General features: G+C 69.3%; 91 protein-coding genes, 1 tRNA gene and 1 pseudogene (1 of these 93 cut by a window edge). 60 read left to right on the top strand and 33 right to left on the bottom strand.

What is annotated here, in order from left to right; all coding sequences use genetic code 11:
- The first annotated feature begins 179 nt into the window (after nt 1–179).
- From rplU to cgtA, 3 genes are all read left to right on the top strand, one after another.
- Nucleotides 180–500: a 50S ribosomal protein L21 gene (gene rplU / locus NUG21_RS14915; RefSeq protein ID WP_263393096.1), complete on the top strand. Its 321-nt coding sequence runs from the start codon at nt 180–182 to the stop codon at nt 498–500.
- 12 nt (nt 501–512) lie between these two features.
- Nucleotides 513–773: a 50S ribosomal protein L27 gene (rpmA, locus tag NUG21_RS14910; RefSeq protein WP_010341169.1), complete on the top strand. Its 261-nt coding sequence runs from the start codon at nt 513–515 to the stop codon at nt 771–773.
- Between the two features lie 224 nt (nt 774–997).
- Nucleotides 998–2,053 carry an Obg family GTPase CgtA gene (gene cgtA, locus NUG21_RS14905; protein WP_263391282.1) on the top strand — a complete coding sequence of 352 codons (1,056 nt, stop codon included), beginning with the start codon at nt 998–1,000 and terminating at the stop codon, nt 2,051–2,053.
- Between the two features lie 121 nt (nt 2,054–2,174).
- On the opposite strand, the gene rpsT is transcribed toward cgtA, so the two are convergent.
- A complete protein-coding gene (gene rpsT, locus NUG21_RS14900; protein ID WP_010341167.1) occupies nt 2,175–2,447 on the bottom strand; it encodes a 30S ribosomal protein S20 in 273 nt (90 codons plus the stop codon).
- Between the two features lie 116 nt (nt 2,448–2,563).
- Here rpsT and murJ point away from each other — a divergent pair, with 116 nt between their 5' ends.
- The 5 genes from murJ to ispH all read left to right on the top strand — a co-directional run bounded on the left by murJ (nt 2,564) and on the right by ispH (nt 9,810).
- Complete coding sequence (gene murJ, locus NUG21_RS14895) at nt 2,564–4,156, top strand: murein biosynthesis integral membrane protein MurJ (RefSeq protein ID WP_263393095.1); 1,593 nt, start codon at nt 2,564–2,566, stop codon at nt 4,154–4,156.
- 196 nt (nt 4,157–4,352) lie between these two features.
- A complete protein-coding gene (locus NUG21_RS14890; RefSeq protein WP_263391281.1) occupies nt 4,353–5,351 on the top strand; it encodes a bifunctional riboflavin kinase/FAD synthetase in 999 nt (332 codons plus the stop codon).
- A 6-nt stretch (nt 5,352–5,357) separates the two neighbouring features.
- Entirely contained in the window at nt 5,358–8,189 is a 2,832-nt protein-coding gene (ileS, locus tag NUG21_RS14885; RefSeq protein ID WP_263391280.1) for an isoleucine--tRNA ligase, read from the top strand.
- A gap of 109 nt (nt 8,190–8,298) precedes the next feature.
- Nucleotides 8,299–8,802 carry a signal peptidase II gene (lspA, locus tag NUG21_RS14880; RefSeq protein ID WP_019797822.1) on the top strand — a complete coding sequence of 168 codons (504 nt, stop codon included), beginning with the start codon at nt 8,299–8,301 and terminating at the stop codon, nt 8,800–8,802.
- 57 nt (nt 8,803–8,859) lie between these two features.
- Nucleotides 8,860–9,810, top strand: coding sequence for a 4-hydroxy-3-methylbut-2-enyl diphosphate reductase (gene ispH / locus NUG21_RS14875; protein ID WP_160947646.1), 951 nt, complete (start codon nt 8,860–8,862; stop codon nt 9,808–9,810).
- A gap of 393 nt (nt 9,811–10,203) precedes the next feature.
- On the opposite strand, the gene NUG21_RS14870 is transcribed toward ispH, so the two are convergent.
- Together NUG21_RS14870 and NUG21_RS14865 are read right to left on the bottom strand one after the other, a co-directional pair.
- A complete protein-coding gene (locus NUG21_RS14870) occupies nt 10,204–10,914 on the bottom strand; it encodes a hypothetical protein (RefSeq protein ID WP_263391279.1) in 711 nt (236 codons plus the stop codon).
- Nucleotides 10,911–11,867 (bottom strand): hypothetical protein, encoded by a 957-nt coding sequence (locus NUG21_RS14865; protein WP_263391278.1) that lies wholly within the window; start codon nt 11,865–11,867, stop codon nt 10,911–10,913. Before NUG21_RS14865 ends, NUG21_RS14870 begins: the two co-directional genes overlap by 4 nt.
- A 119-nt stretch (nt 11,868–11,986) precedes the next feature.
- On the opposite strand from NUG21_RS14865, the gene NUG21_RS14860 reads away from it, so the two are divergent.
- From NUG21_RS14860 to cyoD, 5 genes are all read left to right on the top strand, one after another.
- Nucleotides 11,987–12,062, top strand: a tRNA-Thr gene (locus NUG21_RS14860).
- Between the two features lie 315 nt (nt 12,063–12,377).
- Nucleotides 12,378–13,319: a ubiquinol oxidase subunit II gene (cyoA, locus tag NUG21_RS14855; RefSeq protein ID WP_242082211.1), complete on the top strand. Its 942-nt coding sequence runs from the start codon at nt 12,378–12,380 to the stop codon at nt 13,317–13,319.
- Nucleotides 13,319–15,319: a cytochrome o ubiquinol oxidase subunit I gene (gene cyoB / locus NUG21_RS14850; protein ID WP_160947650.1), complete on the top strand. Its 2,001-nt coding sequence runs from the start codon at nt 13,319–13,321 to the stop codon at nt 15,317–15,319. Before cyoA ends, cyoB begins: the two co-directional genes overlap by 1 nt.
- Nucleotides 15,320–15,322: 3 nt before the next feature.
- Entirely contained in the window at nt 15,323–15,949 is a 627-nt protein-coding gene (gene cyoC / locus NUG21_RS14845; RefSeq protein ID WP_019796086.1) for a cytochrome o ubiquinol oxidase subunit III, read from the top strand.
- A complete protein-coding gene (gene cyoD, locus NUG21_RS14840) occupies nt 15,949–16,290 on the top strand; it encodes a cytochrome o ubiquinol oxidase subunit IV (protein WP_019796085.1) in 342 nt (113 codons plus the stop codon). The genes cyoC and cyoD overlap by 1 nt, the downstream gene beginning before the upstream one ends.
- A gap of 228 nt (nt 16,291–16,518) precedes the next feature.
- Here cyoD and NUG21_RS14835 read toward each other — a convergent pair whose 3' ends face one another.
- Complete coding sequence (locus tag NUG21_RS14835) at nt 16,519–17,157, bottom strand: MarR family winged helix-turn-helix transcriptional regulator (RefSeq protein ID WP_237473315.1); 639 nt, start codon at nt 17,155–17,157, stop codon at nt 16,519–16,521.
- Between NUG21_RS14835 and NUG21_RS14830 the strand changes: the two genes are divergently transcribed.
- From NUG21_RS14830 to radA, 3 genes are all read left to right on the top strand, one after another.
- Entirely contained in the window at nt 17,129–17,869 is a 741-nt protein-coding gene (locus NUG21_RS14830) for an SDR family oxidoreductase (RefSeq protein ID WP_263391277.1), read from the top strand. The genes NUG21_RS14835 and NUG21_RS14830 overlap by 29 nt on opposite strands.
- A 157-nt stretch (nt 17,870–18,026) precedes the next feature.
- Entirely contained in the window at nt 18,027–19,916 is a 1,890-nt protein-coding gene (locus NUG21_RS14825; RefSeq protein ID WP_160947652.1) for a M61 family metallopeptidase, read from the top strand.
- A gap of 308 nt (nt 19,917–20,224) precedes the next feature.
- Nucleotides 20,225–21,610, top strand: coding sequence for a DNA repair protein RadA (radA, locus tag NUG21_RS14820; protein WP_242082206.1), 1,386 nt, complete (start codon nt 20,225–20,227; stop codon nt 21,608–21,610).
- 294 nt (nt 21,611–21,904) lie between these two features.
- Here radA and NUG21_RS14815 read toward each other — a convergent pair whose 3' ends face one another.
- The 6 genes from NUG21_RS14815 to NUG21_RS14790 all read right to left on the bottom strand — a co-directional run bounded on the left by NUG21_RS14815 (nt 21,905) and on the right by NUG21_RS14790 (nt 31,544).
- Entirely contained in the window at nt 21,905–23,209 is a 1,305-nt protein-coding gene (locus NUG21_RS14815) for a jacalin-like lectin (RefSeq protein ID WP_263391276.1), read from the bottom strand.
- A 109-nt stretch (nt 23,210–23,318) separates the two neighbouring features.
- Complete coding sequence (locus tag NUG21_RS14810; RefSeq protein WP_263391275.1) at nt 23,319–24,626, bottom strand: histidine-type phosphatase; 1,308 nt, start codon at nt 24,624–24,626, stop codon at nt 23,319–23,321.
- A 115-nt stretch (nt 24,627–24,741) separates the two neighbouring features.
- Complete coding sequence (locus tag NUG21_RS14805; RefSeq protein WP_263391274.1) at nt 24,742–27,639, bottom strand: TonB-dependent receptor; 2,898 nt, start codon at nt 27,637–27,639, stop codon at nt 24,742–24,744.
- 269 nt (nt 27,640–27,908) lie between these two features.
- The gene (locus NUG21_RS14800; protein WP_263393094.1) at nt 27,909–28,907 is read right to left on the bottom strand and encodes a FecR family protein; all 999 of its coding nucleotides are present in this window, start codon (nt 28,905–28,907) and stop codon (nt 27,909–27,911) included.
- Nucleotides 28,908–28,972: 65 nt separating this feature from the next.
- Entirely contained in the window at nt 28,973–29,497 is a 525-nt protein-coding gene (locus tag NUG21_RS14795; RefSeq protein WP_242156498.1) for an RNA polymerase sigma factor, read from the bottom strand.
- Nucleotides 29,498–29,819: 322 nt separating this feature from the next.
- A complete protein-coding gene (locus NUG21_RS14790) occupies nt 29,820–31,544 on the bottom strand; it encodes an IlvD/Edd family dehydratase (RefSeq protein WP_263391273.1) in 1,725 nt (574 codons plus the stop codon).
- A 174-nt stretch (nt 31,545–31,718) separates the two neighbouring features.
- Here NUG21_RS14790 and NUG21_RS14785 point away from each other — a divergent pair, with 174 nt between their 5' ends.
- The gene (locus NUG21_RS14785; protein WP_242156500.1) at nt 31,719–32,516 is read left to right on the top strand and encodes an SDR family NAD(P)-dependent oxidoreductase; all 798 of its coding nucleotides are present in this window, start codon (nt 31,719–31,721) and stop codon (nt 32,514–32,516) included.
- 216 nt (nt 32,517–32,732) lie between these two features.
- Here NUG21_RS14785 and NUG21_RS14780 read toward each other — a convergent pair whose 3' ends face one another.
- On the bottom strand, nt 32,733–33,731 hold the full coding sequence (locus NUG21_RS14780; RefSeq protein ID WP_263391272.1) for a LysR substrate-binding domain-containing protein: 999 nt from the start codon (nt 33,729–33,731) through the stop codon (nt 32,733–32,735).
- A gap of 152 nt (nt 33,732–33,883) precedes the next feature.
- Between NUG21_RS14780 and araD1 the strand changes: the two genes are divergently transcribed.
- The 8 genes from araD1 (at nt 33,884) to NUG21_RS14740 (ending at nt 42,515) form a co-directional block, all read left to right on the top strand.
- Nucleotides 33,884–34,891, top strand: coding sequence for an AraD1 family protein (araD1, locus tag NUG21_RS14775; protein ID WP_263391271.1), 1,008 nt, complete (start codon nt 33,884–33,886; stop codon nt 34,889–34,891).
- Between the two features lie 18 nt (nt 34,892–34,909).
- On the top strand, nt 34,910–36,349 hold the full coding sequence (locus tag NUG21_RS14770; RefSeq protein WP_263391270.1) for an aldehyde dehydrogenase family protein: 1,440 nt from the start codon (nt 34,910–34,912) through the stop codon (nt 36,347–36,349).
- A gap of 97 nt (nt 36,350–36,446) precedes the next feature.
- Nucleotides 36,447–37,436 carry an ABC transporter substrate-binding protein gene (locus NUG21_RS14765; protein ID WP_263391269.1) on the top strand — a complete coding sequence of 330 codons (990 nt, stop codon included), beginning with the start codon at nt 36,447–36,449 and terminating at the stop codon, nt 37,434–37,436.
- A 10-nt stretch (nt 37,437–37,446) separates the two neighbouring features.
- Nucleotides 37,447–38,958 carry a sugar ABC transporter ATP-binding protein gene (locus tag NUG21_RS14760; RefSeq protein ID WP_263391268.1) on the top strand — a complete coding sequence of 504 codons (1,512 nt, stop codon included), beginning with the start codon at nt 37,447–37,449 and terminating at the stop codon, nt 38,956–38,958.
- Nucleotides 38,955–40,010, top strand: coding sequence for an ABC transporter permease (locus NUG21_RS14755; RefSeq protein ID WP_263391267.1), 1,056 nt, complete (start codon nt 38,955–38,957; stop codon nt 40,008–40,010). Before NUG21_RS14760 ends, NUG21_RS14755 begins: the two co-directional genes overlap by 4 nt.
- Nucleotides 40,007–41,032, top strand: coding sequence for a galactofuranose ABC transporter, permease protein YjfF (gene yjfF / locus NUG21_RS14750; protein WP_263391266.1), 1,026 nt, complete (start codon nt 40,007–40,009; stop codon nt 41,030–41,032). The genes NUG21_RS14755 and yjfF overlap by 4 nt, the downstream gene beginning before the upstream one ends.
- Nucleotides 41,033–41,077: 45 nt before the next feature.
- On the top strand, nt 41,078–41,698 hold the full coding sequence (locus tag NUG21_RS14745; protein ID WP_019797721.1) for a glutathione S-transferase family protein: 621 nt from the start codon (nt 41,078–41,080) through the stop codon (nt 41,696–41,698).
- Nucleotides 41,699–41,795: 97 nt separating this feature from the next.
- On the top strand, nt 41,796–42,515 hold the full coding sequence (locus tag NUG21_RS14740) for a DUF4261 domain-containing protein (RefSeq protein ID WP_263391265.1): 720 nt from the start codon (nt 41,796–41,798) through the stop codon (nt 42,513–42,515).
- Nucleotides 42,516–42,736: 221 nt separating this feature from the next.
- Here the strand turns inward: NUG21_RS14740 and NUG21_RS14735 are convergent, their stop codons facing one another.
- Nucleotides 42,737–43,003: a DUF2798 domain-containing protein gene (locus tag NUG21_RS14735; RefSeq protein WP_019797218.1), complete on the bottom strand. Its 267-nt coding sequence runs from the start codon at nt 43,001–43,003 to the stop codon at nt 42,737–42,739.
- Nucleotides 43,004–43,145: 142 nt separating this feature from the next.
- Here NUG21_RS14735 and NUG21_RS14730 point away from each other — a divergent pair.
- Nucleotides 43,146–44,079 (top strand): annotated as a pseudogene (locus tag NUG21_RS14730) (LysR substrate-binding domain-containing protein).
- Nucleotides 44,080–44,100: 21 nt separating this feature from the next.
- Here NUG21_RS14730 and NUG21_RS14725 read toward each other — a convergent pair.
- On the bottom strand, nt 44,101–45,369 hold the full coding sequence (locus NUG21_RS14725; protein ID WP_263391264.1) for a cation:proton antiporter: 1,269 nt from the start codon (nt 45,367–45,369) through the stop codon (nt 44,101–44,103).
- A gap of 175 nt (nt 45,370–45,544) precedes the next feature.
- Between NUG21_RS14725 and NUG21_RS14720 the strand changes: the two genes are divergently transcribed.
- The 4 genes from NUG21_RS14720 (at nt 45,545) to NUG21_RS14705 (ending at nt 51,492) form a co-directional block, all read left to right on the top strand.
- The gene (locus tag NUG21_RS14720; protein WP_263391263.1) at nt 45,545–46,675 is read left to right on the top strand and encodes a dipeptidase; all 1,131 of its coding nucleotides are present in this window, start codon (nt 45,545–45,547) and stop codon (nt 46,673–46,675) included.
- 186 nt (nt 46,676–46,861) lie between these two features.
- Nucleotides 46,862–48,115, top strand: a complete 1,254-nt coding sequence (locus NUG21_RS14715) for a right-handed parallel beta-helix repeat-containing protein (RefSeq protein ID WP_263391262.1) — start codon at nt 46,862–46,864, stop codon at nt 48,113–48,115.
- 555 nt (nt 48,116–48,670) lie between these two features.
- On the top strand, nt 48,671–50,734 hold the full coding sequence (gene fusA / locus NUG21_RS14710) for an elongation factor G (protein WP_263391261.1): 2,064 nt from the start codon (nt 48,671–48,673) through the stop codon (nt 50,732–50,734).
- Between the two features lie 275 nt (nt 50,735–51,009).
- Nucleotides 51,010–51,492 carry a hypothetical protein gene (locus NUG21_RS14705; RefSeq protein ID WP_019797604.1) on the top strand — a complete coding sequence of 161 codons (483 nt, stop codon included), beginning with the start codon at nt 51,010–51,012 and terminating at the stop codon, nt 51,490–51,492.
- A 307-nt stretch (nt 51,493–51,799) separates the two neighbouring features.
- Here the strand turns inward: NUG21_RS14705 and NUG21_RS14700 are convergent, their stop codons facing one another.
- Complete coding sequence (locus NUG21_RS14700; protein WP_263391260.1) at nt 51,800–53,389, bottom strand: alpha-N-arabinofuranosidase; 1,590 nt, start codon at nt 53,387–53,389, stop codon at nt 51,800–51,802.
- 390 nt (nt 53,390–53,779) lie between these two features.
- Between NUG21_RS14700 and NUG21_RS14695 the strand changes: the two genes are divergently transcribed.
- Nucleotides 53,780–54,862 (top strand): aldose epimerase family protein, encoded by a 1,083-nt coding sequence (locus NUG21_RS14695; RefSeq protein ID WP_263391259.1) that lies wholly within the window; start codon nt 53,780–53,782, stop codon nt 54,860–54,862.
- 94 nt (nt 54,863–54,956) lie between these two features.
- Here NUG21_RS14695 and ccsA read toward each other — a convergent pair whose 3' ends face one another.
- Nucleotides 54,957–55,751, bottom strand: a complete 795-nt coding sequence (ccsA, locus tag NUG21_RS14690; protein ID WP_160947674.1) for a cytochrome C assembly family protein — start codon at nt 55,749–55,751, stop codon at nt 54,957–54,959.
- A 105-nt stretch (nt 55,752–55,856) separates the two neighbouring features.
- Between ccsA and ffh the strand changes: the two genes are divergently transcribed.
- From ffh to rplS, 8 genes are all read left to right on the top strand, one after another.
- Nucleotides 55,857–57,236 carry a signal recognition particle protein gene (gene ffh / locus NUG21_RS14685; protein ID WP_160947675.1) on the top strand — a complete coding sequence of 460 codons (1,380 nt, stop codon included), beginning with the start codon at nt 55,857–55,859 and terminating at the stop codon, nt 57,234–57,236.
- A 91-nt stretch (nt 57,237–57,327) separates the two neighbouring features.
- On the top strand, nt 57,328–58,125 hold the full coding sequence (locus tag NUG21_RS14680) for a DUF2314 domain-containing protein (protein WP_242082184.1): 798 nt from the start codon (nt 57,328–57,330) through the stop codon (nt 58,123–58,125).
- A 1-nt stretch (nt 58,126) separates the two neighbouring features.
- Nucleotides 58,127–59,215, top strand: coding sequence for an NAD(P)H-dependent flavin oxidoreductase (locus NUG21_RS14675; protein ID WP_263391258.1), 1,089 nt, complete (start codon nt 58,127–58,129; stop codon nt 59,213–59,215).
- Nucleotides 59,212–60,012, top strand: coding sequence for an aminotransferase class IV (locus NUG21_RS14670; RefSeq protein WP_263391257.1), 801 nt, complete (start codon nt 59,212–59,214; stop codon nt 60,010–60,012). Before NUG21_RS14675 ends, NUG21_RS14670 begins: the two co-directional genes overlap by 4 nt.
- Before the next feature lie 172 nt (nt 60,013–60,184).
- Nucleotides 60,185–60,445, top strand: coding sequence for a 30S ribosomal protein S16 (gene rpsP, locus NUG21_RS14665; RefSeq protein WP_010342240.1), 261 nt, complete (start codon nt 60,185–60,187; stop codon nt 60,443–60,445).
- Nucleotides 60,446–60,488: 43 nt separating this feature from the next.
- Complete coding sequence (rimM, locus tag NUG21_RS14660) at nt 60,489–61,001, top strand: ribosome maturation factor RimM (RefSeq protein ID WP_019797759.1); 513 nt, start codon at nt 60,489–60,491, stop codon at nt 60,999–61,001.
- Nucleotides 61,002–61,075: 74 nt separating this feature from the next.
- Nucleotides 61,076–61,858: a tRNA (guanosine(37)-N1)-methyltransferase TrmD gene (trmD, locus tag NUG21_RS14655; protein ID WP_263391256.1), complete on the top strand. Its 783-nt coding sequence runs from the start codon at nt 61,076–61,078 to the stop codon at nt 61,856–61,858.
- A 131-nt stretch (nt 61,859–61,989) separates the two neighbouring features.
- Nucleotides 61,990–62,406, top strand: coding sequence for a 50S ribosomal protein L19 (gene rplS, locus NUG21_RS14650; RefSeq protein WP_010342237.1), 417 nt, complete (start codon nt 61,990–61,992; stop codon nt 62,404–62,406).
- Nucleotides 62,407–62,702: 296 nt separating this feature from the next.
- On the opposite strand, the gene NUG21_RS14645 is transcribed toward rplS, so the two are convergent.
- Nucleotides 62,703–64,163, bottom strand: coding sequence for an MATE family efflux transporter (locus NUG21_RS14645; protein ID WP_263391255.1), 1,461 nt, complete (start codon nt 64,161–64,163; stop codon nt 62,703–62,705).
- 532 nt (nt 64,164–64,695) lie between these two features.
- Here NUG21_RS14645 and NUG21_RS14640 point away from each other — a divergent pair.
- The gene (locus NUG21_RS14640) at nt 64,696–65,103 is read left to right on the top strand and encodes an Hsp15 family ribosome-associated heat shock protein (RefSeq protein ID WP_160947682.1); all 408 of its coding nucleotides are present in this window, start codon (nt 64,696–64,698) and stop codon (nt 65,101–65,103) included.
- A gap of 435 nt (nt 65,104–65,538) precedes the next feature.
- On the opposite strand, the gene katG is transcribed toward NUG21_RS14640, so the two are convergent.
- Together katG and NUG21_RS14630 are read right to left on the bottom strand one after the other, a co-directional pair.
- Nucleotides 65,539–67,788, bottom strand: a complete 2,250-nt coding sequence (katG, locus tag NUG21_RS14635; RefSeq protein ID WP_263391254.1) for a catalase/peroxidase HPI — start codon at nt 67,786–67,788, stop codon at nt 65,539–65,541.
- Between the two features lie 297 nt (nt 67,789–68,085).
- Nucleotides 68,086–71,394 carry an AAA family ATPase gene (locus tag NUG21_RS14630; protein ID WP_263391253.1) on the bottom strand — a complete coding sequence of 1,103 codons (3,309 nt, stop codon included), beginning with the start codon at nt 71,392–71,394 and terminating at the stop codon, nt 68,086–68,088.
- A 239-nt stretch (nt 71,395–71,633) separates the two neighbouring features.
- Between NUG21_RS14630 and NUG21_RS14625 the strand changes: the two genes are divergently transcribed.
- Entirely contained in the window at nt 71,634–72,329 is a 696-nt protein-coding gene (locus tag NUG21_RS14625) for a helix-turn-helix transcriptional regulator (protein WP_160948320.1), read from the top strand.
- Nucleotides 72,330–72,386: 57 nt separating this feature from the next.
- Nucleotides 72,387–73,046 carry a glutathione S-transferase family protein gene (locus tag NUG21_RS14620; RefSeq protein WP_263391252.1) on the top strand — a complete coding sequence of 220 codons (660 nt, stop codon included), beginning with the start codon at nt 72,387–72,389 and terminating at the stop codon, nt 73,044–73,046.
- A 395-nt stretch (nt 73,047–73,441) separates the two neighbouring features.
- On the opposite strand, the gene mutS is transcribed toward NUG21_RS14620, so the two are convergent.
- The 8 genes from mutS to NUG21_RS14580 form a co-directional block, all read right to left on the bottom strand.
- Nucleotides 73,442–76,033, bottom strand: a complete 2,592-nt coding sequence (gene mutS, locus NUG21_RS14615; RefSeq protein WP_160948322.1) for a DNA mismatch repair protein MutS — start codon at nt 76,031–76,033, stop codon at nt 73,442–73,444.
- A gap of 312 nt (nt 76,034–76,345) precedes the next feature.
- Nucleotides 76,346–77,614, bottom strand: coding sequence for a phosphatidylserine decarboxylase family protein (locus tag NUG21_RS14610; RefSeq protein ID WP_263391251.1), 1,269 nt, complete (start codon nt 77,612–77,614; stop codon nt 76,346–76,348).
- Complete coding sequence (locus tag NUG21_RS14605; protein ID WP_263391250.1) at nt 77,607–78,485, bottom strand: HvfC/BufC N-terminal domain-containing protein; 879 nt, start codon at nt 78,483–78,485, stop codon at nt 77,607–77,609. Before NUG21_RS14605 ends, NUG21_RS14610 begins: the two co-directional genes overlap by 8 nt.
- A 52-nt stretch (nt 78,486–78,537) precedes the next feature.
- Entirely contained in the window at nt 78,538–79,506 is a 969-nt protein-coding gene (locus NUG21_RS14600) for an MNIO family bufferin maturase (RefSeq protein WP_263391249.1), read from the bottom strand.
- A 10-nt stretch (nt 79,507–79,516) separates the two neighbouring features.
- Entirely contained in the window at nt 79,517–81,607 is a 2,091-nt protein-coding gene (locus tag NUG21_RS14595; RefSeq protein WP_263391248.1) for a ferritin-like domain-containing protein, read from the bottom strand.
- A 630-nt stretch (nt 81,608–82,237) separates the two neighbouring features.
- Nucleotides 82,238–83,047, bottom strand: a complete 810-nt coding sequence (locus NUG21_RS14590; protein WP_263391247.1) for an SDR family NAD(P)-dependent oxidoreductase — start codon at nt 83,045–83,047, stop codon at nt 82,238–82,240.
- 58 nt (nt 83,048–83,105) lie between these two features.
- Nucleotides 83,106–83,909 carry an SDR family NAD(P)-dependent oxidoreductase gene (locus NUG21_RS14585; protein WP_263391246.1) on the bottom strand — a complete coding sequence of 268 codons (804 nt, stop codon included), beginning with the start codon at nt 83,907–83,909 and terminating at the stop codon, nt 83,106–83,108.
- A 64-nt stretch (nt 83,910–83,973) separates the two neighbouring features.
- Entirely contained in the window at nt 83,974–84,921 is a 948-nt protein-coding gene (locus NUG21_RS14580; RefSeq protein WP_263391245.1) for an alpha/beta hydrolase, read from the bottom strand.
- A gap of 481 nt (nt 84,922–85,402) precedes the next feature.
- Between NUG21_RS14580 and NUG21_RS14575 the strand changes: the two genes are divergently transcribed.
- Entirely contained in the window at nt 85,403–86,368 is a 966-nt protein-coding gene (locus NUG21_RS14575) for an AraC-like ligand-binding domain-containing protein (protein ID WP_263391244.1), read from the top strand.
- 90 nt (nt 86,369–86,458) lie between these two features.
- Here the strand turns inward: NUG21_RS14575 and galA are convergent, their stop codons facing one another.
- From galA to NUG21_RS14555, 4 genes are all read right to left on the bottom strand, one after another.
- Nucleotides 86,459–89,020: a beta-galactosidase GalA gene (gene galA, locus NUG21_RS14570; RefSeq protein WP_263391243.1), complete on the bottom strand. Its 2,562-nt coding sequence runs from the start codon at nt 89,018–89,020 to the stop codon at nt 86,459–86,461.
- Nucleotides 89,017–90,192 (bottom strand): glycoside hydrolase family 53 protein, encoded by a 1,176-nt coding sequence (locus NUG21_RS14565; RefSeq protein ID WP_263391242.1) that lies wholly within the window; start codon nt 90,190–90,192, stop codon nt 89,017–89,019. The genes galA and NUG21_RS14565 overlap by 4 nt, the downstream gene beginning before the upstream one ends.
- A 16-nt stretch (nt 90,193–90,208) precedes the next feature.
- Complete coding sequence (locus tag NUG21_RS14560) at nt 90,209–92,905, bottom strand: TonB-dependent receptor (RefSeq protein ID WP_263391241.1); 2,697 nt, start codon at nt 92,903–92,905, stop codon at nt 90,209–90,211.
- Nucleotides 92,906–93,231: 326 nt separating this feature from the next.
- Entirely contained in the window at nt 93,232–94,125 is an 894-nt protein-coding gene (locus tag NUG21_RS14555; protein WP_242082172.1) for a LysR family transcriptional regulator, read from the bottom strand.
- Between the two features lie 133 nt (nt 94,126–94,258).
- Between NUG21_RS14555 and NUG21_RS14550 the strand changes: the two genes are divergently transcribed.
- A complete protein-coding gene (locus tag NUG21_RS14550) occupies nt 94,259–95,236 on the top strand; it encodes a YeiH family protein (protein ID WP_317852491.1) in 978 nt (325 codons plus the stop codon).
- A 21-nt stretch (nt 95,237–95,257) separates the two neighbouring features.
- On the opposite strand, the gene NUG21_RS14545 is transcribed toward NUG21_RS14550, so the two are convergent.
- Nucleotides 95,258–96,067, bottom strand: coding sequence for an SDR family oxidoreductase (locus tag NUG21_RS14545; protein WP_263391239.1), 810 nt, complete (start codon nt 96,065–96,067; stop codon nt 95,258–95,260).
- Nucleotides 96,068–96,415: 348 nt separating this feature from the next.
- On the opposite strand from NUG21_RS14545, the gene NUG21_RS14540 reads away from it, so the two are divergent.
- The 4 genes from NUG21_RS14540 to NUG21_RS14525 all read left to right on the top strand — a co-directional run bounded on the left by NUG21_RS14540 (nt 96,416) and on the right by NUG21_RS14525 (nt 99,917).
- Nucleotides 96,416–97,027 (top strand): DUF4142 domain-containing protein, encoded by a 612-nt coding sequence (locus NUG21_RS14540; protein ID WP_160948357.1) that lies wholly within the window; start codon nt 96,416–96,418, stop codon nt 97,025–97,027.
- A gap of 73 nt (nt 97,028–97,100) precedes the next feature.
- Nucleotides 97,101–97,634 carry an SRPBCC family protein gene (locus tag NUG21_RS14535; protein ID WP_160948328.1) on the top strand — a complete coding sequence of 178 codons (534 nt, stop codon included), beginning with the start codon at nt 97,101–97,103 and terminating at the stop codon, nt 97,632–97,634.
- A 9-nt stretch (nt 97,635–97,643) separates the two neighbouring features.
- Complete coding sequence (locus tag NUG21_RS14530; RefSeq protein WP_160948329.1) at nt 97,644–98,837, top strand: zinc-dependent alcohol dehydrogenase; 1,194 nt, start codon at nt 97,644–97,646, stop codon at nt 98,835–98,837.
- Between the two features lie 66 nt (nt 98,838–98,903).
- Nucleotides 98,904–99,917, top strand: coding sequence for a cation diffusion facilitator family transporter (locus NUG21_RS14525; RefSeq protein ID WP_160948330.1), 1,014 nt, complete (start codon nt 98,904–98,906; stop codon nt 99,915–99,917).
- 277 nt (nt 99,918–100,194) lie between these two features.
- Here the strand turns inward: NUG21_RS14525 and NUG21_RS14520 are convergent, their stop codons facing one another.
- Nucleotides 100,195–102,258 carry a 3-hydroxyacyl-CoA dehydrogenase NAD-binding domain-containing protein gene (locus NUG21_RS14520; protein ID WP_263391238.1) on the bottom strand — a complete coding sequence of 688 codons (2,064 nt, stop codon included), beginning with the start codon at nt 102,256–102,258 and terminating at the stop codon, nt 100,195–100,197.
- Nucleotides 102,259–102,497: 239 nt separating this feature from the next.
- On the opposite strand from NUG21_RS14520, the gene rpoE reads away from it, so the two are divergent.
- From rpoE to recO, 9 genes are all read left to right on the top strand, one after another.
- Nucleotides 102,498–103,118, top strand: coding sequence for an RNA polymerase sigma factor RpoE (rpoE, locus tag NUG21_RS14515; protein WP_160948332.1), 621 nt, complete (start codon nt 102,498–102,500; stop codon nt 103,116–103,118).
- Nucleotides 103,115–104,074: a sigma-E factor negative regulatory protein gene (locus NUG21_RS14510; RefSeq protein ID WP_263391237.1), complete on the top strand. Its 960-nt coding sequence runs from the start codon at nt 103,115–103,117 to the stop codon at nt 104,072–104,074. Before rpoE ends, NUG21_RS14510 begins: the two co-directional genes overlap by 4 nt.
- 99 nt (nt 104,075–104,173) lie before the next feature.
- The gene (locus NUG21_RS14505; protein WP_263391236.1) at nt 104,174–105,706 is read left to right on the top strand and encodes a DegQ family serine endoprotease; all 1,533 of its coding nucleotides are present in this window, start codon (nt 104,174–104,176) and stop codon (nt 105,704–105,706) included.
- Nucleotides 105,707–105,879: 173 nt separating this feature from the next.
- Nucleotides 105,880–107,670 carry a translation elongation factor 4 gene (gene lepA / locus NUG21_RS14500; protein WP_019796414.1) on the top strand — a complete coding sequence of 597 codons (1,791 nt, stop codon included), beginning with the start codon at nt 105,880–105,882 and terminating at the stop codon, nt 107,668–107,670.
- Nucleotides 107,671–107,782: 112 nt separating this feature from the next.
- Nucleotides 107,783–108,583 carry a signal peptidase I gene (gene lepB / locus NUG21_RS14495; protein WP_160948335.1) on the top strand — a complete coding sequence of 267 codons (801 nt, stop codon included), beginning with the start codon at nt 107,783–107,785 and terminating at the stop codon, nt 108,581–108,583.
- 20 nt (nt 108,584–108,603) lie between these two features.
- Nucleotides 108,604–108,981 carry a DUF4845 domain-containing protein gene (locus tag NUG21_RS14490; protein ID WP_160948336.1) on the top strand — a complete coding sequence of 126 codons (378 nt, stop codon included), beginning with the start codon at nt 108,604–108,606 and terminating at the stop codon, nt 108,979–108,981.
- A complete protein-coding gene (rnc, locus tag NUG21_RS14485; RefSeq protein ID WP_160948337.1) occupies nt 108,971–109,651 on the top strand; it encodes a ribonuclease III in 681 nt (226 codons plus the stop codon). Before NUG21_RS14490 ends, rnc begins: the two co-directional genes overlap by 11 nt.
- Nucleotides 109,648–110,553 carry a GTPase Era gene (gene era, locus NUG21_RS14480; RefSeq protein WP_010340598.1) on the top strand — a complete coding sequence of 302 codons (906 nt, stop codon included), beginning with the start codon at nt 109,648–109,650 and terminating at the stop codon, nt 110,551–110,553. Before rnc ends, era begins: the two co-directional genes overlap by 4 nt.
- Nucleotides 110,554–110,780: 227 nt before the next feature.
- Nucleotides 110,781–111,647: a DNA repair protein RecO gene (gene recO, locus NUG21_RS14475; protein ID WP_263393093.1), complete on the top strand. Its 867-nt coding sequence runs from the start codon at nt 110,781–110,783 to the stop codon at nt 111,645–111,647.
- A 374-nt stretch (nt 111,648–112,021) separates the two neighbouring features.
- On the opposite strand, the gene NUG21_RS14470 is transcribed toward recO, so the two are convergent.
- Nucleotides 112,022–112,732 (bottom strand): Hpt domain-containing response regulator, encoded by a 711-nt coding sequence (locus NUG21_RS14470; RefSeq protein ID WP_160948340.1) that lies wholly within the window; start codon nt 112,730–112,732, stop codon nt 112,022–112,024.
- Between the two features lie 150 nt (nt 112,733–112,882).
- On the opposite strand from NUG21_RS14470, the gene rlmD reads away from it, so the two are divergent.
- The 3 genes from rlmD to NUG21_RS14455 form a co-directional block, all read left to right on the top strand.
- Nucleotides 112,883–114,229, top strand: a complete 1,347-nt coding sequence (gene rlmD, locus NUG21_RS14465) for a 23S rRNA (uracil(1939)-C(5))-methyltransferase RlmD (RefSeq protein ID WP_242082161.1) — start codon at nt 112,883–112,885, stop codon at nt 114,227–114,229.
- A gap of 69 nt (nt 114,230–114,298) precedes the next feature.
- Nucleotides 114,299–114,805 carry a CYTH domain-containing protein gene (locus tag NUG21_RS14460; protein WP_019797319.1) on the top strand — a complete coding sequence of 169 codons (507 nt, stop codon included), beginning with the start codon at nt 114,299–114,301 and terminating at the stop codon, nt 114,803–114,805.
- Between the two features lie 135 nt (nt 114,806–114,940).
- On the top strand, nt 114,941–115,343 hold the 5' portion of the coding sequence (locus tag NUG21_RS14455) for a DsbA family oxidoreductase (protein WP_263391235.1). Its footprint extends 272 nt past the window's final position; the window shows 403 of its 675 coding nt (coding positions 1–403); the start codon lies at nt 114,941–114,943; the stop codon falls past the right edge of the window.

Here is a 115,343-nt window from a genome sequence, read left to right as displayed (position 1 = left end):
CCAGCGCCGCCGGGCGCCGGCGGCTGGCTGGTTCAGGCAGCCGCGCCGGGCCGCGGGGCTTGACAGTCCGGGCCTGGGTGGGCTTGACCCTGCCGCATGCGGCGGCTTACAATCCCGCTCCTGTCTGCCCGAAACGGCACGACGGGAACGACCACAATAACTACAGAGGAAGTCTGGTCATGTACGCAGTACTGGTCACCGGCGGTAAGCAATACCGCGTCGCGCAGGGCGAAACGCTCCGCGTGGAAAAGCTCGAAGTCGAAGCCGGCAACGAGATCACGTTCGACAACATCCTGATGCTGGGCGACAGCGACGGCATCAAGATCGGCGATGCGCTGAAGGGCGCCGCCGTCACCGCCAAGGTCGTGTCACACGGCCGCGCCGACAAGGTGCGCATCATCAAGTTCCGCCGCCGCAAGCACCACATGAAGCGTCAGGGTCATCGGCAGCACTACACCGAAATCGAGATCACCGGCATCGCCGGTGGCGACAAGAAGTAAGGAGCAGCAGTCATGGCACACAAAAAAGGCGTAGGTTCCTCGCGCAACGGCCGCGACTCCAACCCGAAGTACCTGGGCGTGAAGATGTTCGGCGGCCAGGCCATCGAGGCCGGCAACATCATCGTGCGTCAGCGCGGCACCCAGTTCCACCCGGGCGCCGGCGTCGGCCTGGGCCGCGACCACACGCTGTTCGCGCTGGTCGACGGCAAGGTCGAGTTCTCGGTGAAGGGTGCCAAGAAGCGCCGCACTGTGAGCGTGGTCACCGAGGCGTAAGTTCCGGTGTCCAGGGCCTGCGCCATGGCGCAGGCTTGCTGACGAAAGCCCCGCTTCGGCGGGGTTTTTCGTTTGGTGGCCGGGATGGCGGGATTGGGGATTGGGGATTCGCCAAAGCGGATTCCATTGCGTCCTGCGATTCCTGCCTCCGTTCTTTTGCCGGGGTCGCTAAACTGCGGCGTCCGGTGGTTCTTTCCAATCCCGAATCGCGAATCCCGAATCCCATGAAGTTGGTAGACGAAGCGGAAATCCAGGTCACGGCCGGCAATGGCGGCAATGGCTGCATCGGCTTTCGCCGCGAGAAGTTCATCCCGCTGGGTGGGCCCGATGGTGGCGATGGCGGCAACGGCGGCAGCGTGTGGCTGGTTGCCGACGAAAATCTCAACACCCTGGTCGACTTCCGCCACCAGCGCGCGTTCCGCGCGCAGCGCGGCGAGAACGGCATGGGTCGGCAGATGTACGGCAAGGCCGGCGAGGATCTGACCATCACCGTGCCGGTCGGCACCGTGGTGGTCAACGTGGAGACCGACGAGGTCATCGGCGATCTGGTCGCGCACGGCGACCGCCTGCTGGTCGCGCAGGGCGGCAAGGGTGGCCTGGGCAACATGCATTTCAAGAGCTCGGTGACGCGTGCGCCGCGCAAGGCCACGCCGGGCGAAGAGGGCGAGCAGCGCACGCTCAAGCTGGAGCTGAAGCTGCTGGCCGACGTCGGCCTGCTGGGCTTCCCCAATGCCGGCAAGAGCACCTTCATCCGCGCCGTGTCCGCCGCCACGCCGAAGGTTGCCGACTATCCGTTCACCACGCTGTACCCGAACCTGGGCGTGGTCAGCGTCGAGGCCTACCGCAGCTTCGTGATCGCCGACATTCCCGGGCTGATCGAGGGGGCCGCCGATGGCGCCGGCCTCGGTGCGCAGTTCCTGCGTCACCTGCAGCGCACCCGCCTGCTGCTGCACCTGGTGGATCTGGCGCCGATGGAGGGCGGCGTGGACGGCGTCTCGCCGACCGAGCAGGTGCGCGCAATCGAGCGCGAGCTGCAGAAGCACGATCCGGAGCTGCTGGCCAAGCCGCGCTGGCTGGTGCTGAACAAGGCCGACCTGATGTTCGAGGACGAAGCGCGCGCGCTGGCCGAGCAGGTCGTCGCCGAGCTGGGCTGGACCCAGCCCTGGTACCTGGTGTCGGCGCTGGGCCGCGAAGGCACCTGGCCGATCATGAAGGACGTGATGGCGTTCTTCGACCGCCAGCGCGAGGGCGCGCTGGAGGCAGCCGCCGATGGCGCCTGAGCGCTGCGCCGCACCGCGGCGCGCAGGGCGGGGTGATGCGCACACGAAAAACCCGGCCGAGGCCGGGCTTTTTCGTGGTGCAGCCGGAAGCGCAGGCGCTCCCGGCGTCGACGGCAGCCGATCAGGCGGCGGTCTTGATCGCCTTGATGCGGGCGCTCAGGCGGCTCTTGTGACGGGCAGCCTTGTTCTTGTGGATCAGGCCGCGCGAGCTGAAACGGTCGAGGATCGGCTGGGCGATGGCGAAAGCGGCTTCGGCGCCGGCTGCGTCGTTGGCGTCCAGGGCCTTGATGACCTTCTTGACGGCGGTGCGCAGCATCGAACGCTGAGCCGTGTTGCGCGCGTTGCGCACGACGGTCTGCTTGGCGCGCTTCTTGGCGGACTTGATATTGGCCACGGTGGTGGTTTCCTGGAAAGCTGTGTGGTGGATAAAAACAAGCGGGAGAGTATGAAGCGTCCAAACATTCGCGTCAAGCCAATTGTCAAGAGGGTTGCCGCATGAGCACGCCGCGCATGCTCCGCGGGCTGCTCTCCTTCAGCAGCATGACCATGGTCTCGCGCGTGCTGGGGCTGGTGCGCGACCAAGCCATCACCATTTCCTTCGGCGCCAACGCCACCACCGACGCGTTTTGGGTGGCGTTCCGCATTCCCAACTTCCTGCGCCGGCTGTTCGCCGAGGGCTCGTTCGCCACCGCCTTCGTGCCCGTGTTCACCGAGGTGAAGGAAACCCGCCCGCACGCCGACCTGCGCGCGCTGATGTCGCGCGTGTCCGGCACCCTGGGCGGGGTGTTGCTGCTGGTCACCGCGCTGGGGCTGATCTTCACCCCGCAGGTGGCGATGCTGTTCAACCCCGGCGCCAGCGACGACCCGGCTAAGTTCGGGTTGATCGTCGACCTGCTGCGGCTGACCTTTCCGTTCCTGCTGTTCGTGTCGTTGACCGCGCTGGCCGGCGGCGCGCTCAACAGCTTCCACCGCTTTGGCCTGCCGGCGCTGACCCCGGTGATCCTCAACCTGTGCATGATCGCCGGCGCGCTGTGGCTGGCGCCGCGGCTGCAGGTGCCGATCCTGGCGATGGGCTGGGCGGTGCTGGTGGCCGGCGTGCTGCAGTTGCTGTTCCAGTTGCCGGCCCTGCGCGGCATCGACCTGCTGACCCTGCCGCGCTGGGGCTGGCAGCACCCGGACGTGCGTCGGGTGCTGACCCTGATGGTGCCGACCCTGTTCGGCTCCTCGATCGCGCAGATCAACCTGCTGCTGGACACGGTGATCGCCTCGTTCCTGTACGCCGGCTCGCAGAGCTGGCTGTCGCAGGCCGACCGCTTCCTGGAGCTGCCGCTGGGCGTGTTCGGCGTGGCCCTGGGCACGGTGATCCTGCCGGCGTTGTCGCGGCACCACGTCAAGACCGATCGCGCGGGCTTTTCCAGTGCGCTGGACTGGGGGCTGCGGACCACCCTGCTGATCGCGGTGCCGGCGATGCTGGGGCTGATGCTGCTGAGCCAGCCGCTGGTGGCGACCCTGTTCCAGTACGGCAAGTTCACCGCCTTCGACACGCGCATGGCGGCGATGTCGGTGTTCGGGCTGAGCTTCGGCCTGCCGGCGTTCGCCCTGCTCAAGGTGTTGCTGCCGGCGTTCTATTCGCGCCAGGACACGCGCACGCCGGTGCGCGCCGGCGTCGCCGCGCTGGTCGCCAACATGGCGCTGAACCTGCTGTTCCTGGCGATCCTGTACCAGTTGTGGGTGCCGGCGGAACTGCGCGCGCAGGGCGTGCGCGCAGCGCTGGAGGCGGTGCCGGGCCTGCACCTGGCGCTGGGCCTGGCCAGCGCGGTGGCCAGCTACCTCAACCTGTCGCTGCTGTGGCGCTGGCTGCGACGCGACCAGGTCTACCAGCCCAAGCCGGGCTGGGGCGGTTACCTGCTGCGCCTGGGCGTGGCCTGCGCGGCGATGGCCGCGGTGCTGGCGCTGGGCCTGCACTGGCTGCCGGCGTTCACCACCATGGACAAGTGGCACCGCATCGGCAGCCTGCTGCTGCTGGTGGGCGGCGGCGGCGCGGTGTATCTGCTTGCCTTGCTGGCGCTGGGCTTCCGGCCGCGGGATTTGCGCGAGAGCTGAGAAGGGCTGGGAGCGGGGATTCGGGATTCGTAGGAGCGGCTTCAGCCGCGACCTGGGTGTCCCGATGAAATCCCCCGGTCGCGGCTGAAGCCGCTCCTACGGTGGGCGCCGCGCCCGGGGCCTTGCCCCAACCGCTATACTCGACGGTTACGCATCATCGACCGGCGCCTCCCGCGCCGGCGCTTCGGACCGAGGAATGAGCAGGCTGTTTAGAGACGTCGAGGGCGGGACGCTGTTCCCGCAGGGAAGCGTGGTCTGCATCGGCGCCTTCGATGGCCTGCACCTGGGCCACCGCGCGCTGGTGCGGCAGGCGATCGCGCGCGCGCGCGAAGCGGGCGTGCCGGCGGTGGCGCTGAGCTTCGAGCCGCTGCCGCGCGAGTTCTTCGCCCCGGCCGCGCCGCCGCCGCGGCTGACCCTGGCCCGGGCCAAGGTGCAGGGCCTGCACCGGCTCGGTATCGACAGCGTCGGCCTGCTGCGCTTCGACCGGCGCATGGCGTCGATGAGCGCCGAGGACTTCGTGCAGCGCGTGCTGGTCGAGCGCCTGCGTGCGCGCGAGGTCTGGATCGGCCCGGCGTTCCGCTTCGGCCACAAGCGCGGCGGCGACATCGCGCTGCTGCGCGCGCTGGGCGCCCAGCACGGCTTCGCCGCCGACGAGATCGCGCCGGTGCACCTGCGCGAGGAACGCATCTCCAGCACCCGCATCCGCGAGTTGCTGGTGGCCGGGGAGTTCGCCCATGCCGCCGAGCTGCTGGGCCGCCCGTACGCGATCGGCGGCCGCGTGGTGCGCGGCAAGCAACTCGGGCGCACGCTCGGCTATCCCACCGCCAACCTGCGCTTCGCGCGGACCCCGGCGCTGTCCGGCATCTACGCCACCTGGGTGCATGGGGTGGCGGCGCAGCCGTGGCCGTCGGTATCCAGTTTCGGCACCCGCCCGACCGTGCAGGGCGTGGAGCCGCTGCTGGAAGCGCACCTGTTCGATTTCCAGGGCGACCTGTACGGTCGTCACATCGAGGTGGAGTTCGTCGCCAAGCTGCGCGACGAGGAAACCTTCGCCGATCTGCCGGCGCTGACCGCGCAGATGCACCGCGACGCCGCGCTGGCGCGGCAACTGCTCGCCGCGCCGGCCGCCACGGGCCTGGCGCCCGTGTCCGCCGCCCCGCGCGCGGACCTCCCCCTGAAGACCACCGACCGGTAACTGCCCGTGACCCAGGACTACAAAGCCACCCTCCATCTGCCGGCGACCGAGTTCCCGATGCGCGGCGACCTGCCCAAGCGCGAGCCGGACATCCTGGCGCGCTGGGAGAACGAGGGCCTGTACACGAAGCTGCGCGACAACGCCCAGGGCCGGCCGCTGTTCGTGCTGCACGACGGCCCGCCCTACGCCAATGGCGCGATCCACCTCGGCCATGCGGTCAACAAGATCCTCAAGGACATCATTGTCAAGTCCAAGTACCTGTCCGGCTTCGATGCGCCGTACATCCCGGGCTGGGATTGCCATGGCCTGCCGATCGAGATCGCGATCGAGAAGAAGTTCGGCAAGGTCGGGGTCAAGCTGGATGCGGTGCAGTTCCGGCAGAAGTGCCGTGAGTACGCCAACGAGCAGATCGATATCCAGCGCCGCGACTTCAAGCGCCTGGGCGTGATCGGCGACTGGGACAATCCCTACCGCACGCTGGACTTCCATTTCGAGGCCAACGAGATCCGTGCGCTGGCCAGGATCGTCGACAACGGCCACCTGACCCGCGGCGTGAAGCCGGTGCACTGGTGCTTCGACTGCGGTTCGGCGCTGGCCGAGGCGGAGATCGAGTACGCCGACAAGCAGTCGCCGACGGTGGATGTGGCCTATACCGCCCGCGACGGCGCGGCGCTGGCCGCCGCGTTCGGCGCGACCCTGCCGGACGGTGCCGAAGTGGCCGTGCCGATCTGGACCACCACGCCGTGGACGCTGCCGGCCTCGCTGGCGGTGTCGCTGGGGCCGGAGCTGGTCTATGCGCTGGTCGAAGGCCCGGCCCGCGACGGCCGCCGCCGCTGGCTGGTGCTGGCCGACGCGCTGGCCGAGCGCGCGCTGCAGCGCTACGGCGTCGATGAGGTGGTGGTGCACGGCCGCGTCGCCGGCGCGGCGCTGGAACACCAGGTGCTGGCGCATCCCTTCTACGACGAGCGCGACGTACCGGTGATCCTCGGCACCCACGTGTCCGATACCGACGGCACCGGCGCGGTGCATACCGCGCCCGGCCACGGCCAGGAGGACTACGTGGCGGTCAAGCCGTACGGGCTGCTGGAGCGCTACGGCGCGGCGCAGATCAACCCGGTCGATGCGCGCGGCGTGTACCTGCCGTCGACCCCCGCGGTCGATGGCACGGAACTGGCCGGGCTGCACATCTGGAAGGCCAACGACGTCATCGCCGACCTGCTGGCCGGGCGCTGGCTGCTGCTGGCGCGCGCCAGCATGGTCCACAGCTACCCGCATTGCTGGCGGCACAAGACCCCGATCGCGTTCCGCGCCACGCCGCAGTGGTTCATCTCGATGGAGCAGGCCAACCTGCGCGCCGAGGCGCTGCAGGCCATCGAGGGCGTGCACTGGTACCCGGCCTGGGGCCAGGCGCGCATCGCCGGCATGGTGGCCGGGCGCCCGGACTGGACGATCTCGCGCCAGCGCACCTGGGGCGTGCCGATCGCGCTGTTCGTGCATCGCGAGACCGGCGAGCCGCACCCGCGCAGCACCGAGTTGATGCGCCAGGTCGCCGACCGCGTCGAGGAGGGCGGGGTGGACGTGTGGTACGCGCTCGACGCTGCCGAGCTGCTCGGCGACGAGGCGGCCGACTACGAGAAGATCACCGACATCCTCGACGTCTGGTTCGATTCCGGCGTCACCCACGAGGCGGTGCTGACCGAACGCGGCCTGCCCAAGCCGGCCGACCTGTACCTGGAAGGCTCCGACCAGCACCGCGGCTGGTTCCAGTCCTCGCTGCTGACCGGCGTGGCGCTGGATCATGCCGCGCCGTACCGGCAGTGCCTGACCCACGGTTTCACCGTGGACGAGCACGGCCGCAAGATGTCCAAGTCGCTGGGCAATGGCATCGAGCCGCAGGACATCATGAAGACGCTGGGCGCGGACATCCTGCGCCTGTGGATCGCCTCGGCCGACTACAGCAACGAGATGTCGCTGTCGCAGGAGATCCTCAAGCGCAACGCCGACGCCTACCGGCGCCTGCGCAACACCGCGCGCTTCCTGCTCGGCAACCTGCACGGCTTCAACCCGACCATGCACCTGCGGCCGCTGCCGGAGCTGGTGGCGCTGGATCGCTGGATCGTGCACCGCGCCTACGAGGTGCAGGAGCAGGTCAAGGCCGCCTATGCGCGCTACGACTTCGCCGCGATCGTGCAGGCGCTGCTGAACTTCTGCAGCGTGGACCTGGGCTCGCTGTACCTGGACGTGACCAAGGACCGGCTGTACACGATGGCCGAGGACTCGCACGGCCGGCGCTCGGCGCAGACCGCGATGTTCCATGTGGCCGAGGCCTTCGTGCGCTGGATCGCGCCGATCCTGAGCTTCACCGCCGATGAGCTGTGGGGCTACCTGCCTGGCGCGCACCTGGGCAATGTGTTGTTCGCGACCTGGTACGAGGGCCTGGCGCCGTTGCCGGAAGACGCGCCGCTGAGCGCGGCCGACTTCGAGCAGTTGCTGGCGCTGCGCGAGCAGGTGGCCAAGGTGCTGGAGCCGATGCGCGGCAACGGCGTGATCGGCGCGGCGTTGGAGGCGGAGATCACCGTCGCTGCCGACGCCGCCACCGCGGCGAAGCTGCAGCCGCTGCAGGAGGAACTGCGCTTCCTGTTCATCAGCGGCGACGTGGTGGTGCGCGAGGCCACGACCGACGAGATCTTCGTCAGCGCCCAGGCCACCGAGAAGCCCAAGTGCGTGCGTTGCTGGCACTACCGCGCCGACGTCGGCGCCGACCCGGCGCACCCGGAGCTGTGCGGCCGCTGCGTCAGCAACATCGAAGGACCGGGCGAGGAGCGCCGCTGGTTCTGAGTCCCGTCCCCGGCCACGTCACTTGCGCGTCGCCGGGGCCAGCGGCGGCGCCGTGGCTGCGGCGCCGGCCGTCCTCCCTTTCCTTCTTCGCCCAAGGCGGACTTCCCGCATGACCGCACGACCCAACCCCTCCGCCCTGATCTGGCTGCTGCTGTCGGCCGTGGTGATCGGCCTGGACCAGTGGAGCAAGGCCTGGGTGCTGGCCAGCCTGCCCGAGTTCACCGCGGTGCCGGTGATTCCGGGCTTCTGGAACTGGTACCGGACCTACAACACCGGCGCTGCATTCAGTTTCCTGAGCCAGGCTGGCGGCTGGCAGCTCTGGTTCTTCACCGCGCTGGCGGTGGGCATCAGCGCCCTGCTGGCCTGGTGGCTGGCGCGCACGCCGCGCGGCGAGTGGCGCAGCGCGCTGCCGTACGCGCTGGTGATCGGCGGGGCGATCGGCAACGTGATCGACCGGCTGATGCACGGCCACGTGGTCGATTTCATCCAGTGGTACGTGGGCGAGCACTACTGGCCCTCGTTCAACATCGCCGACTCGGCGATCGTCGCCGGCGCCATCGGCATCGCCCTGTTCGGCGTGTTCGACGGCAAGGCGAAGCGAAAAGCGGGATAATCGGTGCCACTCTCCCTGTCGAAGCGCCTGGTCCCCTGCGGCCGGCGGATCTAGCTAATGGATGTCCTGCTCGCCAACCCCCGCGGCTTCTGCGCCGGCGTCGATCGCGCGATCGAGATCGTCAAGCGCGCCATCGAAACCCTGGGTGCGCCGATCTACGTGCGCCACGAGGTGGTGCACAACCGCTTCGTGGTCGACGACCTCAAGCAGCGCGGCGCGATCTTCGTCGAGGAACTGGACGAAGTGCCCGACGGCAATACGGTGATCTTCAGCGCCCACGGCGTGGCCCAGGCCGTGCGCCAGGAAGCCGAGCGGCGCGGGTTGAAGGTGTTCGACGCGACCTGCCCGCTGGTCACCAAGGTGCATTTCGAGGTGGCCCGGCACTGCCGTGCCGGCCGCGACGTGGTGCTGATCGGCCACGCCGGCCACCCGGAGGTGGAAGGCACGATGGGGCAGTGGGACCGCGAATGCGGCACCGGCCGCATCTACCTGGTCGAGGACATCGAGCAGGTCGCCACGCTGGACGTGAAGCAGCCGGAGAACCTGGCCTACACCACCCAGACCACGCTGTCGGTGGACGATACCCGCGGCATCATCGAGGCGCTGCGTGCACGCTACCCGGCGATGCAGGGCCCAAAGAACGACGACATCTGCTACGCCACCCAGAACCGCCAGGACGCGGTGCGCGACCTGGCCAGGGAGTGCGACCTGGTGCTGGTGGTCGGCTCGCCGAACAGCTCCAATTCCAACCGGCTGAGCGAGCTGGCGCGGCGCGACGGAGTGGAGTCCTACCTGATCGACGGCGCCGACGAGATCGACCCGGCCTGGATCGCCGGCAAGCGCCGGGTCGGCCTGACCGCCGGTGCCTCGGCGCCGCAGGTGCTGGTGGACGGGGTGATCGCGCGGCTGCGCGAACTCGGCGCCGACGGCGTGTCCGAACTGGCGGGCGAACCGGAATCGATGGTGTTCGCCCTGCCCAAGGAACTGCGGCTGCGCCTGGTCGACTGACGGACGCGTGCGGGCGCGCGTTTCTGCACTGGAGAGGCGGCTGTCGTGGCAAGCGTAGGAGCGGCTTCAGCCGCGACTGCCATTGCGTCGCGCCCGGCGCTGCTGATGGGCACTGCGACCAACCCGCTTTCACCGCAATCGAGCCGGATGCAGGTTTTCTCGTAGGAGCGGCTTCAGCCGCGACGGGCCTTATCGGGAACGCCCGTCGCGGCTGATCCCGAAAAGGGGACAAGAGCCGCTCCCACGAGATAGCCGAGACGGGCGCGATGCGCGCGCCAACAGGGGGTTGGCGGCGCCCCGAAGCCGCCTCACATGAGCGCGAGGCGTCCTGGCAGCGGTGCCGGCATCGCACGTCTGGCCTCCGGCGCCTGGCCGCGCCGCGGCCACCAACGCTCACTGGCGCTGCATGCCCCGCGGCCGCCCCTGCGCATCGAACAGGATGCCCATGGTGACGCGATCGCCTTCCACGCCATCGGGCATCCAGCGCAAGCGGCCGCGCCGGCCGATCAGTACGTACACGTGATCCACCTTCTCCGGCTCGGCGTGCAGCGCCTCGCCCTGTTCCTTCAGGGCCGTGGCCACCCGATAGGCACCTTCGAAATCGATGTCCTGCAAGGCGGCGGTGTCGGTGGCCGGCTTGAGGAACGGGCCGAACATGCGTGGATCCACCGGCGCGCCCTTGTGCCAGGCCTCGTCGTGGAAGCTGTAGTCGTCCACGTGGCCCGGCCGTGCGGGGTCCAGCAACTGGAGTCCGATCCGACCGTCGTAGAAATGCACGGCATGGAACACGCGCAGGTCGTGGCCCTGCAGGTCGGGCAGGTCCGCCAGCGCCTGCCGCGCCGCGCGCAGCCGCTCCGGGTCGAACAGCAGGTTGCCGCGCGATGCCGGCGGCGCCGGTTCGGCAGCAGGCGGGGCGGACGGGGTTACCGCCAGCGACTGTGGCGTGGAGGTGGCCTGCAGGGCGGCCGCCGGGTCCGTCGCCTGCGGGGGCGGCGCCGCCTGCAGGGTGACGCGGATGGTGTCCCAGGCGCCGCCGGCGAAGGCCAGGCCGCCGAGCAGCAGGACCACGCAGGCGAAGACCAGTGGGGTGGACGGCGTCTTCATGGCAGCTCCAGGTCGGCGCGGGCGGGGTGCTGCGGGTCGTACAGCACCGACACCGTCTCGCGCGGAAGCCGCCCGACGTCGAGCAGTGACACGAACCGTCGCATCGTCGCTTCGTGTGGAGTGCCCGACGCGTCCTCGAACGCCACGCGGAACTCCACCTGCGGCTGCTCGTTGAGGGTGGTGCCGGTCTGGCGCACGTCCAGCACCCGTGCACGGGCGCGCAGGCCGCGGTATGTCAGGGTCTCGTCGGTGGCGTTGTTGCGGATCACGCGCAGGATCACGCGCAGCGCCAGCAGGTAGCCGTTGAGCACCAGCGCGCACATCAGCAGCGGGTGGTTGAAGGTCAGGAAGGTCCAGCCCAGCCCGCGGTTCTGCAAGCGCCAGGCCACGACGTAGGCCGCACCGACCAGGACCACCAGCAGCACGGCGCCGGCCGCGCGGCGCCACAGGCTCGTGCGGTCCAGGGCCGGCTCGGCGTCTTCCAGCACCAGGTTCGGGGTGGTTCCCGGCGTGGTGCTCAGCCGCAGCGGCACGGTCCGGCCGCTCTCGAAGCGGCGTTGCGCCGGCTTGCGGTCCACGATCACCAGGGTGTCGCGGATGGGGGTGCCGGACAGGTTGTCGAAGGCCAGGGTCAGCGACAGCTGCGGCCAGCCCTTGACCTCGGCGCCGGTCGGTGCGGCGCGTTCGATCAGCGCCTCGCGGCGCACGCCGTGGGCGAGGATGTGGCGCACGCGTTGCAGTGCGCGTCCCGGCATCAGCAGCAGCGTGTCCAGGTAGGCGTAAAGCAGGTGCAGCCACAGGCACAGCGACAGCGCCAGCAGGGTCAGCGCCCATGCGGGCGAGCTGGGCTGGGCCAGTACGCGTGGCCAATCGCTGCCGAAGTAGAGGATGCAGGGGAAGGGCAGGGCGAAAAACAGCAGGAACGCGAGCCAGAACCAGGCGAACAACTTCACGATGCGCGGGGGATGCGGACGACGGGGCCGGGAGGGTAACCCATCGGTTGCGGCGCGCGCGCGAAGGCCCGGGCAGCGATTGACCCCGGCACGGGCCGACGCCTAGAATTGCCAGTTCCGCCGGAATAGCTCAGTCGGTAGAGCGGCGCATTCGTAATGCGTAGGTCGCAGGTTCGACTCCTGTTTCCGGCACCAGTTGCACCCAGAAGGCAGCCGCGAGGCTGCCTTCCTGGTTTCTGCGATGCCGCTTTCTGCGACGCACGTCCGTGGACGCGGCGACCTGCGACGCCGTGTCGCAGCCGGGTGCGGCAATGTGTCGCACATAAAAACGCGGCCTGGCGCCCGCTTGGGCTTGTCAATGGCTTCCGGAGTTGCGGCGCGGCAGCATAAAATGCGTCGTTGATCGCGCATGCCGGCCCGGATGCCGCGGCGGACGCGGGACAGCCCTTGTGCGGCGCCCCGCCTCCCGCTCCCGCGCGGTTCGCATCCCCTACGCAATTGGATCGTTCGATGATTCCGTTGAAACAACTCCGGCGCTCGCTGCGCTCCGGTCTGTTGCTGCTGGCCGCGCTGCTGCTGGCCGGCTGCAACTCGGCCATCCTCAACCCCAAGGGTCAGATCGGCCACGACGAGAAGACGCTGCTGATCACCTCGGTGGTGCTGATGCTGCTGGTGGTGATCCCGGTCATCGTGATGACCCTGGCCTTCGCCTGGCGCTACCGTGCGTCCAACACCAAGGCCCGCTACGAGCCGAACTGGTCGCACTCCACCGCGATCGAGGTGGTGGTGTGGTCGATCCCGTGCATGATCATCCTGGTCCTGGCGGTGCTGACCTGGCGCTCCTCGCATGCGCTGGATCCGTACAAGCCGCTGGAGTCGGACGTCAAGCCGATCACCATCGAGGCGGTGGCGCTGGACTGGAAGTGGATGTTCATCTATCCGGAGCAGGGCATCGCCACGGTCAACGAGATCGCGTTCCCGGTCGACACGCCGCTGAACTTCAAGATCACCTCCGACACGGTGATGAACTCGTTCTTCATCCCACACCTGGGCACGCAGATCTACGCGATGGCCGGCATGGAGACCAAGCTGCACCTGATCGCCAACGAGCCGGGCGAGATGTTCGGCCTGTCGGCGAACTACAGCGGCCACGGCTTCTCGAAGATGGGCTTCGCCGCGCACGCCACCGACCGCGCCGGCTTCGACGCGTGGGTGGCCAAGGTCAAGGCGTCGCAGAAGACCCTGAACCAGGCCGAGTTCCAGGTGCTGGCGGCCAACCGCAACGACAAGGCCGCCTACCCGGTGACGTACTACGCCTCGGTGCAGGACGGCCTGTTCAAGTCGTTGATCGACAAATACATGATGGGCAAGGGCCACAAGATGGAAGGCCACGACGCTCATCCGGCATCGGCTGCTGAGCCGGTCGCCATGTGCACTTCTGGAGACAAGTGATGCTAGGCAAACTCACGCTCGAGGCGGTTCCTTACCACGAGCCGATCATCATGGCGGCCCTCGGCGGCGCCGGCCTGCTCGGCCTGCTGGTGGTGGCCGCGGTCACCAAGTACAAGCTGTGGGGCTATCTCTGGAAGGAGTGGTTCACCTCGGTCGACCATAAGCGCATCGGTGTCATGTACATCGTGGTGGCGCTGGTCATGCTGCTGCGCGGCTTCGCCGACGCGGCGATGATGCGCACCCAGCAGGCGATCGCGCACGGCGGCAACGAAGGCATCTTCCCGCCGCACCACTACGATCAGATCTTCACCGCGCACGGCGTGATCATGATCTTCTTCATGGCCATGCCGTTCATGACCGGCCTGCTGAACCTGATCGTGCCGCTGCAGATCGGCGCGCGCGACGTGGCGTTCCCGTTCCTGAACTCGCTGAGCTTCTGGCTGTTCGTGGCCGGCGCGGCCCTGGTCAACATCTCCCTGGGCGTGGGCGAGTTCGCGCAGACCGGCTGGCTGGCCTACCCGCCGCTGTCCGGGCTGGAATACAGTCCAGGCGTCGGTGTCGACTACTACATCTGGGCGTTGCAGATCTCGGGCCTGGGCACATTGCTCACAGGCATCAACTTCTTCGTGACGATCATGCGCATGCGCGCGCCGGGCATGACCCTGATGCGCATGCCGATCTTCACCTGGACCGCGCTGATCACCAACATCCTGATCATCGCCGCGTTCCCGATCCTGACCGTGGCGCTGGCGCTGCTGGGTGCGGACCGTTACCTGGGCACGCACTTCTTCACCAACGACGGTGGCGGCAACGCCATGATGTACGTCAACCTGATCTGGATCTGGGGCCACCCGGAGGTCTACATCCTGATCCTGCCGGCGTTCGGCATCTTCTCCGAACTGATCGCCACCTTCAGCCGCAAGCGCCTGTTCGGCTACACCTCGATGGTGTACGCGACCTCGTGCATCGGCGTGCTGTCGTTCATCGTGTGGCTGCACCACTTCTTCACCATGGGTTCGGGCGCCAACGTCAATGCCTTCTTCGGCATCACGACGATGATCATCTCGATCCCCACCGGCGTGAAGATCTTCAACTGGCTGTTCACCATGTTCCGCGGCCGCGTGCACATGACCGCACCGGTGCTGTGGACCATCGGATTCATCATCACCTTCGTCATCGGCGGCATGACCGGCGTGATGCTGGCGATCCCGGCGGTGGACTTCGTGCTGCACAACAGCCTGTTCCTGATCGCGCACTTCCATAACGTGATCATCGGCGGCGTGGTGTTCGGCTACCTGGCAGGCCTGACCTACTGGTTCCCGAAGGCGTTCGGCTTCAAGCTCAACGAGAAGCTGGGCAAGGCCTCGTTTTGGTGCTGGATCATCGGCTTCTTCATCGCCTTCATGCCGCTGTACGTGCTCGGCTTCATGGGCATGACCCGGCGCATGAACAGCTACAACCATCCGGAGTGGGCGCCGTGGCTGATGGTGGCCGCGGCGGGTGCGGCGATCATCGGCACCGGCATCTTCCTGAACCTGGTGCAGATCGGCTACAGCATCTGGAAGCGCAAGGACAACCTGGACCTGACCGGCGACCCGTGGGACGGCCGGACCCTGGAGTGGGCGACCTCCTCGCCGCCGCCGTTCTACAACTTCGCGGTGCTGCCGCACATCGACGACCGCGACCAGTTCTGGGAAGACAAGCTCAAGGGCAAGGGCTGGACGCGTCCGGCCAAGTACGAACCGATCCACATGCCGCGCAACACGGCGGCGGGCTTCTGGATCGGCGCGTTCAGCATCGTCATGGGCTTTGCGCTGACCTGGCACATCTGGTGGATGGCGGTGATCGGCCTGGTCGGCATGATCGGCAGCTTCATCGCGCGCACCTTCGATGACGACATCGATTACTGGGTCCCGGCGGAGGAAGTGGAGCGCATCGAGAACGCGCGCTTCGCCCTGCTGGAACAGCAACACGCGGCCAACGCCGCAAAGGCGGTCTGAACCATGGCTTCCACGACGCTCGATCCCCACGCCGCCCACGCGGGCGGCCACGACCACGACCACGAACATCACGACGCGGGCGGCAACACCGTCTTCGGGTTCTGGGTCTACCTGATGAGCGACTGCCTCATCTTCGCCGGCCTGTTCGCCACCTATGCGGTGCTGGCCGGTGCGACGGTGGACGGCCCGACCGCCAAGGAACTGTTCGACCTCAAATTCGTGCTGGTGGAAACCTTCCTGCTGCTGTTCAGCAGCCTGGGCTTCGGCCTGGCGATGATCTCGGCGAACAAGCGCAGCATGGGCGGCCTGTACGGCTGGCTGGCGGTCACCGCGGCGCTGGGCCTGGGCTTCCTGGGCATGGAAATCTACGAGTTCCACCACCTGATCGAAGAGGGCGCCGGCCCCGGCCGCAGCGCGTTCCTGTCGGCCTTCTTCACCCTGGTCGGCACCCACGGTCTGCACGTGGCCTCGGGCCTGCTGTGGATGACGGTGCTGGTGATCCAGATCGCCAAGAATGGCCTGACCCCGCGCAACATGACCCGCCTGGCGTGCCTGAGCCTGTTCTGGCACTTCCTGGACGTGATCTGGATCGGCGTGTTCACCATCGTCTACCTGCTGGGAGCGCTGTAATGGCCAACCATCATTCGTCCTCCGACGCGCACGCCGAGCACGGCCATGGCGGCGGCCTGAAGTCCTACCTGGTCGGCTTCGTGCTGGCGGTGATCCTGACGGTGATCCCGTTCGGCATGGTGATGAGCGGGGCGTTCCCGCGCGGCGTCACCGTCATCGTCATCGCGGTGCTGGCCGCGGTGCAGATGTTGGTGCACCTGATCTACTTCCTGCACATGGACCGTTCGGCCGAACAGCGCTCCAACGTGCATGTGGGCCTGTTCTCGCTGCTGATCATCGGCATCGTGGTGGTCGGCTCGCTGTGGGTGATGCACAACCTCAACGTCAACATGATGCATTGAGGGCGGCACCGCCGCAGGTTCGCAAAGGCCGCCTCCGGGCGGCCTTTTGCGTTCTACGGGCCGCAGCCCGGCAGCCCGGCAGCCCGGCAGCGCTTCAAGGGCAGGCCAAGCGCTCCGACATCGGCGTGGCGGGCCGGCACCTGCGGGAGCCGCGATCGGCGTACCAAGGCGCCGCTCGCCTGCATCGATGCCGTGCGCCCTGCGGAAACGAGGCGCGGCGCGCCGAGGTCAGTGCTGGTCTGCTCCGAGCGTCGCGGCGAGTTTCAGCAGTGTCTGCGCGTCTTCCGCGCTGAGGCGGTCGAGCAGCCGGGCTCTGACCGAGGCGGCGTGGACCGAGCGTGCCGCGGCGATCTTGTCCTGGCCCAGGGCGGTGATGGCGACCGTCACCACGCGCGGCTCGCTGCCGTTGCGGCGGACCAGGCCGCGCGCCTGCATGCGCGTGAGCTGATGCGACAGCCGACTCTTGTGCCATCCCATGGAATCGGCGAGCGCCTGTTGGCGCAGTTCGCCCTTGCCCAGATCCACCAGCCGCGACAGCACGCCGAAGTCGCTGCCGGTCAGGCCGGCCCCGGCGGCCAGGTCCTTTTCGACGGCCGCCATCACCGTCTGGCCCATCTGCTTGAAGGCGTGCCAGATCGCCAGCTCGCGTGTGGAAAGTCGCGCGTGTTTCATGCGGTCACCATAGACGCCGCCGGTTGACATGACAACCCGATGGGCGTATTCCTGGGTTGACATGACAACTTGAGCGCGGCCATGGGCCGGCAGGCGATGCCTGCCGAGCGGCCCGCATTCGATGGAGGCGAGGACGATGTCTGCAACGACCTTTGCAGGTGTGGATGTGTTGCTGACCGGCGGCAGCGACGGCATCGGGTTCGGCCTTGCGCGGCGCTTCCTGGCCGCAGGCGCAAACGTGCTGGTCACCGGCCGTGATGCCGGCAAGCTCGACCGCGCGGCCAAGGCCGCGCCCGGCCTGCAGACCCTGGTCAACGACATCGGGGTGGCCGAAGAGCGCGAGCGACTCGCGCAGTACCTGCACGCGCGGCATCCCGGGCTGCGCGTGGTCGTCAACAACGCCGGCATCCAGCGACGCGTCGCGCTCGCCGACGACCAGGCGCCCTGGGCCGAGCGCCAGCGCGAGATCGACATCCTGTTCGCTGCCGTCGTGCATCTGAACCATTTGCTGGTCCCGCTGTTGCGGCAGCATGGCGAGCCTGCGCTCGTCGCCAATGTCTCCTCCGGCGGCGCCTTCGTTCCGCAGCCGTTCGCCCCGGTCTACAGCGCCTGCAAGGCCGCGCTCCACAGCTATACGCGCAACCTCCGCTTCGCGCTTGCCGCGACGCCGGTGAGGGTCGTTGAGATCATTCCGCCCGCGGTCCGCAGCGGCCTGGCAGGCCCTGGCGTGGCCCATGGCGCGGACCTGGACGACTTCTGCGACGCCGTCTTCGCCGGCCTCGCGGCGGGGCAGGCCGATGAGCTCGGCTTCGGAATGACCGATTCGGCGGAGTTTCGGCATCGCCTCGACGTGGAGCGTGCCGTGTTCGATGGATTGTCCGGGCGCTTCCCTGTGCGCAGGTACTGAAGCGCGATCCGCTGCGTCTGCGGGGCTCGCGTCTCGTCGAGCGCGGCGCCAGGCGCGGCGATCGCCGCGGGCATGACCTATGGCATGGCACGTGGCGGCGGCGCGGGCATAGCATGGGGGTTTGCTTGTCCGCTGTCGTTCGCCCCCTGGAGACCCCATGAGAAAGTCCACCGCCTGGATGGCGCCGTTGCTGCTGGCCGCCACTGTCGCGTTCCAGGCCTCGGCGCAGACCGCCCCGCCGCGCGACGTGCCGTTCGTCGGCACGCTGAAGATCGATGTCGACGCCACCGATCTGGCGCACCGCATCTTCCGCGTGCGCACCACCATCCCGGCCGCGCCGGGACCGATGACCCTGCTGTACCCGCAGTGGATCCCCGGCAACCATTCGCCGACCGGCCCGATCGACAAGCTGGCCGGGCTGGTGATCAAGGCCAACGGCAAGGTGCTGCCGTGGACGCGCGATCAGTACGACGTCTATGCGTTCAAGATCGACGTGCCCGCCGGCGTCAGCGAGATCGTCGCCGAGTATCAGTTCCTGTCCTCGCAGGGCGACGGCCAGGGCCGGGTGATGATGACCCCGGAGATGCTCAACCTGCAGTGGAACACCACCGCGCTGTATCCGGCCGGGGTGTACGCGCGCAACATCAAGGCGCAGGCCAGCGTGACCCTGCCGGCCGGCTGGGACTACGCCACGGCGCTGGAGACCGCCTCGCGAACCGGCGACACGGTGACCTTCAAGCCGATCGATTTCGACGACCTGGTCGACTCGCCGATGTTCGCCGGCAAGTACTACAAGCGCATCGTGCTGGACGACAAGGGCAAGGCGCCGGTGGCGCTGAACGTGTTCGCCGACAAGCCCAAGTCGCTGGAGGCCAAGCCCGAGCAGGTCAAGGCGCACGTGGCCCTGGTGCAGCAGATGGACAAGCTGTACGGCGCGCGCCACTTCGACCACTACGAGTTCCTGCTGGCGCTGACCGACAAGCTCGGCGGCATCGGCCTGGAGCACCACCGCTCCAGCGAGAACAGCGGCCCGCTGGACTACTTCACCGAGTGGGACAAGAGCTGGGAGATGCGCGACCTGCTCGCGCACGAGTTCAACCACTCCTGGAACGGCAAGTACCGCCGCGGCGCCGACCTGGCCACGCCCAACTTCAACGTGCCGATGGGCGACAGCCTGCTGTGGCTGTACGAGGGCCAGACCCAGTTCTGGGGCGAGGTGATCGCCGCGCGCGCGGGGCTGTGGACCCAGGACCAGGCACGCGACATGCTGGCCAACGTCGCCGCCACCTACCAGCGCGGGCGGCCCGGCCTGGCCTGGCGCGCGCTGCAGGACACCACCAACGACCCGACCATGTCGATGCGCCGGCCGCGCGCCTACCGCAGCTACCAGCTGAGCGAGGACTACTATTCCGGCGGGCAGATGGTCTGGCTGGAGGTCAACGCCAAGCTGCGCGAGCTCAGCGGCGGCAAGCGCTCGCTGGACGACTTCGCCAAGGCGTTCTTCGGCATGCACGACGGCGCCTGGGACGTGAACCCCTACACCTTCGACGACATCGTCGCCACGCTCGACGGCATCGCCAAGTACGACTGGGCGACCCTGCTGCGCAGCCGTCTCGATGAGCACGGTTCGCTGGTGGGCGGCATCGAGGCCAGCGGCTGGAAGCTGGTCTATACCGATCAGCCGAACGCGGCCAACAAGACCAGCGAGGCGCGCAACAAGAGCCTGGACCTGAGCTATTCGCTGGGCTTGAGCCTGGACCAGCAGGGCCAGGTGCAGGCCGTGCTGTGGGACAGCCCGGCGTTCAACGCCGGCCTCATCGCCGGCAACCGCGTGGTCGCGGTCGGTGGCCAGGAGTACAGCGCCGAGGCGCTCAAGGACGCGATCACCGCGGCCAAGGGCGGCAGCGCCCCGATCGAACTGCTGGTCAAGCGCGGCGACCGCTACGACACCTTGCGCATCGCCTACCACGGCGGCCTGCAGTATCCGCACCTGGAGCGCATCGCCGGCACCCCGGATCGCCTGAGCGAGTTGTACAAGGCGCGTTGAGGTTGGCGGATGTCCCTCGCCCGGCGTGGTCCGCCGGGTGGCGGGGCAGCGCGTTGCGCCGTGCGGTGCGGCGCGTGATCGATCGCCGTCGCTGCGTTGAGGGGGCATACGGTGCGTCTGTCGTAGGAGCGGCTTCAGCCGCGACGGGGCATTACCGTTAAAGCCCGTTCGCGGCTGAAGCCGCTCCTACAAAAATGCGTGGTTTTTCGGTTCGCCGATGCCGTTGGACCAGCGTGGGGCACCTCCGTCGCGGACCTTGAGACCGCCAGCCACTATGCTGATGCCTTGTCTGAGCGGACCAGAAGCAGATGGCGAAAGCGAAAACGGCCTATGTCTGCGGCGAGTGCGGCGCCGAATACACCAAATGGCAGGGCCAGTGCACCGAATGCGGCGCCTGGAACACGCTGAGCGAGATCGTGCTGGAGAGCGCGGCCACGGCCAAGGCGCCGGCCGCGGCGCGCCGCAGCGGCTGGGCCGGCAAGGCCGAGACGCCGAAGATCACCGCGCTCAAGGACGTGGAGCATCGCGACCAGGCGCGGGTCTCCACCGGCATCGGCGAGTTCGACCGGGTGCTCGGTGGCGGTCTGGTGGAAGGCGCGGTGGTGCTGATCGGCGGTGATCCCGGCATCGGCAAGTCCACGCTGTTGCTGCAGGCGCTGGCGAAGATGGCCGGCACCCTGCCGGTGCTGTACGTGACCGGCGAGGAGTCGCTGGGCCAGGTCGCCGGGCGCGCGGTGCGCCTGGACCTGCCGCTGGACGGGCTCAACGCGCTGGCCGAGACCGGTATCGAGCACATCCTGCAGCACGCCAGCGCGGCGCGGCCCAAGCTGATCGTCGCCGACTCGGTGCAGACCCTGTGGACCGAGGCGCTGACCGCCGCGCCCGGTTCGGTCAGCCAGGTGCGCGAGAGCGCGGCGCGGCTGGTGCGCTACGCCAAGGAGACCGGCACCGCGGTGTTCCTGGTCGGCCACGTCACCAAGGAGGGCGGCATCGCCGGCCCGCGCGTGCTCGAGCACATGGTCGATGCGGTGCTGTACTTCGAGGGCGAGAGCGGCAGCCGCTTCCGCCTGCTGCGCGCGTTCAAGAACCGCTTCGGCGCGGTCAACGAACTGGGCGTGTTCGCGATGGGCGAGAAGGGACTCAAGGAAGTCTCCAATCCGTCGGCGATCTTCCTCTCCGGCGGCAGCGCGCACCAGCCCGGCAGTTGCGTGATGGTCACCCGCGAAGGCACGCGGCCGCTGATGGTGGAAGTGCAGGCGCTGGTCGATGCCTCGCCGCTGTCCAATCCGCGACGCGTGGCGGTGGGGCTGGAGCAGAACCGGCTGGCGATGCTGCTGGCGGTGCTGCACCGCCATGGCGGCATCGTGGTCGGCGACCAGGACGTGTTCGTCAACGTGGTCGGCGGCATCCGCGTGCAGGAGACCGCGGCCGATCTGCCGGTGCTGCTGGCGGTGCTGTCGTCGCTGCGCGACCGACCGCTGGCGGAGAAGACCATCGCCTTCGGCGAGGTCGGCCTGTCGGGCGAGATCCGCCCGGTGCCCAACGGCGAGGACCGGCTGCGCGAGGCCGCCACGCACGGCTTCAAGCGCGCCATCGTGCCCAAGGCCAATGCGCCCAAGACCGGCACGGTCAAGGGCATGGAGGTGATCGCGGTGGAACGCCTGGCGCAGGCGTTGGAAGCGGCAAGCGAATAAGCCCCGCTTCGGCGGTCGCGTCTTCGCCACTCCTGTGGGCGTCATCGCTGCGGATCGCGGCGTGGTGTGTGCGATGGCGGGGTCCGGGTCGTGCCGCCGTCGCATTGCGCGGCTGGCGTGGAGCGCTCCGCTCGCCCCGGCAGCATGCGCTGCATCCATTCGCTGCACACGGATGCGTGCGATTGGCCATGGATCGCAGTCAGGCCATGATGTTTTCGCACAGCGAACGGCGCGCGTCGCCACGCGCGCCGTTGCCGTTGCGGTGCCGCAGGCGCGATGGCGCCCGCGGGTCCGTCAATCCTTGCGGTACACCACGCCGAGTTTATCGATCTCGTCGCCGTCGCGGCCGGTGAAGCCGGCGATGTGCCAGCCGCTGGGCGCGGTGAGCGTGTAGGTCTCGGCGGTCGGCGTGCCGGCGCTGAGGCTGCGGCCCTGGTTGGTGCGCAGGCTCAGCGAGAACAGCCGGGTATGGCCGTTGTACTGGCCCACGCTCAGCGTGGCCGAGGTCAGGCGCTCGTTGCTGCCCAGGCGCAGGGCGACCGGATCGCCGCCGCTGCCGCCATGGGCCAGGGTGCTGCCGTTGTCCAGGCCCAGCGCGATGCCGTCCAGGCGCTCGGCGCCACGCAGGGTCACGCTGGCGATGGTGCGCTGCTCGGCGCCCTTGGCGATGTCGTTGAACGGGGTGCCATGCGGGCCGCCGAACTGGTCGCTGGTGCGCACGGTGGTGCCGACTGCCCAGCCGAACTGCGCGGCCAGCGGGTAGTGGTCGGACAGCGGCTTGCCGTCGCTGTCGTAGAAGTTGCCGTCGTCGAGCTTGTAGCGGTTGGCGACCAGGGTCAGCTGCGGCGCGTCGCGGTACAGGATCTTGTCCACCACCTCGCAGTCGTTGCTCGGCGGGGTGCCGCACAGCAGCGGTGCGGCACCGGCGGCGGGGGCGCTGCCCTTGATCAGCTCGACCCAGGTGTCGGTCAGGCCGTTGGCGGCGATCAGCGTGCGGATGTTGTCGTCGGCGCGGGTGTAGCGGGTGTTGGAATCCATCATCACCAGCACCGCGTTGCCGGCCGACCAGGTCTGGATGAACTGCGAGAGCTGGCTGATGTTGGCGCGCCGCGCAGCCAGGTCGCCGCTCTCGGTGCCGGCGTTGGGGTGCGCGTTGTACACATCCAGCAGCACGCCGTCGTCCAGGCGCACGCGCATGTAGCTGAAGCCCTTGGGAGTGAGGCAGTCGGTGCCGTTGCACTTGTCCCACTTGACGCGGGTGAAGTCGTCGAAGCGGTAGTTGCTCAGCGTGTTGAGGCCATCGCCGATCGCCGCGCCGCCGCTGGTGGGCGTGCGGTAGGGGTGCTTGTCGCCTGCGTACAACGTGGCGTGGTAGTTGAAATCTTCCTGCACGTTGATCAGGCCGTAGGGCGCCAGCTTCGGTGCGATCTGCGCCGTGTTGGCGGCCGGGTTGCTGCTGGAAATGCCCTGCGGCAGGCCGGCGACGTTGTAGGTGAGCACGTCGAGGACGCCGACGTCCGATTGCGCGTGGACCACGCCGGCGCAGGCCAGGCTCAATCCGATACCGTAGCTCACGAGGGTGCGTAGATGCTGGATCATGAATCGCCTCTTGCGGGTTGGGAGGAACAGCGGATGGCGCGAGCGCCAGGGGCGGTGCCGGAAGGCACCGATGCCGCCGCGCGACCGGTCGGGGCCGGCGCACGTGGCGTCATGGGGTCAGGAACCGCGGATCGAGCGCGGCCTCGACCGCGGCGGCAAAGGCCGGCAGCGGGCAGTCATAGGCGGCGTCGGCGCGGCTGCACTGCGGGATGAACACGGGCGAGCTCAGCGGCGGCGCCTGCAGCGTCAACGCGCGGCGTTCGCGCAGCTGCGCCAGGCTCTGCGCGGTGTAGCGCAGGCGGATCACCCGCTCGCCGTCGGCGCGGCGCCAGCGCTCGAACACCAGTGCGCCGCCGGGCACGGTCTGGTCCGGTTGGTAGCCGGGCAGTTGCCAGTGCAGGTCGAGCATGCCGGCCAGCAGGGTCAGGGTGCCGTCGTGGCCGGACAACACTACCAGCCGCGCCGTGCCGCCGATCGGTTCGGCGTGCGTGGCCTGGCCGCTGCCGTCCAGCAGCGTCGCCAGCAGTCGCGCCGCCAGCGGCGAGGCGGCCATGCGTGCCACCGCCGGCGCGCGCAGGCGCAGCGCGAATTCCGCCTGGTGCGGGGCGAAGGCGCGCAACAGGCTGGCTTCGTCCACGCCGCGCCAGCCGAGCGCGGCGAAATCCTGGCCGTCGGCCCAGCCCATCAGCAGGCTTTCGCTGAGGCCGGAGGCGGCCGCGGCCGGGCCTTCGACGCCGGGGATCGCGTCCTCGGCGTCGCCCAGTCGTGCCGGCACCGCATCCAGGCGCAGCTTGCCGCTGCCGGCGTCGGCCGGGCAGGGCCGTTGCGCGCACTGCAGCAGCAGTTGCTGCAGGCTGTCCACCGCGTCGGCCTGGGCCGCATTCCAGGCCTGCGCATCGCCGCCAATGCGGCCGGCGATGGCCGCGCGCATCTGCGCCACCGCGGCGGGAGTGCGCAGGGCGGGCACGCCGTCGAACAGCGGATCGGAGGTGCCGTCGGCGACGCTGTGCACCGGGTTGGCGCAGCCCGGGGTCAGCGTGCTGGCCAGTGCCTGTGCCGAGGCCACGGTGCGCTGGGTGCGGTTGGCCCAGTAGTACGCGGCCGCGCAGCCGTCGCCGGCGAACAGCCCCAGCGGCGCGTAGCGGGCGCGGTAGTAGGCGCCGAACAGCCGTTCCAGTGCCGCGCCGTTCGCGGTGAGATAGCCGGCGGGCACCGCGAAGCGCGGCCAGGGGCGCGCCGAGTAGCGCTCCAGTTGCTCCGCGCTGGACATCGCCGCGCGCACGCCGTGGCGCTTGAGGATGACGACTTTTTCCAGCGTTTCTGTCGCGACCGGTTGCGCGCGTGCCGCGATGCAGGCCAGCGGCGCGAGGGCGATCAGGGCAAGGGCGGCGAGGTGCGACAGCGGTGGCATCGGCAAGCTCCAGGCAGAGGCGGTGCTCCGCGCGCGCGGCGCACGGTGCGATGGCGGGCGCCCGCGGCCGTGCAGGCAACGGGCGCCGGGCGGCTGCCGCGCGCGGCGGCAGCGCGGTGGATCAGAAGCGTGCGCGCACGCCCACCGACCAGGTGCGGCCGTAGTCGGTGTAGCCGCCGAACAGGCGGTCGCCGACGTACTGGCGCTGCACGGCACCGGTGAGATTGATCGCGTTGACGAACACCGACAGGGTGTCGTTGACCTTCCAGGCCACGTTGGCGTCGAGGCTGCCGAACTGGTCGCTGTTGAGCGTGGCGACGTTGGCGGTGCCGACCGCGTTGACGATGTCGTCGCTCCAGCTGTAGCTCACCCGCGCCATCAGCGGCCCCTTCTCGTAGAACAGCACCGCGTTGTAGGTGTTCTTGGCCACGCCTTCGAGGCTGTCGGTGAAGGTGCGGCTGCCGTCGCGGTAGGTGGCCTCGCTGTCGGTCCAGGTGTAGTTGAGCTGCATGCCCAGCCCGTCCAGTGGCGCCGGCAGGCCGGCGAAGACCTGCTGGTAGGCCACTTCCACGCCCTTGACGCTGGCCTGGCTGCCGTTGGTCTTGGACGAGAGCAGGTAGGTCTGGCCCTGGTATTGCAGGTTCGACAGCTGGGTCTGGATGAAGCGCGAGATGTCCTTGTAGAACACGCCGCCGGTCAGCGCCGAGGTGCCGTCGATGTACCACTCGAAGGTCAGGTCGTACTGCCAGGCCTCGAACGGGCGCAGCGACGGATTGCCGCCGCTGGCGGTGAGGATCTCGCCGCTGGAATTGAAGGTGAGCTTGGACGACAGGTCGGTAAGGTCGGGACGGGTGATGACCTTGGCCGCGGAGCTGCGCAGCACCATGTCCTCGCGCACGTCCCAGGCGGCGTTGAACGAGGGCAGCGCGTTGCTGTAGCTGCGCGCGAAGTGCACCGGTTGCGCGCTGCCGTTGACGTCGGCATGGCCGTCGGTGGTCTGCTCGGTGCGCACCAGGCGCACGCCGAGGTTGCCGCGCAGTTCGCGGCCGGCCAGTTCGCTGCCGAAGTCGGCCATCGCATAGGTCGAGCCGATTTTCTCCTTCACCTCGTAGGAGTTCTGCAGGTCGGCACTGTTGGGCGTCTTGGCCAGGTCCGCGGCGGTCGGCCAGCTGCCGAAGAAGGTCGATTCGATCGGCGCCAGCCACTGCCGCGGCAGGCTGCCGTTGGCGTCGGCGAGCATGTCGTCCACCGGCAGCGCGGTGAAGTTGCCGGCCGGGAAGCGCACGCCGGCGATGCTGGTCAGCAGCAGGTCGGCGCGATCGTAGGTGCGCGATCGCTGCCGGTACTTGGCGCCGAACTTGAGGTCGCGGAAGAAACCGTCGCCGAGCGCGCGCTTGGCGTCGAGCTGCAGCGCGTCCTCCTTGTCGCGCGCATCGATCTCGCGCCATTCCAGGCGGCGCCCGGCCACGCTGGCCGGGTTGGTCGGGTCGAAGCCGTTGGTGAAGCGCCAGTCGGGCACGTCGTCGCCATCGGCCTGCGGCATGTCCACGCGCATCGACAGGGTGGTGCCGCTGCGCAGGCGCGTACGCCGGATCGGATCGGAGTCGTAGCTGTGCGCCTGCGAGTGGAACGCCACCGCGCCCAGCGTCCACGCATCGCCGCTCCAGGTGCTGGACAGGCGCGCGCTGCGGTTGTCGTCGGTGATGCCGGAGGTTTCGCGCGAGATCTGCACCTGGCCATTGCGGTAGTCGAAGCCGGCGACGCCGCCGTGCGCCACACGCAGGTTGCTGAGCTTGGCCAGGCTGTCGAAGCCCACGCCCAGGCTGTATTCGTCGTAGTGCACGGTCTGCTTGGCGTACAGCAGGTCCAGGTTGGTTTCCCAGGCCGCGCTCGGCTTCCATTGCAGCGAGGCGGCGATGCCGGTGCGTTCGCGCTGCTCCAGTTCCAGCGTCGGGCGCAGGCCGGTCGGCACGTAGTGGGCGCCGGGCACGCCCGGCACGCCGTCGCGGTAGTAGTCCCAGCTCACTTCGTTGACCCGGTCCTGGCGCAGGCTGCGCTGCGCATAGGCACCGGAGAGCAGCAGGCCGAAGGTGCCGTCGGCGTTGACCCAGTTGAACAGGCCGGACACGCGCGGATCGTTGGCGTGGGTGCGCTGCGCCTGGCTCGACTCCAGCGAGACGTTGGTCAGGGGCTTGCCCAGTTCCAGCGGGCGAAAGGTGCGTACGTTGACGATGCCGCCGATCGCGCCCTCGTCCAGGTCGGCGGTGGGGCTCTTGATCACGTCCAGGCCGGCGACCAGTTCCGCCGGCAGCGTGTCGTAGCGGAACTGGCGGCCGGTCTGGCCGGAGGTGCGCACGTTCTCGTTGACCGCCATGGTCTGGCCGTTGAGCGTGGTCACCTGGAAGTTGGGGCCGAGGCCGCGCACGCGCACGTACACGCCTTCGCCGCGGTCGCGCACGATCGACACGCCTGGCACGCGCTGCAGCGCTTCGGCCACGTTCTGCGCCGGCAGCTTGCCGATGTCCTCGGCGGCGATCACGTCGACCACGCTGTCGGCATAGCGCTTCTCGCGCAGCGCGGCGCTGAGGCTGCCGGCGTAGCCGCCGAGCACCTGGATGCCGTCCAGTTGCTTGACCGGCGCGTCCGCCGGCGTTGTCGGTGTCGGTGTCGGTGCGGCGGTCATGGTCGCCGGCACGGTGGCGGCAGCCTCGGCCGGCGCGTTCGCCGCCTCGATCGTCACCGTGGTCGGGGTCAGGAAGCGGTAGCGCAGGCCGGTGCCGTCGAGCAATTGCTGCAGCGCCTGTTCCGGCGCCGCGCCGGCGCGGCTGCCATGGGTCTGCGGATTGCCGGTGTTGCCGGCGGCATAGACGAACTGCAGGCCGGTTTGTCGCGACAACGCATTGAGCGCGCGCGCCAGCGGCTGCGCGGGAATCGCATCGACCGCGACGGGCGCGGTCTGCGCGCCGGCGGCGCCGGCATGCAGGGCGAGGGCGATGGAAAGGAACAGGGTGCGGCGCATCGTCGGGTCCTGTGAGAGCGGGGTGGTGGTGCGCGTGGCATCGCCATCGGGCGTTTGCCTGCGCTGTCCCCGGACTACGAGGCGCGACCGCGACGATCGGGCACCGTTTTTCGATGAATTTTCTGTGACACGTGCGGCGGGGGCTGGCGTCGCGCGCGCACGAAGCCGCGCGTGCACGACGCGTGTGACGCGCTGATGGCACACGACGGCGTGCCGATCATTCGGTCTGGACGACGCGTGCGTCGCGCAGCGCGCGACGTCCCTCCACGCTACTGCGGGCGCACTGGTGTCTGCGCGCGGCTGCGCACGTGGATGCCGTCGGCGCTTGCGTGTACCTGCAATGTCGGCTGCGCATCGAGGAAGGCGCGCAACGCGGCGACATCGTCGCCGCGCAGGTTGCCGGTCAGCCGCATCGCACCCGCGTCGGCGTCGTCGATCAGCAGGCGGGTGCGGTTGAGCCGGTTGAAGTCTTCGGCGACATTGGCCAGCGGTTCGTCGCGGAACACGATGCGGTGCTGCCACCACGCGTGCATGGCCGCGACGTCCTCGTTGCCGAGTTCGACCCGCCCATCGGCGGTATCGATGCGCGCGCTCTGGCCGGCGCCGAGATCGGCCAGCATCGGCTGCTGCGGCTGGTCCTGGCGCCACACGTGCACGCGACCGGACGACACCTCGATGCGGGCCTGATCCCGGTGCAGGGCGATGTCGAAGGTGGTGCCGATGTCCTCTACGCGCAGGCCGCCGGCCTGCACCTGCAGCGGGCGGCGGTCGGTGGCGACCACGAAGCTGGCCTGGCCCTGCAGCAACTGCAGCGTCCGGCTCCACGGCGTCAGCGTGGCGCGCACCCGGGTCTGCGCATTGAGCCGCACCACGCTGCCGTCGGCCAGTTGCACGCGGCGTTGTTCGCCGAGCGCGGTGCGGTAGGTCTGGGGGCGTGACCAGGCCCAGCCGACCAGCACCGCCACCGCGCACACCGCGGCGGCCGCGGCCAGGCGCCAGCGTGGCGCGGCATGGAATCGCGCCGCGCGCGCTGGTGCTGTCGCGGTCGCACGCCGCGGCAACGGCAGGGCGATCACGTTGTTGGCTGCGGCGCCATCGGCGGCGGCGTCGCTGGCCAGCAAGGCATCCACGTCCAGGTCCATGCCGCGCAGCGCCTCGCCGAGGTCGCCGGCCACGCGCTGCATCGCCAGGTACTCGCGCAGGTGCTGCGGCGAGGCGGTCAGCCAGTCCAGCAGCTGCTGTTCCTGTGTTGCGTCCAGCGGCTGCATGCGCTGCAAGGCATGCCAATGCGCGGCCTCGGCAATGGCGCTGCGCGAAGAGAAGGCGCTGTCGTTCACCAGCGGTCTCCGCTGTCGGCCAGCGCGCGGCGGCAGGCGGAAAGACCGCGCACCACGTGTTTCTTGACCATATGCGGCGACACGCCCATGCGTTCGGCGATCTGCTTGTAGCTCAGCCCGTCGCGGTACTGCATCACCAGCACCGCGCGGGTGCGCGCGGGCAGGTCGGCGAGCAGGGCCTGCAGGTGCTGCTGGCGCTGCCGCCGGTGTGCGCTGTCTTCCACGTCGTCTCCCGCCGCCAGCAATTGCGAGAACTGCTCCATCTCGTCGATGCGCAGCGGCGCCTGGCGGCGACGCGCGGCCTGTTCGCGCGCCAGGTTCTGCGCGACGGTGTACAGATAGGCTTCGGGATTGGCGATGGCCTCGCCCTGCTGCCGATGCGCGCGCAGCAGCCGCAGATAGGTCTCCTGCACCATGTCCTCGGCGTCCTCGCGTGCGCCGCGGCGTACGAAGAAGCCGCGCAGCACCGGGCCGTGTTCCGCGAACATGCGCGCCCATGCGCGTTTGGGGGGAGCCGCCACCGAGCCTGCCTTGTCCCTGGGGTGCGGGGCAGGCTAGAAGCTGCAGATGACGGTTCGGTGACGTGGGCTGCGATGCGTGGGGAAGAAGTCGGTGTTCGCCACTTCCTGTGGGAGTCGACTGTCATGCAGCCGAGATGCACGGAATGGTGTGCTTTCCGATGGCGCAATGCGTCGGGACTGAAGTCCCTCCCACAGTGCACACGGCGGGCTCGCCGCGAGCTCCTGTGGGGGCGGCTTCAGCCGCGATGGGCGCTATCTGTAACGCCTGTCGCGGCTGAAGCCGCTCCTAGGAAAGCAGGGTGGATGCATCTGGCCGCGGCCGCTAATGCGAATCGCGCGCCACCGCGTCGCCGCTGCCGCCGACTAGGAAGTCCAGGTCCGCGCCCAGGTGCGCCTGCTGCACGTGCTCCACGTAGAGCTTGCTCCAGCCGCGCGTCGGCGCCGGTGGCGGCGTCCATTCGCTGCGTCGGCGCAACAGTTCCTCGTCGCTGACTTCCAGGTGCAGTGCGCGGCCGGGGACGTCGAGTTCGATGATGTCGCCGTCGCGCACCAGGGCCAGGGTGCCGCCGGCGGCGGCCTCGGGCGAGGCGTGCAGCACCACGGTGCCGTAGGCGGTGCCGCTCATGCGCGCGTCGGAGATGCGCACCATGTCGGTGACGCCGGCGCGCAGCAGCTTCGGCGGCAGCGGCATGTTGCCGACCTCGGCCATGCCTGGGTAGCCGCGCGGGCCGCAGTGCTTGAGCACCATGATGCAGTCGGCGTCGATGTCCAGCGCCTCGTCGTCGATGCGCGCCTTGAAGTCCTCGATGCTCTCGAACACCACCGCACGCCCGCGGTGCCGCAACAGGTGCGGCGAGGCGGCCGAGGGCTTGATCACCGCGCCGTCCGGCGCCAGGTTGCCGCGCAGCACGGCGATGCCGGCCTCCGCGCGCACCGGCGCCTCCAGCGGGTGGATCACCTCGCGGTTCCAGCACGGCGCCTGTGCCACGTTCTCGCCCAGGGTTTGACCATTGACGGTGCGCGCGTCCAGCGCCAGTTCGGCGCCGAGTTCGCGCATCACCGCCGGCAGCCCGCCGGCGTAGTAGAAGTCTTCCATCAGGTACTGGCCGGACGGCTTGAGGTTCACCAGGCACGGCAGGTGCGAGCCGAGCCGGTCCCAGTCGTCCAGTTGCAGCGGCACGCCCACCCGGCCGGCCAGGGCGAGCAGGTGCAGCACCGCGTTGGTGGAGCCGCCGATCGCCGCGTTGACCTTGATCGCGTTGGCGAAGGCATCGGCGGTCAGCACCTGCGACATGCGCAGGTCCTCTTCCACCATCTGCACGATGCGCCGCCCGCTGAGCCGCGCCAGCCGCGCGCGGCGCGTGTCCACCGCCGGGATCGCCGCGTTCTCCGGCAGCGACATGCCCAGTGCTTCGACCATGCTGGCCATGGTCGAGGCGGTGCCCATGGTCATGCAGCTGCCCTTGGAGCGTTGCATGCAGGCTTCGGCCTCGACGAAATCGTCCTGGCTCAGGGTGCCGGCGCGGACCATCTCCGACATCTCGATCACGCCGGTGCCCGAGCCCAGCGGCTGCCCGCGCCAGTTGCCCGACAGCGACGGCCCGCCGGACACGCCGATGGTCGGCAGGTCCACGCTGGCCGCGCCCATCAGCAGCGCCGGGGTGGTCTTGTCGCAGCCCATCAGCAGCACCACCCCGTCCAGCGGATTGGCGCGGATCGATTCCTCCACGTCCATGCTGGCGAGGTTGCGGAACAGCATCGCGGTGGGGCGCATCTGCGTCTCGCCCAGCGACATCACCGGGAACTCCAGCGGGAACCCGCCGGCCTCGTACACGCCGCGTTTGACGTGTTCGGCCAGTTCGCGCAGGTGGCCGTTGCACGGGGTCAGTTCCGACCAGGTGTTGCAGATGCCGATCACCGGGCGGCCGTCGAACATGTCGTGCGGATGGCCGGCGCTCTTGAGCCAGCTGCGGTAGTAGAAGCCCTGCTTGCCTTCGCGCCCGAACCACGCCTGGCTGCGGCGCGGCGGTTTGCTGGGTGAGCCCATGTCGGCGGATTCCTCGAGTCCAGGACGCCGGGATCCGCCTTGTGCGCAAGCCGCCCCCGGATGCTTTACGCGGGGGATGCTAGCGGGCATATTGATACGTGAAAAATAGCAAATATCTTCGAATGGATATTTGTTTTCATATATCGAAATCCTATCCACCTAGAGCGAAACGGCATGGACAACTCGGCAAGCGCGGCGCCTTCCTCCCTCGGCAACGCAACCTACGGCAGCCTGCACGGGCGCCGCGTCTTCATCACCGGCGGCGGTTCCGGCATCGGCGCCGCGCTGGTCGAGGCCTTCGCCGCGCAGGGCGCGCAGGTGGCCTTCGTCGATGTCGCGGCCGAGGCCAGCGCCGCGCTGGCCGAGCGCCTGGCCGCGGCCGGCCTGACCGCGCCGTGGTGGCGCCACTGCGACGTCACCGACGTGGCCGCGCTGCAGGCGGCGATCGGCGACGCGGCGGCCGCGCTGGGCGATTTCCACGTACTGCTCAACAACGTCGGCAGCGACGACCGCCACGCGCTGGAGGCGGTGACCCCGGACTACTGGGAGCGCTGCGTGTCGATCAACCAGCGTGCGGCGTTCTTCGCCATCCAGGCGGTGGTGCCGGGCATGCAGCGGCTGGGCGGCGGTTCCATCGTCAACCTCGGCTCCACCGGCTGGCAGAGCAAGACTGGCGGCTACCCGGTGTACGCCACCGCCAAGTCCTCGGTGAACGGCCTGACCCGCGGCCTGGCCCGCGACCTGGGCGCGGCGCGGATCCGCATCAACGTGCTGACCCCGGGCTGGGTGATGACCGAGCGCCAGGTCACCCTGTGGCTGGACGAGGCCGGCGAGCGCGAACTGGCACGCAACCAGTGCCTGCCGGACAAGGTGATGCCGGAGGACATCGCGCGCATGGCGCTGTTCCTGGCCTCGGACGAGGCGCGCGCGATCACCGCGCAGGAGTTCGTGGTGGACGGCGGCTGGACCTGAGCGGCGCAGCATTCCCACTTCGCGCGCGTCGCGGCTGAAGCCGCTCCTACAAGAACCGCGCCGGTACGGGCAAGAAGCATTGTGGGAGGGGCTTCAGTCCCGACGTGATCGGCTGTCCTTGGGCGGTGGCAGGTGAGTCCCACACTGCGCGTCGCGGCTGAAGCCGCTCCTACAAAAGCCGTGCGCCGGTATGGCAGAAGCATTGTGGGAGGGACTTCAGTCCCGACGCGATTCACGGTCCGTCGGTGGCGAGTGCGCGTCCACTGCCGCGGCGACGCCGTAGACCGCTGCGGCTGCCTCCTGCAGCGCCCGCAGCACGATCCGCGCGCCCGGCGACAGCAGCCAGTCGCGGCGGGTGATCAGGCCGAAGGCGTCCATGCGGCAGGACAGCGCCACCGGCACGATCGCCACGCTGCCGTGGTCGGCGAAATGCCGGGCCACGTCCTCCGGCACCACCGCCAGCGCGTCGCCGTGGCGCAGCAACTGCGGCAGGACCACTAGCGCCGAGGTCTCGATCACCCGCTTGGGCGCCTCCAGCCCGGCGTTCTGGAACATCAGTTCGAAGCGATGGCGCAGCACGCTGCCGTCCGGCGGCACGATCCACGGTGCCTCGGCCAGCACGGCCAGCGTCGGCGCCGGCGCCGTCAGCAGCGGATGGCCGGGGCGGGCGATGGCGCAGACCTTTTCCTCGGCCAGCGCCTGGTAGTGCAGATGGCGCTTGTCGTGCCGCGCGAACAGCCGCGCCACCACGATGTCGAGCTTGTTCTGCGCCAGGTGCTCCAGCAGCACGTCGCTGCCGTCCACGCGCAGGCTCACCCGCAGCAGCGGATGCTGCGCACCGACCTGGGCCAGCGCCGACGGCAGCAGGCTCATCGCCGGGCCGGCGATCGCGCCGACGCCGACGCTGCCGGCATAGCCGGCCTTCAGCGCCTCGATCTCGGCGCCGGCCTCACCGAGGCTGGCCAGGGCGATGCGCGCGTGGCGGATCATCGCCTCGCCGTACCAGGTCGCGCGCATGCCGCGCGGCAGGCGCTCGAACAGCGGCACCGCCAGCATGTCCTCCAGGTCCTTGAGCAGCTTGGACGCGGCCGGCTGCGACATGTTCAAGGTCTCGGCGGCACGGTGGATGTTGCCTTCCTCCTCGATCGCCAGCAGCAGCATCAATTGCCGGGTCTTCAGGCGGGCACGGACGAACCAGGGCGGGGCAGCGGGCATGGCGCTCAGAAAGATACGAATGTTCGTATACCTTAAGCCAAAACCGATATTTGTTGCATATAGGTCGTCCGGCCAGAATAGGACCGGCGCATCGCGTCGCGCGGGTTCCGCGTCGCGCGCTGCGCGCCCGCATTCCGACAGGCGACCGATTCATGCGATTGATCCAGTTGCTCGATGACGCCGGCACGCCCGGCATCGGCGTGGTGGAAGACGACGGTCGCCAGGTGCGGCTGTTGCGCGAGGTGGACTCCACCTACGCGCTGGCCAACGCGGCGCTGGCCGCCGGCACCAGCCTGGAGGCGCAGGCGCAGCAGCTGCGCGGCGAGCGCGTGCTCGACTACGCCGCACTGCTGGCCGCCGGCCGTGTGCTGCCGCCGCTGACCCATCCGGACCCGGCGCATTGCCGGGTCACCGGCACCGGCCTGACCCACCTGGGCAGTGCCGCCACCCGCGACGCCATGCACCAGAACCTGCAGCAGCAGGCGGCGCAGGGCACGCTCACCGATTCGATGAAGATCTTCCAGCTCGGCGTGGACGGCGGCATCCCGCGCGACGGCCAGCCCGGCGCGCAGCCGGAATGGTTCTACAAGGGCGACGGCAGCAGCCTGGTCGCGCCGGGCGCGCCGCTGCCCTCGCCGGACTTCGCCCTGGACGGCGGCGAGGAGCCGGAACTGGTCGGGCTGTACGTGATCGGCGGCGACGGCGTGCCGTACCGGCTCGGCTTCGCGCTGGGCAACGAGTTCTCCGATCACGTCACCGAGCGCCAGAACTATCTGTACCTGGCCCATTCCAAGCTGCGCGCCTGCGCGGTCGGCCCGGAACTGCGCTGCGGCGCATTGCCGCGCGACCTGCGCGGACACAGCCGCATCCGCCGCGGCGATACGGTGATCTGGGAGAAGCCCTTCGTCACCGGCGAGGCCAACATGTGCCATTCGCTGGCCAATCTCGAGTACCACCATTTCAAGTACGCCGCGCACCGCGTGCCCGGCGACGTGCACCTGCATTTCTTCGGCACCGCCACGCTGAGCTTTGCCGACGGCGTGCAGGCGCAGCCCGGCGACCGCTTCGAGATCGAACTGGCCGAGTTCGGCGCGGCGCTGGTCAATCCCTTGCAGCGCGTCGACAGCGGATTCGCCTTGGGCGGCGTGCGCGCGCTGTAGAACCGCACGGAGGTAGGCATGACCCGACAGTTCCAGAGCTACATCGACGGCCGCTGGGTGGCCGGCGACGACCTCGCCCCCGACGAGAATCCCTCCGACCTGTCGTCCCCGGTCGGCGAAGCCGGCCGTGTCGACGCGGCCACGGTGCGCGAGGCGATCGCCGCGGCCAATGCGGCGCAATCGGCGTGGGCCGCGAGCACCCCGCAACAGCGCGCCGATGCGCTGGACGCGGTCGGTAGCGAGATCTTGGCGCGCAAGCAGGAGCTGGGCGCGCTGCTGGCCTCGGAAGAGGGCAAGACCTTGCCGGAGAGCATCGCCGAGGCGGCGCGTGCCGGGCAGATCTTCAAGTTCTTCGCTGGCGAGGCCCTGCGTATTCCCGGCGAGACGCTGGCCTCCACCCGGCCCGGGGTCAACGTCGAGATCACCCGCGAGCCGGTCGGCACGGTCGGCATCATCGCGCCGTGGAATTTCCCGCTGGCGATCCCGGCGTGGAAGATCGCGCCGGCGCTGGCCTACGGCAACACGGTGGTGTTCAAGCCCGCGGAGATCGTGCCCGGCTGCGCCTGGGCGCTGGCCGAGATCCTCAGCCGCGCCGGCCTGCCCAATGGCGCGTTCAACCTGGTGCTCGGCAGCGGCAGCACGGTCGGCCAGGCGCTGGTCGGCGAGCGCGGCATCGATGCGCTGAGCTTCACCGGCTCGGTGCCGACCGGCAACCGGCTGCTCAAGCAGGCCGCCGAGCGCGGGCTGAAGATCCAGTTGGAGATGGGCGGCAAGAATCCGCTGGTGGTGCTGGCCGATGCCGACCTGGACCTGGCGGTGGAGATCGCGGTCAACGGTTCCTATTTCTCCACCGGCCAGCGCTGTACCGCATCGAGCCGGCTGATCGTCGAACGCGCGGTGCACGACGACTTCGTCGCGCGCCTGCGTACGCGCCTGGCCGCGCTGAAGATCGGCCATGCGCTGGAGCCGGGCGTGGACATCGGCCCGGTCGCCAGCGCCAGCCAGTTCGAACAGGACCGCGACTACCTGCGCATCGCCCGCGAGGAAGGCGCCGAACTGCTCTATGGCGGCGAGGCGCTGGAGGGTGCGCACCGTGGTTATTACCTGCGCCCGGCGCTGGTCGCCGCGCAGCCGCAGCACCGCATCGCCCGGGAGGAAGTGTTCGGCCCGGTCGCCGCGGTGCTGGTGGCCGACGACTACGAACACGCGTTGGCGCTGGCCAACGACACCGAATTCGGCCTGTGCGCCGGCATCGCCACGCGCTCGCTGAAGTACGCCACGCATTTCAAGCGGCACGCGCAGGCGGGCATGGTGATGGTCAACCTGCCCACCGCCGGCGTCGACCCGCACGTGCCGTTCGGCGGACGCAAGGCGTCCAGCTACGGCCCGCGCGAGCAGGGCCGCTATGCGGTGGAGTTCTACACCACGGTCAAGACTGCCTATACGTCCGCACTATGAACTGATCGAACCAACGCACGCCGGCCTGGGAGGGTGGGCGGCGCGTCGCGGCCTCCGGGCCCGTCCGCCGCCAGCGTGCCATCAATGAGGAGGGGCTATGCAGAAGCACACGTCGGGAATGCGGGCGCTGGGAATCGCGGCACTGCTGGGCATGGCGCTGGCCGCCTGTTCCGGCGGCGGCAAGGACGCAGGCAAGGCGGGACATCTCACGGTCGGCTTCAGCCAGGTCGGCGCCGAGAGCGAATGGCGCACCGCCAACACCGCCTCGATCAAGCAGGCCGTCGCCGACGCCGGCATGAAACTGAAGTTCTCCGACGCGCAGCAGAAGCAGGAGAACCAGATCAAGGCGCTGCGCTCGTTCATCGCCCAGCGCGTGGACGTGATCGCGTTTTCGCCGGTGGTGGAGTCGGGCTGGGAGACGGTGCTGCGCGAGGCCAAGGCCGCCAATATCCCGGTGGTGCTGACCGACCGCGCGGTAAAGGTGTCCGACGACAGCCTCTACGTCACCCTGATCGGCTCGGACTTCGTCGAGGAAGGGCGCAAGGCGGCGCGCTGGCTGGTCGAGCGCTCGCCGCTGAAGGACGGCGACAAGCCGGTGCGCATCGTCGAACTGCAGGGCACGGTGGGCTCGGCGCCGGCGATCGATCGCATGAAGGGCTTCAAGGAGATCATCGCGGCCCATCCGCGCTTCCAGATCGTGCGCTCGCAGAGCGGCGACTTCACCCGCGCCAAGGGCAAGGAAGTGATGGAGGCGTTCCTGAAGGCGGAAGGGCGCAACATCGACGTGCTCTACGCGCACAACGACGACATGGCGATCGGCGCGATCCAGGCGATCGAGGAAGCCGGGCTGAAGCCGGGCAAGGACATCCTGGTGATCTCGGTGGACGGAGTGAAGGGGGCGTTCGAGGCGATGCAGGCGGGCAAGCTCAACGTCACCGTCGAATGCAATCCGCTGCTTGGCCCGCAACTGGTGCAGGCCATCCGCGACCTCAAGGCCGGCAAGCCGCTGCCCAAGCGCATCGTGGTCGAGGAGTCGGTGTACACCCAGGACCAGGCCGCGGCCGAACTGCCCAAGCGCAAGTACTGAGGGCGCGCGCATGCATCCGCCGGTGCTGGAGGCGCAGGGACTGAGCAAGGCCTACGCTGGCGTGGCCGCGCTGGAGGACGTGGCGCTGCGCCTGCGCGGCGGCGAGATCCACGCGCTGATGGGCCAGAACGGCGCCGGCAAGTCGACGCTGATCAAGCTGCTCACCGGGGTGACGGCGGCCGATGCCGGGCGCATCGCGCTGGACGGCGCGCTCGTCGCGCCGGCCTCGCCGCAGCAGGCGCAACGCCTCGGCATCAGCACCGTGTACCAGGAAGTGAACCTGTGCCCGAACCTGTCGGTAGCCGAGAACCTGTTCGCCGGCCGCTATCCGCTGCGCGGCTGGCCGCGGCGCATCGACTGGCGCCGGGTCGAGCGCGAGGCCGACGCCGGCCTGCAGCGTCTGGGCATCGCCGTCGACGTGCGCCGCGCGCTGGGCAGCTATCCGGTGGCGGTGCAGCAGATGGTGGCGATCGCGCGCGCGGTCGGCGTGTCGGCGCGGGTGCTGATCCTCGACGAACCCACCTCCAGCCTCGACGAAGGCGAGGTAGCCGAGCTGTTCCGGGTGATGCGTGCGCTGCGCGAGGCCGGCATGGCGATCCTGTTCGTCACCCACTTCCTGGACCAGGTGTACGCGGTGGCCGACCGCATCAGCGTGCTGCGCAACGGTCGCCTGGTCGGCGAATACACGCCCGATGCGTTGCCCGCGCCGCAACTGGTCGCGGCGATGGTCGGGCGTGCGCTCGATCCGGCCAGCGCCGCGGCCGCCACCGTGCGCGAGCCCGCGCCCGAGGACGCGACGCCGCTGCTGCAGGCACAGGGCCTGGGCCGGCGCGGCCAGCTGCAGCCGGTCGATCTGCACGTGTGCCGCGGCCAGGTGCTGGGCCTGGCCGGCCTGCTCGGCGCCGGCCGCACCGAACTGGCGCGGCTGCTGTTCGGGCTGGACCGTGCCGATCGCGGCCGCGTGGCGATCGACGGCCGCGCCGTGGCGCTGCGCGGCCCGCCCGATGCCATCGCCCATGGCGTGGCGCTGTGCCCGGAAGAGCGCAAGACCGAGGGCATCGTCGCCGAGCTGTCGGTGCGCGAGAACATCGTGCTGGCGCTGCAGGCGCGCATGGGTCTGCGCCGGTTCCTGGCGCCGGCCGAGCAGGTGCGCATCGCGCAGGGCTACGTGGACGTGCTGGGCATCAAGACCGCCAGCCTGGAGACGCCGGTGGGGCTGCTGTCCGGCGGCAACCAGCAGAAGGTGGTGCTGGCGCGCTGGCTGGCGACGCGGCCGCGGCTGCTGATCCTCGACGAACCCACCCGCGGCATCGACATCGCCGCCAAGCAGGACATCATGACCCGGATCCTGGCCTTGGCCCGCGAGGGCATGGCGGTACTGTTCATCTCCGCCGAGGTCGCCGAGATCGCGCGCATCGCCGACCGCATCGCGGTGCTGCGCGAACGCCGCCTGGTCGGCGAGCTGCCCGGCGGCTGCGGCGAGCGTGCGATCTTCGACCTGATCGCCGGGAGTGCGGCATGAGCGCCGCCGCCACGCCCGACACCACCGTGCCGCGCTGGCCGGCGCGGCTGCGTGCGCACCCGTTGTTCTGGCCGCTGGCGACGCTGGCCGTGCTGCTGCTCGGAAACGGCCTGTTCGACCCCGGTTTCCTGAGCCTGCAATGGCGCGACGGCCACCTGTACGGCAGCCTGGTCGACATCGGCAACCGTGCCGCGCCGCTGGCGCTGGTGGCGATGGGCATGACCCTGGTGATCGCGGTGCGCGGGCTGGACATCTCCGTCGGCGCGGTGGTGGCGATCGCCGCGACGGTGGCGGCCTGGATGATCGGCGGCGGCGAACACAGCCGCTTCCCGCTGTGGGCGGTGCTGCTGGCGCCGCTGCTGGTGGCGGCGCTGTGCGGGCTGTGGAACGGGCTGCTGGTGGTCAAGGTCGGCATGCAGCCGATCATCGCCACGCTGATCCTGATGGTGGCCGGGCGCGGCATCGCGCAACTGATCGGCGACGGGCAGATCCTGACCATCTACTACCCGCCGTACTTCTACCTCGGCAACGGCTTCCTGCTCGGCCTGCCGTTCGCCTTGTTCGTGGTCGCCGCGGTGTTCGTGGCGTTGCAACTGCTGCTGGGGCGCACCGCGCTGGGGCTGTTCGTGCGTGCGATCGGCCACAACCCGCGGGCGGCGCGAGTGGCGGGCGTGCGGGCGCGGCTGATCGCCGTGCTGTTGTACGTGTTCTGCGCGTTCAGCGCCGGCCTGGCCGGGTTGCTGATCAGTTCCAACGTCAAGAGCGCCGACGCCAACAACGCCGGGCAGCTGATGGAGCTGGACGCGATCCTCGCGGTCACTCTCGGCGGCACGCTGCTCGATGGCGGCCGCTTCAGCCTGGCCGGCAGCGTGATCGGCGCGCTGATCATCCAGACCCTGACCGCGACAATCTACGCGTTCGGCGTGCCGGCGCAGGTCACCATGCTGATCAAGGCGCTGCTGGTGTTCGCGGTGATGCTGCTGCAGTCGCCGGCCTTCCGCGCCACCCTGCGCGGCTGGATCAAGCGGCCGCCGCCGCGGGTGCGGCCATGAGCGCGGCGGCTCCGCGCTTGGCGGTGCCCGGCCGGCGCAAGGCGGCGGGGATGCTGCAGGGCGCACGCCTGCCGCTGGCGATCACCGTTGCACTGTTCGTGGCCATGCTCGCGGCCGGCGGCGTGCTCTACGACGGCTTCCTGGCGCCGCAGGTGCTGGCCAATCTGCTGATCGACAACGCCTTCCTGTGCATCGCCGCGGTGGGCATGAGCCTGGTGATCCTCAGCGGCGGCATCGATTTGTCGGTGGGCGCGGTGCTGGCCTTCGCCACGGTGCTGTCGGCGTCGCTGGTCGAGCGCCATGGCTGGTCGCCGCTGGCGGCGGTCCCGCTGGTGCTGCTGCTCGGCAGCGCGTTCGGCGCCGGCATGGGCCTGCTGATCCAGCGCTACCGTCTGCAGCCGTTCGTGGTCACCCTGGCCGGCATGTTCCTGGCGCGCGGCGCCAGCACGCTGATCAGCGTCGATTCGATCCCCATCACCGACCCGCTGTACACCGCGATCGCGCAGGCGCGGCTGCCGCTGGGCGGTGGCGCCTCGCTGTCGATCGGTGCGCTGATCGCGCTGGCCATGGTGGCGCTGGGCATGTGGCTGACCCAGTGCACCCGCTTCGGCCGCTGCGTGTATGCGCTCGGCGGCAGCGAGGCCTCGGCGCGGCTGATGGGCCTGCCGGTGGAAGCGACGCAGGTACGCGTCTACGCCTTCAGCGGCTTCTGCTCGGCGCTGGCCGGGGTGGTGTGCACGTTCTACATGCTGTCCGGCTACAGCCTGCACGCGCAGGGCCTGGAGCTGGACGCCATCGCCGCGGTGGTGATCGGCGGCACCCTGCTGGCCGGCGGCAGCGGCTATGTGATCGGCACCTTGTTCGGCGTGCTGATCCTGGGCGCGATCCAGACCCTGATCGTGTTTGACGGCACGCTCAGCTCGTGGTGGACGCGCATCGTGATCGGCGGCCTGCTGCTGCTGTTCTGCCTGCTGCAGCGGCTGCTGACCCGGCGCCTGCCGGACGCCGCGATGGGCGATTGAGCGGCGCGGCGGCGTAGAATTGCCCGACCCAACGGGAGCGTCGACATGCTGAAGATCTGGGGCCGCCACAATTCGAGCAACGTACGCAAGGTGCTGTGGTGCGCCGAGGAGATCGGCCTGGCCTACACCTCCATCGAGGTTGGCGGCGCGTTCGGCGGCAACGATGCACCGGCCTACCGCGCGCTCAATCCCAACGGCCTGGTGCCGGCGATCGAGGACGATGGCCTGGCATTGTGGGAATCCAACGCCATCGTGCGTTACCTGGCCGCGCGCTACGCCCCGGGCACACTGTATCCGCCGGATCCGGCGTTGCGCGCGCAGGGCGACAAGTGGATGGACTGGACCACCTCGCGCTTCGCCGGTGTCTTCCGCGATCTGTTCTGGGGCGTGCTGCGCACCGCGCCCGAGCAGCGCGACGCCGCCCGGATCGCCGCCGCGCTGGACCAATCGGCCGCGCTGTTGCACACCGCCGATGCTGCGCTGGCGCAGCAACCCTGGCTGTCGGGCGAGCACTTCGCGATGGGCGACATCCCGCTCGGCAGTTTCGCCTACGCCTGGTTCGAGATGCCGATCGAGCGCCCGGCGCTGCCGCACCTGCAGGCCTGGTACCAGCGCCTGCAGCAGCGCCCGGCCTACCGCAAGGGCGTGATGACGGCGCTGACCTGAATCGCGGCGGTCATGGCCGACGCGTCGTCGCGGCGGCGGCCATGCCGGTGAACTGTTCGCGCATGTGATTCCATCTGACGGCAAGGAGCCGCCTCCCTTGATCGAGCCCCCCAAGATCGTGCTCTGCATTCCCGGGCCATGGCCGGATCGCACCGACCTGCTGGCGCGCATCGTCCAGGACAGCGGCGGCTACCTGTTCGCCGGGCAGGTGCTGATGCACATGGACAGCGGCCAGGCATGCGAACTGCAGCACGAGCCGTACGATGCACGCATGGCCGACGCGTTCGCCGCCGCCGGACCGCACTGGCGCGGTTCCGCGGACATGGCGCCCATCGGCACGCATGCGTCCGTCGTCTACCTCATCGGTGCCGGCGGTTCGCGGGTGCGTGCCGAGACGATGATGCGCGCGGCCGCGGCGTTGCTGGACGCCGGTGGCCTGGGGGTCAAGGTGGAAAGCAGCGGCGTTGCCCATAGCCCGGCGGACTGGCGCCGGTTGTGTGCGGACCTGTCGCTGGGCAGTGCCCATCGCGCCTATGTGCTCAACATCACCGGCGAGCAGGTGCATTCCTGCGGCATGCACCAGTTCGGCATGAAGGACGCGATCGTCGCGGCGCAGGCGGCATCCGATCCGGTCGGCCTGCTGCACACCTTCACCTGCTACCTGTTCAACGAAGCGCCCGACGTGCGCGAGGGCCACACCTTTGCCGTTGCACACGGCGCGCCGCGCTATCGGCTCCAGGCCGAGGCCAGCAGCCAGTTCCAACCCGGCGATCTGTTCGCCAATCCCTATGGACTGTGGCGGCTGACGCCGTTGTAAGCGGGCGCGTCGCTTCCATTCTGTGGAGCGGCTTCAGGCCGTGGCTAACAAGGACGGAAAGCGTGCTGCAGGAGCGGCTTTCGCCGCGATGGGCTCGACCGGACACGCCCCGCCGCGGCCCAAGCCGCTCCCGCACCCTGCATCCGCTCGGTTGCGCGCAGCGGAGATCGGATGTGGCACTTCAGTCGCTGTCGCGCTGCAACGACGGCAGCCACCACTGCTCAGCGCGGCGAATGCACGGTCGCCGCCACCAGCCGCATCACCAATGGCCGTACCACCAGGATGCAGCAGAACGCGGTCGGCATCGCCAGCCGGTACGCGTCGAGCACGCGCTGTACATAGTCCTCGCCGAGTCCGGCATTGGCCGCGGTGATCACCAGGCACATCAGCATGGCCATGATCGCGGCCATGTAGAAGGCGAAGACGAAGGGCGTGGTGCGGACGTCCAGCTTCGGGCGGCTGGACGTTGCGGTGTCGAAATCCTGCATGAGCGATGCCTCGGTGGTCGTTGCGGCCTGGCGGCGCGGGAGGCGGCACGTTAGCAAGGTGCCTGCAGGGTCGGTAGGCGCGGGCGGCTTGCGACTTTGTAAACTGCAACTTACGAATGCATCGCGTATAGCTGCTCGTACAGTGAACCTTCTCCAGTCCATCCGCAGCTTCATCCACACCGCCGAGGCCGGCAGCGTCGCCGGCGGCGCCAAGGCCCTGGGCGTGAGTGCGGCTGCGGTGAGCCAGAACATCGCGCGCCTGGAAGCGCACCTGGGCATGCGCCTGCTCAACCGCACCACGCGCAGCCTGGCGCTGACAGAGCGCGGCGCACTGTACCTGGCGCAAGTACGGCAGGTGGAGCAGGATCTGGAGCGTGCGCGGCACTCGATCGCCGACCCGCAGGCGGCACCGGAAGGACGGCTGCGCGTGGCCAGCACCGCCGCGTTCGGGCGGCACGTGCTGGCGCCGCTGCTGCCATCGCTGGCGGCGCGATACCCACGCCTGTCGATCGAGCTGCTGAGCGCCGATCATCGCGTCGACCATGCGCAGGAGGGGGTGGACGTGAGCATTCGCATCGAACCGCAACTGCAGGATGGTCTGGTCGCGCGCTGCATCGCTGCGGTGCCGTTCGTGTTCTGTGCGGCCCCGCAGTACCTGGCGCGCGCCGGCACGCCGACGGCGCCGGAGCAACTAAAGGACCACGCCTGCTTGCTGCTGCGTTGGCCGGTGGATGGTCCGCTATCTGCGCTGGGGCTTCGTCCGCGACGGGCTGCGCTTCGATGCGGAGGTGACAGCGGCGCTCGTCGGTGACGACATCGATGCGCTCGCTAGCATGGCGGCCGCCGGCGGCGGCATCACCCGGCTTGCGACGTTCGTGGCGCAGCCCTACCTGCAGCGGGGCGCCTTGCGCGCCTTGTTCGAAGACACCGCCGCCGGCGCGGCCAGCCCCATTCCCGAACCGATGCGGCTGTACCTGTGTGTGGCCGACCGCCACGACTTCACCCCGAAAGTGCGCGCCTTGCAGGAGCACCTGATCGCCGGGCTACCGCCCGCGTGGCGCGCCCCTGCTGCGTAGGCGCAGGCCGCAGGCATCGCGCTACGACCGGCCGCCGGCCACCGCCGGCGCCGCCTCGCCCGCATCGACACGGCGCATCACCCAGTTGAACAGCGGCGTGGCCATCAGCGTGGAGGTGATGGCCATCAGCACCAGGATCGAGAACAGACCCTGTTCGATCACCCCGGCCTGCAGGCCGATGTTGATGATGATCAGCTCCATCAGGCCGCGCGCGTTCATCAACGCGCCGATCGCCATCGCATTGCGGTTGTTCTCGCCGCTGAGCCGTGCCGCAGCCCAGCAGGCAATACCCTTGCCCAGGAACGAGGCCAGCAGCACCACGCCGGCGGCCAGCAGGATCTGCGGATCCAGCAGCACGCTCAGTTCGGTCTTGAGGCCGGAGAAGGTGAAGAACATCGGCAGCAGGAACACCACCACGAACGGCTGCAACTGGTCGCGCAGCTTCTCGGTCAGCGCGCCCTTGGGCAGGCAGGCGCCGAGCAGGAAGCCGCCGAACACCGCGTGGATGCCGATCGCATCCATCGCCCAGGCGCTGGTGCAGAACAGCATCAGCACCACCGCCAGCACGCCGGCGCTCAGCGGCTGGTCGGGGGGCACGTGGTCGGCCAGGCGGCGCAGCCAGTGGCGGCCGACCAGCAGCATGAACAGCGCATAGCCCACGCCGCCGCCGATCGCCAGATAGGCGCTGCCCCAACTGCCGCCGAAGCTGGCCAGCACCACCGCCAGGATGCACCAGGCCGCGGCGTCGTCGACCGCGCCGGCGGTCAGCGCCAGGGTGCCCAGCGGGCTGCCGGTGAGGCCGCGCTCGTGGATGATCCGCGCCAGCATCGGGAACGCGGTGATGGCGATGGCCGCGCCCAAGAACAGCGAGGCCTCCAGCAGCTTGGTCTTGGTCGAGAACAGCCCCGGCACGTGCAGCAGCCACGGCGCCAGCACGAACGCCAGCACGAACGGCACGGCGATGCCGGCCAGCGACACGCCCATCGCGCTGCGGTAGCGCGTGCGGAAGTGGTCGCCGCGGAAATCGGTGCCGACCAGGAACATGTACAGGCCCACGCCGAACTGCGCGGCCACGTACAGCATGTCCAGGGTCGGCTTGGGAAACAGCGCCTGCTGCAGGTCCGGCAGCAGCGCGCCGAACAGCGATGGCCCCAACGCGACGCCGGCGATCATCTCGCCGACCACCTGCGGCTGGCCCAGGCGCCTGGCCAGCAGGCCGACCAGGCGGCACACCAGCAGGATCACCGCCGCCTGCAGGAAGAAGTACACCGACATCTGCGGGGTGGTCATGGGCGGCCGTCCTGGAAGTGTCGGCGGATGATAGGAGGCCGGGGCCGCGAAATCCATGCGGGCGCCGCTTCACGTGGTGAGTGGGGCGGGTTCGCGGTATGGCGCCTCGCGCGCGCATCGCGCATGCTCGTCACCCATGCGGACCGACACCGCAGGACGCACCGGGGAGCGAGCGATGAGCAAGGGATGGACGCGGCGGCAATGCCTGGGCGCCGGTGCCGCGGGCGCAGTGGCCGGTTTGCTGCCAGGGGCGGTCATCGCCAGCGCCGCCGCTGCCGATGCGAGCGATGCCGATGCGCTGTACCGGCACGCGCTGGTGCTCGATGCCAATGCCCTGGCCTCGATCGGGCAGGTGTTCGAGGGCGCGGATGCGCCGCAGCTGCTGCAGCAACTCCGCGACTCCGGCGTGTCGGCGCTGAAGACCACGCTGGGCGGTGCGGCTGGCGACTTCGAGGCCGCCGTGCAGGACATCGCTGCCGCGCAGGCGCTGGTCGAGCGTTATCCGCAGCACGTCCTCAAGGTGCTGCGACCGGCCGACCTGCGCCGCGCCAAGCGCGAGGGGCGCGTCGCGCTGATCTTCTCCTTCGAGTCGGCGGCGATGCTGGAGGACAAGCCCGCGCGCATCGATCTGTTCCGCCAGCTCGGCGTGCGGGTCATGCAACTCACCTACAACCGCACCACGCCGTTCGGCGTGGGCTGCCTGGACGGCGAGACCGGCGGCGTCACCGCGCTCGGCCGCGACGCCATCGTGCGCATGAACCGGCTCGGGGTGGCGCTGGATCTGAGCCATTCCAACCTGCAGACCACCCGCGACGGCATCGTCCTGTCGCAGCGCCCGCCTGTCATCACCCACTCCGGCTGTGCCGCGGTGTTCGCGCATCCGCGCAACAAGCAGGACGCCGAGCTGCGCGCCCTGGCCGGCAAGGGCGGGGTGATGGGCGTCTACATGCTGCCGTTCCTGACCGAGGACAGCCGCCAGCCGCAGCTGGCCGACTACATGCGCCACCTGCAGCACGCCCTGGACGTGTGCGGCGAGGACCATGTCGGCATCGGCACCGACTCGCTGTTTTTCCCGATCACCGAGCAGGACCGGCACGCGTTCGAGGCGGACCTGGTGCAGCGCCGCCGCGACGGCATCGGCGCCCCGGGCGAGAACCGGCTGCCCTATCTGCCCGACGCCAATACCCCGCGCAAGCTCGAACGCGTCGCCGACGCACTGCTGCGCCGGGGGTACAGCGCCCGCGTCGCCGACAAGGTGCTGGGCCTGAACTTCGAACGGGTCTTCGGCGAGATCTGGAACGTGTGACCCCGACCGACCCCAGACAGCGCATCGCTGCCTCCGGCATGATCGCCGTCGCTGGCCGGTGCAGGCTGAAACTTTTTTCGGATCACATGCGCTACCGCCGATGCGGCTTCTTCAGCAGCCCCCTTTTCACCAAGACGAGAGATGGACATGCAACAGCATTCGAATGGACAGCGGCCCGCGGCGGGAATGTCGCGCCGTGATTTTTCCCGCTTCATGGGCCTTGGCGGCATGGCCGGGGTGGCCGCGCTCGCCGGCGTGGACGTCGCCGGCGCCAACACCAACACCAACACCAACACCAACACCAACACCACGCAGGCAGCGGCAACATCGTCCGCCATCGTCAACGTCAAGGATTTCGGCGCGGTCGGCGATGGTGCCAGCAACGACCAGCCGGCGATCCAGGCGGCCCTGGACAGCGTGGGTACCGATGGCGGCTACGTGTTCTTTCCCGCGGGCTCCTATCGGGTGGACGCGCCGCTGTTCGTGAAGAGCAAGGTCAACAGCGCGGCCGGTTTCGTGGTGGCCGGCGCGGGGCAGAACTGCGCCATTCGCGCCGGCGACAACTTCCCGGCCAACGTGGCCCTGGTCTACGTGCTCGGCGGCAATGCCGCACTGTTCGACCTGGGGCTGGATGGCATGAACCGCGCGCAGAACGGCGTGGAGTACGCGTACTCCGCACCGGATCGTCCGGACGACCGCACCATCCTGATCCGCGGCGTGGCGTTCTCGCGGTTCCTGTCCAACGGCTTCCACTGCGTCGGCGGCGAGGGCTACCAGATCCGCGAGTGTTTCTTCAATTCCATCGGCGACTACGCGGTCTACAACCGCGACGGCGGCATCAATTCGTTCGTCGAGGGCAACTACATGCTCGGCTGCGGGGGCGTCTATCTGGGGTCGACGTCGGCGCAGCCGGAAGGGGTCAGGATCGTCAACAACACCATTCTCGCCTCCGCCGGTTCGGGCATCGGCGTCTATGTCGACCGCGGCATGGAGATCAACATCTCGCACAACGTGATCGACCAGGTCAAGGTGGCTTCGGTGCAGGCCACCAACAACAGCTCCTACGTCAAATGCATCGGCAACTGGCTGTCGGGGCAACCCGGCACGGTGGTGTGCTCGTTGAGCCAGGACGCCAACTCGATCACCTTCGCCGACAACACCTTCGAAGGCGGCGACTTCCAGTTGTCGGTGGTCTCCGACACCGTCGGCCGCATCCACGACATCACCGTCCACAACAACATCTTCAACAACACGCGCGACACCGCGATGTTCTTCAACAACATCTCCAGAGTCAGCATCATCGGCAACCATTGCCGCTCAAGCGGCAAGGAATCGCTGTTCTGGGGTGGCGGCCAGTACGGCGTGGCGATGGGCAACGTGCTCTGGAAGGGCCCGAACGCCGCTGCCGGCTTGGTACAGAACACCAACATCGGGTGGTGATGCGCGCATCGCGCCGGTGCCGGCAGGCCCTCTGCCGCACCGGCGCGACGATTCGAGGCGGTGCGAGCGGAATGTTCCGCCCCATGGCGTCGGAGGGGCGTACGGCAGTACGTCCGTGCGGCTTCGGCATTGAGTGCATGCGCGCCAGCGTTGCACGCACCGCCTCCGAGCGTTCCAGCGGCGCCGCGTCGCCCGCATTGACCGGGCCCTCGCACAGGTTCAGACTTGTCGCCCTCATTCGCACCCATCGTCACGCCGCCATGCCGTACGCACCGCTGCTGATATTGCCCAACGCCCTGCGCGTCAGCGCAGGCCGGGTGCGCCTGCCTGAAGGAATGGACGACGCCGTGCGCTGACGCCGGCCATCGCCGATCCGCCGCAGACAAGCACCCGATGGGTGCTTTTTTTATGCCTGTTTTTCGCTGTTCCACCGTTCCGACACGCCAAGGAGAACGTGCCATGCACTACGCCGCCGAACCCGAAACCTAGCCGCATGCCCGCCTCGCCAACCGGGGCATGCGGCTTCCCCAGTGTTGGCAATGCGGAACCTCTCTCATGAACACGAACACCCTTTCCTGCTGGCGCAACCTCGGCATCATCGCCCACATCGACGCCGGCAAGACCACCCTCACCGAACGCCTGTTGTGGGCTGCCGGTGCGATCCATCGTCTCGGCGAAGTCCACGATGGCGCCGCCACCACCGACTTCTCGGACATCGAACGCGCGCGCGGCATCAGCATCGGCGCGGCCGCGGTGCAGGTGCAGTGGGCGCCCGCCGGGCAGCCGACGCATCGCCTGACCCTGATCGACACCCCCGGGCACATCGATTTCGCGATCGAGGTGGAACGCTCGCTGCGCGTGCTCGACGGCGCGGTCGCGGTGTTCTCCGCGGTCGACGGCGTGCAGCCGCAATCCGAGACCGTGTGGCGGCAGGCGCGTCGCCACGGCGTGCCGATGCTCGCGTTCGTCAACAAGATGGACCGTGCCGGCGCGTCGTTCGACGGCGTGCTGGCGCAGTTGCGCAGCAAGCTCGACGCGACGGTCTGGGCGGTCGGCGTGCCGTTGCCGGGCGACTCCGGCTTCGACGGCTGGAGCGACCTGGTCGGCGGCCGCCTGCTGACCTGGGACGACGAGGGGCAGCTGCACACGCGCGCCTGGCATGCCGAGGAGGCAGCCGCGTTCGCGGAGGCGCGCGAGCAGTTGATCGCTGCGGTGGCCGAGCACGACGAGGCGCTGGCGCAGGCCTATCTCGAGGAACGCGCGATCGACGCCGAGCTGCTGCGGGCTGCGCTGCGCCGGGCCACCCTGGCCGGCGCCGGCGTGCCGGTGCTGGCCGGGTCGGCGTTCAAACGCAAGGGCATCGAGCCGTTGCTGGACGCGATCGTCGACTGGTTGCCGTCGCCGCTGGACCGCGCGCCGGTGGCTGCGCGGGCCGACGCCGACGGCGATGCGGGTGGCGAAGGCGGACACGAGACGTTGCTGGCGCCGGATCCGTCCGGTCCGTTGGCGGCGCTGGTGTTCAAGTTCGCGCATACCGCGCAGGGCCCGCTGGCGTTCGTGCGCGTGTACTCGGGCACCTTGCGCGTCGGCGACACGGTGTGGACGTCGCATGCCCGGCGTCCGCGCCGGGTCGGGCGGCTGGCGGTGGTGCAGGCGCAGCGGACCCACGACGTCGCGCAGGCCGAGGCCGGCGAGATCGTCGCCGTGCTCGGCTGGAAGGACGCGGTCAGCGGCGAGACGCTCAGCGGCGTGCAGGCGCGGTGGGTGCTGGAACGCATCCGCACGCAGCCGCCGGTGCTGGCGTGGCGGCTCGGCGCGGCCAATGCGGCCGAGCTGGTGCGGCTGGGTCAGGGCCTGGCGCGGCTGGCGCAGGAGGATCCGTCCTTCCGCGTCGACAGCGATCCGGAGACCGGCGAGGCGGTGATCTGGGGCATGGGCGAGTTGCACCTGGAGGTGATGGTGGAGCGCTTGCGCAGCGAGTGGCACGTGGACGTGCGCACCGGTGCGCCGCGCGTGGCCTACCAGGAAACGCCGCGTGCGGCCGCGCTGGGCGTGGCCGCACGGCTGTCCAAGCAGAACGGCGGCCAGGGCCAGTTCGCGCAGGTGGTGCTGGATGTGCTGCCGCGCGCGGACGGCGCGGTGACCTTCGCCGACCGCAGCCGCGGCGGCGTCGTGCCGAAGGCCTTCGTCGCCGCCACCGAGAAGGGCGCGCGCGCGGCGCTGGCGCAAGGCCCGCTGGGTCATCCGGTGGTCGGTGTGGAGGTGGTGCTGGTCGATGGCCAGGCGCATGCGGTGGATTCGTCGGACCTGGCGTTCCAGCGTGCGGCGTCGGACGCGGTGAAGGCGGCGCTGGCGCAGGTCGGCACGCAGTTGCTGGAGCCGGTGATGGCGGTGGCGATCGACACGCCCGCGCACAGCGTCGGCGACGTGCTCGGCGATCTGCAGCGGCGCGAGGGACGCGTGGTGGCGATCGAAGAGCGTGGGGCCCGTGCCGAGGTCGTGGCGCAGGCGCCGCTGGCGCAACTGCAGGCCTATGCCACTGCGTTGCGCTCGCTGACCCAGGGACGGGCATCGGCGAGCATGACCTTCGACGGCTATGCGCCGGTCAAGGCCGCGTGAGCCGGATTGCCATCCGGCAATGCGGCAGGAGGACGAGGAGCCGGTTCGCCGGCTCCTCTTTTTTGCGCGGCAAGCAACACCGCGACGCGGTCGCCAAGCGGGCGTGGACGGCGCTGGCGATCCTCACGGATCACGTGTCCACTGCGGTTCCTGTGCAGTGTCCGCGCCCACTTGGTGACGGCGCGCGACCGTTTTGTTCGCCACGCGTATGCCCAGTGCTTGCGTCCGCGTCGCGAACCGGGCTTCATAGCCGGCCCCGATCGCCGGAGCCGCCCATGCATCGCCGTCTTGCCCTCCTGACTCTGCTTGCCCTGCCGCCGGCGCTCGCCGCGGCGCAGCCGCCGGCATGTGCGACGCCGCTGCAGATGGCCGAACGCCTGTACAAGGCGCGCGATTTCTACTGGCAGCCGCAGAACCTGGACGGCTTGCTGACGCCGGCCTTCGCGCACGCGTTGCAGGCCGACCAGCGCTGCGCCGCGCGCGAGGGTGTGTGCCGGCTGGACTTCGATCCGTGGACCAGCGCGCAGGACGGCGAGATCCAGGGCGCGCCGTCCTTCACCCTGGTCTCGGGCGGTTCGCAGGCCACCGTGGTGGAGGTGCGCATGGACTACCGGCTCGCGCTCGGCGGCCGCGCGGCGCGGGCGTGCTCGGTCAAGATCGAGTTGCAGCGCCGCGGCAACGGTTGCTGGGCGGTCAGTGACCTGGTCGCACCGGACGGTCAGTCGCTGTTCGCGTTGCTGACTGATCCGGAGGACTAGCGCGGAGGAGGTCGCGCCGCCCAGGACTCCAGCCCTCTGGTGGGAGCGGGGCGAGTGCGCCGTGCGCATGTGAGCAGTTCGCCCTCACTGGCGGGGAGGTGAGGGATGCGCTGGCACGTAGCTCTCCCTCGCGTGCGCCTTCGAGCGGCGGCTTGGGCTGGAATGGATGTGCGGCGCGACCGACCCTCACCCCAACCCCTCTCCCGGGGGGAGAGGGGCCAGGAGCGCGCACCACGTGTGCGTCGTGGCATGCATCCAGGGTCTGCTGCGCGACGCAGCAGGGGGAGGGCGCGACAGTAGCCTGCGACTACTGCAGCTTCAGCATCACGATCGCCTTGGCCGGCAGCGCCACCTGCAACGTATCGCCGCGCACGTGGGCGCCGTCGAACGCGGCCGGGCGCACCGCCTGCGGCTGGGCGAAGGTGTTGAGCGCGTCGATGGTCGGGGCGGTCAGGATCTGGCCGCTGACGCCGCGCGCCTGCACGCCGTCGACCTGGACCGCGACGTTGGCGCTGCGGTTGGGGGCCAGATTGGTCAGCGCCACGTAGACGTGCCCGTCCTTGGCCCGCACCGCCGAGCCGTGCACCGCCGGCACCGTGTAGCCGGCATGCCGGTAGTCCGGCGTGCCGATCTGCAGCGGCAGCGCGGTCGCGTCCTGGTACGGCTTGTACAGCATGAAGACGTGATAGGTCGGCGTGAGCAGCATCTTGTCGCCGTCGGTGAGGATCATCGCCTGCAGCACGTTGACCATCTGCGCGATGTTGGCCATGCGCACGCGGTCGGCATGCTGGGCGAAGATATCCAGGTTGAGCGAGGCCACCAGTGCGTCGCGCAAGGTGTTCTGCTGGCGCAGGAAGCCCGGGTTCACGTCGGGCAGGCCCTTGTACCAGGTGCCCCATTCGTCGACCACCAGCGCGACCTTCTTGTCCGGGTCGTACTTGTCCATGATCGCGCTGTGCTTGGTGATCAGCTCGTCCATCAGGAGGGTGCGCGACAGCGTCTCGATCCAGGCCGCCTCGTCGAAGCTGGTGGAGGAGGCGCGCGGCGGCCAGCCGCCGGGGATGGTGTAGTAGTGCAGGCTGAGGCCGTCCATGAACTTGGTGGCCTCGCGCATCATCACCTCGGTCCAGTGATAGTCGGCATCGCTGGGGCCGGGCGCGATCTTCATGATCTTCTGGTCGGCCGGCGCCTTGATGAAGGTCTGGTAGCGGCGGAACACGTCGGCGGCGTATTCGGCGCGCATGTTGCCGCCGCAGCCCCACAGCTCGTTGCCGACGCCGAAGAACGGCACCTTCCACGGGTCCTGGCGGCCGTTGCGGCGGCGCTGTTCGGCCAGGGTCGAGCGGGTGGGCGCGGTCATGTATTCCACCCACTGCGCCATCTCGCCCGGCGCCGCGTCGCCGACGTTGCCGGCGACGTAGGCTTGCGTGCCGAGCAGTTCGGTGAAGTCCATGAACTCGTGGGTGCCGAAGCTGTTGGGTTCCTCCACGCCGCCCCAGTGGGTGTTGACGCTGGTCGGGCGCTGGCTGCGCGGGCCGATGCCGTCGCGCCAGTGGTACTCGTCGGCGAAGCAGCCGCCGGGCCAGCGGATGTCTGGGACGTCCAGCGCCTTCAGCGCGGCGACCACGTCGTTGCGGTAGCCGCGGGTGTTGGGGATCTTCGAGTCCGGGCCGACCCAGACGCCGCCGTAGATGCCGGTGCCGAGGTGCTCGGCGAACTGCCCGAACAGGTGGCGCGACACCGTGGGGCCAGGGCGGTCGGCGCGCAAGGTGCCGCGCACCTCGACGTCGGCGGCCTGCGCCAGCGTGGCGGCCAGTGCCAGGCCGAGCGTCGCGGCGATCAGCGGCAGCCGCCGCCAGCGCACCGCACGCTGCTTCAGGAAACGGGGCGAACGCATCGGGAACTCCTTGTCGGGTAGGCGCGCCGTCGCCAGCGCTGCGTGGGAGTGACGGCCGGCACGCGGCCTCGGTGTAGCGCTGAGGGGATATCGCGTCCAGGGAGGCAATCCGGGCGATCGCGTCTGCGCCGCTCGGTACGGTGTGCCTGGTTCCCCTGTCCATCCCCCGGCCCGAGCATAAAAGACACGCCGACGGCGGACCAATGCCCAAATGCGCCGCCGCCATATCGGAATTGCAATGCGCGGCGTGGTGCCGCAGCGGGTGCGTCGCGCGAATGTGCGCGCTATCGCACAGCGCAGCGCCGATGCTCGCGTGGCGATGGCCGTGCCGCGCCATCGCTGGTTATGCTGCGGGCCCCGCGCATGCGCACACCGACTCCAGGCCCCTGCATGTCCTCGCTCTTCGGTCATCTTCCCGACGGTACTGCCATCCAGCGCGTGGTCCTGGACAGCGGCGACGGCCTGCGTGCCGAACTGCTGACCTACGGTGGCCTGTTGCGCAGCCTGCGCCTACACGGCACGCATGGCGAGACCGACCTGGTGCTGGGGCTGCCGACGCTGCAGGACTATCTGCAGGATCCGGCCTACCTGGGCGTGCTGGTCGGGCGCTTCGGCAACCGCATCGCTGGCTCGGCTTTCGCCATCGATGGCCGGCACTACGCGGTCACCGCCAACGAGGGCGCCAATCACCTGCATGGCGGCGCGCTGGGCTTCGGCCGCCGGGTGTGGACGGTGCTGGCGCAGACCGCGCGCACGCTGCAGTTGCGCTACGACTCGCCGGCCGGCGAGGAGGGCTACCCGGGCAACGTCGCGGTGGAGGCGACCTACCGCGTCGACGGCCGGTGCCTGAGCGTCGAATTCGTCGCGCACACCGATGCGCCGACCCCGCTCAATCTCACCCATCATCCCTATTTCAACCTGGCCGGCGACGCCGCGGTGCCCGCCGCGGCACAGTGGCTGCGGGTGCCGGCCGATCGCTACCTGCCGGTGCGCGACGCGGCGCTGCTGCCGCGTGGCGAGGTCGCCACGGTGGCCGGCACGCCGTTCGATTTCCGCCAGGCGCGCGCCATCGCCGACAAGGACATCGCCGCCGATCCGCAGCTCTCGCTCAGTGCCGGCTACGACCACTGCCTGGTGCTGGCCGACGGCCACGATTGCACCGCGCTGCTGTATTCGCCGCACAGCGGCGTGGCCATGCGCATCGCCAGCCCGATGCCGGCCGTGCAGCTGTACGAGGGCCAGGGCCTGGACCGGCAGCACCCGACGCTGGGCCGCGGCATCTGCCTGGAGCCGCAGGGCTATCCTGACGCGCCGAACCAGCCGGGCTTTCCCGATTGCATCCTGCGTCCCGGGGAGGTCTACCGGCATCGCATCGTGTACCAGTTCGCCGAGGTCGGCCGCGACGCGGCGTGGGCGACGGTGGAGGCGGCGCTGGCGGAGCGAGGGTGGCGGTTGAGGGGTGGCATGCCGTAGGAGCGGCTTCAGCCGCGACCGGACACTCCCAGGAATGCCCGGTCGCGGCTGAAGCCGCTCCTGCAAAAACACGCGCCGCGCTAGCCTGGTCAGGCTACTGCGCGTGCCCCAGCACCAGTTCGATCACGAACTTGCTGCCGAAGAACGACAGCAGCAGGAGCACCATTGCCGCCAGGGTCCAGTGCACCGCCTTGACCCCGCGCCAGCCGTAGCGCCAGCGGCCGAACAGCAGCGCACCGAACACGATCCACGACAGCACGCTGAGCACGGTCTTGTGCACCAGCCGCTGCGCCAGGAAATCCTGCACGAACAGCACCCCGGTCAGCAGGGTCAGGGTCAGCAGGATGAAGCCGACCACGATGGTGCGGAACAGCAGCGTCTCCAGCGCGGTCAGCGGCGGCAGCGCGCGCAGCCAGGGATGGAAGTCGCGGCGCCGCAGCGCGCGTTCCTGCAGCCACAGCATCACCGCCAGCAGGGCGGCGATGCCCAGCGTGGCGTAGGCCAGCAGCGCCAGCCAGGCATGCAACTGCAGTCGCCAGTCCAGCACCGGCGCCGGCTCGTGGCCATAGCCGTGGTAGGCCAGCAGCAGCGCCGCCGACAGCGGGAACACCACCACGCCCAGTGCAGCCATGCGCCCGCTGGCGCCGACCAGCGTGGTCATCAGCGCCATGCCCAGGCTGACCAGCGACAGCGCGGCGAAGAAATGCATGTCCGGGCCGCCGGCGGTGTGCAGGGCGACCTGCACGTGATAGCCGGCGTGCAGCGCCACCGCCGGCAGTGCCGGCCACAGCCAGGCGCGGCTGCGGTCCACCCGGTCGCGCACCACCGCGGCGATCAGCAGGCCGGTGGCGGCCAGGTACAGCAGGGTGGCGAGGACGGTGATGAGCATCGCGGCAGTTTCGCATATCGGACAGGCCGCCGTGACGGCCGCGGCAGGGATCGGCGGCGCGCCCGGCTATAATCGACGGCCGTTTCCCGTTCGCGACCCGCCCGCATGTTCGAATCCCTCACCCAACGCCTCTCCGGCACCATGCAGCGCCTGCGCGGCCGCGGTCGCCTGACCGAGGAGAACATCCGCGAAGCCACCCGCGAAGTGCGCATCGCGCTGCTCGAGGCCGACGTCGCCCTGCCGGTGGTGCAGGCGCTGATCGAGCGCATCAAGGTGCGCGCGGTCGGCCAGGAAGTGCTCAAGAGCCTGACCCCGGGCCAAGCGCTGATCAAGGTCGTGCGCGACGAGCTGACCGCGGTGATGGGCTCGGCCGCCAGCGACCTCAACCTCAACGTGCCGGCGCCGGCGATCGTGCTGATGGCCGGCCTGCAGGGCGCGGGCAAGACCACCACGGTCGGCAAGCTGGCCAAGCACCTGAAGGAAAAGCGCAAGAAGAAGGTGATGGTGGTGTCGGCCGACGTGTACCGTCCGGCCGCGATCGAGCAGCTCAAGACCCTGGCCGAGCAGGTCGGGGTGCTGTTCTTCCCGTCCGAGGCCTCGCAGAAGCCGGTGGACATCGTCCGCGCCGCCATCGCCGACGCGCGCAAGTCCTTCGTCGACGTGCTGCTGGTGGATACCGCGGGCCGCCTGGCGATCGACGCGGCGATGATGGAGGAGATCAAGGCGCTGCACGCGGCGATCACCCCGGCCGAGACCCTGTTCGTGGTCGACGCGATGACCGGCCAGGACGCGGCCAACACCGCCAAGGCCTTCAGCGAGGCGCTGCCGTTGACCGGCGTGGTGCTGACCAAGACCGACGGCGACGCCCGTGGCGGCGCCGCGCTGAGCGTGCGCTACATCACCGGCAAGCCGATCAAGTTCATCGGCGTCGGCGAGAAGCCCGACGGCCTGGACGTGTTCCACCCCGATCGCCTGGCCAGCCGCATCCTCGACATGGGCGACGTGCTGTCGCTGGTCGAGCAGGTCGAGCACCAGGTCGACAAGGACAAGGCGCAGAAGCTGGCCGAGAAGGTCGCCAAGGGCAAGAAATTCGACCTCAACGACATGCGCGACCAGCTCGAGCAGATGCAGAACATGGGCGGCCTGTCCGGGCTGATGGACAAGCTGCCGGGCATGGGCCAGATCCCCGACCATCTCAAGCAGCAGGTCGCCGGCAACAAGGACGTGCCGCGGATGATCGCCATCATCGGTTCGATGACCAAGAAGGAGCGGCGCAACCCGGGCTTGCTCAACGGCTCGCGCCGCGCGCGCATCGCCCGCGGCTCCGGTACCCAGCCGGCCGACGTCAACAAGCTGATGAAGCAGTATCAGCAGATGGAAAAGATGATGAGCAAGATGGCCGGCGGCGGCATGAAGGGCCTGATGCGCGGCATGAAGGGCATGCTCGGCGGCATGGGCGGTCGCGGCGGCCTGCCGTTCCGCTGAGCGCGTCCGTCGGGCGAGCCGCGCGAGGCATTACCTGGACGGCGGCGTTGCCGTCGGACCGTGGATTTTTTTTGAAAGGGACATCACTGCGATGAGCGAACATTCGATGTATTTCACCGGCGACGAGGACGCCGCGATGCAGGCGGCCTACATCGCCGCGCGCGGGACGTTCAAGTTCTTCTGGCGCGAACTGTCCTGGGAGTACCGGCGTATCGTGCCGGGGCTGGAAATGGCGGCGGTGAAGTTCGCATTCGCGACCGATGCCGGCGATCCCGAGGCGCCGCCGTTCGAACACATGTGGGTCGGCGACGTGCAGTTCGATGGCGAGACCGTCTCCGGCACGCTGCTCAACGATCCGCACGACATCGCGTCGCTGCAGGCCGGAGCCGAGGTGACATTGCCGTTCGCCGAACTGGAGGACTGGATGTACGTGATCGGCGGCAAGGTCTATGGCGGCTACACCATCGACGCGCAGCGGCGCGAGATGGCGGCCGACGAGCGCGCAGAACACGACGCGGCCTGGGGACTGGAATTCGGTCCGCCCGGGCAGGTGCAGCTGGTGCCGTCGCCAGCGCAGGCGACGGACGACAGCGCCGCCGCCGACGCGGCTGCCGAACTGTCGCTGCGCGAGCACCCGATGAGCGAGAACATCGCGCCGCGCATCGACGAGAATCTGCGCAGCCACCCCGAGGCGGTGCATGCGCGTGACGGGCAGGGCTGGACGCTGTTGCAGCGCGACGCGCTGGCCGGCAACTACCAGCCGGTGGCGTTGCTGCTGCAGCATGGCGCCGACCCGTCGCTGCGCACGCCGCAGGGACGGACGGCGCTGGAGCTGGCGCAGCACATGGGCTGGCCGCGCATCGTGCAGTTGTTGCAGCAGGCCGGCTGAGATGGCGCCGTCGCCACGCCCGGGATCAGCGGCGCAGGCGCGGGCGCTGCAGTTCTGCGAGCGCTTCGGCCTGCGCCTGCCGATCCTGCTCAGCCCCATGGCCGGCGCCTGCCCGGTGCCGCTGTCGGCCGCGGTCGCCGCGGCCGGCGGCATGGGCGCGATGGGCGCGGTGCTGTCCGCGCCGCAGGACATCGGAGCGTGGATGGACGCGTTCCGCGCCGCCGGTGGTGGGCCGGCGCAAGTCAACCTGTGGGCGCCGGATCCGCCGCCCGTGCGCGACGCCGCCGCCGAGGCCGAAGTGCGCGCCTTTCTCGCTGCCTGGGGGCCGCCGGTCGAGGCCGCCGCCGGCGATGCGGCGCCGGCTGATTTCGACGCCCAGTTCGAGGCCTTGCTCGCAGCGCGCCCGGCGGTGGCCTCCTCGATCATGGGCCTGTTCCGGCCGGACCAGGTGCAGCGCCTGCAGCAGGCGGGGATCGCCTGGTTCGCCTGCGCCACCACCCTGGACGAGGCGCTGGCCGCGCAGGCCGCCGGCGCCGATGCGGTGGTCGCGCAGGGCGCCGAGGCCGGCGGCCACCGTGGCGCCTTCGCCGCAGACCGTGCCGAGCGGCAGCTGACCGGGCTGTTCGCGCTGCTGCCGCGGCTGGCCGATCGCCTGCAGATCCCGGTGATCGCTGCCGGCGGCATCGGCGACGGCCGCGGCATCGCCGCCGCGCTGGCCCTGGGCGCGAGCGCGGTGCAGATCGGCACCGCCTTCCTGCGTACCCCCGAGGCAGCGCTGGCGCCGGCCTGGGCGGCCGCGTTGGCCCAGGCCGAACCCGAGCAGACCACGCTGACCCGCGCCTTCTCCGGGCGCCTGGGCCGGGCGCTGGTCACCGACTACGTGCGTGCCGCCGCCGCGCCGGACGCACCGCCGCCGCGGCCGTACCCGGTACAGCGAGGGCTGACCGCGCCGATGCGCCAGGCCGCGCAGCGCGCCGACCGCCTCGCAGCAATGCAGGCCTGGGCGGGGCAGTCGGCATGGATGGCGCCGGCCGAGCCGGCCGCGGCGCTGCTGGCGCGCTGGTGGGCACAGGCGCAGGCCTTGTCGTGAACGCACAGGTTTTTCACCACGGGCAGCCTGCGCCGGCCGAGTTGCTGGCCGCGGCCGCCCTGGTGAACTATGGGCATTTCAGCACCATGCAGGTCCGCGGCGGCGGCGTACGCGGGCTCGACCTGCATCTGCAGCGGCTGCAGCAGGCCAACGCGGCGCTGTTCGGCAACGCGTTGCCGGCCGATCGCGTGTGCGACGCACTGCGGGCGGCGCTGGCCGCGTTCGGCAGTGGCGATGCGTCGCTGCGCATCACGGTGGTCGCGCCGGCCTTCTCGTTGCGCCGGGCCGCCGACGACTGCGCGGTGGAACTGCTGGTGTCGCTGGCGGAACCGGCGCAGGCCGAGGCGGCACCGCTGCGCCTGCGCAGCAGCGTGTTCGCGCGCGAGGCGCCGCAGTTCAAGCACGTCGGCACGTTCGGCGCATTCCAGCAGCGCCGCCTGGCACTGCAGGCCGGCGCCGACGATGCGCTGTTCGTCGACGCACAGGGGCAGGTGGCCGAGGGGCCGACCTGGAACCTGGGGCTGTGGGACGGCGCCTGCCTGCACTGGCCGCAGGCGCCGGCGCTGCACGGCACCCAGCAGCGGTTGCTGCAGGCGGGCCTGGCCCAGCTGGGTGTGGCGCAGCGCGAACGGCCGCTGTCGCTGCAGGAACTCGGGGCGGACGTGGCCGCCTTCACCTGCAACGCCCGCGGGCAGCAGGCGGTGGCGGCGGTGGACGGGCGCGCGCTGCGCCCGGCCGAGGAGTTGCTGGCCCTGCTGGAGCAAGCGCTGCGCACCCAGCCCTGGCAGGCGATCTAGGCGGCACAAGAGGCATCTCGCCGCCATCGGCACCGCTTCTGGCGAATCCCCAATCCCGGATCCCCAATCCCTTGCCGCGTCAGCGGCAACGACTTGGCAGCGGCGGGGACGGTGGCTATAATCGTCGGTTCACCGCGCCATCCTGGCGACTGGGCAACACCGGAAACTCACCATGGTCAAGATCCGCCTTACCCGTGGCGGCGCCAAGAAGCGCCCCTTCTACCACATCATCGTCACCGACGTGCGCAGCGCGCGCGACGGCCGCAACATCGAACGCGTCGGTTACTACAACCCGGTCGCCCAGGGCGCCGAGCCGCGCGTGGTGCTGGACCTGGCCCGCGTCGACCATTGGGTGTCCAATGGCGCGCAGCTGACCGACAAGGTGCGCAACCTGTACAAGGAAGCCACCAAGAACCAGGCCGCCGCGGCCTGATTCCGCGGGCCGCGCCGAGTGCGCGGCCCTTGCGTTTGCCCCGATGAAAGACAGCCAGCGCCGCATCCTGCTCGGTCGGGTCCTTGGCGCGTTCGGCATCCGTGGCGAGGCCAAGCTCGAGTCCTGGACCGAGCCGCGCCTCGCCATTTTCCGTTATCAGCCCTGGATCGTGCGCAAGCCCGACGGCAGCGAGAGCAGCCTCACCGGCGTGCGCGGCCGCGAATCCGGCAAGTACCTGATCGCCACGCTGCCCGAGGTCACCGACCGCGACGCGGTGGAAGCCTTGCGCGGCACCGAGATCTACGTGGCGCGCAGCAGCCTACCGCCGCCGCGTCCGGACGAGTACTACTGGGTGGACCTGGAAGGTCTGGACGTGCGCACCGTCGACGGCGTGGCCCTGGGGCGGGTCTCGCACCTGTTCTCCACCGGCGCCAACGACGTGCTGGTGGTGCGCGGCGACCGCGAGCGGCTGGTGCCGTTCGTGCAGCCGGACTACATCAAGTCGGTGGATTTCGAGGCCAACCTGGTCGTGGCCGACTGGGATCCCGAATTTTGAGCGATGCCGGCGCGTGCGCTGGCCCCGCTGTCGCTTTTGCGAATCCCCACTCCCGACTCCCCAATCTCCGCCCCATGCGCATCGACGTCATCAGCCTGTTCCCCGAGTTCGTCGCCCAGTGCGCCGGGTTCGGCGTGGTCGGGCGTGCGCAGGAGCGGGCATTGCTGGACCTGCACGGCTGGAACCCGCGCGACTACGCCAGCGGCGGCTACCGCAAGGTCGACGACCGCCCGTTCGGCGGCGGCCCCGGCATGGTGATGATGATCGAGCCGCTGCAGGCCTGCCTTGAGGCGGTGCGCGCGGCCGATCCGCAGCCGGCGCCGCTGATCTACCTGAGCCCGCAGGGGCGGCCGCTGACCCAGGCCAAGGCGCGCGAACTGGCCGCATTGCCGCGGCTGCTGCTGCTGTGCGGGCGCTACGAAGGCGTGGACGAGCGCTTCGTGGCCGCCGCGGTGGACGAGGAGATCTCAATCGGCGACTACGTGCTGTCCGGCGGCGAACTGGCCGCGGCGGTGCTGGTGGATGCGGTGACCCGGCTGCAGGAGGGTGCGCTGAACGACGCCGAATCCGCCGCCCAGGACAGTTTCGAGGGGCCGGACGGCCTGCTCGACTGCCCGCACTACACCCATCCGCGCGAACATGCGCTGGGCGAGGTGCCGGCGGTGCTGCGTTCCGGCAACCATGCCGCGATCGCGCGCTGGCGGCGCATGCAGGCCTTGGGGCGGACCTGGCTGCGGCGCCCGGAGCTGCTGGACGAGGCGGCGCTGAGTGCGGCCGACCGCCGCCTGCTGCAGGAATTCCGCCAGGAGCGGGAGGCGGCCCTGGCCGCCGAACAGGAAAATCCACCCAGGCCCTAGCCATGGCCGCCGGGCTGGGTTAAAATGCCCGGCTTTCCGGCCAGTGCGTTCCATGCTTGGCCCATCCGATATCGCGCAATCGCCGTGCGGCGACTGCCGGACCACCTCACCAGACACAAGCGGTGCCCACCATGAGCAAGCTCAACAAGACCATCCTGGCCGACTTCGAAGCCGCCCAGATCCAGCGCAAGCTGCCGGAGTTCAACCAGGGCGACACCGTCGTCGTCAACGTCAAGGTGAAGGAAGGCAACCGCGAGCGCGTGCAGGCCTACGAAGGCGTGGTGATCGGCACCAAGAACGCCGGCCTGAACTCCTCGTTCACCGTGCGCAAGATCTCGCACGGCTACGGCGTCGAGCGCGTGTTCCAGACCCACAGCGCCACCATCGACTCGGTCGAAGTGAAGCGCCGCGGCAAGGTCCGCGCCGGCAAGCTTTACTACCTGCGTGGCCTGGAAGGCAAGGCCGCCCGCATCAAGGAAGATCTGGCCGCCGCTGCGCAGGCCAAGGTCGCGCGCCAGGCCGCTGCGGCTGCCGCCAAGGCCGAGTAATCCCCGGCGACCCTCGGGTCGCTGCCGCAACGGCCGCCTTCGGGCGGCCGTTTGCGTTTGGGGGATGGCAGCATGTGCGCCGTGGCCTGTGGTGCATTCAGTCCCAGCGCTGTTTTCAACCGACGCCGCGCGCGATGCCTTCGTAGGAGCGGCTTCAGCCGCGACCAGGCATTCCCAGAACCGCTCGCCGTCGAGCGCCTGCGTCCCTCTTGACGATGGTCGGCGGCCTGGTCGCGGCTGAAGCCGCTCCTACAAATGGGGGATCCGGCGGCAAGTCATTGCCGCCGCCCAGGCGCTCAGCGCGCCGGATCCTGCGCCACCGCCACGTCGGCGACCGGTGCCGGCGGCTGCGCCGGCACTTCCGCTGGGTGCGCCACGGTTTCCGGCCGCGAGGGCGCCAGCATCCGCGCGGTGCGCCAGTTGCCCCAGCGGTAATACGCCAGCGACACCAGCATCGCGCAGGTGGCGCTGGTCGGGAAGCTCCACCACACCGCGTCCACGCCCAGCTGCGGCTGCAGCAATTGCGCGAACGGCACGCGGATGCCCCACAGCGACAGCGCCAGGATCAGCAGCGGCGGGATCACCGCGCCGGTGGCGCGGACCACGCCGGAGATCACGAAGGTGACGCCGAAGAACAGGAACGACCACACCGCGATGTGGTTGAGATGGCGCGCGATCTCCAGCGCCGCGCTGTGCGGCGGCAGGAACAGCGCCAGGGTCCAGCGGTCGAACAGGATCAACGGTGCGATCAGCGCGCCGGTCAGCAGGAAGTTGAACAGCACGCCCTTGCGCGCGGTCGCCGCGACCCGGTCCCAGCGCTGCGCGCCGACGTTCTGCGCGGCCATCGACGAACAGGCCGCGCCGATCGCCATCGCCGGCATCTGCAGGTAGGCCCACAGCTGCAGCGCCGCGCCGTAGGCGGCGGAGGTGTCGGTGCCGTAGCCGTTGACCAGCGAGATCATCACGATCATCGCCAGCGAGATCAGCACCATCTGCAGCCCCATCGGCACGCCCTTGACGATCAGCGCGCGCAGGATCGGCAGGTCGAGCCGGAACAGCCGCGCGTCGCGGCGGCCCAGCCACAGCACGTGGCGCTTGTGGCGCAGATACAGCAGCAACCCGGCCAGCGATACCGCCTGCGCGATCAAGGTGGCCCAGGCCGCCCCGGCGATGCCCAGCTTGGGGAACGGGCCCAGCCCGAACAGCAGCAGCGGGTTGAAGCCGATGTCCAGCACCACCGACAGCAGCAGGAAGCGGAACGGCGTGCGCGAATCGCCGGTGCCGCGCAGCGCCGCCGACAGGAACGCAAAGGTGTACAGCAGCGGCATCGCCAGAAAGATCACCCGCAGGTAGGCCTCGGCCAGCGGCAGCGACGCCGCCGGCGTGCCCATCGCCGCCAGCAGGTGCCGCGCCAGCCACCAGCCGCCGGCGGCGATCAGCACCGAGATGCCGATGAAGAAGGTGGCGCTGGTGCCCATCACCCGTCGCGCCTGGGCCACGTCGCCGCGGCCCATCGCCTGGCCGATCAGGATGGTGGCGGCCATGCCGATGCCGAACACCGAACCGATCAGGAAGAACATGATGCTGTTGGCGTTGGCCGCCGCGGTGAGTGCCGCTTCGCCCAGGTAGCGGCCGATCCAGACGGCATTGACCGAGCCGTTGAGCGACTGCGCGATGTTGCCGGCCAGGATCGGCAGCGAGAACAGCAACAACTGGCGGCCAATCGGGCCTTCGGTCAGCGTGGCGGGCTTTTGCATCGCGGGTCGGGATCGAGCGTGAGCCGGCCACACTAGCACCGACCGATGGCAGTGGGGCGATGGGCGAACCGCGGCCTGCAGCGTTCGTGCAGCAGGCGTGCATGGGTCGGGCCCTGGCCGCCTCATGACGCCTGGGCGCCCATGCGCGGCGGCCGGCCCTGCCCGAGTCGTGCGTGGTCATGCGCTTGCGCCGAGGGCGGGCGCGCGTTCGCCACAGATCGCGTCATGCGCTCCTTGGGCGGGCGTGGATCGACGTGCGGACCGGTGTGCGACGATCGACCTGGGCAAGCCGCGCCCGGGCGCGCCTGCAGCGTGGCCGGGTGCTGCCTGCTCTCCCATTCTTCCCCGCCAACCCATTCATCCTGCACGGACAGGTCATGGCGGGCGCCGTGCTTGTATTGACGCGACGGCATCGCCATCTGTGCGAAGAGACATGTGCGCCGCCCATGCCTTTGGTCGGCGCGATGGCTTCCGAGCCGCATCGCCCTCTGGCTGCCTGCAACCCCAACGCAAGTGGATGTCGAGCAACGCAATGAACGAATCTGTCGTGCAAGCCGCCGCGGTGCGCCTGGATGTCTGGCTGTGGGCCGCGCGCTTCTTCAAGACCCGCAGCCTGTCCAAGCAGGCGGTGGAAACCGGCAAGGTGGACGTGGCCGGGCAGCGGCCCAAGTCCTCGCGCGCGGTGCGCGTGGGCGAACAGTTGCGCGTGCAGCGCGGCGACGAGGTGTTCGAGATCCAGGTGTTGGGCCTGAGCGACACCCGCGGCCCGGCCAGCGTGGCGCAGGCGCTGTACCAGGAGAGCGAGGCCTCGCGCGAACGCCGCGCGCAACTGCGCGCGCAGCGCAGCGCCGAGCGCAACGGCTACCAGGCCCCTGACGGCAAACCCGACAAGCGCGCCCGCCGCCTGATCCGCGCGCTCGGCGACCTGGACGCGTTGTAGCCGAGCTGGTGCGTTGCCGTGGGGCTGGCCGGCGCGCATGGGGTGACGGGTGGGCTGGGGCGTGCACGCCGCCTGGGTCGTTGGTGCGGCGACGCTTTCGTAGTGCTGCGGTCGCGGCTGAAGCCGCTCCTACGGCGAGCGGACGGCACGTGGTGTGTCCCTGTGGGAGCGACGTCAGTCGCGACGAGCGCGATATGCCCGGGGTGGCCAGCAGTCGGGACTGAAGTCCCTCCACAAGTGCGATTGTGCTCAGCATGGTCGGCTAGGCCGTAGGAGCGGCGTCAGCCGCAACCCGTCAGCCGCGGAACGATCCGCTGCCGTCTCTGGCTCACGCTCGATGCACCGCGGCCGACACCGACACCGACACTGGCGACATCGACGGAAACGACAACGCCCCGGCAAACGGGGCGTTGTCGTGGAGCGAGCGGTGTGGCGTCAGGCGGCCAGGTCGAAGCGATCCAACTGCATCACCTTGGTCCAGGCGGCGACGAAGTCACGCACGAACTTCTCCTGCGCGTCGGCGCTGGCGTAGACCTCGGCCACGGCGCGCAGCACCGAATTGGAGCCGAACACCAGGTCGGCACGGGTGCCGGTCCACTTCACCGCGCCGCTGTGGCGGTCGCGGCCTTCGTAGACGTCCTTCATCTCCGAGGTCGCCTTCCACTCGGTGCGCATGTCGAGCAGGTTGGCGAAGAAGTCGTTGCTGAGCACGCCCGGGCGATTGGTGAACACGCCGTGCGCGGACTGGCCGCTGTTGGCGCCGAGCACGCGCAGGCCGCCGACCAGCACGGTCATCTCCGGCGCGGTCAGGGTCAGCAACTGCGCCTTGTCGATCAGCAGCGCCTCGGCCGACAGCGCGTAACGGCGCCTGGCGTAGTTGCGGAAGCCGTCGGCGATCGGTTCCAGCACCGCGAACGACTCCACGTCGGTCTGTTCCTGCGACGCATCCATGCGGCCCGGCACGAACGGCACGTCGACGGTCTGCCCCGCCAGCGAAGCCGCACGTTCCACCGCAGCAACGCCGCCGAGCACGATCAGGTCAGCCAGCGAGATCTTCTTGCCGCCGCGCTGCGCACCGTTGAACTGCGCCTGGATGCGCTCCAGCGTGGCCAGCACCTGTGCCAGTTGCGCCGGCTGGTTGACCTCCCAGTCCTTCTGCGGGGCCAGGCGGATGCGCGCGCCATTGGCGCCGCCGCGCATGTCCGAACCGCGGAAGGTGGACGCCGACGCCCAGGCGGTGGACACCAGTTGCGCCACGCTCAGCCCGGAGTCGAGCAGGGTCTGCTTGAGCGCGGCGATGTCCTGCGCGTCGACCAGCGGGTGGTCCACGGCCGGGATCGGGTCCTGCCACAGCAGCTCTTCGGCCGGCACGTCCGGGCCGAGGTAGCGCGCACGCGGGCCCATGTCGCGGTGGGTCAGCTTGAACCAGGCGCGGGCGAAGGCATCGGCGAACTGCTGCGGGTTCTCCAGGAAGCGACGCGAGATCTTCTCGTAGGCCGGGTCGAAGCGCAGCGCCAGGTCGGTGGTGAGCATGGTCGGCAGGTGCTTCTTCGACGGATCGTGCGCGTCCGGAATCACCGCCTCGGCGTTCTTGGCCACCCACTGGTGCGCGCCGGCCGGGCTCTTGCTCAGTTCCCAGTCGAACTTGAACAGGTGCTCGAAGAACTCGTTGGTCCACTGCGCCGGCTTGGTGGTCCAGGTGACTTCCAGGCCGCTGGTGATGGTGTCGCCGCCCTTGCCGCTGCCGAAGCTGTTGGACCAGCCCAGGCCCTGGCTCTCCAGGTCGGACGCTTCCGGCTCGGCGCCGACGTGGTCGGCCGGGCCGGCGCCATGGGTCTTGCCGAAGGTGTGGCCGCCGGCGATCAGCGCCACGGTCTCTTCGTCGTTCATGGCCATGCGGCCGAAGGTGTCGCGGATGTCCTTGGCTGCCAGCAGCGGATCGGGATTGCCGTCCGGGCCTTCCGGATTGACGTAGATCAGGCCCATCTGCACAGCGGCCAGCGGGTTCTCCAGGTCGCGGCTGTGCTGCACTTCGCTGTCGTCGTCCTTCACCAGCACGCCGTGCGCCTCGCCCACGCCCGGCGAGCCGCGCGAATAGCGTTCGTCGCCGCCCAGCCACTTGGTCTCGCGGCCCCAGTACACGTCCTGATCCGGCTCCCAGGTGTCGGCGCGGCCGCCGGCGAAGCCGAAGGTCTTGAAGCCCATCGATTCCAGCGCGACGTTGCCGGTGAGGATCAGCAGGTCGGCCCAGGAGATGGCCTGGCCGTACTTCTGCTTGATCGGCCACAGCAGGCGCCGGGCCTTGTCCAGGCTGACGTTGTCCGGCCAGCTGTTGAGCGGAGCGAAGCGCTGCTGGCCACGGCCGCCGCCGCCACGGCCGTCGCCGGTGCGGTAGGTGCCGGCGCTATGCCAGGCCATGCGCACGAACAGCGGGCCGTAGTGGCCGAAGTCGGCCGGCCACCAGTCCTGCGAATCGGTCATCAGTGCGTGCAGGTCGCGCTTGAGCGCGTCGAGATCGAGTTGCTTGAACGCCTTGGCGTAATCGAACTGCGGATCCAGCGGATTGGAGCGGGCCGAATGCTGGTTGAGCAGGTCCACGCGCAACTGCTTGGGCCACCAGTCGCGGTTGCTGGTGCCGCTGCCGCTGGCAGCCTGGTGGAACGGGCATTTCGATTCGCTGGTCATGGGAGGCTGCCTTGATCTGGAGGAACGATATGGGGTGGCGCGACGCCGCGATCATACGGCGGCGGTACGGTGAAACTGGAGACACGATAGGCGGAAGCGGCGATCTATAGAATTCGAATTCTTCTAATCAATCGATAGTTACTGGCTATTGCTTTGATGGCAATGCGGTAACGCGCGCGTGGTCGTCGACGGCCGCCGAGCGACGGGCCGCGTTCCGGTTGCGTGGGGGGGGACCTTTTTGGCACGGGGTACGCCGCGCCTGCCGTCTCGCACCGGGCGCAGCGGTGCCTGCAGCGCTCAGGCGATCGGCATCACGTCGAAATCGCCGCCCAGGACCCGCTCCAGCCGACCGCTACGCCAGCCGCGCACGCTGTCGCGTACCAGCGGCGACGGCGCGATCCGGTAGCGCCGGCACACCCGCAACTCGTCCTCGGCCTGTGCGGGGCGCCGTGGCTGTCCGGCCACGTCGGCAGCGACCCGGACCTGGACGGCGAGGCGGCGCAAGGGCGGTTCGTCGGCGTCCTGTTCCTGCACGTGCAGGCCGCTCTCCATTTCCAGCAGGTCCAGCGCGCCGAAGCCGCCGATGGCCAGCCACGCGTGGCCCTGTTCCGGATCCTGTCGCAGCACGTCCACGCGCATGTTGCGCTGTTCGGCCCAGGCCAGATACATCTGCAGCACGCGCTGCCACCACTGGCGCGCATCGGCGCCGTGGCGGTGCAGTTCGCTGGCGCCGATGCGCAGGTCCAGCAGCGCATCCTGCGCGCGCTGGTCCTGCAGCGCATCGCAGGCCAGTCGCAGCAGCCACAGCAATTGCGCCAGGCGTCCGACGAACCCGCCATCGGACTGTGCCGCCTGCAGCCGCGCGCGCATGCGCACCGCGCTGTTCAGGGCGCTGTCGATGCGGTCGCGGCGTTCGATGCGGTCCAGCACCTGGAAACGCCCCGGCTGCGACCAGAAATCGCGTTCGCCCATGCTGGCAAAATCGGCATCGCGCGCCTGCTGCCAGGCGTCGCTGGCCTGCAGTGCCTGCAGTGCGCTCAGCGCGGCATCCATCCGCGCCAGCGCTGCCTCGTCGGCCACGGGCGCATACACGATGTCGCGCAGGTCCAGCGGCGCGTCCGCGCGTCCCGCCGCCGATGGCGCCGGCGCCGCGGCGGGCGCGTCCGGGGCGATGAAACGGACGTCCAGGCGATCGCCGGCGCCGCGCACGAACAGGAACTGGTCCCCCTCCGGCGCGGTCTGCTCGACGATGCTGCGCGCCAGGGGGGCGAGCAGATGCTGCTCGATCGCACGCCGCAGCGGCCGCGCGCCCAGGTCCGGGGTGAAGCCGCGGTCGAGCAGGAACTCGATCGCCGACGGTTCCCATTCCACCGCCCAGGCGCGATTGCGCAGGCCGCGCCGGGTCAGCGTGCGATCCAGTTCCTTGTGCAGGATCTCGCGCATCAGCGCGCGGTCCAGCGGGTTGAACAGCACCAGACGATCGAGCCGGTTCACGAACTCGCGGCGGAACGTCTCGTACACCGCCTTTTCCACCGCTCTGCGCGAGTAGCCGCCGGCCACCGTGGCGAAGCCGGGGCCGGCGGCGCGGGCGAGCGTGGCGCCGACGTTGCTGGTGAGGATGATGATGCTGTGGCGGAAGTCCGCGGTATTGCCGTTGCGGTCGCTCAGGCGGGCGTCGTCGAAGACCTGCAGGAACAGGTCCCAGACCTTGGGGTGGGCCTTCTCGAACTCGTCCAGCAACACCACCGAGAACGGTTGTTCGCGGATGCGCGCGATCAGCGTGCGTTGCCCGGCGCTGTCGTCGCCGGTCAGCCGGTACAACGCGTCCTCGCCCTGGAACTCGCTCATGTCCAGGCGCAGCAGGCGCTCGGGGGTGCCGAACAGGAGTTCGCCCAGCGCCTTGGCCAGCTCGGTCTTGCCGGTGCCGGTCGGGCCGGCGAACAGGAACACGCCGATCGGACGACGGCTGTCGATCAGGCCGGCCTTGAGCATGGCGATGCGGTCGAGCAGGGTCTCCACCGCCTCGTCCTGGCCGAGCACGCGCTGGCGGAAGAAGTGGCGCAGCGCATCCAGATCCAGTCGCTGGCGATCGTCGATCACGTCCAGCGGCAGGCCGCTGCGCCGCGACACGGCCTGCAGCAGGGCTTCGTCGTCCAGCGGCAGGCGCGGCGCCTCGGCGCTGGTGGCCGCCTGCAGGGTTTCCTCCAACAACCGCAGCAGCCGACCCGGCTCGTGCTGCTCGGGGAAATACTGCGCGGCCATGCGCTCGGCCTCGGCGAGGGTGTGCGCGTCGATCACTTCCGCCTGCAGCGTCTGCTGCTGCGCCTGCGCCCACTGCGCACCGATCTGGGCCAGTGCGGCGGGTGCCGCCGGCGCCAGCGTCACCACCTCGAAGCGCGACCGCGTCGTCGGCCGTGCCACCTGCAGCTGTGCCAGCTGTTGTGGCGTGATCTCGCCGATCAGGCGCAATTCGCCGCGCTCCAGCGCCGGCATCACCAGGTCGAGGATGCCCCTCGGGTCGCGTGCATGCGCGCCCTTGTGTAGCAGGTCGTAGAAGTCCGGCGCGCGCCACAGCGCGCGCTCGCGGTGCAGGACCGCCAGCATTTCGCGGATGCGGCCCTCCAGCTCGCCGATGTAGCTCTGCCCGGCGAGGATCTCTGCCGCGGTCGCCTCGAACACCCGCCAGCCTTCTGCCAGCAGGCGTTCGCTCAGCAGGTCGATCAGCACGCTCTTGCCCACGCCGTGTTTGCCGACCAGCAGCACCGGTTGCGGCGGGACGGCCGTCACCAGGTCGTAGGCGCGCTGCAGCGCTGCGTCCAGCGTGGGGTGCGGCAAGCGCAGGCGCGGCGGCACCGCGGCCACGACGCGGCCGAAACCGCCCAGCACCCGCTGCTCCCGGCGCTGCGCGCGCGCCTCCTGCAGGCGCTGCAGAAAGGGTTCCAGCACCGGCTCCTTGAACCGGCCGAGGATCTCGCCCAGCTTGGCCAATGCGGCATCGTCCAGGCCGTCGACATCCACCGCCCGGTCCGCCGGCGCCTTGCTCGCGGCCCAGTGCAGGTAAGCGCGCAGGCGCTGCCGGAACGGAACGAAGTCCCACCACCAGTCGCGCGCCTGCCGCAGCAGCACGTGCAGGTGGTCGGCATCCGGTTGCGCCTGCAGGTAGTCGAGCACGAAGTTGAGCGGATACGAGCCCAGGTGCGGCAACAGTTCCAGCACCGGGTCGAGGTCGCTGTCACGACGGCGCTGCAACGCCACGGCTGCCATCGACGGCAATGCCCAGCCGGGGCTGCCGAGCGCCTCGATCACGGCCTGGTCGGAGAACGCCGGACCGGCCAGCAGCGCGGCACCTTGCTCGAACTGCGCGACCCGCGCCAGGTCGGCGGGACTGTGGATCTGGTCGTCCAGCGCTTCCACCTGCTGGCGCAGGCGCTGCACCTGCTGTTCGGGCGTGTCGGCGAGGTCGGCGTCCTGCGCATCGGATGGGACGCTGCCTGCCGGGGCGGGATCGGGCGGGGCGGCCGAAGTCCGCGGCGAACGCGCATGCCCGACCACGCGCGACAGCACCGCGCCCACCACGGCGCCGATGACGAACACCAAGATCTCCATGCGGCGCTCCTCAGGACCTGTCGGTGTGGGCGCGGCAGGCCGCGGGCGGGGTGCTTGGCCGGCGTGTCGACATGCGGTGGTCTCTCCTTGTGTGGGCGCGTCCACGCGCGATGGCGCGGCCGCTGCCGCGCTCCCGCCTGGCAGCGGTCGAGTATACGGTCCGCGCACGACGGCTCGTGCTGGTTGCGCACCGTGGACGCACTGCTGCGAGCGTGTGCGTGCGGCACTATCCTGTCGCGATGACCCAACGCGCCACCCGTCTGCTGCGCCTGCTCGACGCCCTGCGCGGGCGCCGCCGCCCCGTGGCCGGGGCGCAACTCGCCGCCGACCTGGGCGTGAGCCTGCGCACGCTGTACCGCGATATCGCCAGCCTGCGCGGGCAGGGCGCCGACATCCTCGGCGATCCCGGCGTGGGGTATGTGCTGCGCCCGGGTTTCCTGCTGCCGGAGTTGAACTTCAGCGAGGACGAGCTGGAGGCGCTGACCCTGGGCGCGCGCTGGGTGGCGAGCCAGGCCGATCCGGAACTGGCGCAGGCGGCGCAGCGCGCCATCGCCCGGATCGGGGCGTCGCTGCCGGCGCCGTTGCGGCTGGCGCTGGAGACCAGCGGGCTGCTGGTGCCCGCGGCCACGCCTGCGCAGCCGGCGGCGCCATGGCTGCCGGTCCTGCGCCGCGGCATCCGCCTGGAGCACGTGCTGCACATGGATTATGCCGACGCCGAGGGGGTTGCCTCGCAGCGGCGCATCTGGCCGTTCGCGATGGCTTTCCTGGGCGGCTTCGGCATGATCGCGGCGTGGTGCGAGCTGCGCGGCGACTTTCGCCATTTCCGTGCCGACCGGGTGCTGGCGCTGCGCGACGACGGCGCGCGCTATCCGGACCGCAGGCATTTGCTGATCCGGCGCTGGCGCGCCGCCACCGGACACGGCGTCGGCTCCTGACAGCGGCTGTCAGCAGGGGCGGCGCAGACTGCGCGGCGTCCACCACGGAGTTCGACCATGTCCCACGATCTTGTGCTCTACACCCACCCCATGTCGCGCGGCCGCATCGCGCGCTGGATGCTCGAAGAAACCGGCCTGGCGTACCGCGCGCAGATCCTCGACTACGGCACCGGCATGAAGGCGCCGGACTATCTGGCAGTCAACCCGATGGGCAAGGTGCCGGCGCTGGTCCACGGCACCGCCACGGTCACCGAGAACGCGGCGATCTGCGCCTACCTGGCGGACCTGGTGCCGGAGCGACAACTGGCGCCGCCGCCGGGATCGTCCGCGCGGGGCGATTACTACCGCTGGCTGTTCCTGCTGGCCGGACCGGCCGAGGCGTTCCTGACCGCCAGGCAGCAGGGCGCGCTGGCACCGGCGCACAGCGCCGGCTACGGCCATGGCGAGGACCTGCTGGACATGCTGGAGCAGGGCGTGGCCGGGCGCGAACACCTGGCCGGCGACCGCTTCAGCGCGGCCGATCTGTATGCCGCCGCGTTCCTCGGCTTCTACACGCGGATCGGCGTGCTGGAAGCGCGGCCGGCGTTCGTCGCCTTCGCGCAGCGGCACATGGCACGGCCAGCGGCGCAGCGTGCCGCGGCCATCGACGATGCGTTGCTGGCCACGCATCCGAATCCCTTCATGCCGCGTCCGAGCGCGGCGCCGGCGAGCGTCTAGCGGGATGTGGATGACTGGTGGTTGGGTATGCCGTGTGGCCGGACCCTCGCCCCAACCCCTCTCCCGACGGGAGAGGGGCTCTAGCACTTCCCTTGTCCCGGAGGGAGAAGGTGCCCCGCAGGGGCGGATGAGGGTGCGGGCGCAGCCTCGTGTGCCCTGACGCCGCGAGACGCTTCGCGCCGGATCCTCACCCCCACCCCTTTCCCGACGGGATGGGGCTATGGCGCTTCCCTTGTCCCTCCGGGACCATGGCCCCCTTTTGGGGAGAAGGTGCCCCGCAGAGGCGGATGAGGGTGCGGGCGCAGCGTCGTGCGTCCTGACGCCGCGAGACGCTTCGCGCCGGACCCTCACCCCAACCCCTCTCCCGGTGGGAAGGGGCTAAATCCGCAGGCCGCCTACAGCAGCGACTTGAGCCGGTACAGCGCCTCCAGCGCCTGCTTGGGCGTGAGTTCGTCCGGATCCAGTGCGGCCAGCGCTTCCTGCGCGGCGGACGGCGTGGCCGCGAACAGGCCGAACTGCTGCGGCGCGTCCAGCGCCTGCGGTGCCATCTGCGAGGCATGGCTCTCGCCGCCGCGCTGCTCCAGTTCCGCCAGGCGCCGCCGCGCCTGCGCCACGGTGGCCTTGGGCAGGCCGGCCAGCGCCGCCACCTGCAGGCCGAAGCTGCGGTTGGCCGGGCCGTCCTTGACCGCGTGCATGAACACCAGGCGGTCGCCGTGCTCGACTGCGTCCAGGTGCACGTTGGCGATGCCGCTGGGGCCGCCTTCGACCGATTCGTCGGCCAGCGCGGTCAGCTCGAAATAGTGCGTGGCGAACAGCGTGTAGCAGCGGTTGTGGTGGGCGAGGTGGCGCGCCACCGCATCGGCCAGGGCCAGGCCGTCGTAGGTGGAGGTGCCGCGGCCGATCTCGTCCATCAGCACCAGCGACTGCGCGGTGGCGTGATGCAGGATGTAGCTGGTCTCGGCCATTTCGACCATGAAGGTGGATTGGCCGCGGGCCAGATCGTCGCCGGCGCCGATGCGGGTGAGGATGCGGTCGATCGGGCCGATCACCGCGCGCCGTGCCGGCACGTAGCTGCCGATGTGCGCAAGCAGCACGATCAGCGCGTTCTGGCGCATGTAGGTCGACTTACCGCCCATGTTCGGGCCGGTGATCACCAGCATGCGCCGGTCGGGGTGCAGGTCCAGGTCGTTGGGTTCGAACGGCTGCTCGCGCACCGCTTCCACCACCGGGTGGCGGCCGCGTTCGATACGCAGGCAGGCGCCGCTGTCCAGCTCCGGCTGGGTCCAGTCCAGCGCCTGTGCGCGTTCGGCAAAGCCGGCCAGCACGTCCAGTTCGCTGAGCGCGGCGGCGGCGCGCTTGAGCGGTTCCAGGCGCTCGCCCAGCGTGTCCAGCAGGCCTTCGTAGAGCAGCTTCTCGCGCGACAGCGCGCGCTCGCGTGCCGACAGCACCTTGTCCTCGAAGTTCTTCAGTTCTTCGGTGATGTAGCGCTCGGCGTTGGTCAGGGTCTGGCGGCGGCTGTAGTGCACCGGCGCCTTGTCGGCCTGGCCCTTGCTGATCTCGATGTAGTAACCGTGCACGCGGTTGTAGCCGACCTTCAGCGTGGCGATGCCGCTGCTGGCGCGTTCGCGCGCTTCCAGGTCGATCAGGAACTGGTCGGCGTTGGTGCTGAGCCGGCGCAGTTCGTCCAGCTCGGCGTCGTAGTCGGCGGCGATCACGCCGCCGTCGCTGAGCTTGAGCGGCGGCTGCTCGGCGATCGCCGCCGCCAGCAGGTGCGCGATCTCGTCGTGCTGGCCCAGCTCCGCCGCCAGCGCCGCCAGCCGCGGCGAGTCCAGCGGCGCCAGGATCGCGCGCACCTTCGGCAACAGGCCCAGGCCATCGCGCAGGGTGGAGAAGTCGCGCGGGCGCGCCGAGCGCAGGGCGACGCGGGTGAGGATGCGTTCGACGTCGCCGAGCGCGCGGAACGCCTCGCGCAGGTCGGCATCGGCGCCACGATCGATCAGCGTGCCGACCGCGTGGTGGCGCTGCACCAGCACCTCGCGCAGGCGCAGCGGACGATGCAGCCAGCGCCGCAGCAGGCGCCCGCCCATCGGCGTCACCGTGCTGTCGAGCACGCCGAGCAGGGTGTTGCGGGTGTCGCCGTCGACGCGCGTGTCCAGTTCCAGATGGCGGCGGGTGGCCGCGTTCATCGCGATCGCCTCGCCGGCGGTCTCCATCGCGATCGCGGTCAGGTGCGGCAGGCGCTGCTTCTGGGTTTCCTCCACATAGCCGAGCAGGGCGCCGGCGGCGGCGGTGGCGCGCGGCTTGTCGTCGATGCCGAAGCCGCTCAGATCGTGCAACTGGAAGAACGCCAGCAGTTGGCGGCGGCCGCTGTCGGCGTCGAACAGCCACGGCGGACGGCGGCGCACGCCGCGGCGCTCACGCAGGAATTCCGGCCACTGGTCCTCGTCGGGCACCAGCAGCTCGGCCGGCTCCAGCCGCGCCAGTTCCGCTTCCAGCGCGTCCTCGCTGTCCACCTCGTTGACCAGGAAGCGGCCGCCGGCCAGGTCGGCCCAGGCCAGGCCGTAGCCCTGCTTGGTGCGCGCGATGGCCATCAGCAAGGTGTCGCGGCGCTCGTCCAGCAAGGCCTCGTCGGTCACCGTGCCGGGGGTGACGATCCGCACCACCTTGCGCTCGACCAGGCCCTTGGCCAGGGCCGGATCGCCGATCTGCTCGCAGATCGCCACCGACTCGCCCAGCGCCACCAGCCGCGCCAGATAGCCCTCGTAGGCATGCACCGGCACCCCGGCCATCGGAATCGGTGCTCCGCCGGAACTGCCACGCTGGGTCAGGGTGATGTCCAGCAGCCGCGCGGCCTTGCGCGCGTCGTCGTAGAACAGTTCGTAGAAATCGCCCATGCGGAAGAACAGCAATAGGTCCGGATACTCGGACTTGGCGGCGAAGAACTGCTTCATCAGCGGGGTGTGTTCGGGGACTTTCTCGGAGGTCATGGCGCCTTCGTGCGGACGTGCGGGGCGGCAGCGCATGGGATGCGCCGCCGCTGCGACAGGGGCATGGGGCGGCAGGCCGCCCGTGGGGGAGGCAAGTTTAGTGGATCGGGGGTGCGGCTGGTCGGCTGGGGGGCCGAACCCTCCGTGCGCCGGAGGGTAGGAAGCGCGGCGCCTGAAGCACTACCGGTTGCCAGCGCCGCTGGCAACCGGTGTCGTCGGCAATGGATGTCGCGTCGATGCCTGGCGGGTTGCCGGCGCAGCGTCGCTGTTCGGCGCCGCTGCACGTGTCGCGCTCGCAGGCTGCGCGACAGGTCAGACCGGAAGGTTGAGGGTCGCCAGTTGCGCGTTGACCTGGATGGTGTCCTTCTGCTGTAGCGCGCCGAAGTTCAGCGACACCTTCTTCTCGAACACCACGCACAGCGTGGATCCGCCGTAGCTGAAGTAGCCGAGTTCATCGCCCTTGCTGACGTGCTGACCATCGGCCACGGTCTGGCTCAGCGAGGAAATCTCGGTGATGCCAATCGGCATCACGAACACCGTGCCGATTCGCGCGTCGTCGGCGGTGATGGCGACGATGCCACGGTTGTTGACGGCGGCGCCGTACACCTGCGAGGCCACGCCGGCATCGCCATCGAACGTGCTGTCCTCGTTCTCGCTGAACAGCAGCCCGTCCACGTTGCGGTACGCCACCACGCCGTCGACCGGTGCGTGCCAGCGGTGGTAGTCGGCACCGCTTAGAAAGATCTGCACGACGGTGCCGCCGACGAAGCGCTGCAGCGTCGCCGGGTCGGGGTTGGCCAGCATGTCTTGCAAGGAGTAGGCCTTCTCCTTGATCCAGAACACCGCGGTCTGCTGCACGTCGGTGGCGATGCGGTAGACCGTCCCATCGTTCGGCGAGGTGACGATGCCGGAGTTGCCGACGCCGGCGATGGGACGGACCTTGGACTGGATCTCGCGATGGAAGAACGCGTTGTAGGAGCCGAAGCCGCCGTACTCGGCGTCCCAGTCGATCACGAAGTCGGCGAGCTTGAATTCGGCGATGGCGGCCGTGCCGAGCCAGCCGGTCACCGGGTCCGCGTTCAGCACCGAGCAACTCGCCGGGCTGTCGAGATAGGCGGCCCAGGTCTCGAGGATGCCGCGGATTCTTTCGTTGAATGCATCGAGACGGAACAGCGCCTTGCCGGCCGATGTCGCCATCATGTCGACGAACAGTGCCGACATGGGAAACAGCACGCGCTTGTTCGGGTCGGCATTGTATTCGGGCGCGGTGCTGCAGATCAGGTCCAGCTGCGCCAGCACGTCGTCGATGGAGGTGACGTGCGGCGGCGGCTGGACGATCTGTGCGATGGCCTCGGTCACGTACATCCGCACGATCGGGTCGGTCGCGATCAGGTCGGCCAGGCGCTGCACGGCGTCGTGCGCATAACCGGGTGCCGCGCCGTCGCGGTGTCGTAGGGCGCGTTCGCGAAACGCGCCCTGCCAGTGCCGCAGGCCGCTGCGATCTTCCGGCAGATAGCCGGCGAGCCAGCCGAAGCTGTTCCGGTAGTGCGCGTCGAGCGCGCTTTCGTTCACTTCAGTCATGTGCGATGTCCTTGTCGTGATGGATGGACGCATCGGGGGGCTGGAAGGCCGGCAGCGCGGACGCCGTGAGCGGCGTCAGCGTCGCGATGCTCGATACCTGCGCATCGGGCAGCCACAGCGCGAGCAGGGCCAATACTTCGCCCACATCGCGACCAGTGCGCCGTGCGGCTGCTTGGGCGCACGCATGTAACGGGCGAGGATCGCGTGCGGCGTGGCGCAGGGCGAAGAACTGCCAATCGGCGATCGCCGAGACGGTGGTGCGGAACTGATGGCGGCCAATGCACAGGAAGCTGGGTTGTTCGGGCTGCGGAACCGAGGTCGCGGTGCCGGACAGCCAATCGCGAAACGCAGCGCATGGGTAGGACAGCATGGCCAGGCGCGTGGTCGCCGGCACGCCGATGCGGCAGGGCCAGCCGAGCGCGAGCGCAGAGGCGTCGACGGCCGGCGTGTGCGCTGCAGCCTCCAGGCCCTCCGCACGGCTGGCCTCGGCCATGGCGCGCTCCAGCCACGCCAGTTGCACGGGGAAGCGATCCCGCGCCTGGCCCTGGCGGCGTTGGGACGCGCGCAGGAAGGCGGGAAATCCCGCACCCAGCGTATGCAGCGATGGTGCGCGCGGCGGGTGCGTGCTGAGGTAGGCGCGGGCAAAGAAGCCGAACAGGTCGTCGCCGAGCAGGCGGCACAGGGTCGGGAATTCCGCTCGCAGCGCCTCGATCAGGCGTTGCCAATAGCCGTTGGCGTAGATCGCCAGGCGCGCCTGCGGGTCGACCCCCTCCGGCGACGCCAGCAGCCTGCCGGCATCCAGCCCGAGCAGGTCACCGGCGTAGCGGAGGCCGGCGGCGAGTCCGCCAGGATGCGTGGTCGCGCTCAGCATCCAGCGCTGCACGTCGGCGAGCGCTGCCGGCGCCGTTCCGGTGGCGCCGGCGTCAGGCATCGGCAGGTTCCCTCGGTGCGTAGTGCAATGGCGTGGACACGGCGTGATCGGCGCAGACGGGATCGGCCATGGCCGGCATCGAGCCGGCCATGACGGCGCGTGCCTTGTCCAGCTCTTCCAGCAGGCCGTCGTAGTCCGGCAGCCTGGCGTCCCATTCCAGCAGGGTGGACACGCCGCCGGTGAGTTGCTGCGCGAGCGCATACAGTTCCCAGACACGGCCAGGCACCGGTTGGTCGTGGGTGTCGATCAGGCAATCGCCGTGGCGGGTGGGGCCGGCCAGGTGGAGTTGCACCACATGATCGGCGGGCAGGGCGCGCAGGTAGCGCTCGGGATCGAAGCGATGGTTGTGCGCGCTCACATAGACGTTGTTGGCGTCGAGCAGGATGCCGCAGCCAGTGGCAACCGCCAGGCCGCCGAGGAAGTCCCATTCGGGCATGGTCGAGGTCTGGAACTGCACGTAGCTGGAGGGGTTTTCCAGCACCAGCGGCCTGCCCAGGATGTCCTGGACCTGCAGCACGCGATCGCGCACATGCGCGAAGGATTCCGCATTGAACGGCAACGGCAGCAGATCGTGCGCATTGTGCGAGCCGAGCCCGGTCCAGCACAGATGGTCCGAGATCCACGCGGCATCGACCTCGCCCGCCAGGCGCTTGAGCTTGCCGAGATAGTCGTGATCCAACGGTGCGTCCGATCCGATCGATAGGCAGACGCCGTGCATGACGATAGGCGTCTGCTTGGCGAGCGCGTTCAACATCGCGCGCTGGTACCCGGCATCCTCGATGTAGTTTTCGGAGATGATCTCGAACCAGTCCACGCGCGCTCCCCCGGCCAGAATGGCCGGGAGATGCTGCGGGCGCAGGCCGACGCCGAAGCCCAGGTTTGGCAGGCCCAGACGTGGTGGCGTGGCGCTTGGCGCAGCGTGCTGCGGCCTCGCGTGCGCTGGATCTGCAATGTCCGTCATCGCGTCGCGCTCAGGTCGAGGGCGGCAGGGCGACGCGAAGGTCGGTGGGATTTGGCTGGTCGCCCACCGGCAGTTTGCGCTCGGTCATCACCTTCTTGTACGCCTCCCATGCGATGTCGTAGACCGAATCGCCGACCGCGAACGCCTGCGTCGTCAATGGCACGGGGGTGTAGTTCGAGCCGGTGAAGTCGAAGACCTGCATGGTGCCGGCCGCCGGATACAGTTGCGATGCCGAAATCGGCACGGCGCAACCGCCGAAGCCGCCGCACTTGTTGTTGGCCGGCGCGCTGTACAGCGTGGGTGCGCCGCAGGTTCCGCCGACCTGTTCGCCCGCTGCTGCCTTGGCGGCCGCCTGCGCCGCTGCCGCGACGCGTTGACCGCAACCGCCGCCGATGGCCTGCGAGCAGTTGCCGCTGCCGTCCACCGAGTGCACGAATCCGCAGCCGCCCTGGGTGGCGCAATTGTTGGAGCCCTTGCAGCTGTGATAGATCGCCGGCGCGGCGCAGTCGCCGCCGGATCCATCGAGGGCGAGTCCCTGGCAGGCGTGCAGCAGTGCACTTGTCGCTTGCGTACTGCTTGTCACCTTCTGCAGGGTGGGCGCGTTGCCGTAGATCGCCCAGTACAGGCCCAGGCGATCGCCGGAGCCGACCATCGACGGATACGGGAACTGGACATCGGTGGCGCCCCAGGACTTGCTCAACACCGTGGTGATGCCGGCGAGCGCGCCTTGCGCGACGTTGTCCAGCGCGGTGGGATCGACCTTTTTCAGATTATTGAGTGCGATGGCCACGTCATTGGGTTTGGGGATGTTGCTTGGCGCGGTGGAGGGATCGAAATCGGAGTTGGTCAGCATGGCCCCCGTCCAGACGTTGCTCGAAATCGCGTGCCATTGGCTCCAGGTCTGCACCTGTCCGACCAGCCCCAGCAGGTTCTCGAAACGCTCGTGGTGGTCCAGCGCGCCATTGGTCGCGCGTGCGTCGGCATCCGTGGAGGTGGCCGATGCGCCCGTGTCGGTGTAGGAAGGGTGGTTGTTGGCCATCGCCTCCTTGTCGGGCTGGTAGATCGGAAGCACGCTGTTGATGTCGGCCAGCGACATGCCGGTCTCCAGCGCGCGCGTGTGCAGCATGTCCAGGAACGCGCGCGTGGTCGACGCGTCGAAGCCGCCTTCACCCTGATCGCAGATCGCGGTCATCATGGTGATTGCCTGGATGCCGGCGGCGACCGCGGCGTTGGCGGTGATCTGTGTCGGCATCAGCGGATACTCCTTTTCCGCGGGTTTGACCGTGCTGTTGAACAGGTCCCATTGCCCAACAGGTCCGACGAACAGCTTCTCCCACAGCAGCTGTCCGTCCTCGTACTTGATGGTCATGTACCGGTACAGGCTGTAGTACATCCATCCGATCGTCCCGAACAGCGGCAGGTCGGTTTCCTTGCTTTGTGCCGTCCAGTTCGAGAACGGGACCTGGGGGAAGTACGCATTGCTTGGGTCGGGCTTGATCCGGGCGAGCGCGGCCGCGTGGTCTTCCTCGATGAGAGTGAACAACGTGACCTGGTCTTCATTCAGCTCGGACAGCTGCACGGTCAGCTCGCTGCCGACAGAGGGATCTTTCAGGTCGCGCAGATCGAGCACGTGCGGGATGACGGTCTGTGTGGGGCCGTAGCAGATCCAGTTGTAGTTGGCGTCCTGCAGCAGCGGGCTGTTGAAATTGGGCTGCACGCCGACGGCGTTGCAGATGTTGGCCGCCATCTGCAGGTGCAGCATCTCGTCGATGAAGACCGAGAACAGCAGGTTGTAGGCGCGCTGTGGTGCGGTCGCGGGCGAGGTGTCGTCGGCAGGTGTCACGACGCCGGTCGCCATGCCCGGCCAGACGCGGCCCTTGTAGTAGGAAATGCCGCTGGCGTTGATCGCGTGCGTGCCCTGGATCGACTTCATCGTGCACATGTACAGCGGGATGGTGAACAGCTCCACGTTGACCGCGGCCTGCACCAGCGCCTTCAGCGCTGCGGTGTCGGCCGCCAGTTCGCTCAGTGGCTGTCCGGTGATCTGAACCGGCTGCTTGGGGATGATGCCGCGGACGGCAGGGGCTTGCGATGCGCTCATGAAACCTTCTCCGTGGTGGGCCTGGCGTTGGGCTGGGTGATGGACAGGCGCAAGCAACTGCACCTGCGTGTTCCACGTGGTGGTGCGGATGAGGCGTTGAGTCGGTAAGGATGTCGAGCGCGCGAACAGGTGTCGCGCGAAGAGCGGATGCGATGCGAGTCTGTCGTCTCGGCATGCCCCCGCATGCCTGGTGTGTGGTGCGAGATATAGGCGTCGACGCAAAGTGCGTCAATCGATCTGCGACACTTGTCTCAAAGTGTCTACTTCACGAGACGCCAGCAGCGCTGCTGCCGCGTGGACGACAAGACGTTGATGAAGATGCGCCCGCGGGACGGCGCGAGGCGCTGGCGCGCGCCACGCAGGCTCGTGGTGCAGGGGGAATCCAGCACGCCGGTCGCACAAAACGATAGTGGAGCCGGTCGCGACCGATGCGCTCGATGCTTCTGCAGGGCCCCGTCGGGGCCCGCGTCGTGCAAGCCGTGTGTTTTCAATAGGCAGGCGAAGATTCGGAGCTGTTTAGCGTGCGCGAGTTAAATGTGCCAAGTGGTACAGAGGCGGACGCCTGATGAAACAGCGCGACATCACCGTATCAGTGCCTCACGCCAGGGATCGACGCGGTCTGACGTGTCATCACGGCGCGTCGCCCGGCATGTACAGCGGCGGGTTTTCGGCGCCATCGACGGGGAGCAGCACTCCGGAGAGGAAGGCCGCTTCATCGCTGGCGAGGAAGGCGGCGACCTGCGCGACGTCGGAAACCTCGGCAAATCGGCCGAGGGCAATGGTTCCGGCAATGAAATTCATCAACGGTGCGTTATCGGTGAGTTCGCGGGTGAGCGAGGTCTTCACCATCGTCGGGCAAATGCCGTTCACCCGAATATTGTATCTGCCGTACTCGAGCGCGGCGGAGCGGGTCATCTGAGCGGCGGCAGCCTTCGATACGTTGTAGATCGCTTGCATCGGCGGCTGCCTGAGTGCGGCGGTCGACAGCATGTTGATGATCGATCCTCCGCCCGCGGAGATGAAATGCTTGGCGGCCTCCTGCATGCCGAACCACATGCCTTTGACATTGACGTCAATCGTCCTGTCGAAATCGGCGTCGGTAAATTCGTGGAAGCGCTTGCCTACGATGCCGATGCCGGCGTTGTTGACCATGATGTCCAGCCGGCCAAACGACGACAATGCGGCTTCAATGGCGCCTTGTGCCGCCTCGCGCCTTGTCACATCGTAATCGACGAAAATCGTATCGCCTCCGATCTCGGCAATCAGGTCGGCGGTCGACAGGTCGGGGCGCTCGTCGAAACTCCCGGGCCTGGGCAGCCTGACGATGTCGCCGGCGACAACCTTGGCACCGGCGCGCGCGAAAGCCACCGCGATGCCTCGGCCGATTCCCGTCGCGGCCCCAGTGACGATTGCGACCTTTCCATGCAACGAACCGCTCATGTTTCTACCCTTCGTTTTGCGAATGTGGTTTCCGGCGAGGCACGGTGCCTTGCTTATCTCAACGTGCCGTCGCACCGCCGTCGATCGCGATGGCGGCGCCATTGATGAAGGCCGCCCCGTCCCCTGCCAGGAACACCGCCGCTGCCGCAATGTCGTCGGCCGTGCCAAGACGCGAGAACGGCGTCGCCTGGCGGAACCGCGCCACGGTCTCCGGGTCCTCGAGCGCGGGGCGGGTCATTGCGGTTTGAATGGGACCTGGCATGATCGCGTTCACCCCGATCCCATGCGGACCGAAGTCGACGGCCAGTTGACGCGTCAGCGCAAGTACAGCGCCCTTGGATGCGCAGTAGGCCGGCTCCAGCGGCAGGCCGGAAACCCCGGCCGCCGAGGCGATGTTGATCACGCGCCCGCGGGAACGGCCGGGCAGCGGTTCCTGCTGCAGCATCTGACGCAAGGCGAATTTGCATCCCAACCAGACACTCTTGGCGTTGACTGCCATGGTCAGGTCGTAGTCCTCTTCGGACTGGTCGACGATGGTCTCCAGTCGGGTAAAGATGCCGGCGTTGTTGACCATGATGTCGAGGCGGCCAAACGAAGACACCGCGGCATCCACCGCGCCTGAGACCGCCGAAGACTGCGTGACATCACATTCCACGAAGGTTGCGCTTCCACCGATTTCGGCGATGAGTTCTGCTGTCGACAGGTCCGGTCGCTCGTCGTAGCTCCCGTCCTTGGGCAGCCGAATGATGTCGCCGACAACGACGCGGGCACCGGCCCGTGCAAGCGCAACTGCGATGCCGCGCCCAATCCCGGTGGTTGCCCCGGTGACGACTGCAACTTGTCCATCCAGCACTGCGCGCATCGCGTGGTCCCTTGATCGTGCGGATCAAGTCGTCAGAAAAAGCAGGACGCTTCCTCTTCGGCCTTCAGACGGCGGGCCGAAGGTGCTTGTCGAACCAGTCCAGCGAAGCCTTGGCCGTCTGGAAGAAGTAATCGTCGTAGCACGAGTAATGCCCGCAAGGAAAAACCACGAGATCCTTGTCCGGACACCGCGCACGTTCGAAGGCTTCCCGCGTCAGGGCGACGGGGATCAGGTCATCGTGTTCGGCGCCGATCAGAAGGAACGACCTGGGCGTGATCCTGCCGATGTACGCCATCGGCTCGAAGCAAAACTGGGATTCCAGGCTGCGGACCGTGACTTCATTCCTCCAGTTCGGCGCGACCGCCGCAACGCGCATGCACCATTCCCAGGAGTTCCTCGTGGGAAGGATGCATGGGGTTCGAGCGGGGTCTTCGGCCGCAATGGCGACCGTTTGCGGCGCTTGGCCGGCCGCCCGATGCTTGCGGTCGGTTTCGAACATTCGCAACATGTTCTGGCGCACTTCCGCGGGCAGCATGTTCCAGATGGCGCCTCCGCTGAGGAACGGCACGGTGCTGACCAGGCAATGCACCCGGTGATCCATCGCCAGCGCTTGGATGGCAGTTCCGCCGCCATAGCTGGCGCTCCATACGCCGACGCGTGCAGGATCGACGCCCGGCAGCGTCAGCGCAAAGGAAATGGCGTCCCGGAAATCGCTGACTTGCAGGAAAGGATCGATCTCCTGCCGAATACGTCCGCCGCTTTCTCCCAGGCTTCGCGGATCGTAGGTCAAGACGCCGAAGCCGGCGGCGGCAAGGTAGTCCTCGAAGAAGTGCTCCGGATACCCTTCCTTCACCGCGCTGAAACCGTGGTGCATGATGACAATCGGTTGCGGTCCCTGTTTCGCTGCTGCGGGAAGATAGTGCCAGCCTTGCAGGGTGACACCGTCGTCCGTCCTGAAGGCGACATCCGTCCGCTCGTAAGTCCGGGTTGGCTCTGCCGATGGCATCATCATGTCCTCATAAGTCTGGCGGTGCAGTGCCGAGCTTGTCCGAGCAGTCTGCGCACCTGGATGGTCTGTTGTCCGATTAAGGGGCTATCTCGCTCGTCGTCCGGCAGGCTGCCGATGTCGCGTCGCGAGGCCGCTGTCCCTTGCGTTCTCTTTTGCTCTCCCTAAACGCCCTGGTGGCGGGGTCTGCCCGGGGAGATATCGACTTCTGTCTGTGAGTCGGTCGCGATGTGCGTGTTTCGATGACGGAAAGCATGCCTGCGGGCCGATGTCGTGTCTTTGCACTGGCGGCCCATTGAATTTGCGATTCAGGAACTGGTGGTTGCCACACTTGCGACAGGATGTCGATGCGCAGGCGCTGAAAATTCGCAAGAAATGCATGCCTACCGTGTGCTTGCTGAGGTTCCCGCTTTCTGTTGCGCCGCCAAATTGACTCCCTGCCGCAAACTCTTCACGATCCGTCGCAGTTCGGTTGGTGGGGCTTGCAGTGAAGTTGCGCGCACCAAAGCGTTCAGACGACATGATCCCGGTGAGCGGCGATTCCGCCGCCTGGGCGGCTTCGCTCGGCTCCCTGTTCGTCGAACTGGAAGTGGAGCAGCTCGAGGCGCAACCGCCGACTGGGCGCATGTATCGCTATCCCTTCGGGGAAATGACGTTTATCCGGGCCATCACGCGCGGGGGCGCTCATCGTGCCGTGCGTTCGCAGCGGTTGATTCAGGCCTCGACAAAAAACGACTTCGCCATTGCGTTGTTGATCAGCGGCAGCGTGACCCTCCGCCAAGGTGCTGGCCAGGCGTCTCTGAAGCCTGGAGATATGGCCATCTTCGACAGCAGTCGTGAGTACGCCATCGAGGTGTCGCGGGGATTTGACGCGCTCTGGATGGGCGTCCCCAGGCACCGTCTCGAAGGCAGGCTGACTGCGGCGACCGAGGTTCTCGCCCAACGTATCGATGGTGGCCGGGGCGTGGGTCACGTCGCAAGCAATCTGTTGCGCGCGGCGCTGGATGAGGCGCACCAACTCAGTCCGGCCGAGGCGAACCGCATTGCCAATCACCTGCTGGATCTCCTTGGCTTGGCCCTAGCCTCGCCGGATCGCGCTGCGCCTCCAGCGAGCCAGAGCCGCTACGTGTCTTCCACGCTGCGGCGTGTACAGGGCTTCATCGACAGGCACCTCGACGATGAGACGTTAACGCCAGAGGTCATCGCCCAGGCGCATTACGTGAGTGTTCGCTATCTCAACAAGTTGTTCGAGCGCGAAGGGACGTCTGTCGCGCGCTGGATGCGCTTGCGGCGGCTCGAGCGCTGTCGATCGGACATAGAGAACCCATCTCAGCCGCAGCAAAAAATCAGCGAGATCGCCTACAGTCACGGCTTCAGGAACGTCAGTAGCTTCAATCGAATTTTCAAAAGCTACTTTGGTTGCTCGCCACGGGCTTTGCGTGACGCCCGGTGAGGGGCGGCGTGACGTCTGCAGCGAGGGCCGATGGCCGCGGACCTTCGTGGCAATTGCTTCCCTCCCGCGTCGGCGGGAGGGATCGACGCCTCAGGCCACGAACGGCCGCGACCGCGCGCGTTCCACCGGCAGCGCCAGCCGCGCCGGTGCCAGTCCAGGCGCCGTGGCCTCCAATGTCAGCGTGCCCGCCGTGCGCGTGGTCTGCAGCAAGGCCATGCACAGGCCGTTGAAGGCGCGGCGCTGGTCGGCCTTGTCGCGTTCGTGGCTGGACGGGTCGCCGTTGCCCACGCCGATCAGGCGACCGGGACCGCGGACGGCGAAGTGCACGGTGTCGCCGGCGGTGGGCACGATCCGGCCCTGCGCGTCGACGATCTCCACCGCGACCACGGCCACGTCCTCGGCGTCAGCCAGCAGATTTGCCCGGTCGCAGCGCAGGCGCACCGCGGCCGGGGCGCCGACGGTCTCGCGGCGTTGCGTCAGCACCTGCTTGCCGTCACGGTAGCCGCGCGCTTCGATGCGGCCGGGCGCGTAGCGCACGCGCCACTCGACGTGGCCGTAGGCCGGCACCTGCTGCAGGCCCTGGCTGACGCCGTTGACCAGCAGTTCCACCGCGTCCAGGTTGCTGTGGCACCACACGTCGACCATGCCGTTGTCGCGCTCTTCCAGCACGCCGTCCCAGTTCCAGTGCGGGAACAGGTGCAGCACCGGCGCGGCGGTCCATTGCGCGCGGTAGTACCAGTAGTTGTCCTTGGGGAAGCCGCAACTGTCGAGGATGCCGAACTGCGAGGCCACGTTCGGCCAGCGGTTGTACGGGGTCGGCTCGCCGCGGTAGTCGAAGCCGGTCCAGACGAAGCCGCCGGCGATGTACGGGCGCTGCGCGACATAGCTCCACCAGGCTTCTGCGCTGCTGGCCCACCAGGGATAGTCGAGGTCGTAGGCGCGGGCGTAGCCGCGCACGTCGTCGGTGCGGTAGTTGCCGCGCACGCCGACGGTGCTGCCGGTTTCGCTGCCGTAGACCGGGATCTGCGGATGGCGCGCATGGAAGGCGTCCATCTGCGTGGTGCGGTAGTTGAAGCCGACCACGTCCACGACCTGGCCGACGCCGTCGTCGAAGCCCTTGTCCATGGCGAAGGTGGTGGGGCGGGTCGGGTCCAGTCGGCGGACCAGGCGCTGCATGCGCGCGACGATGCGCGCGCCGCGCGCGGTGACCATCTGCGGCTCCTCGTTGCCCAGCGACCACAGGATCACGCAGGGATGGTTGCGGCCGCGCCGCACCATCGCGGTCAGTTCGGCCATGGCCTCGTCGTCGGAGGACATGCGTCGGGTCTCGTCGATCAGCAGCAGGCCCAGCCGGTCGCACAGCTCCAGCACCGCCGGCGAGGCCGGGTTGTGCGCGCTGCGGTAGGCATTGCAACCCATCGACTTGAGCTGGCGCAGGCGCCATTCGTGCAGTCGGTCGGGAATGGCGGTGCCGACGCCGGCATGGTCCTGGTGGTTGTTGGTGCCGTGCAGCTTGTAGACGGCGCCGTTGAGCAGCAGGCCGCGCTGCGGATCGAACTGCAGGCGGCGCACGCCGAAGTGCGTCGTGGTCGCGTCGCAGGTACGGCCATCGCCGAGCACGCGCGTGGACAGCGTGTAGCGTTGTGGGTTTTCCGGCGACCACGGCGCGGGCGTGCCCAGGTCCAGGGACTGCTGCACGCGCTGCACCACGCCCGGTTCGACCGTGACCGGCGCCGAGCTGGCCTGGGCGACGATGCGCCCGTCGGGCGCGCGGATCACCGACACCACGCTGCACTGGCGCGGCGTGGCGCCATTGTTGCCGAGCTCGGTCTCGACCAGCGCCTGCGCGTCGCCGCCGTCCCAGGCGCTGCGCACGAACACTCCGTCCATCGGCACGTGCAGCGCGTCGGTGGTGCGCAGCCAGACGTGGCGGTAGATGCCGGCGCCTTCGTAGAACCAGCCCTCGCCGAGGGTGGCGTCCACGCGCACGGCGATGATGTTCCTGGCGCCGTAGTCAAGCACGTCGCTGAGGTCGACCTCGAAGCCGCAGTAGCCGCTGCCGTTGCGGCCGACGATGTGGCCGTTGCAGAACACGATGCAGTCGCGGAACACGCCGTCGAATTCCAGGCTGATCCGCTTGCCCAGGTCCTCCGCCGGAATCTCCAGCACGCGCCGGTACCAGCCGATGCTGGTCTGCGGATCGGTGCGGCCCAGCGGTGTGTAGCCATGCGCGGCAGCCGGGTCTTCGCCATTGACCAGGGTGGAGGTCGGGTCCTGGCGCGGCGGCAGCGCCACCGCCCAGTCGTGCGGCAGGTCGATGCGCTCCCAGTCGCTGTCGTCGAAGGCGAGCAGGGCGGCGTCGGCGGTGTCCTTGCCGCCCTTGGCGTAGGTGCGCTGGAAGGTGCCGAAATGGAAGTCGCACGCCGGATCGTCGGCGTGGCCGAGATGGAAACGCCAGCCGCCATCGCACAGCAGGCGCAGGCGCGGTGCGTCGTCGTCCAGGTCCAGCGGTAGTGGCGGCAGGGTGCTGGCGCTGGCGGGCGCGGCGGCCAGCGCGGCCGGCGCCAGCGCCGCGGCGGCACCGGGCACCGCCACCTGCACGCCGCCGGCGACCAGCGAGCGCAGCAGGTCGCGGCGGCTCAGTTCGATCATGGCCGCGCGTCCTGCGCGGGCGCGGCGGTGGTGCCGGCGGCAGCGGCCGGCGCCGGCCGGTAGGCGTGCTGCATGAAGTCGATGCCGGGCAGCAACGCGTTGCCGTGGCGGAAGTCGAAGAAGCTGGCGTTCTCCCACGAGGAGCCGACGCCCCAGCGGGTCTTGCACTGGTTGCTGGTCCACGCCGGCTCCCAATACACGACGCCGCTGCCGCCGTTGTCGATCACCAGTTGGGTGAGGTCGACCAGGTACTTCAGTTGGCCCTGCGGCGTGGCCGGGTAGCCCTTGATCAGCGAGTCGGCGCCGAGCAGGTTGGGCGAGGGGTCGCCGCTCTCCAGCGTCCACGGGTAGGCGGTCTCCACCACCATCACCTCGGCCCGATAGCGCTGGCGCAGGCGCTTGATGGTGGCGCCGAGCTGGTCCATGGTCTCGCGCGACCACTTGCGGTAGTAGCTGATGCCGATGAAGTCGAAGTCGCGCACGCCGGCCTTGGCGGCGTCGGCGAACCACGGCTCCACGTTCTCCGGCTGGGCGATATGCAGCATCACCTTGGGCTTGATCGTCGAGCGCGCGCCGGCGTCGCGCACCGCCTGGATGCCGGCGTTGAACAGCTTGGCGTTGCGGGTCCAGTCGATCGGCCGGCGCTTGTCCCAGGGCTGGCTGTCCATCAGGTCGGAATTGCTTTCGTTGCCCACCTGCACCAGTTCCGGCATCAGCCCGGCGCGGTCCAGCGCGCTGAGCGTGTCGTAGGTGAAGCCGTACAGCGTGCGCGCCAGTTCGTCCTGGTCGGTGATGTTGGCCCAGGCCTTGGGGATCAGTTGCTTGTCGCCGTCGGCCCAATCGTCGGAGTAGTGGAAGTCCAGCAGCACCTGCATGCCCTGCGCGCGCGCGCGGCGGATGGTCTTCTTGACGTCGCTCAGGTCGCTGTAGCGGGTCCAGCGCGCATCGTTCCACAGGCGCACGCGCACCAGGTTGGCGCCGTGCGCGTGGAACAGCTCGAACGGGTCGCGCACCGTGCCGTGGTCGCGGTACTGCACGCCGCAATCCTCCATCTCGTTGACGTAGGACAGGTCGGCGCCGAGGTACAGCGGGCCCGCGCCGGCCACGGGCGCGGCGAGGGCGGCGGCGAGGGCCAGCGCGAGCGCCGGCAGCCAGGTGCGTTGGGATCGCATGCGGGTCTCCGGCGGCTCAGAACGTGTAGGTCGCTTCCAGGGCGAAGCGGCGGCCGAACAGTTGGTAGCCGCCGTCGTCCTGGTTGGCGAGCCGGTTGCGCTTGTTGTCGCTGTACGCGCGCAGCGGCTCGTTGGTCAGGTTGCCGACCTGGAACTTGAAGCCCAGGTGCTCGCTGTAGCGCCAGGCCAGGCTCAGGTCCACCGTGCCTTCGCTCTCCAGCCGCGCCAGCCGCGCCGCGTTCCAGCCGTACACCACGGTGTAGGGGCTGTGGTACTTGTAGCCGATCCGCGCTTCGAAGCTGCCGTTGTTGTACCAGAGGTCCAGCGTGCCGGTGTTGCGCGCCAGGCCGCTGAGCGGCAGCGGATTGTCCGCCGGCGAGAACTCGTGCAGGTTGGATTCCACGTACGAGTAGTTGGAGTAGATGCCGAAGTTCTCCATGTGCGGGATGAAGAAGAACGGGGTCTGGAAGGTCAGTTCGGCGCCGTTGATGTAGCCGCCGCCGCCGTTGAACGGGCCGCTGATCAGGTAGTCGCGGCCGTCGATGGTCTCGTGCTGGGTCTTGTAGCCGATGCTCGAATCCACCCACTTGCGGTACAGCGCCAGCGCGGCCAGTGCTTCCTTGTGGAAGTACCACTCGTAGGACAGGTCGAGCTGGGTGGCGCGGAACGGATTGAGCTGCGGGTTGCCGCCGCTGCCGGTGAGCTGGCCGACGGTGGTGTTGGGGTCGTCGAGCGCGCGCCCGGTGCGAAGTTCGTCCAGCGGCGGCCGCGCCATCACCTTGGCGACCGAGACGCGCAGGATGCGCTCGGGATCGATCAGGAAGTTGACCGTGGCGCTGGGCAGCACGTCGGTGTAGGTCTTGCCGGCGCTGCTCGGCTGCACCACGCCGCCGACGGTGTCGTAGCCGTGGCTGTCGGTATCGGTGTGGACCACGCGCACGCCGGCGTTGCCGGTGACGTCCACGCCGAACCACTGCGAACTGAACACCGCCTTGGCGAAGGCCTCGCGCACGTTCTCCTCCACGTTCCAGTGGTCCAGGCGCTGCTCGATGGCCAGGCTGGGATCGAAGCCGCCGAAGCCGAGCCTGGCGATCGCGTCCAGGTCGCCGCCGGTCAGGGTCGGCACGTTCAGGTCCGGCATCGTCTCCGGGTAGATCAGGTCCTGGTAGGCCGAGATCGGCTGGCCGTAGCCGGACTGGGAGCTGGTGAAGTGGCGGTTCTGCTTCTCGCGGCGCGCGGCGCGCGCACCGAATTCCAGTGCGGTGATCGGCGAATCCTCGATCGCACGGCTGGCGCTCAGCGCCAGCGCGGCGATGCGGTCGCGCAGCGCCTGCGGTTCGGTCTGGCCGCTGATGCCCCATTCCGGCGCATCGGAACTGGTGCTGATGGTGGGGGTGACGCCGTGGCGGAAGTCGAACGACACCGTGTCCGGATTGCTGCCGAAGCGCACCGCGCGCCAGTCGTTGTCGCGCTTGGCCTGCGAGAACGACAGGTCGCTGCCCAGCGTCCACACGTCGCCGCGCCACTTGGCGTTGAGGCCGCCGGCCGCCAACGTCTTGACCTCGTCGTAGTTGGCGATGACGTGGTCCACCTGCAGCCTGGAATTGGCCAGGGTGCCGGCGACCACGTCGCCATCGACGATGGTGTAGGACGAGCCGGGCGTGGTGTACGGATTGCTGGCCGAGTAGATGCTGTAGCCGAGGTTGTTGAACCAGTTCTGGCGCTGGTCCTCGTCGATGCGGATGCGCGAGTACAGGCCGTCGAGCTTGAGTTCCAGGTTGCCCGAGCGCCATTGCACGGTGCCCATGGCGCCGGTGCGGGTCTGCTCGGTCAGCTTGAGCTGGTCGGCCGCGCCCCACGGTGTGTAGTCGACCTTGCCGTCGCCATCGACGTCGCGCGCGTTGCTGGCGTCGGTGTAACCCCAGGTGCCGATCGAGACGCCGGCGTTCTTCTGCTTCTGGTAGGTGGCGCCGAGCGCGACCGCGAGGTTGTCGTTGATGCGGTGGATCCAGCTCGCGCCCAGGCGCTGGCCCCACGGCGAATAGTCGCGTGCGTCCTTGGCCTCGTCGTAGTACACCGGGCCGGCGGTGGCGACGAAGGTCGGGCCGGTGTGGTCGAGCGGATTGATGGTGGAGATGTCCACGGTGGCGGCGATGCCGCCGGCGATCAGGTCCGCCGACGGGGTCTTGTAGACCTTGACGGTAGAGACGATCTCGGTGGGGAACACTTCCCAGCGCACCGCGCGGTTGGGTTCGGAGGAGGCGATCTCGCGGCCGTTGACCGTGCCCATGGTCATGCGCGGGCCGAGGCCGCGCACCGTGGCCAGGCTTTCGTTGCCGCGGTCGCGGGTGCCGTTGACGCCGGGCAGGCGCACCAGCGCCTCGGCCACGGTGACGTTGGGCATCTGCCCCATGTTGTCGGCGGAGATGACCTCGACCACGTGGTCGTCGAGCTGCTTGGCCTGCACCGCCTGTTCCAGGCTGGCGCGCTGGCCGACCACCATCACGTTGTCCAGGGTGACCGGCTGCTGGCCGTTCTTGGCGTCGGTCGTGGCGGGCGGCGTGGCCGCAGCCGCCGGATCGGCGGGGGCGCTCTGCGCGTGCGCGGCGAAGTTGCCGGACAGGGCCAGGACGATGGCCGCGCCCAGCAGATTGCGGGCGGCAGGGCGGTGCGCGCGCCGGCCGGCCGGGCGACGGAGCTGTTCCAAAGGCATTTTTGTTCCCTCCCAGGACAAAAAGTGACCGATCAAGTTGGCATGGACCGAAAAAATCCGGTCCTGGGGCATCGGCAGGCGGCCTGCATGACGGCAGGCTGTCCCGATCGTTGTCCTCGATGACGTGTCTGCCGGCGTGGCGGGGCGGGCGCGGCATGTCCGGCGATGACTGCGCGGACATCCCCGATTCGCTGCCTTGGCGCGCGAGAGACCGGGAGCGAGGATAGAAGCGCCAGGCATTCCATTCCAATGAAGCATTTGCCGAGGGCTATCTCGTTTTGGAATGAATGTCGCGCGCCGGGTCCCGCTGCCGGTCCGCGCGACCCTCAGGCCGCGGCGGACGCGGCCTGCAAGCCCAGCAGGGCCGCGGCCGCCGCCCCCAGGCTGCGTTCGCGGTGGCGCAGCGCATGGAAGCTGCGTTCGCCCAGGGCCACGGCGAGGGGCTGCAGGCGGCCGCTCTCCAGCCATGGGGCCGCGGCCAGTTGCGAGATCGCCGCCAGGCTGTGCCCGGCCTGCACCGCCGACAGCACCGCTTCGTTGGAGGGCAAGGACAGGGCCACGCGCAGGCACTCAGGGGCGATGCCGGCGGCGCGCAGTGCCGCCTCGAACGCCGAGCGGGTGCCCGAGCCGGGTTCGCGCATGATCCAGGTGCTGTCGGCGACCAGCCGTGCCAGCCCGGGGCGGCGACGCCCCGCCAACGGATGGTCCGGCGCGGCGACCACGCGCAGCCGATCGTGGTCCAGCGGCGAACTCAGCAACTCGGGGGCCTGCACGCCGCCCTCGACGAAGCCCAGTTCGGCGCGCCCCTCGCGCACCGCGCGCGCCACGCTGTCGGTGTTGCCCACGCTCAGGCGGATCTCGATCTGCGGATAGCGCGCATGGAACGCCATCAGCCGGGTCGGCAGCCAATAGCTGGCCACGGTCTGGCTGGCGTGCAGATCGAGCGTGCCGCGCAGCACGCCGCGCCATTCGCTCAGGGCCAGTTCGGCGGCGCGGCTGCGCGCCAGGATCGCCTTGGCGTCCTCGCAGAACGCGGCACCGGCCGCGGTCAGCATCAGGCCGCGGCCGACCCGGTCGAACAGCGCGACACCGTATCGATGCTCGAGTGCCTTGATCGCGGCGCTGGCCGCCGACGGCGTGCGATGCGCGGCGTGCGCGCCCAGGGTCAGGTGCTGGCGTTCGGCCACCGCCACGAACAGCGCGAGTTGTTCCAGGGTCATGCGGCCACCGTTCGGGCTGATCGAACGAAACGTGCACCATTATGCGATTGAACCAAACGGTTTGCAGGCGCACGCTGCCGCCACTTCGAGCCGGCTCGTTCCCATGCGCACGCACTTGCACAGATTTTCGACCTTGCTGCCCGGGCTGGCCCTGGCCATCGCCGTGGCGGCGCTGGCGTGGCTGGCCGAGCGCGCGCAACTGCAGTGGTTGGGCCGGCGCTGGATCGACGCGCTGGTGTTCGCGATCGTGCTGGGCACGCTGCTGCGCACGGCCTGGCGGCTGCCGCCGTCCAGCCACGCCGGCATCGCCTTCGCCGCCAAGCTGCCGCTGGAACTGGCGATCGTGCTGCTCGGCGCGTCGGTCGGCATCGGCGCCATCGGCGCGGCCGGCGGCCTGTTGCTGGGCGTCATCGCCGGGGTGGTGGTGCTGGCGATCGTCCTCGGCTACGGCATCGGCCGCGCGCTGGGGCTGCCGTCGCGCCTGGCCACCCTGGTCGCCTGCGGCAACGCGATCTGTGGCAATTCGGCGATCGTCGCCGCGGCGCCGGTGATCGACGCCGACTCCGACGACGTTGCCGCGGCGATCGCCTTCACCGCTGCGCTTGGCGTGCTGGTGGTGTTGCTGCTGCCGCTGGCGGTGCCGTTGCTGGGGTTAGACCAGCGTCACTACGGCATCCTCGCCGGTCTGACCGTATACGCGGTGCCGCAGGTGCTGGCGGCGACCGTGCCGGTGGGCGCGGTGAGCGCACAGGTGGGTGCACTGGTCAAGCTGATGCGGGTGCTGATGCTGGGGCCGGTGATGCTGTTGCTGGGGCTGATCCGCGGCGGATCGCCGGCGCAGCGGCGCCCGGCGCACGCGTTGGTGCCTTGGTTCGTGTTCGGCTTCGTCGGCATGATGGGCCTGCGCGCGCTGGGCGTGTTGCCTGCGCCGCTGATCGAGGCGGCGCAAGCGCTGTCGTTGCTGTTCACCCTGGTAGCGATGGCCGCGCTGGGCCTGTCGGTGAACCTGCGCAGCGTGCTCGCGTCCGGTGGCCGCGTGCTGGCGGCCGGAACGCTATCGCTGTTGGCGCTGGCCAGCCTCAGCGTGCTGCTGCTGCGCTGGTTGCCGTAGCGCCGGCGCGCTGCGCCGCGGTCAGTCGCCGTGGATGCGGCCGCTCTCGCCGGCACGGTACAGCGTGCCCTGCCGATCGCGCGCCGGTTGCGCCTGCCGCTGCTGTTCGCTGCGCAGCGCCGAGAGCCGGTCGGCCAGGCGCGGCAGCAGATGGGTCATCGCCACGTTGGCGCTGGCCAGGAAGCCCACTTTCACATCGCGGCCGCCGTGTTCGGCCGCGTGCAGGATCGCCTCGGCCACCCGCAGCGGCGCGATCATCGGCTTGGGCAGCGTCGGTTCCTCGCGCAGGTAGTTGCGCGCATGCTGAGGATACGGCGTGTTCACCGCGGTCGGCTGAATCAGCACCACCGACACCGGCGCATCGTCCAGGTGCTCCAGTTCGATCCGCAAGGTGTCGGTGAAGCCCTTGACCGCATGCTTGGAAGCGGCATACATGCCCTGCAGCGGAATCACCGCCTCGGAGGCCTCGCTGCCCAGGTTGACCAGGCTGCCGCGCGAGGCCAGCAGATGCGGCAGCGCCGCCATCGAGCCATGCACCACGCCCCAGAAGTTCACGTCGAACAGGCGCCTGCTGTCGCCCTCGTCGACGTCGGCGAGCTTGCCGTAGATGGCCACGCCGGCATTGTTCACCCAGGTGTCGATGCGGCCGAAGTGCCGGATCGCCGTCGCTGCGGCCTCGTCGAGCTGCGTGCGCTCGGCCACGTCGGCGACCACCGCGATCGCCTCGCCACCGGCGTCGCGGATGGTCTGCACGGTCGCATCGAGCACACCCTGGCTGCGCGCCACCAGCACCAGCGGGCGCCACGCTCGGCGGCCAGCAGCGCGGTACACAGGCCGATGCCGCTGGAGGCGCCGGTGATCACGATCACCTGTTGCGCCAGCGGGAGATGTCGTTGTGCCATGTGCTGTGCTCCGCAAACGGGTTCGCTCCAGCATGGGCCGCGGCACGTCGCGCGGCGTGACGCGCGGATCGCGGTGGCGTCAATGGCCACAGCCATCACAGGCGCCCGGTGCGCAGCATCGCGAGGCCGCGCCGATTTGTTTGCGCTCGCAGCATTTCGCATCGCCTGCACTCGCGTTCAACCATGCGCTCACGACGCGCCGCGGAGCATGCGCAGCACCTCTCATGCAAAGGACACTGTCATGCGTAGCTACCGTTCCGGTCTTTCTCTGGCGCTGATGTCGGTTCTCGGCGTCGGCCTTGCTCATGCGCAGACCGACACCTCCGGCCAGGCCGGCAGTCGCGATCCCGGCGCGATGCAACAGCAAACGCCGTCGACGTCTGCGGCGCAGACGTCGTCCGGCATGCAGGGCGCACAAGGCGCGCGCGCGTCTGCGCTCAACGAAAAGCAGGCGCTCGGCGTGCTGTCGGCGATCAATACCAGCGAGATCAACGCCGGTAACCTGGCCTTGCAGAAGCAGGTCAAGGGCCCGGTGCGCGATTACGCCACGCAGATGGTCAAGGAGCACTCGGACAACAACGCCAAGATCGCGCCGTGGGGCCCAGATGCCAAGGCCGCACCGGCGCAGCAGCAGATGCAGAAGGCCAAGGCGGAAGCCGGCAAGCTGCAGGCACTGGATGGCGACCGCTTCGCGCAGGCCTACGTGATGGCGATGGTCAAGGACCACCAGGCGGCGCTGCAGATGCTCGACAGCACCCTGATCCCCGCCGCCAAGACTCCAGAGGTCGCCGCGCACCTGCGCACCACGCGCGCGCACGTGGCCGAGCACCTGGCCAAGGCGCAGCAGTTGCAGAGTGCCGGCACGCCGCCGGCCGCGTCCACCCGCTGAACTGCGCTGCGGGTCGCGGCCGCCACGCCGTGACCCGCATCGCGATCGTTCCGGTCCTGCCAGGAGCCTTCCCATGCGCGAATCCCCGGTCACCGACGCGGCCGTTACCCTGGACGGCACGCGCCTGGTCCGTACCCTCAGCATTCTGGGCGAACCGCATCAGATCCTCGATGCCTGGTGCGACGTCGGCGTGCAGCAACAGGTGCTGTCGGGCCTGGCCGAACTGCAGTCCGGCGACGGTTACGCCTCGCATTGGCGCTTGCGCCTGCCGTTGGAACGCCACCTCGAACTGGAGTACCGGCGCGGCGAGGCCTGTCTTGGCGAATCGGTCAGCTATGTGGGCAGCGGCGAGCACGGCCTGCATCTGCAGACCACGCTGAGCGTGCGTGCCGCACCGGACGGCTTCGGCTGCGAAACCACCCTGGCGGTGGAGTACCGCGTCGAAGGCGGCATCGTCGCGCAGGCCGTGGCCAAGCTGGTCGGTGCGGCCCCAGATGCGCTGGTCGGCAAGGTCTTGCATCGGTTCAAGGCCTGGATCGAGTGCGGCGAAGTGCCGACGTTGCGCGACAACCCGTCCGCGCGCGGCCGCGACCACCACGAACACTAGGAGTCCGCCATGCGCGCACTGTGCTGGAACGGCGTCAACGATCTGCGGGTGGAAACGGTTCCCGACCCACGCATCGTCAATCCACGCGATGTCATCCTGAAGGTCGGCCTCAGCACCACCTGCGGCTCGGACCTGCATTTCATCGACGGTTACCTGCCGACGATGCGCGAAGGCGACATCATCGGCCACGAATTCATGGGCGAAGTGGTCGAGGTCGGACCGCAGGTGCGCAACCTGCGCGTCGGCCAGCGCGTGGTGGTGCCCTCGTTCATTTCCTGCGGCGAATGCTGGCACTGCGGGCGCCAGGAATTCTCGCTGTGCGACAACACCAACCCCAACTGGGAGATGCAGGAGCCGTTGCTCGGCTATCCGACCGCCGGCATCTACGGCTACACCCACGCCTTCGGCGGCTACGCCGGCTCGCATGCGGACTTCATCCGCGTGCCGCATGCCGACGTCGGCTGTTTCGCCATCCCGGAGGAGGTGGACGACGAGGACGCGCTGTTCCTGTCCGACGCCGGCCCCACCGGCTTCATGGGCGCCGATTTCTGCAACATCCAGCCCGGCGCGACCGTGGCGGTGTGGGGGTGCGGTGGGGTTGGGCTGATGGCGCAGCAGAGCGCGCGGCTGCTGGGTGCCGAGCGGGTCATCGCCATCGATCGCCTGCCCGAGCGGCTGGCGCTGGCGCGCGACGTGCTCGGCAACGAGGTGATCGATTACAGCGCGGTCGACAGCGTGGTCGAGATGCTGCGCGAAATGACCGGCGGACGCGGCCCCGATGCCTGCATCGATGCGGTCGGCATGGAGGCGCACGGCACCGGCCTCGGCTACGCCTACGACCGGGTCAAGCAGGCGCTGCACCTGCACACCGATCGCGGTCAGGCCTTGCGCGAGGCGATCCTGGCCTGCCGCAAGGGCGGCACGCTGTCGATCCTGGGCGTGTACGGGCTGATGGACAAGTTCCCGCTCGGTGCGGTGATGAACAAGGGAATGACCGTACGCACCGCCCAGCAGCACGGCCAGCACTACGTGCCGCGCCTGCTGGAGCTGGCGCGCAGCGGCGCGTTCAAGACGCGCTTCCTGGCCACGCACCGGATGCCGCTGGAGGAGGCGGCGCGCGGCTACGACCTGTTCAAGCACAAGCACGACGGCTGCGTGCGCGCGGTGTTCGTGCCGGGGCAGGCGGCCGCAGCGGCGGTGTAATAGTCTCCGCACAGGCGGCGGCCTAAGGTAGCGGCCATCTTCCCCGCATCGCCGCCCGGTCGCCCAATGGGACACGATCACAGCCACGCCCCCACCGAGATCCGTCACGAGCAGCCCCTGTGGTGGGCGCTCGGCCTCACCGCGCTGTTCCTGGTGGTGGAAGTGGCCGGCGCCTTCGTCACCAACAGCCTGGCGCTGTTGTCCGACGCCGCGCACATGGCCACCGACACGCTGGCGCTGATGATCGCCCTGATCGCGGTGCGGCTGAGCCGGCGCCCGCCCGATGCCAAGCGCAGCTACGGCTATGCGCGGCTGGAGGCGCTGGGTGCGCTGGTCAACGGCGCGCTGCTGTTCGTGGTGGCCGGCTACATCCTGTGGGAGGCGGTGCAGCGGTTCCGCCAGCCGCAGGAGATCGCCACCGTCGGCATGCTCGGCATCGCCGCGTTCGGCCTGCTGATCAACCTGATCTCGATGCGCCTGCTCAAGGCCGGCAGCGGCGAGAGCCTCAACATGAAGGGCGCCTATCTGGAAGTGTGGAGCGACATGCTCGGTTCGGTCGCGGTGATCGTCGGCGCGCTGGCGATCCGTGTCACCGGCTGGAAGCTGATCGATCCGATCCTGGCGGTGCTGATCGGCCTGTGGGTGCTGCCGCGGACCTGGGTATTGCTGCGCGAGGCGATCAACGTGCTGCTGGAAGGCGTGCCCAAGGGCGTGGACCTGGATGCGGTGCGCGGCTACCTGCAGGCGGCGCCTGGCGTGGCCAGCGTGCATGACCTGCACGTATGGGCACTGGCCTCCAGCACCCCGGCGCTGACCGCGCACGTGGTGGTGGCCGAGGGTGCCGACGCCGACGCATTGCGTGCCGCGCTCTGCGATGGCCTGCATGCGCGTTTCGACATCGACCACATCACCCTGCAGATGGAAGCCGGCCATTGCGGCGCCACACCGTGTGGCGCGCCGGCCGCGGCGGGCGAGGGCGGTGGTCACGATCATCATGGGCAGGGTCATTACGCGCACGATCATGCCCATGGCCATCGTGCGCACGGGCATGGCCATGCGCATGGGCATTCGCATCCGTAAACGACGCGGTTGCCGGATGGCACGCATGCCGGCGCCGCGGTCGTTTGCCGTTCCGGAGTGGCAGCCGTCGAGCACCGGGAATGCCGGTCGCGGGTGAAGCCGCTCCTACGAGCGACTTGGCGCCGACGGCCGCAGCCATGGCCGGATCATGCGCATGCGCGCGACCCGTCGCCGCAACGCGTCTTTTGTCGGAGCGGCTTCAGCCGCGATGGGTGTACCCGGTAATGCCCATCGCGGCTGAAGCCGCTCCTACGCAAAACACGATCAGGGCGCGAGCTTAAACCACCGGTTCGCGCAGCGCCGGCGACTCCCAGCCCGGGCGCGGCGCGAAGCGCTCGCCATAGCGCGCCTGCAGGGCGCGCAGGCGTGCCAGCAGCACGTCGGCGCCGGCGGCGCGGATGTGCTGGATCGGGCCGCCGCGGAACGGGGCGAAGCCGGTGCCGAAGATCACGCCGGCATCGAGCAGGTCGGCATCGGCGACCACGCCTTCGTGCAGGCAGGCGACCGCTTCGTTGAGCAGGGGCAGGATCAGGCGGTCTTCCAGGTCGTCCGGTGCGCGGTAGTCCTTGGCCAGCTCCGGCTTCTTGGCGCGGCCGTTCTCCCAGGTGTACAGGCCCTGGCCATCCTTCTTGCCGCGCTTGCCCGGCTCCACGGTCTGCAGCGCCGCCGGGATCGGCAGGCCCAGGAACGGCGCCAGCTCGGCGCCGACGCCGGCGGCCACGTCCAGGCCCACCGTGTCGATCAGCTCGATCGGCCCCATCGGCATGCCGAACTTGACTGCGGCCTTGTCGATCGCCGGGCCGGGAATGCCCTCGGCATAAGCGGTGGCCGCTTCCAGCATGTACGGGAACAGCACGCGGTTGACCAGGAAGCCGGGGGTGCCGGCGACCGGCACTGGCAGCTTGTCGATCGCCTTGCAGAAGGCGGCCAGCCGCTTCTGATTCTCCGGCGCCAGGCCATCGTGGCAGACGATCTCCACCAGCGGCATCTGCGCCACCGGGTTGAAGTAGTGCAGGCCGCCGAACTGCGCCGGGCGCTGGATGTGCTCGCGCAGCTCGGTCAGCGGGATCGAGGAGGTGTTGGTGCTGAGCAGCGCATTCGGCTGCATGCGCGGTTCAAGCGCCTGGTACAACTCGCGCTTGGCCTGCGGATTCTCGATGATCGCTTCGATCACCAGGTCGGCCTTCGGCACGCCGTCGCCGGCCAGGTCGCCCTTCAGCCGCGCCGCCACCGCCGGACGCTTACTGTCGTCCTTGACCCGCTTGGCAAACAGTTCGCCAGCGCGGCTCAGCGCACCGTCGATGAAGCGCTGCTCGCGGTCCTGCAGGGTCACCTCGAAGCCCTTGTAGGCCGACCAGGCGGCGATGTCGCCGCCCATCACACCGGCGCCGACCACATGCACGTGGCGGATGCCGTGCGCCTTGCCGCCCAGCGCCTTGAGCCGTTCGGTGAGGAAGAAGATGCGGATCAGGTTGCGCGCGGTAGGCGTGCTGGCCAGCTTGACCACCGCCTTGCGCTCGGCGTCCAGGCGCGCCTGGATACCGCTGCCGCCGCTGCGTTCCCACACGCCGATCAGCGCGTATGGCGCCGGGTAGTGTTCCTTGCGCGCCTTGCGCGCCACCTGCTTGCGCATCTGCGGCGCCAGCAGCTTGCGCGCCGGCCAGGTGTTGGTGGCCCAGGCGGTGGCGCGCTGCTTGAAGGGACGGGCGGTGCCGGACAGCGCCAGCGCCACCGCGGTATCGGTGAGCACGGCCGGTGCGGCGACCTTGTCGACCAGGCCCATCGCGCGTGCCGCCGAGGCCGACACGGTGCGCCCGGTGAGCATCAGGTCCATCGCCGCCGGCGCGCCGATCAGCCGCGGCAGGCGCGCGCTGCCGCCCCAGCCGGGGAAGATGCCGAGCTTGGTCTCGGGCAGGCCGATGCGGGTGGCGGCGTCGCTGGAGGCGATGCGGTAGCGGCAGGCCAGGGCGATCTCGGTGCCGCCGCCCATGCAGAAGCCGTGGATCGCCGCCACCGTGGGGCAGGGGAGCTCGGCCAGTTTCTGGAAGGTGGCCTGGCCGCGGCGGATGGCGTCGTTGACGGTGCCGCGGCGGTCGAATTCCTGGAACTCCTTGAGGTCGGCGCCGGCGATGAAACCGTTGTCCTTGGCCGAGCGGATCACCACGCCCTTGGGCGGATCGATGGCGATGCGCTCGAGCAGGTCGCCCAGCTCCAGCAGCACGTCCTGCGACAGCGCGTTGACGGGCGCGTCCTGGCGGTCGAGGCTGAGCACGACGACGCCGTCGCCGCGGATGTCCGCTTGCCAGTGACTGAATCGGAGCCCGTCGAAGCCTGAAAGCATGGGGAGGACCATCCGCTTGTGTATGGAGAAGATCGTTATCATCCAGAGGTTGTTTCCGTCGCGTCAAATCCCAATGCAGGGGAATTGAGGCGCGTCCCGCGACCGCTGGCCTTGCGCCAGCCTAACGGAACGCCGGTTAACGTCGTGGGGCGGCGATCCGCTGAGGGGCGCTGAACTTTTTTCCGAATTGGCGGTCAGAGGGTCCGACGTAGGTTGGGCTGACAGGAGTGCGGCCCGCTATGGCCGATGTCGAAACACCCCAGGAGCTGGACCTGGAACTGGTCCGGCGTGTGCAGCGCGGCGAGAGCGCGGCGTTCGATGTGCTGGTGCGCAAGTACCAGCATCGGATCGTCGGCCTGATCGGGCGCTACATCGCCGACTGGAGCGAATGTCAGGACGTGGCCCAGGACACCTTCATCCGCGCCTACCGCGCGATGGGGAGCTTCCGCGGCGACGCCCAGTTCTCCACATGGTTGCACCGGATCGCCGTGAACACCGCCAAGAACTACCTGGTCGCGCACAACCGCAGGCCGCCCACCGACGATGTCGACGTGCTCGATGCCGAGCAGTTCGACAGCGGCACCCGGCTGCGCGACACCGACACGCCCGAGCGCGAGTTGATGCGCCAGGAACTGGAGCGCACGGTGATGAAGGCGGTCGATGCCTTGCCGGAAGAATTGCGCACCGCGATCACCCTGCGCGAGGTGGAGGGCATGAGCTACGAGGACATCGCGCAGAAGATGGGCTGCCCGATCGGCACCGTGCGTTCGCGCATCTTCCGCGCCCGCGAGGCCATCGACGCCGAACTCCGTCCCCTGCTGGATACCGACAGCGCCACCCGTGAGCGACACCGCGTATGACCGATAGCACGCCCTTTCCCAAGCCAGTGCCGGCGCCCGACAGCGCAGCGCCGGACAAGTTCGAGCTGCACTACCGGCAGCAACTGTCCGCGCTGATCGACGGCGAACTGCCGGCCGACGAAGCGCGCTTCGTGCTGCGCCGGCTGCAGCACGACGAGGAACTGTCCGGCTGCCACGAGCGCTGGCAGCTGTGCGGCGACATCCTGCGCGGGCGCGTCAGCGTACCGGCGCCCAGCGATTTCAGCGCCCGCGTGCGCCAGGCGGTGGCCGCCGAAGCGCAGCAGGCCGCGCGCGCCCAAGTGGCCAGCGCGGCCGGCAAGCGCCGCACCTGGCGCTGGGGCGGCAGTGCGGCCCTGGCCGCCTCGGTCGCCCTGCTGGCGCTGTTCGTGACCCAGCGCCTGCCGCAGACCCCCGAGGCGCTGACGCCGGCGCAGGTGGCCGCTGCCACCGCGCCGACGCCGGCGCCTGCTGCGACCGCGCCGCAGGTCCCGACGCCTGCACCGGCGCCTGCCGATCCGCAAGGCGATCTCGCCGCGGCGGTCGCGGCGGCGCCGGCGATGGCGATCGCGGCCAACCGCCGCCAGGAAGCGGCGGCGCGACGCGAGGCCGCGCGCAGCGAGCAGGCCGCGCGGCCCCGCAGCGCCCCGGCCGAGCGCGCCTATGCCGCGGCGGCGCCCACCAGGCCGCAAGCCAAGACGCCTGCGCAGACGCCGTTCGTGGCGCCGGTCGTGCCTCCGACGATGGTCGCGCAGCGCGCCAGCGATCCGTTCGGGCATCCGGCCGCGCCGCTGCAGGCCCGGCCGTGGCCGCGCTCGACCCTGCCGGCCGCCGACGCCGGCAGCGCCTTCACCGCCAGCTTCCCGCGCAGCGGCGCGGACCCGGCGGCGTTCTATCCGTTCGAACCCCGCCTGCCTGCCGACGCCGTGGCCAACCCGCCGCCGCAGCAGCAGCCCTGACCCCGCGCGCCGGCAGGCGTCCGTGCTGCGTCCCGGCGCGTGGTCCCCGTTGCTTCGTCCCCTCGTTGTTCCCCTTCCCGAACCGGAGGCTCGCGTCCGATGACTCACCGTATCCGCCACCATCTGTTGGGCCTGCTAGCGCTGACCGTGCCGCTGGCCGCCTGTGCGCAGCAGCCCAGCCCCAGCGCCGCCAGCGCCACGCCGCCGGCCGCGCAGTCCGCGCCGGCACCGCAACTGGTCGGCAACCTTCCCGATTTCACCCGGTTGGTCGAGCAGGTCGGGCCGGGCGTGGTCAATGTCGAAACCACCATCAGCCGCCGCGCCGCGGCCGCGCGCTCCGGCGGCGGCATGCCCGACGACGACCAGATCCCGGAGTTCTTCCGCCGTTTCTTCGGTCCGGACGGCATGCCGGGGATGCCCGGGCAGCCGCGCGGCGGCGCGCCGGATGACGACGGCCCCGCGGGCCGCTCGATGGGCTCGGGCTTCATCATCTCGCCCGATGGCTACGTGCTGACCAACCACCACGTGGTCGACGGCGCCAGCGAGGTCAAGGTCAAGCTCACCGATCGCCGCGAGTTCACCGCCAAGGTGGTCGGCAGCGACCAGCAGTACGACGTGGCGCTGCTGAAGATCGACGGCAAGAACCTGCCGACGGTGCGCATCGGCGACTCCAACCTGCTCAAGCCCGGCCAGTGGGTGGTGGCGATCGGCTCGCCGTTCGGCCTGGACCACTCGGTCACCGCCGGCATCGTCAGCGCCACCGGTCGCAGCAACCCTTACGCCGACCAGCGCTACGTGCCGTTCATCCAGACCGACGTGGCGATCAACCAGGGCAATTCCGGCGGCCCGCTGCTCAACACCCGCGGTGAAGTGGTCGGCATCAACTCGCAGATCTTCTCCGCCTCCGGCGGCTACATGGGGATCAGCTTCGCGATCCCGATCGACCTGGCGATGAGCGCGGTCGAGCAGATCAAGAAGACCGGCAAGGTCACCCGCGCCCAGCTCGGGGTGATGGTCGGCGCCATCGATTCGCTGAAGGCGCAGGGCCTGGGTCTGCCGGATACGCGCGGCGCGCTGGTCAACCAATTGGTCCAGGGCAGCCCGGCGGCCAAGGCCGGGCTGGAAGTGGGCGATGTGATCCGTACGGTCAACGGCACCGAGATCGGCGCCTCCAGCGACCTGCCGCCGATGATCGGTGCGATGCAGCCGGGCGCTAAGGTGCGCCTGGGCATCCTGCGCGACGGCAAGCCGCGCGAGCTGACCGTGCAGTTGACCGCGCTGGCCGACGACGCCCAGCCCAACGCCGGCCCGGTGGTGGGCGACAACGCCGCCCCGGCCACCGGGGCCAATGCGCTGCTCGGCATCGAAGTGGCGGATCTGGACGCCGCCACCCGCCAGCAACTGGGCGTGGAGCCGGGCAAGGGCGTGCGCATCACCGCGGTGACCGGCCGCGCCGCGCGCGACGCGCAGCTGGTGCCGGGCATGGTGATCCTGCAGGTCGGGCGCACCCCGGTCGGTAGCGTGGCGGCCCTGAACCAGCAGCTGAGCGCCTACAAGAAGGGCGACGTGGTGATGCTGCTGATCCGCGTCCGCGACACCACCAGCTTCGTCGCGGTACGCGCCGGCGGCTGATCCCGCGCGCCCGGCCGTGGCCGGGCGCCACCCCCGGCGCCGATCCAGCCGGGTCGGCGCCCGGGGCCGGGGGCGAATCCGGCGGCCGTCACCAGCGGCCGCCGGCCATGCGATAATGGCCCGTTATCCTGACGACGGTCCTGGCCGCCGCCCACCTCATGTCCTCTGATTCGATGCGGAACATCCGCAACTTCTCCATCATCGCCCACGTCGACCACGGCAAATCGACCCTGGCCGATCGCATCATCCAACTCTGCGGCGGCCTGCAGGCGCGCGAGATGGAAGCGCAGGTGCTCGACTCCAACCCGATCGAGCGCGAACGCGGCATCACCATCAAGGCCCAGTCCGTGTCGCTGCCGTACACCGCGCAGGACGGGCAGGTCTACCACCTGAACTTCATCGACACCCCCGGCCACGTCGACTTCTCCTACGAGGTCAGCCGCTCGCTGGCCGCCTGCGAAGGCGCGCTGCTGGTGGTGGATGCGGCGCAGGGCGTGGAAGCGCAGTCGGTGGCCAACTGCTACACCGCGGTGGAGCAGGGCCTGGAAGTGGTGCCGGTGCTGAACAAGATCGACCTGCCCACCGCCGACATCGACCGCGCCAAGGCCGAGATCGAGGCGGTGATCGGCATCGACGCCACCGACGCGGTGGCGGTCAGCGCCAAGACCGGGCTGAACGTGCGCGACGTGCTGGAGGCGATCGTGCAGCGCATCCCGCCGCCGGTGCCGCGCGACACCGACAAGCTGCAGGCGCTGATCATCGATTCCTGGTTCGACAACTACCTGGGCGTGGTCTCGCTGGTGCGGGTGATGCAGGGCGAGATCAAGGCCGGCGACAAGCTGCTGGTGATGTCCACCGGCCGCACCCACCAGGTCGACAACGTCGGCGTGTTCACGCCCAAGCGCAAGGTGCTGCCGGCGCTGCGCGCGGGCGAGGTGGGCTGGGTCACCGCCAGCATCAAGGACGTGCACGGCGCACCGGTCGGCGACACCCTGACCCTGGCCGGCGACCCGGCCAGCAAGCCGCTGCCCGGCTTCCAGGAAATGCAGCCGCGCGTGTTCGCCGGCCTGTTCCCGGTCGACGCCGAGGACTACACCAACCTGCGCGAGGCGCTGGACAAGCTGCGCCTGAACGACGCGGCGCTGCGCTTCGAGCCCGAAAGCTCCGAGGCGATGGGTTTCGGCTTCCGCTGCGGCTTCCTCGGCATGCTGCACATGGAGATCGTGCAGGAGCGCCTGGAGCGCGAGTACAACCTGGACCTGATCAGCACCGCGCCGACCGTGGTCTACGAGGTGCTGAAGACCGACGGCAGCATCATCAGCATGGACAACCCGGCCAAGCTGCCGCCGGTGAACATGGTCGAGGAGATCCGCGAGCCGATCATCCGCGCCAACATCCTCACCCCCGAGGAATACATCGGCAACATCATCAAGCTGTGCGAGGAAAAGCGCGGCAGCCAGATCGGCATCAACTACCTGGGCAGCCAGGTGCAGATCAGCTACGAACTGCCGATGGCCGAGGTGGTGCTGGACTTCTTCGACAAGCTCAAGTCGGTCAGCCGCGGCTACGCCTCGCTGGACTACCACTTCGTGCGCTTCGACACCGGCCCGTTCGTGCGCGTGGACGTGCTGATCAACGGCGACAAGGTCGATGCGCTGTCGCTGATCGCGCACCGCAGCCACGCCGATCGCCGCGGCCGCGAGCTGTGCGAGAAGATGAAGGACCTGATCCCGCGGCAGATGTTCGACGTGGCGATCCAGGCCGCGATCGGCTCGCAGATCATCGCCCGCACCACGGTCAAGGCGATGCGCAAGAACGTGCTGGCCAAGTGCTATGGTGGCGACGTCTCGCGCAAGAAGAAGCTGTTGGAAAAGCAGAAAGAAGGCAAGAAGCGCATGAAGCAGGTCGGCCGCGTGGAAATCCCGCAGGAAGCCTTCCTGGCTGTGCTGCAGATGGACAAGTAGCCGGGATTGGGGATTCGGGATTGGAGATTGGCCAAGGCGGGTGCGCCTGCCGCCGTCCCGTTCTTGCGAATCCCATATCCCCAATCCCAAATCCCGTTCCGAAGGAACCCGAATGAAATGGTTTGAAATCGCGCTGGTGGTCCTGACCTTCGCCACCGGCATCATCACCCTGCTGGACAAGCTGTTCTTCGCCAAGCGCCGCGCCGCGCGGGCCGGGTTGCTGGACGCCGAGCCGGTGCTGGTGGACTACTCGCGGGCGTTCTTCCCGGTGCTGGCGGTGGTGCTGATCCTGCGCAGCTTCATCGCCGAGCCGTACAAGATCCCGTCCAGCTCGATGATGCCGAACCTGCTGGTCGGCGATTTCATCCTGGTCAACAAGTTCTCCTACGGCTTCCGCCTGCCGATCACCAACCAGAAGATCATTCCGGTCGGCGAGCCCAAGCGTGGCGACGTGGTGGTGTTCAAGCCGCCGCACAAGCCGGACGAGAACTGGATCAAGCGCGTGATCGGCCTGCCGGGCGACCGCATCGGCTTCCACGGCGACACCCTGTACATCAACGGCACGCCGATGAAGTACAAGGTGATGGGCGAGTACGTCGGCAAGGGCAAGGGCGCGGAGATGACCGGCGCGACCCTGCTCACCGAGTACCTGCCGGGCCGCACCCACACCGAACTGGAATGGATCGACCGCAACAATCCGGCCGGCCAGGGCGACTGGGTGGTGCCGCCGGGCAAGTACTTCGTGATGGGTGATAATCGCGACAACAGCGAGGACAGCCGGTTCTGGACCCAGACCCACTTCCTGCCCGAGGAGAACCTGCGCGGCAAGGCGTTCCTGATCTGGCTCAATTGCGAAGGGTGGTTCTGCAGCGGCAGTTTCGATCCGTCGCGGATCGGAACGTCCATTCAGTGACTTGCGTGAGGGGAAGCGCGATGAAGCACAAGCAAAGTGGCATGACCTTGACCTCGTTCGTGATCGTGCTGGCGGTGGTCGGATTCTTCGTCTACATCGGCATGAAGCTGTTCCCGATGTACATGGAGTTCTATGCCGTGCGTTCGGCGATGAAGGGCCTGGCGACGGAAGCCGGCAGCGCCGAGATGGACCCGTCGCAGGCCAAGGCCTCGCTGTTCCGGCGCCTGGACATCAACAACTCGGACAACGTGAAGCCCAGCGACGTCACCTTCGAGCGCACCGATACCGGGGTGAAGATGCACGTGGCCTACGAAGTGCGCCGCCCGCTGATCGCCAATCTGGACGTGGTCGGCAAGTTCGACGCCACCCAGGACCTGACGACGCGTGGTGGCCAGTAAGACCATCCTGCGCGGTGACCGCATCGGTCACCGCTTCGCCGAGCCGCAGTTGCTGGCGCAGGCGCTGACCCATCGCAGCGCCGGCGCGCCGCACAACGAACGCCTGGAGTTCCTTGGCGACGGCATCGTCAACCTGCTGATCGCCGAGGCGCTGTACCAGCGCTGGCCCAAGGCCGACGAAGGCGCGCTGACCCGCGCGCGCGCCGAGCTGGTGCGCGAGGCTTCGCTGGCCGCGATCGGCCGGCAACTGGAGCTGGGCGAACGCCTGACCCTGGGGCCGGGCGAGATGAAATCCGGCGGCCATCGCCGCGACTCGATCCTGGCCGATGCGGTGGAGGCCGTGGTCGCGGCGATCTACCTGGATGCTGGCTTCGAGACCTGCCGCGCCACGATCCTGCCCTGGTTCGAGGCGGCGCTGGCGGCGCTGCCGGTCGGCAAGGTGGAGAAGGACGCCAAGACCCGCCTGCAGGAATGGCTGCAGGCCCGGCAGCGCAGCCTGCCGGCCTACGAACTGATCAGCGAGACCGGCGACGACCACGCCAAACTATTCCGGGTACGCTGCGTACTCGCCGAGCCCGCCCTGGTGACCGAGGGCGAGGGCACCTCGCGGCGCCTGGCCGAGCAGCAGGCCGCCGCCGCCGCCATCGAGCAACTGGATTCGAGCAAGTGAACGAGCAAGCCACCCCCCCTTACCGCAGCGGCAGCGTGGCCGTGATCGGCCGCCCCAACGTGGGCAAGTCCACCCTGACCAACGCCCTGGTGGGCGCCAAGGTCAGCATCGTCTCCAACCGGCCGCAGACCACCCGGCACCGGCTGCTGGGCATCGCCAGCTTCCCGGCCGGCCAGCTGCTGCTGGTCGATACCCCGGGCCTGCACCGCGAGCAGAAGCGCGCCATGAACCGGGTGATGAACCGCGCCGCGCGCGGCTCGCTGGAAGGCGTGGACGCCGGCCTGCTGGTGATCGAGGCCGGGCGTTGGGACGAAGAGGACACGCTGGCGTTCAACGTGCTCAGCGACGCCGGCATCCCGGTGGTGCTGGTGGTCAACAAGGTCGACCGGCTCAAGGACAAGACCGCGCTGCTGCCGTTCCTGCAGCAGGTCAGCGAGGGCCGCAGCTTCGCCGCGGTGCACCCGATCTCCGCGCTCAAGCGCAAGGGCCTGGAGGCGCTGGTGCGCGACCTGCTGGCCTTGGTGCCGGAAGCGCCGCCGATGTTCGGTGAGGACGAGATCACCGACCGCAGCCAGCGCTTCCTGGCCGGCGAACTGGTGCGCGAGCAGTTGATGCGCCAGCTCGGCGAGGAACTGCCGTACGCGACCACCGTGGAGATCGAACGCTTTGCCGAGGACGGCGCGCTGCTGCGCATCGGCGCGGTGATCTGGGTCGAGCGCGAAGGCCAGAAGGCCATCGTGATCGGCAAGGGCGGCACACGCCTGAAGGACATCGGCGCCAAGGCCCGCCAGCAGATGGAGCGCCTGTTCGGCGCCAAGGTGTTCCTGGAGACCTGGGTGCGCGTGCGCGAAGGCTGGTCCGACGACGAGGCGGCGCTGAAGGCGTTCGGGTACGGGGAATAAGGCTGGGAAGCCGGGATTCGGGATTCGGGATGTTGTAGGAGCGGCTTCAGCCGTGACAGGCTGTCCCGGTAACGCCCGTCGCGGCTGAAGCCGCTCCTACAAGGCGTGGCCATTTCATTGCTTGCCTCGTTCAATTCGCTACAGCACCGCTTCCTGCTTCCTGCTTCCCACGCACGCGCTCCGTCCCCTGACCGCCGCTCCTGCGAATCCCCACTCCCGAATCCCCAATCCCCGCCTTGATCGAGCACGAACCCGGTTTCGTCCTGCATGCGCGGCCCTGGCGCGAGACCAGCCTGCTGGTGGAGGTGCTGAGCGTGCACCACGGCCGGCTCGGCGTGCTGGCGCGCGGCGTGCAGGGGCCGAAAAAGCAGGCCTTGCGCGCGGCGCTGCAGCCGCTGCAGTCGATCCGCTTCAGCGCACAGCGCCGCGGCGAACTGGCGCAACTGCGCGCGGCCGAGGCCGTGGACACGGCACCGCGGCTCAGCGGCGAGGCGATGCTGGCCGGCTTCTACATCAACGAACTGACCCTGCGCCTGGCGCCGCGCGACGACCCGGCGCCGGATCTGTACCTGGCCTACGCGCGGGTGCGGGCGCGGCTGGCGGCCGAGGCGCCGCTGGCCTGGTCGCTGCGCTGCTTCGAGCGCGACCTGCTGGAGGCGCTGGGCGTGGGCTTCGACCTGCGCCACGACGGCGACGGCGAGCCGATCGACCCGGCCGCGCGCTATGTGCTCGACGCCGAGCACGGACCGCGCCGGCTGTTGAGCGACCGCGGCCACGACCAGCGCAGCGGGATGGCGACCGGGCGCGCCCTGCTGGCCCTGGCCGACGACGCCGAACCGGTCGCCGAGGATCTGCCCGGCCTGCGCCGCGGCATGCGCGTGGTGCTGCTGCACCACCTCGGCGGGCGCGGACTGAAGTCCTGGGAAATGGTCGAGGACCTGGCGCGGCAGCGCAGCGCCGCCACCACCGCGGCGGCGGAGTCGGCAGTGCTTGCGGCGATGCCGGAGGCGGACGCCGATCTGGACCCGACGTCCGACGCGCTGGCGGAGTCCACGGTGGAAGGGGCAAAGGCGTCGCCGTCCGCGGGGGCGTGATCGCACCGGATCGACGGCGCGAGAGCCCGGTCATACGGGTCCCAGGCGACCGAGGTTCCCCGCACGTCCACCGCTTGCCTGTTTTTCTGTAGGAGCGGCTTCAGCCGCGATGGGCGTTCCCGGTAAAGCCTGTCGCGGCTGAAGCCGCTCCTACGGGACATGTCGTGACGCTATTGGAGATGCCCTCAAATCACGACACCGCCACTGCCATCACGCACCATCGCTGTCGTAAGCGAGGATGACAGCAGGTGGGCGAGGGTGGCCGCGGCCTGCATCGCCCTGGCAACGTCCGGAAGCACACGGATCGCAACCGAAGCCGCGTCTCCCCAGCCCAGACGGACGCCGATCGGCATCCCCATCCCGAATCCCGGCTTTCAGTGCAACAACGCCGCCACCGCCTCGCTGAATTGGTGGCGGGCCTGCGAGGAGGCCGGGTCGCCGTGCAACTGGCGCACGGCGCGCGCCAGGCGGGCGGCGCCGACGAAGCCGCAGCTGGCCTGCAATCGGTGCAGGTGGCTGCGTACGGCCTGGTCGTCGCTGAGTTGCAGGGCCGAAGCGACCGCGTCGCGGGTGCCGGGCAGTTCGGCCAGGAACAATTCGCGCAGGGCGATCAGGTGCGCGCGCTCGCCATTGAGTGCAGCCAATGCGGTGGTTTCGTCCCAGTCCAGGGTCGGCTCGGCGGTACCAGGTGCGCCGCCGAGGCGGCCGCGCGCCAGTAGCCGGCGTACCGACTGCAGCAGTCGCTCGGTGCTGAGGGGCTTGAGCAGGACGTCGGCGAACCCGGCGTCGAGCAACTGGGCACGGACCGCGGCGCTGGCGTCGGCGGTATGCGCCAGCCCCAGGGTGCCGGGACGTTGCCGCTGCAACTGGCGCAGCAGGTCGCTGCCGCTGCCGTCGGGCAGGTTGGCGTCGATCAGCCACAGGTCGTGCGCCTGCGTCTGCGCGCGGGCGAGGGCGCTGGCGACGGAGTCGGCCAGGTCCACGTGTGCTGGTAACGCCTGCAGGGTCGCGTCGAAGAAGGCGCGGCTGATCGGGTCGTCTTCGACGAGCAGCAGTCGCGTTACCGGGTCCTGGGTCGATGCCATGCTGAGCCTCCATGCGGCGTGGTCGCATCCCGCGCGGCGGCGCGCGTGCGTCGCGCCACTTTGCCTCGCCGGCGCGGCAATCGCAAGCCGGTCCCGGCCCGGTCCATCTGCGACAATGGCCGCCCTTTTCCGCCCGCAGCCTGTTGCCACGTGGCCCGATCCAGAAACCGTCTCGACCGCACGCCCTTCCAGACCGACATCGCCGACCTCAGCCACGATGGCCGCGGCGTTGCCCGCCGCGAGGGCGACAAGGTCGCCTTCGTCGCCGGCGCGCTGCCCGGCGAGACCGTCCTGGCCGAACCCACCGCGCGCAACCGCCACTTCGACGAGGCGCGCACCGTGCAGGTGCTGCAGGCCTCGCCGCAGCGGGTGACGCCGCGCTGCCCGCATTTCGGGGTCTGCGCCGGCTGCGTGCTGCAGCACCTGGCCGAGGACCAGCAGATCGTCGCCAAGCAGCGGGTGCTGACCGAGAACCTGGAGCGCATCGGCCACGTGACCCCGCAGGCGGTGCTGCCGGCGCTGACCGGCGCGCCCTGGGGCTACCGGCGCAAGGGCCGTTTCTCGGTGCGGCGGGTGGAGAAGAAGGACAAGACCCTGGTCGGCTTCCGCGAGCAGGACCCGCGCTTCGTCGCCGACCTGTCGGTCTGCCATACGGTGATCCCGCAGATCGGCTTCAAGGTGACCGCGCTGGCGGAGCTGGTCGAAAGCCTGGACGGCAAGCGCGACATCCCGCAGATCGAGTTCATCGCCGGCGACGCCGCGGTGGCGTTGACCTTCCGCCACATGCAGCCGCTGAGCGCGCGCGACCAGGACGCGTTGATCGCCTTCGCCCAGGAACACGATTTCGCCATCTTCCTGCAGCCCGGCGGCGTGGACAGCGTGCACCCGCTGTATCCGCAGGAGGTGCCGCTGTCGTTCCGGTTGCCGCAGTGGGACGTGGAACTGGCGTTCCGGCCGCTGGACTTCATCCAGGTCAATGCCGCGCTCAACGAGAAGATGATCGCGCACGCGCTGGCGCTGCTCGACGCGCAGCCTGGCGACCGGGTGCTGGACCTGTTCTGCGGCCTGGGCAACTTCACCCTGCCGCTGGCGCGCACCGTGCGCGAGGTGGTCGGCGTGGAAGGCGACGCCGGGTTGGTGGCGCGTGCGCGGGAAAACGCGCAGCGCAACGGCCTGGACAACGCCCAGTTCTTCGCCGCCGACCTGACCCAGGACCAGCGCCAGGCGCCGTGGATGCGGCAGGGCTTCGACAAGCTGTTGCTGGACCCGCCGCGCTCCGGTGCGCTGGAAGTGCTGCAGCAACTGCCGCTGAAGCAGTTCCAGCGCATCGTCTACGTCAGCTGCCATCCCGGCTCGCTGGCGCGCGACGCCGGCTACCTGGTCAACGACCAGGGTTTCGTGCTCAAGGCCGCCGGCGCGATGGACATGTTCCCGCATACCGCGCATGTGGAGAGCATTGCGGTGTTTGAAAAGCCGGGAATGGGGAATCGGGATTAGGGATTCGTCACGGCGGCTGCGCGCGCGTTTTAAGCTTTTCCCATTCTCCTTTCCCCATTCCCGATTCCCATGCCCTTAGAAATCGAACGCAAATTCCTGGTGACCGGCGACGGTTGGCGTGCGGCGGCGCATGCGGTGATGCCGATGGCGCAGGGCTATCTCAACGACCAGGCGGCGCTGGCCAGCGGTGCGCAGAAGGCGTCGGTGCGGGTGCGGGTGCAGGGCGAGGCCGCGTTTCTCAACCTGAAGTCGCGCGAGCTCGGGCATACCCGCCAGGAGTTCGAGTATCCGATTCCGCTGGACGATGCGCGCGCGCTGCTGGCGCTGTGCGTGGGTGGGCTGATCGACAAGCGCCGGCATCTTGTGCAGCACCAGGGCCACCTCTGGGAAGTGGACGAGTTCCTCGGCGACAACGCCGGGCTGGTGGTCGCCGAGATCGAGCTGGACAGCGCCGACGAAGCGTTCGCCAGGCCGGACTGGCTCGGCGCCGAAGTCACCGACGATCCGCGGTACTACAACGTGGCGCTGGCAAGCCGTCCATTCCGCGAATGGACGGGATTGGGGAGTGGAGATTAGGGATTGGCAAACGCGTAAAGCCAAGCGCCGCATGCGGCCCGCTTTTGCGAATCCCAACTCCCCAATCCCGAATCCCCGCTTCACGCGGCGATCGGGTTTATGCTTTTGCCAATCCCGAATCACCAATCCCCGCTCATGCGCATCGACATCTGGTCCGACGTGGTCTGCCCCTGGTGCTGGATCGGCAAGCGCCGGTTGCAGCAAGGTCTTGCGTCGCTCGGCGCGGACGCGCCGGCGCTGGAGATCCACTGGCATCCGTATTTGCTGGATCCGGACGCCGGCGCCGAGCCGGTACCGTTGCGCGAGGCCTATGCGGCCAAGTTCGGCGGTGCTGCGCGCACTGAGCAGATCCTGGCGCAGGCCCAGGCCACCGCACGCGCCGAAGGCCTGCCGTTCGACTTCGGCCGCGGCCAGGTGCGGGTGACCACGCTGCCGGCGCACCGGCTACTGTGGCTGGCGGCGCGCGAGGGCGACGTGGACGCGGTCGCCGAAGCGCTGTTCCATGCGCACTTCGCCGAGGGCCGCAACCTGTCCGATG

The sequence above is a fragment of the Xanthomonas sp. CFBP 8445 genome (assembly GCF_025666235.1).
Classification (GTDB): Bacteria; Pseudomonadota; Gammaproteobacteria; order Xanthomonadales; family Xanthomonadaceae; genus Xanthomonas_A; species Xanthomonas_A indica.
The sequence above is the reverse complement of the archived record's forward strand: the minus strand, read 5'-3'. Positions and strand labels throughout refer to the sequence as shown.

What these genes read in the sequence shown, in the direction of transcription:
- rpoE (WP_160948332.1), top strand. Translation starts at nt 102,498, where the DNA reads ATGGCCGATGTCGAAACACCCCAGGAGCTGGACCTGGAACTGGTCCGG.
- NUG21_RS14735 (WP_019797218.1), bottom strand. Translation starts at nt 43,003, where the DNA reads ATGCAGGATTTCGACACCGCAACGTCCAGCCGCCCGAAGCTGGACGTC.
- NUG21_RS14675 (WP_263391258.1), top strand. Translation starts at nt 58,127, where the DNA reads ATGGCGCCGTCGCCACGCCCGGGATCAGCGGCGCAGGCGCGGGCGCTG.
- NUG21_RS14780 (WP_263391272.1), bottom strand. Translation starts at nt 33,731, where the DNA reads ATGCCCGCTGCCCCGCCCTGGTTCGTCCGTGCCCGCCTGAAGACCCGG.
- NUG21_RS14535 (WP_160948328.1), top strand. Translation starts at nt 97,101, where the DNA reads ATGCGCGAATCCCCGGTCACCGACGCGGCCGTTACCCTGGACGGCACG.
- NUG21_RS14490 (WP_160948336.1), top strand. Translation starts at nt 108,604, where the DNA reads ATGAAGCACAAGCAAAGTGGCATGACCTTGACCTCGTTCGTGATCGTG.
- mutS (WP_160948322.1), bottom strand. Translation starts at nt 76,033, where the DNA reads ATGACCTCCGAGAAAGTCCCCGAACACACCCCGCTGATGAAGCAGTTC.
- NUG21_RS14560 (WP_263391241.1), bottom strand. Translation starts at nt 92,905, where the DNA reads ATGCCTTTGGAACAGCTCCGTCGCCCGGCCGGCCGGCGCGCGCACCGC.
- cyoA (WP_242082211.1), top strand. Translation starts at nt 12,378, where the DNA reads ATGATTCCGTTGAAACAACTCCGGCGCTCGCTGCGCTCCGGTCTGTTG.
- cyoD (WP_019796085.1), top strand. Translation starts at nt 15,949, where the DNA reads ATGGCCAACCATCATTCGTCCTCCGACGCGCACGCCGAGCACGGCCAT.
- ccsA (WP_160947674.1), bottom strand. Translation starts at nt 55,751, where the DNA reads ATGCTCATCACCGTCCTCGCCACCCTGCTGTACCTGGCCGCCACCGGC.
- yjfF (WP_263391266.1), top strand. Translation starts at nt 40,007, where the DNA reads ATGAGCGCGGCGGCTCCGCGCTTGGCGGTGCCCGGCCGGCGCAAGGCG.
- NUG21_RS14755 (WP_263391267.1), top strand. Translation starts at nt 38,955, where the DNA reads ATGAGCGCCGCCGCCACGCCCGACACCACCGTGCCGCGCTGGCCGGCG.
- NUG21_RS14825 (WP_160947652.1), top strand. Translation starts at nt 18,027, where the DNA reads ATGAGAAAGTCCACCGCCTGGATGGCGCCGTTGCTGCTGGCCGCCACT.
- cyoC (WP_019796086.1), top strand. Translation starts at nt 15,323, where the DNA reads ATGGCTTCCACGACGCTCGATCCCCACGCCGCCCACGCGGGCGGCCAC.
- NUG21_RS14505 (WP_263391236.1), top strand. Translation starts at nt 104,174, where the DNA reads ATGACTCACCGTATCCGCCACCATCTGTTGGGCCTGCTAGCGCTGACC.
- NUG21_RS14585 (WP_263391246.1), bottom strand. Translation starts at nt 83,909, where the DNA reads ATGCGCGCAGTGCTGGATGGACAAGTTGCAGTCGTCACCGGGGCAACC.
- NUG21_RS14680 (WP_242082184.1), top strand. Translation starts at nt 57,328, where the DNA reads ATGAGCGAACATTCGATGTATTTCACCGGCGACGAGGACGCCGCGATG.
- NUG21_RS14745 (WP_019797721.1), top strand. Translation starts at nt 41,078, where the DNA reads ATGCTGAAGATCTGGGGCCGCCACAATTCGAGCAACGTACGCAAGGTG.
- rplU (WP_263393096.1), top strand. Translation starts at nt 180, where the DNA reads ATGTACGCAGTACTGGTCACCGGCGGTAAGCAATACCGCGTCGCGCAG.
- NUG21_RS14580 (WP_263391245.1), bottom strand. Translation starts at nt 84,921, where the DNA reads ATGATGATGCCATCGGCAGAGCCAACCCGGACTTACGAGCGGACGGAT.
- rimM (WP_019797759.1), top strand. Translation starts at nt 60,489, where the DNA reads ATGAAAGACAGCCAGCGCCGCATCCTGCTCGGTCGGGTCCTTGGCGCG.
- NUG21_RS14815 (WP_263391276.1), bottom strand. Translation starts at nt 23,209, where the DNA reads ATGATCCAGCATCTACGCACCCTCGTGAGCTACGGTATCGGATTGAGC.
- trmD (WP_263391256.1), top strand. Translation starts at nt 61,076, where the DNA reads ATGCGCATCGACGTCATCAGCCTGTTCCCCGAGTTCGTCGCCCAGTGC.
- NUG21_RS14720 (WP_263391263.1), top strand. Translation starts at nt 45,545, where the DNA reads ATGAGCAAGGGATGGACGCGGCGGCAATGCCTGGGCGCCGGTGCCGCG.
- murJ (WP_263393095.1), top strand. Translation starts at nt 2,564, where the DNA reads ATGCTCCGCGGGCTGCTCTCCTTCAGCAGCATGACCATGGTCTCGCGC.
- fusA (WP_263391261.1), top strand. Translation starts at nt 48,671, where the DNA reads ATGAACACGAACACCCTTTCCTGCTGGCGCAACCTCGGCATCATCGCC.
- rpmA (WP_010341169.1), top strand. Translation starts at nt 513, where the DNA reads ATGGCACACAAAAAAGGCGTAGGTTCCTCGCGCAACGGCCGCGACTCC.
- NUG21_RS14890 (WP_263391281.1), top strand. Translation starts at nt 4,353, where the DNA reads ATGAGCAGGCTGTTTAGAGACGTCGAGGGCGGGACGCTGTTCCCGCAG.
- NUG21_RS14460 (WP_019797319.1), top strand. Translation starts at nt 114,299, where the DNA reads ATGCCCTTAGAAATCGAACGCAAATTCCTGGTGACCGGCGACGGTTGG.
- radA (WP_242082206.1), top strand. Translation starts at nt 20,225, where the DNA reads ATGGCGAAAGCGAAAACGGCCTATGTCTGCGGCGAGTGCGGCGCCGAA.
- NUG21_RS14595 (WP_263391248.1), bottom strand. Translation starts at nt 81,607, where the DNA reads ATGAGCGCATCGCAAGCCCCTGCCGTCCGCGGCATCATCCCCAAGCAG.
- NUG21_RS14790 (WP_263391273.1), bottom strand. Translation starts at nt 31,544, where the DNA reads ATGGGCTCACCCAGCAAACCGCCGCGCCGCAGCCAGGCGTGGTTCGGG.
- NUG21_RS14525 (WP_160948330.1), top strand. Translation starts at nt 98,904, where the DNA reads ATGGGACACGATCACAGCCACGCCCCCACCGAGATCCGTCACGAGCAG.
- NUG21_RS14470 (WP_160948340.1), bottom strand. Translation starts at nt 112,732, where the DNA reads ATGGCATCGACCCAGGACCCGGTAACGCGACTGCTGCTCGTCGAAGAC.
- NUG21_RS14520 (WP_263391238.1), bottom strand. Translation starts at nt 102,258, where the DNA reads ATGCTTTCAGGCTTCGACGGGCTCCGATTCAGTCACTGGCAAGCGGAC.
- araD1 (WP_263391271.1), top strand. Translation starts at nt 33,884, where the DNA reads ATGCGATTGATCCAGTTGCTCGATGACGCCGGCACGCCCGGCATCGGC.
- NUG21_RS14835 (WP_237473315.1), bottom strand. Translation starts at nt 17,157, where the DNA reads ATGCCGTCGCTGCCGCCGGTCAGCAACACATCCACACCTGCAAAGGTC.
- galA (WP_263391243.1), bottom strand. Translation starts at nt 89,020, where the DNA reads ATGATCGAACTGAGCCGCCGCGACCTGCTGCGCTCGCTGGTCGCCGGC.
- NUG21_RS14760 (WP_263391268.1), top strand. Translation starts at nt 37,447, where the DNA reads ATGCATCCGCCGGTGCTGGAGGCGCAGGGACTGAGCAAGGCCTACGCT.
- lepB (WP_160948335.1), top strand. Translation starts at nt 107,783, where the DNA reads ATGAAATGGTTTGAAATCGCGCTGGTGGTCCTGACCTTCGCCACCGGC.
- cyoB (WP_160947650.1), top strand. Translation starts at nt 13,319, where the DNA reads ATGCTAGGCAAACTCACGCTCGAGGCGGTTCCTTACCACGAGCCGATC.
- NUG21_RS14610 (WP_263391251.1), bottom strand. Translation starts at nt 77,614, where the DNA reads ATGACTGAAGTGAACGAAAGCGCGCTCGACGCGCACTACCGGAACAGC.
- NUG21_RS14870 (WP_263391279.1), bottom strand. Translation starts at nt 10,914, where the DNA reads ATGAAGACGCCGTCCACCCCACTGGTCTTCGCCTGCGTGGTCCTGCTG.
- NUG21_RS14700 (WP_263391260.1), bottom strand. Translation starts at nt 53,389, where the DNA reads ATGCGTTCGCCCCGTTTCCTGAAGCAGCGTGCGGTGCGCTGGCGGCGG.
- cgtA (WP_263391282.1), top strand. Translation starts at nt 998, where the DNA reads ATGAAGTTGGTAGACGAAGCGGAAATCCAGGTCACGGCCGGCAATGGC.
- NUG21_RS14770 (WP_263391270.1), top strand. Translation starts at nt 34,910, where the DNA reads ATGACCCGACAGTTCCAGAGCTACATCGACGGCCGCTGGGTGGCCGGC.
- NUG21_RS14530 (WP_160948329.1), top strand. Translation starts at nt 97,644, where the DNA reads ATGCGCGCACTGTGCTGGAACGGCGTCAACGATCTGCGGGTGGAAACG.
- NUG21_RS14540 (WP_160948357.1), top strand. Translation starts at nt 96,416, where the DNA reads ATGTCGGTTCTCGGCGTCGGCCTTGCTCATGCGCAGACCGACACCTCC.
- NUG21_RS14725 (WP_263391264.1), bottom strand. Translation starts at nt 45,369, where the DNA reads ATGACCACCCCGCAGATGTCGGTGTACTTCTTCCTGCAGGCGGCGGTG.
- NUG21_RS14765 (WP_263391269.1), top strand. Translation starts at nt 36,447, where the DNA reads ATGCAGAAGCACACGTCGGGAATGCGGGCGCTGGGAATCGCGGCACTG.
- NUG21_RS14715 (WP_263391262.1), top strand. Translation starts at nt 46,862, where the DNA reads ATGTCGCGCCGTGATTTTTCCCGCTTCATGGGCCTTGGCGGCATGGCC.
- NUG21_RS14695 (WP_263391259.1), top strand. Translation starts at nt 53,780, where the DNA reads ATGTCCTCGCTCTTCGGTCATCTTCCCGACGGTACTGCCATCCAGCGC.
- NUG21_RS14805 (WP_263391274.1), bottom strand. Translation starts at nt 27,639, where the DNA reads ATGCGCCGCACCCTGTTCCTTTCCATCGCCCTCGCCCTGCATGCCGGC.
- lepA (WP_019796414.1), top strand. Translation starts at nt 105,880, where the DNA reads ATGCGGAACATCCGCAACTTCTCCATCATCGCCCACGTCGACCACGGC.
- ispH (WP_160947646.1), top strand. Translation starts at nt 8,860, where the DNA reads ATGGATGTCCTGCTCGCCAACCCCCGCGGCTTCTGCGCCGGCGTCGAT.
- katG (WP_263391254.1), bottom strand. Translation starts at nt 67,788, where the DNA reads ATGACCAGCGAATCGAAATGCCCGTTCCACCAGGCTGCCAGCGGCAGC.
- NUG21_RS14565 (WP_263391242.1), bottom strand. Translation starts at nt 90,192, where the DNA reads ATGCGATCCCAACGCACCTGGCTGCCGGCGCTCGCGCTGGCCCTCGCC.
- NUG21_RS14620 (WP_263391252.1), top strand. Translation starts at nt 72,387, where the DNA reads ATGTCCCACGATCTTGTGCTCTACACCCACCCCATGTCGCGCGGCCGC.
- NUG21_RS14600 (WP_263391249.1), bottom strand. Translation starts at nt 79,506, where the DNA reads ATGACGGACATTGCAGATCCAGCGCACGCGAGGCCGCAGCACGCTGCG.
- ffh (WP_160947675.1), top strand. Translation starts at nt 55,857, where the DNA reads ATGTTCGAATCCCTCACCCAACGCCTCTCCGGCACCATGCAGCGCCTG.
- NUG21_RS14785 (WP_242156500.1), top strand. Translation starts at nt 31,719, where the DNA reads ATGGACAACTCGGCAAGCGCGGCGCCTTCCTCCCTCGGCAACGCAACC.
- NUG21_RS14630 (WP_263391253.1), bottom strand. Translation starts at nt 71,394, where the DNA reads ATGGAGATCTTGGTGTTCGTCATCGGCGCCGTGGTGGGCGCGGTGCTG.
- NUG21_RS14640 (WP_160947682.1), top strand. Translation starts at nt 64,696, where the DNA reads ATGAACGAATCTGTCGTGCAAGCCGCCGCGGTGCGCCTGGATGTCTGG.
- rpsP (WP_010342240.1), top strand. Translation starts at nt 60,185, where the DNA reads ATGGTCAAGATCCGCCTTACCCGTGGCGGCGCCAAGAAGCGCCCCTTC.
- NUG21_RS14645 (WP_263391255.1), bottom strand. Translation starts at nt 64,163, where the DNA reads ATGCAAAAGCCCGCCACGCTGACCGAAGGCCCGATTGGCCGCCAGTTG.
- NUG21_RS14800 (WP_263393094.1), bottom strand. Translation starts at nt 28,907, where the DNA reads ATGCAGCCGCTGGACGCAACACAGGAACAGCAGCTGCTGGACTGGCTG.
- lspA (WP_019797822.1), top strand. Translation starts at nt 8,299, where the DNA reads ATGACCGCACGACCCAACCCCTCCGCCCTGATCTGGCTGCTGCTGTCG.
- NUG21_RS14555 (WP_242082172.1), bottom strand. Translation starts at nt 94,125, where the DNA reads ATGACCCTGGAACAACTCGCGCTGTTCGTGGCGGTGGCCGAACGCCAG.
- rplS (WP_010342237.1), top strand. Translation starts at nt 61,990, where the DNA reads ATGAGCAAGCTCAACAAGACCATCCTGGCCGACTTCGAAGCCGCCCAG.
- NUG21_RS14590 (WP_263391247.1), bottom strand. Translation starts at nt 83,047, where the DNA reads ATGAGCGGTTCGTTGCATGGAAAGGTCGCAATCGTCACTGGGGCCGCG.
- NUG21_RS14605 (WP_263391250.1), bottom strand. Translation starts at nt 78,485, where the DNA reads ATGCTGAGCGCGACCACGCATCCTGGCGGACTCGCCGCCGGCCTCCGC.
- NUG21_RS14705 (WP_019797604.1), top strand. Translation starts at nt 51,010, where the DNA reads ATGCATCGCCGTCTTGCCCTCCTGACTCTGCTTGCCCTGCCGCCGGCG.
- NUG21_RS14510 (WP_263391237.1), top strand. Translation starts at nt 103,115, where the DNA reads ATGACCGATAGCACGCCCTTTCCCAAGCCAGTGCCGGCGCCCGACAGC.
- NUG21_RS14625 (WP_160948320.1), top strand. Translation starts at nt 71,634, where the DNA reads ATGACCCAACGCGCCACCCGTCTGCTGCGCCTGCTCGACGCCCTGCGC.